The following is a 111,880-nucleotide window of genomic DNA, read 5'->3' on the forward strand; positions in this document are numbered from 1 at the left end:
CTGGCCCTGAGGGAAGGGGTTCGGCCGGGTTGCACCCGGCACCCGCAGAGGCAACAGCTGAAGCAACAGCAACAGCCGAAGCAACAGCAACAGCCGAAGCAACAGCGGGCTTCCTGCGGGATGGCGGGGCACTGTGGGTTTGCGGGGCCGCCGTAAACCCGTCCTGGGGGCTTGGTCGCCGCATCCATGCGGCTCACACCCCGCAAACCCACAGTGCCCCGCCTTCGACAGATTCCGGCAGCTGTTGGTAGGTGTCGACCTTGGTCGACACGATGTCCACGCCATGCGCGAATGAATCCACATCGGAATCGAGTATTCGATATCTGATCGAAATGCAGCCGAGTGTGGGCTCGGCTCTACAAAGAGCGGCCGGCCAAGCGCTTTTGCCTTTGCTTCTGCTCTTCTTTTTTCTTTTCCGTGGCGGACGCACTCGGAAATTGTCAGAGGCCGGGCGGGATGGGTTCGCGGGGGTGTCCGCGGCATGGATGCCGCGGCCAAGCCCCCATGGACGGGTTGACGGCGTCCCCCGCGAATCCATCCCGCCCGGCCAAGCGCGGCTTTTGATGTTCACAGTCAACCAGCCGCCACGAGGGGCTGCGCCGTTCGCTGGAAACCCCTCAGTCGTCCGCGGAAACCGTCCGCCCCGACGCCCACGCACGCAGTGCTTCTACCTGCTCTGCCATCAGCACCGACAGCGGTCGGGTGGCGCGGATCTCGGTCATCAGCAGCTCGGTGTCCAGCGGCCGGCCCTCGGCATGCGCCGCATACAGGCCAGCCACGATCGCCTGCTCGATCTCGGCGCCGGAAAAACCATTGGCGGCCGCCGCCAGCGCGGGCAGTGCGAAGTCGTCGGCGTTGAGCTGCCGCCGGCCCAGGTGCAGCCGCAGCAGTTCCACGCGCACGTCGGGCGAGGGCAGATCGACGAAGAAGATCTCGTCGAAGCGGCCCTTGCGCAGCAGCTCGGCGGGCAGCTCGTGCACCTGGTTGGCGGTGGCGACGATGAACACCGGCGCTTTGCGTTCGGCCATCCAGGTCAGCAGGTAACCGAGCACGCGGCGTGACACGCCGCCGTCCTCGCCTCCGCTGGCCAGGCCCTTCTCGATCTCGTCCATCCACAGTACGCAGGGCGCGAGTTGTTCGGCCGAGGCCAGTGCCTGGCGCAGGTTGGCTTCGGTCTCGCCGTGGTACTTGTTGTACAGCGCGCCCACGTCCAGGCGCAGCAGGGGCACGCCGAAGCCGGCGGCGGTGGCCTTGGCCAGCATCGACTTGCCACAGCCCTGTACGCCCAGCAGCAGCATGCCGCGCGGCGGGTCCAGCCCGGCCGGGGCGGAGCCGGCAATGAACGCCACCCGGCGTTGGTTGATCCAGCGCTTGAGCCGGTTGGCACCGGCCACATCGCCGAAGCGCGCGCTGTCATGTTCGAAGAACAGGTGGCCGCTGCGGTTGAGCAGCTCGAACTTCAGCCGCGCCAGCTGCGGCAGGTCGTCGTCGCGCAGTGCGCCGTCGGCGTAGATCAGCTGGCGCGCGATGCGCCGGGCATCGACCAGGCTCAGGCCCTGCAGGTTCTTCAGGATTTTCTTCACCGCCTCGCTGTCGACTTCCACCCGGCGGCCGCCATGCTCGCGCGCATAGGCGTCGGCCTCCTCGCGCAGCATCTTCAGCAGGGCATTGGCATCAGGCAGGCGCGGGTTGAAGCGCACCGCCAGTGCTTCCAGCTCGGCCGGCAGTTCCACCTTGGCGCCGATCAGCACCAGCACGTGCGGCTCGCTGTGGCGGCGCTGGATCAGGTCGCGCAGGGCGCGCTGGTGGCTGGCATAGCCCAGGTAGGGGTGGAAATCGAGCAGCAGGTAGACGCCGCGCTGGTCGGCCTGGCGGATCATCTGCAGGGCCGCGCTGGCGTCGGGCGGCCCGACCGGCGGGTCTTCGCTGTCCAGGTCGATCCGGCGCAGGCCCTCGGTGATCGACCAGCGGTGCAGCGCCCGCCATACGTGCATCAGCGTCTGCCGGAACAGCTCGACGATGCGACCCTCGTCCTGGGTCTCGATGACGATCAGTGGGGTATTGGCGCGGATCAACGCGCTCAGATCCTGCAGTTCGCTCATGCCGGTTCGATCCTTCGGGGGCGCCACGATAGCAAAGGCGATGGCCGCTGGTTCAGCACGACGCTACCTCCCGTCACCATCACCGGTGTACGCTCGGGGCACGTACCCGGAAGCGAGGCTGGCATGAAGACGATCCTGGTGGCCGGTTCCAAGGGCGGGGTGGGCAAGACCACCGTCGCCACCCACCTGGCCGCGTACGCGGCATTGCAGGGCAAGGCCACGGTGATTGCCGATGCCGACCCGCAGGGTTCCAGCACCCGCTGGGCACAACGCCGTGCCGGGCTGGAAAGCGCGGTGCTCCCCATCGACGTGTATCGGAAGAAGCAGTGGGCGCAGAAGCTGCCCGACGGCACCGACACCGTCATCATCGATGCGCCGGCCGGTGCCCTGGCTGACGATATTCCCCATTTCCTCGACGCTGCCGACGCGGTGGTGGTACCGGTGCTGCCCTCGGCGCTGGACATCGAAGCGATCGTCGGCTTCCTCAACAGCCTGGCCCAGAACCCGCGCGTGCACAGCCGCAAGCTGCCGGTGGGGCTGGTGCTCAACCGTACCAAACCATGGACCCAGACCTCGCAGCAGGCGCTGCAGATGCTGGGTGAATGGCCGTACCCGGTGGTCGCGCAGCTGCGCGACAGCCAGAGCTATGTGGTCATGACCGGCCTTGGCCGCAGCCTGTTCGACTACCGCTCGGCCCAGGTGCGCGAGCACCAGGCCGACTGGGAGCCGCTGTTGTCCTGGCTGAAGCTTTGATGCCTGCGTCACTCTTTCTGCTGCATCCTCTTCTTCATGGAAACCCGCGATGCGTGAACTGATCCTGCTGCGCCATGCCCATGCCGAACCGGCTACCCCCGGCCAGGCTGACCTCGACCGGCCGTTGTCGCCGGTGGGGCTCGCCGAAGCCGAAGCCGCCGGCAAGTGGCTGAAGGAGAACAACCTGCTGCCGGACTGCGTGCTGTGCTCACCGGCGCGGCGCACCCGGGAGACCCTGGAAGCCGTGCTCGGCACCATCGGCTATGTCGAGAAGCGCCTGGAAGACCGCATCTACGAGGCCACCCCCGGCACCCTGGCGGCGCTGGTGGACGACCGCCGTGACCTCGACCGGGTGCTGATCGTCGGCCACAACCCCGGCCTGGAGCGCCTGGTGGCGTTGATGACGGAAGGCACCAGCAGCGACTATCGCGGCATGCCGCCGGCCGGCATTGCCGTGCTCGGTTTCCCGCGCGAGGCCTCGATCGAGCCGGGCGTGGCCAGCCTGAACGCGTTCTGGTGGCCGTGATCCAATGAGCCTGGCGCGGCGCAGCCGCTTTCTGCTGCCCGTGCTGCTGGCTTCCGGCGCGGCCTGGGCTGCCGCGCCACCGCCAACGCCCTTGCCGCCGGTGGTCGCTGAAGCGCACCGGGTCCTGCACCTGGATACCCAGCGCTCGCAGATCGGGTTCGAGGTGCGCACCCGCTTCGGGCAGCGCATCGAAGGCCTGTTCCCGCACTTCGAGGGTCGCATCGAGATCCTCTCCGACGGCCGCCACCAGGTGCACCTGAAGATGTTCACGCGCTCGGTCGAGATCCCCGGCAAGGCGCGCTACACCGGCTGGATGCGCGGCGAGGAGTTCTTCGACGCAGGCCGCCACCCGGTGGTCGAGTTCGACTCGCTGCCGTACTGGCCGGAGACCGTGGAAGACGGGGGCGACATCAACGGGCGGCTGACCCTGCGCGGGATCAGCCACCCCGAGACACTGAAGGTCGAGAAAGCGGATTGCGCCCGACCCGGCTATGATTGCGACGTCGTCAGCCGCGGTACCGTGCAGCGAGGCCGGTATGGAATGGACAGCTGGCAGCTTGCCTTGAGTGACCGAGTGACCTTCGTATTGCGAGCGCGCCTGAGCGAGGCGCCGAAACCGTGAACCTCCTGCTGCGTGTACTGGCGCTGGCAACCGTGTTGCTGGGCAGCGGTTGTGCATCGCTGTCCAATGCCGAGCGCGACCGCGCCGAAGCGATCGCCGTGCAGGCGCGCTCGATCCAGGTCGACTGCCAGCGCGCCGACCGCTGCGCACAGGATTCGCCGCTGCGGGCGCTGGCCGGCCGGGCGTTCACCGAATCCACCCCGGAGCAGCCGCGCCACTACGCCACCCTGCTGGACGAGGGGGAGGGCGCCCTGGTGGCGCGCCTGAACCTGCTGCGCAGTGCCACCCGCAGCATCGACCTGCAGACCTACATCTTCGACAAGGACGACAGCGCGCGGCTGGTCATCGACGAACTGCTGGCCGCGTCGCGGCGCGGGGTGAAGGTGCGGGTGCTGATCGACCAGCTCTCGGCGATCTCCGACCTGCAGATCCTTGGCGCATTGTCCGGCGCCCACCAGAACTTCCAGCTGCGGGTCTACAACCCGACCTTCGGCAAGGCCCGGCTGAACTACTTCGATTACGCCGGCAGCGTGCTGTGCTGCTTCCGTCGCTTCAACCAGCGCATGCACAACAAGCTGCTGGTGATCGACGATGCGATCGGCGTGGTCGGCGGCCGCAACTACCAGGACGACTATTACGACTGGGATCGCGAGTACAACTTCCGCGATCGCGACGTCATGATCGCCGGCCCGGAAGCGCGGGCGATGGCGGCCAACTTCGATGCGTTCTGGCGCGCCAAGCGCAGCGTGCCGGCCGAGCGCCTGAATGACGTGGGCCGCACCCTGCTGCGCGAAGGCGTGCCGGTGCTGCCGCCCGCCACGTTCCGCCGCCCGGAGCGGGTGCAGCGGGTCAGCGCTGAAGCCAATGACATGGACTTCGTCACCCGTTCCTTCGTGGATACCGCGCTGCCGGTGGCCTCGGTGCGCTACGTCGCCGACCTGCCGCGCAAGCACCGCCGCGAGAAGGCCGATGCCCCGCTGGCCGGCCAGCATGTGACCGAGCCGCAGCTGGATGCACTGATCGCCGGTGCGCAGAAGGAAGTGATCCTGCAGACGCCGTACCTGGTGCTGTCCAAGCCGGCGCAGAAGCTGTTCCGCGAGCTGCGCAAGCGCCCGCAGCCGCCGCGCGTGGTGGTGTCCAGCAACAGCCTGGCGGCCACCGACAACCCGATCGTGTATGCGCTGTCGTACAAGTACAAGCGGCGCAACATGCGCGAACTGGGCTTCAACATCTTCGAGTACAAGCCGTTCCCGCTGGATGCACCGGTCGACTACCGCAATCTGCTGCCCGACCCGATCGCCGCGCCCGGAGGCGACGACGACGGTGGGCGCAATCCGCTGATCGGCGGCAGCGCCGCTGGCAGCAATGCCGGTGGTGGCAGCGACGGGGATCTGGCCGCGCCCCGCAAGCAGGTGGCGGTGCATCATCCGCGTACCGGCAGTGCCTACCAGAACGCGCGCGAACGTCGCCGCGCCGCCGGCAGCGAGGTGGAAACGCGCCTGCTGCGCACCGAGACGCGTCCGTCGTTCCTGGGCAGCAAGGCGGTCAACAAGCCGTTGCCGGTCACCCGCAAGGGCGCCCGCATGGGCCTGCACGCCAAGTCGCTGGTGGTCGATCGCCGCATCGGCGTGGTCGGCACCCACAACTTCGATCCGCGCAGCGAGAACTACAACACCGAAGGCGCGGTGATCATCGACGATCCGGTGTTTGCCGAGCAGCTGGCCGAGAGCATCCTGCGCGATACCCATCCGCAGAACTCGTGGACAGTGGCGCCGCGGGCCAAGCCGCCAGTGCTGTCGGGCCTGAACTACAGCGTCGGAAAAGCCTCCGAAGCGCTGCCGATCCTCGACTTCTGGCCGTGGCGCTACGCCACCGACTACGAGTTCAAGCCCGGTCCGGACTGCCCGCAGCCGCTGCCACGGCAGGACCCGGCGTTCCACAACTGCTACGTCGCCGTCGGCGACTTCCCCGAAGTCAACGTCGGCCCGAAGTGGCTGCTGGTGCGCATGCTGACTGCATTCGGCGCCGGCCTCGTTCCCATCCTCTGAAGGTGCCCGCATGACCCAGGTATTCCGCGAAGCCGTTTCCATCGAGCAGCTCAACGCGCTCAGCCGCAACACGGCGATCGAATCCCTCGGCATCGTCTTCAGCGCTGCGGGCGAAGACTGGCTGCAGGCCACCATGCCGGTGGACGAGCGCACCCGGCAGCCGTACGGCATCCTGCACGGCGGTGCCTCGGTGGTGCTGGCCGAGACCCTGGGCAGCAGCGCCGGCAACCTGTGCGTGGATACCGGCAAGCAGATCTGCGTGGGCCTGGAAATCAACGCCAACCACGTGCGCGCCGTGCGCTCGGGCACGGTCACCGGCACCGCCCGCGCGCTGCACGTGGGCCGCAGCACCCAGCTGTGGGAGATCCGCATCGAAGACGAGCAGGGCCGGCTGGTGTGCATCTCTCGGCTGACCCTGGCGGTGGTGGCCGCCGGCCACGGTTGAGCCCCCGGCGGGCGTGTTGACGGCGGCAGAACCCAGCGTTCCCCGCCGATTGCCCCGGTCAATGGCGGTTATGGCCTAAATCGGCTGGCAGCTGCTGCGGCGCTCCGGTATCGTGCGCGGATGACTTCCCCCACTCCGGCCCCCCGTGGCGGCGTGGCGCGTGTGTGCCGTTACCTGTACCGCGTACCGCTGCTGTTGGTCCACATCACCGTGTTCCTGCCGCTGATCCTGATCGGCATGCTCCCGCCGTGGGGCGAGCTGCGCGTGGGCGAGGATACCTTCGGGGCGAAGGTGGTGAACTGGTGGCAGGGCGGCCTGATGTGGATCTTCGGCTTCCGCCTGTCACGGGTGGGCCAGCCCTTGCCCGGTGCCGTGCTGTTCGTCGCCAACCACGTCAGCTGGGTCGACATCTCCATCCTGCACAGCCAGCGCATGATGGGCTTCGTCGCCAAGCGCGAAATCGCCAGCTGGCCGCTGGTCGGTTGGCTCGCCGCGCGCGGGCAGACCATCTTCCACCAGCGCGGCAACACCGAATCGCTCGGTGGCGTGATGCAGGTGATGGCCGATCGCCTGCGTGCCGGCAAGGCAGTAGGCGTGTTCCCGGAAGGGCGCACCCGCGGTGGCCATGAAGTGGGGCCGTTCCATGCCCGCATCTTCCAGGCCGCGGTCGAAACCGGTGTTCCGGTGCAGCCTGTGGCGCTGGTCTATGGGTTCAAGGGTGACGCACAGACCATCGTGGCATTCGGCCCGGGCGAGAGTTTCGCCGCCAATTTCCTGCGCCTGCTGGGTGAGCCGGCGCGGCATACCGAAGTGCATTTCCTGGAGCCGATCGGTACCCAGGACCTGGAAGGCCGTCGACGCATCGCGGAAACCTCGCGCGCGCGCATCGTGGCGGCCATGAGCACCGGCTGAGGGCACGGTGGCCCTGGTCCCGCCACCCGTCCTGGACGCCGGTACACCGACGTTGCATGCGACTGACTACCAGCCGCCGCGCTGGCTGCGCAATCCGCACCTGCAGTCGATGCTCAGCTCCAGCCGCATGCGCCTGCAGCGCGGCCTGCTGCTGCTGGCCGCCACCGGTGCGGTCAGCGAAGAGCTGATCCTCGACGGCGGTGATGGCGTGCGCCTGCAGGGCTGGCACAGCCATGTCGAAGGCCGCGAACCGAAGGGCATGGCCCTGCTGCTGCATGGCTGGGAGGGCAGTGCCGAATCCAGTTACATGCGCATGGCTGCCGCGCGCATGATCGAACAGGGTTTCGATGTGGTGCGGCTGAACTTCCGCGACCATGGCAACACCCACCATCTGAACCCCGGCATCTTCCACTCCAACCTGATCGATGAAGTGGTGCATGCCGCGGGTGACATCGCCCAGCGCTGGCCGCAGCTGCCGCTGGTGGCCGCCGGCTATTCGCTGGGTGGCAACTTCGTGCTGCGCCTGGCCCTGCGCGCGCCGGCTGCCGGCGTGCCGCTGCTGCGGGTGGCCTCGGTGTGCCCGGTGCTGGACCCGGGGCTGACGATGGAGAGCATCGAAAACGGCCCGGCGATGTACGACTGGTACTTCCGCCGCAAATGGGCCGGCTCGCTGCGCCGCAAGCGCGATCTGTTTCCCGAGCTGAGCGACTGCGACGATCGCGTGCTGAAGCTGGACATCCGTGCACTGACTGCCTGGCTGGTCGAACGGCACACCACCTTCGGCTCGCTGCAGGCCTATTTCGATGGCTATTCGATTGCCGGTGACCGCCTGTCCACCCTGCAGGTGCCGGCCGACATCCTGATGGCGCAGGACGACCCGGTGATCCCGTACGCGACCTTCAACGATTGGCAGCTGCCGCGCCAGGCGCACCTGGAAACCGCCTGCTGGGGAGGCCACTGCGGCTTCCTGGAAAACTGGCGGGGTGACGGCTTCTCCGAGCGCTGGGTGGCGCAGCGCCTGCAGCGGGTGCTGGCGGGCTGAACCGGCACCGGTGCGTGGACCGCTACAATGCGGGTTTGCACTTGAACCGGACCGCCATGCAAGACCAGATCATCCAAGCGTTGCGCCAGAACCAGGCCGACCAGGCCGTGCAGCTGGCCCAGGCGTGGACCCGTGATGAACCCGGCCAGGCCGAAGCCCACCGCTGGCTGGCGCTTGCGCTGCAGCAGCAGGGCAAGGCCGAGGATGCGATGGAGGCGCTGCAGCAGGCGTTGCAGCTGGCCCCCGATGATGCCCAGCTGCACCTGCAGCACGCTGGCCTGCTGCTCGCCCTGCGCCAGTACCAGGGCGCTGACGAAGCGCTGGCACGTACCACCGGGCTTGACCCGAATTCCTTCGCCGCCTATCTGATGCAGGCGCACCTGGCGATCGGCCGCAACGACTTCGATGAAGCCCAGCGCCTGTCCACGCTGGCCTCGCGCGTTGAGCCGGACCACCCGGAACTGCTGACCATCGACGGCATGATCGCGCTGCGCCGCGACGACCCGGATCGTGCGCTGACGCTGCTGTCGGCGGCCAACCAGGCGCAGCCCAACGACACCCGCGTGCTGTACGCACTGGGCTTCGCCTACCTGGGCAAGGACATGCTTGCCTTCGCCGAGCAGGCGTTCCGCCGCGTGCTGGAACTGAACCCGGCCATCAGCTCGCTGCATGGCCTGGTAGTGCAGTTGGCGCTGCGCCAGGGCAACCTGGAGGCGGCTGCCGAAGCGATGCAGATCGCGCTTCAGCAGGAAGGCATGGATACGCCGTCGATGCGTCGCCTGGCCGGTGAACTGTCGCTGCGCGGCGGCCAGCCGCTGCAGGCGCTGGACCATCTGCTGCCGTTGCTGGAATCGATCCCCGACGACCGCCAGGTGCTGCAGCTGCTGCTGATGTCCTGGCAGCGCCTGGGCCGCGAAGACGAGGCCCGCGCGCGCCTGGACGCGGCCCTGGAACAGCATCCGCAGCTGCACGACCTGTGGCTGGCACGCCTGGCCGTGGAAGAAGTCGGCAGCCCGACCGCCGCGGCGACCGTGGAGCGCTGGATGGACGCGATGCCGGGTCATCTGCCGGCACTGGAAGCACGCCTGCGCCTGCATGACATGGTGGGCGAACACGAACAGGCCGAAGCCATCGCCGAACGTATCGTCAGCCTCGAACCGGGCCGCGTCAGTGGCGAAACACGCCTGGTCGAAGGCCTGCTGCAGCGTGATCCGGTTGCCGCGATCGCGCGCGTGCAGGCGCTGATCGACAGGGCGCCGGACGGCCATCGCGCCGACCTGCGTACCTGGCTGGGTGAAATCCAGGACCGCGCTGGCCAGCCGGAACAGGCGCTGCAGACGTGGATGGCGCTGCAGGCCGACCAGGCACCGCAGCGCCTGCCGCTTCCGCCGCAGGCCAAGGCGCCGCCGAGCTGGCCGGAGAAGGGCGAGATCGACAGTGATGCCAGCTCCGCGCCGATCTTCCTGTGGGGGGCGCCGGGTTCGGGTGTGGAGCGGGTTGCGACCGGCCTGGCGGCCGCCAGCCCGGTGCTGCGCAGCGACCGCTACACCAGCAATCCGCCGGATGATGCATTCCAGAACTACCACACGCTGCAGGACCTCGCCTCCGGCGTGCTGACCCCGGAGCGGCTGGTGCAGCGCTGGCGCGAGCAGCTGCCGGCGCGTGGCCTGCAGGGCGATGCCGTCATCGACTGGCTGCTGTGGTGGGACAACGCCCTGCTGTGGGCGCTGCGCCCGCAGCTGCCGCAGGGACGACTGGTGCTCGTGCTGCGTGACCCGCGCGACATGCTGCTCGACTGGGTGGCCTACGGCGCTGCCGCTCCGCTGGCGATGACCTCGCTGGCTGAAGCCAGCGAATGGCTGGCGCGCGGGCTGGCGCAGGTTGCCACCCTGCATGAGGAAGAACTGTATCCGCACGTGCTGCTGCGCATCGACCAGATCGGCAATGATCCGCACGCGATGGCCGAGCTGCTGGGACGCCTGTTCGAGCGGCAGATGCCGCCGGCCGCACAGCTGGGCGCACCGCGCTTCCCGCCGGGCCACTGGCGCAACTACCGCGACGTGATGAGCGCCGCCTTTGCCAAGCTCACCCCGATTGCGGTGCGCCTGGGTTACCCGGAAGAGTAAGGAGAAGCCGATGCAACTGAGCAGCCACAGTCTGACCAACGGCGCGCCGATCGACCGCGAGTTCGCCGCCGGCGATGCCACCGGCTTTGCGCCGGACCGCAATCCGCACCTGGCCTGGAACGGCGCACCGGAAGGCACGCGTTCGTTCCTGCTGGTGTGCGTGGACCCGGATGTGCCGACCGTTGCGGAAACGGTCGGCCGCAGCGACATGACCGTGCCGCGCGACCAGCCGCGCTGCGACTTCGTGCACTGGGTGATGGCCGATATTCCGGCCTCGGTGCAGGAGATCGCCGCCGGTAGCTGCAGCGATGGCTTCGTGGTGAAGGGCAAGACTGCACCGGCTGGCCCGGCGGGCAGCCGCCAGGGCCTGAACGACTTCACCGGCTGGTTTGCGGGCAACCCGGACATGGCCGGCGATTACTTGGGCTATGACGGCCCGTATCCGCCGTTCAACGACGAACGCGTGCACCGCTATTTCTTCCGCGTGTTCGCGCTGGATGTGGCCTCGCTGGCGCTTCCGGCGCGCTTCACCGCCGCCGACGCATATCGCGCCATGCACGGCCACGTGCTGGCCGAAGCCGCACTGCATGGCACCTACACGTTGAACCCGGCGCTGGGCTGAGCGGCACGATGGGTGGTAGAGCCGGCCGCTGGCCGGCTTTGCTTCTGTAGTGTCGAGCCACCATGAAAAGGGGCAGCCGGCCAGCGGCCGGCTCTACCCACCACGAAGAAGGGCGACCTCGCGGCCGCCCTTCTGTCGTCTTACTTCTTCTCGATGGCCGACTCGACCACCATGTCCAGCACGTACGCCTGCGACGGCGCATCGGCCGGCGGGTTCTTCACTTCGTAGCGCTTCACGCGCACCACGTTGCGCACGCCGTCCTCGTGGGTGTAACCCTCGATGTTGCCGTAGAAGTTCTCGAACTTGCCCGGCTCACCCTGCTTCAGGCCCTTGTCGTCGAACTTCACTTCACGCACCTGCAGGCACTGGTAGTCCGGGATCAGCGGGTGCGAGCACTTCTCGGTCTTGGCGGCCACTTCCAGGAATACGGTTTCGCCGGCGCCGCCGTAACGGGTTTCAGCGGTCGGTTCCGGGTTGAACACCAGCACGTCGCCCTTCGCGTTGGTCAGGGTCAGCTTGCCATCGGCATCCTGCTCGGCCTTCAGCTCGCCCTGCAGGCGGCTCGACACGGCCTCGTCCAGCGCCATCAGCGCCTTGTCGGTGCAGGCCATCATGGTCGAGGCCATCGCACTGACCGTCAGCTTGCCGTCGGCCAGGGTGTAGCCGCCACCCATGTGGTTGCAGGCGTTGCTGACCGACAGGCGGCCATCAGCGAAGTCCAGGGTGACCGGCTTGTCTTCGCGGGCGAACAGCGCGTCGATGCGCTTGCCGTCGGCGGCGGTGGCCTGCTGCAGCAGCCAGTGCTGGCTCTGCAGGCGCTGCGCGTCCAGGTGCGCCAGCGTCTGCTGGTCTGCTGCCTTGGCCGCGGCCGGGGCCACGTCGTCGCCGCCGGTGCCGGCCGGGGCCGGGGTCTGGCTGCAGGCGGCCAGCAGGGCCAGCGGGAGGAGCAGGGTGAGCTTGCGGTTCATGGTGATTCTCCTTGGGGAACCGTGGGGGAAACGGGGTGGGGCCGGCAATGGGGTTACCGTGCCCCGGCGCTGTTCAGCTGCCGGACGGCAACCACAGCAGCAGCGCGGCGCCCAGCGCGATGCGGTAAAGCGCGAACGCGGTGAATTTGTGCGATTTGATGTAGCCCATCAGCCACTTCACTACGACGAAGCCGGTGACGGCCGCGGCAAGGAAGGCCACGCCCACCTCGGTCCAGTTCTCGCTGCCCAGCTGTCCGGCCTTGGCCATTTCCAGGAAGGTGTAGGCGCTGGCGGCGAACATGGTGGGAATGCCAACCAGGAACACGAATTCGGCGGCGGCCGCGCGGCGGCTCAGGCCCAGCAGCATGGCCAGGAAGATCGCCGAGGCCGAACGCGAGGTGCCGGGGAACACGCCGGCCACCACCTGCGCCAGGCCGACGCCGATCGCCACGGTCCAGGTCACCTGGTCGCGGTCGGGCAGGCGCGCGGTGTAGGCCTCCACCAGCAGCATCCAGATGCCACCGATGATCAGTGCCCAGGCCACTGGGCTGACCGTCTCGGGCAGCGACCAGCCGGCTTTGCGCACCACCAGGCCGACCACGGCGGTGACCAGGAAGGCCGCGCCCAGCTTGAATACGTACTCGCGGTTCTCGCGCTGCCCGAAGCCGGTGGCCAACTGCAGCAGGCGCTGGCGGAACACCAGTACCACCGCCACGATCGCGCCGGCCTGGATGACGATGTTGAAGAAGTCCGAACGGGCACCCAGCCAGTGCTGGGCGATGAGCAGGTGGCCGGTGCTGGAGATCGGCAGGAACTCGGTCAAGCCTTCGAGGATGCCCAGCAACAGGGCGGAGAGCAGGTCGGACATGGACGGTGGGGGCACGCGCGGCAGGAAGGAAGAAGGTCGAGAGGATAGACGATCACTGCCGCACCAAACGGGTGCGTCCGCTGTCGGCTGCACCCATTTGGTGCGCACGGTTCTGCACCGCTGCGGGGCGGCCTTTTTGAAATCAATGACTTGCAGCCTGCGAAAAGTTGGCACGGTCGTTGCTGTACCTCAGCAGGCATTCATCCCCATCCGAGGTCGTACCGATGTCCGTGGAAAACGTTGAGAAGCTGATCAAGGACAACCAGATCGAGTTCGTCGACCTGCGCTTTGTCGACATGCGTGGTGTCGAGCAGCACGTGACCTTCCCGGTCAGCATCGTTGAGCCGTCGCTGTTCGAAGAAGGCAAGATGTTCGATGGCAGCTCGATCGCCGGCTGGAAGGGCATCGCCGAATCGGACATGGTGCTGCTGCCGGATACCGCCAGCGCCTACGTCGACCCGTTCTACGCCGATCCGACCATCGTGATCAGCTGCGACATCCTCGATCCGGCCACCATGCAGCCGTATGGCCGTTGCCCGCGCGGCATCGCCAAGCGCGCCGAGGCCTACCTGAAGTCCTCCGGCATCGCCGAAACCGCGTTCTTCGGCCCGGAGCCGGAATTCTTCATCTTCGATTCGGTCCGCTTCGCCAATGAAATGGGCCACACCTTCTTCCAGGTCGACTCGGAAGAAGCGGCGTGGAACAGCGGCGCCAAGTACGACGGCGCCAACAGCGGCTACCGTCCGGGCGTGAAGGGCGGTTACTTCCCGGTGCCGCCGACCGACACCCTGCACGACCTGCGCGCCGAGATGTGCAAGACCCTGGAACAGGTCGGCATCGAAGTGGAAGTGCAGCACCACGAAGTGGCCACCGCCGGCCAGTGCGAGATCGGCACCAAGTTCAGCACCCTGGTGCAGAAGGCCGATGAACTGCTGCGCATGAAGTACGTGATCAAGAACGTCGCGCACCGCAACGGCAAGACCGTCACCTTCATGCCCAAGCCGATCGTCGGCGACAACGGCAGCGGCATGCACGTGCACCAGTCGCTGTCCAAGGGCGGCACCAACCTGTTCTCCGGTGACGGCTACGGCGGCCTGAGCCAGCTGGCGCTGTGGTACATCGGCGGCATCTTCAAGCACGCCAAGGCCATCAACGCCTTCGCCAACTCGGGCACCAACAGCTACAAGCGCCTGGTGCCGGGCTACGAAGCACCGGTGATGCTGGCCTACTCGGCCCGCAACCGTTCGGCTTCGTGCCGCATTCCGTGGGTGTCCAACCCGAAGGCACGCCGCATCGAAATGCGCTTCCCGGATCCGATCCAGTCCGGCTACCTCACCTTCACCGCGCTGATGATGGCCGGCCTGGACGGCATCAAGAACCAGATCGACCCGGGCGCACCGAGCGACAAGGACCTGTACGACCTGCCGCCGGAAGAAGAGAAGCTGATCCCGCAGGTCTGCTCCTCGCTTGACCAGGCCCTGGAAGCGCTGGACAAGGACCGCGAGTTCCTGAAGGCCGGCGGCGTGATGAGCGATGACTTCATCGACGGCTACATCGCGCTGAAGATGCAGGAAGTGACCAAGTTCCGCGCGGCCACCCACCCGCTGGAATACCAGCTGTACTACGCCAGCTGACCGGTGGCGATGGCGGTGGGCTTCCCCCTCCCACTCGCCGCCATCGCTTCCGTCTTCGCGGCCGGGGAGCCGCAGGGCGGGCCCCGGTCCGCCGTGGTAGAGCGGACCCCGACCCGCCGTGGCAGAGCGGGCCGCTGGCCCGCTGCAGTAGAGCGGACTGTTAGTCCGCTGAAACAGGGGCAAGAGAGACCGGATACGCGACCAGGGCCGCCCTCCCTCCCGCGTCGGTCGTGCAAGGAGAGAGGCACGGCCGTCCCGGCCCTGTACGTGTCCGGTGCAACAGCCACGGCCATCATCCTGATGGCCGCTGGTTGCCTGATGCCAACGCGCGCTGGCGCGCTGGCCCCATCCACCCTCGGGACATGCGCATGAAACTGATCTCCGCCATCATCCGGCCGTTCAAGCTCGACGAGGTCCGCGAGGCCCTCTCCGACGCAGGCGTGTCGGGCATCACCGTGACCGAAGTGAAAGGCTTCGGCCGCCAGAAGGGCCACACCGAGCTGTATCGCGGCGCCGAGTACGTCGTCGACTTCCTGCCCAAGATCAAGATCGAAACCGTGGTCACCGACGAGCGTGCCGACGCGGTGATCGAAGCGATCCAGTCGTCGGCAGGCACCGGCAAGATCGGTGACGGCAAGATCTTCGTCACCGCCGTCGAACAGGTCATCCGCATCCGCACCGGCGAAATCGGTGCCGACGCGCTGTAACCCCTTTCCGGAGACTCCCCCATGAAGATGCGCCTTCTCACCGGGTGGCAAGCCCGGTTCCACTTCGTGTGCCTGTTGATGCTGCTCAGCGCGCTGGCCGCCGGTGCGTGGCCGGGCAGTGCCCACGCTCAGGCCCAGATCTCGCCGCTGCCGAGCGAAAGCGTGGCGGTCGAACCGCTGCAGGATCCGGTCGCTGCGGCCGCCGCACCGGCCGCGGCTGAAGCCGCCGCGACCTACGACCATGGCGACGTGGCCTGGATGCTGACGTCCACCCTGCTGGTGTTGCTGATGGTGGTGCCGGGCCTGGCGTTGTTCTATGGCGGCCTGGTGCGTTCGAAGAACGTGCTGTCGGTGCTCAGCCAGATCCTGGTGGTGTTCTCGCTGGTGCTGCTGCTGTGGGTGGCCTATGGCTACAGCGCGGTGTTCAGCACGGGCAACCCGTTCTTCGGCTCGTTCACCGAATTCGCCTTCCTCAAGGGCTTCACTCCGGAGTCGGTCGGCAACACCCCGATCAAGGGCCTGCCGGATTACCTGTTCGTCGCCTTCCAGTCGACGTTTGCTGGCATCACCACCGCGCTGATCGTCGGCGCGTTCGCCGAGCGCATCAAGTTCCGTGCGGTGCTGCTGTTCTCGGCGCTGTGGTTCACCCTCAGCTACATCCCGATGGCGCACATCGTCTGGGGTGGCGGCTACCTGGGTGAGATGGGCGCGATCGATTTCGCCGGTGGCACCGTGGTCCACATCAACGCCGGTGTGGCCGGTCTGGTCGCCGCGTGGTTCGTCGGCAAGCGCCTGGGCTATGGCCAGACCGCGCTGAAGCCGCACAACGTGCCGTTTACCTATATCGGCGCGATGCTGCTGTGGGTCGGCTGGTTCGGCTTCAACGCGGGTTCCGCCGCTGCCGCCGATACCGTCGCCTCGCTGGCCTTCCTCAATACCGTGCTGGCCACGGCCGCTGCCGTACTCGGTTGGACGCTGGTGGAAGCGATCAGCAAGGGCAAGCCGTCGGCACTGGGCGCGGCCTCGGGCGCAGTGGCCGGCCTGGTCGGCATCACCCCGGCCTGCGGCACCGTCGGCCCGCTCGGCGCGATCATCATCGGTTTCGTCGCCGGCGTGGTCTGCGTGTGGGGTGTGACTGGTTTGAAGCGCCTGCTGAAGGTGGACGACACCGCCGACGTGTTCGGTGTGCATGGTGTCGGCGGCATCGTCGGCGCGATTCTCACCGGTGTGTTCAGCGCGCAGTCGCTGGGCGGCACCAAGGCCGATCTGGATATCGCCCATCAGGTCTGGGTGCAGGTGGTCAGCGTCGGCTTGACCGTGGTCTGGTCGGCGGTAGTGACCACGCTGATCCTGCTGGTGGTGCGCAGCGTGGTCGGCCTGCGCGTGACCGAGGAAGCAGAGCGCACCGGCCTGGATGTGACCTCGCACGGCGAGTCCGCGTACGAGGCCTGAAGTAGCGGCCGAGCTGCTGCATTGATGTTGTGGGTGCCGACCGTTGGTCGGCACTTCTACTGCTCTGGTAGGTGCCACGCTTGCTTGGCACTGGGTCTGGGTCTGCTCTGGTGGGTGCCGACCGTTGGTCGGCACAGCGGCTAGCCCATCCACGCATGGCGTGGATCTACTGCATCCTCTCTGGTGGGTGCCAAGCTTGCTCGGCACGGCGGCATGCATCATCGCGCCTGATCGCGCACAATCGGGCCATGCACCCGATCCGCACCGCCCTGATGCTCTCGGCCTGCCTGCTGCTGGCCGCCTGTGCCTCCGCGCCGCAGGAAACCCGCAACCCGCTCGCCACCTGGGTGTCGTCACCCAACCAGAATGCGCGCACGCCGGTCATCATCGTCATCCACCACACCGAACAGAAATCGGTGCAGCAGAGCCTGCGCACGCTGCGCACCGCCAACAGCGGTGGACCAGTCAGCGCGCACTACCTGATCGGTGCCGATGGCCATCGCTACCAGCTGGTCGCCGATGAGCGCCGCGCCTGGCACGCCGGCGCCGGGCGCTGGGGCACCATCACCGATCTCAACTCCGCCTCGATCGGCATCGAGCTCGACAACGATGGCCGCAGCCCGTTCAGTGCGGCGCAGATCGAATCGCTGATCGTGCTGCTGTGCGATCTCACCACCCGCCTGAACATCCCGCCGCGCCAGGTCATCGGCCATGCCGACCTGGCGCCGACGCGCAAGCAGGATCCGAGCCGGTTCTTCCCGTGGCAGCAGCTGGCGGAGGCTGGATTCGGCGTATGGCCACGCGCCGCCGACGGGGCTGCGCCGGAAGGCTTCGACGCGTGGAATGCGCTGGCCCGCTTCGGCTATCCGCTCGACAACCGGGACGCCACCGTCGCCGCCTTCCACCGCCGTTTCCGTGGCCGCGACGACCTGCCGAAGACACTGGATGCTGAAGACGCCCGCATCCTGCATTCCCTGCTGCTGCAGACGCCGTGAGCCATGCCTGGCGCGTTCCAGCGCAGGCATCTCCATGCGGCTCCCGCTCCCCGGTAGTGCCAGGCCGTGCGTGGCATCCTCTGGCGATCACCCCAGTCCCAACGCATCGCGTAGCGCCACGATGTGCGCGCGGCCAACAACCAGCTCGCTACCGTCGCTCAGCACCAGCCAGTAGCGGCTGCCGGAACCGGCATGCAACGTACGCACGTGCCGCAGGTTGACCAGGTGCGAGCGATGGCAGCGCACGAAATCCTGAGGCAGTACTGAGGCCAGTGCAGTCAGGGATTTGTCATGCAGTTCGCTGCGGCCATCGCGCATGCGCACCTGGCTGTAGTCGCCATCTGCCGCGATCCACATCACTTCCGAGAGCTCGACGGTTGCCGTTCCCTGCGCACGCCAGATGCCCAGGTAGCGTGCCCGGCCTGAACGCATACCGCCGGTATCGAACAAGCGTTCCAGCGCCTGACCAAGGCGTTCGCGCGAAAAGGGCTTGGGAACGAAGTCGAGCACGCCGTGTTCAAATGCCTGCAGCGCACGATCACGGTGGGCCGACACCACTACGCACTGGTAGCGGCCGGCTACCGCACGCCACAGCAGTTCGAAACCGTCCTCGCCCCCAAGGTTGAGGTCCAGCAGTAGGCCGTCGTAGACATTGCGCTGCAGGCGGTCGCCGGCTGCCTCCAGATCGGCCACGGCATCGAAGCGTGCGCGCGTTCCTGCCAGCTCGGCGCACAGCCGCTGCAGGCGTTGGCGTACCAGCGGTTCGTCTTCAACGATCAGGATGCGCATGTCAGTTCGATCCGTCCGCACCATTGGTTGCCGTCGATGCCTTGCACGAAGCTCCATCCGCCGGGGCTGGCGGCCGCCAGACTGGCTTCGATGTAGCGCGTGCCCGTGCCGCGACCGCGATGCGAGGATGAGCCGTGCGCGCTGTGCAGTTCCAGCACCCAACGTCCACCGCCGCGCTGCACGCGCAGACGGAACGGGTGCTGCGCGCATGCCAGCGCACCGGCATGCGTCAGCGCGTTTTCCACCTGTGCATGCAGGATGCCGGGCGGCAGCAACAGCGGCGCATCCTCGCCATCCACGTCCAGCACCAGGGGCTGGCCCAGTGCCTGGCCAACGATGTCCAGGTGGCTGCGGCACAGGGCCAGCTCGTCCTGCAACGGAATGCTCTGCCGGCTGCTGCTGTCACGCAGCCGATCGAACTGATCGGCCAACGACTCCACCAGGCGGCTGGCACGCGAAGGTGCCTGCTCGATCAGTTCCTGCAGACTTGTGAGGGTGTTCATGAGCCAATGTGGCTGGATGCCTCGCTGCAACAGCTGCAATGAAAGCCGTGCGCGCTCTTCACGCAGCAACGCATTGTGCCGGTCCAGTGCCTGCAGCTGTGCCGCATGACGCAGCAGCAGGAACACCATCAGCACCGCCAGCAGCAGGAAGTACGGCCCATCAAGGAAGGCGCCGCGCGCGACCAGCAACGCCAGCAGACCGGCTAGCAGCAATGCCAGGATCGGCCATCTATCCTCTGTGTCGCCGCGCGCACGCAGCAGCAGCGATGCCGAAGCGAGCAGGCTCAACAAGAGCACTGCCGCCGAGCGGGTGTCAAAGCCAGGCAGGACGATGGCGAGCACCGCGATCACGGACAGATAGACGAAGCACCCGGCACGCGGAACCGCCACCTGGAATCGCCGCGCCAGATAGGCTGGCAGGAGCATGGCCGCGGCTACGTGCAATGCCAGCAGTGCAATCAGGCGCGGGACATGCCACGGGTAGTCATACCCCAGCAGGGAGCGCCACGCTTCCACTGCAGGCAACGCCAGTCCCACCACGCCCAGTGCCAGCAGAAGGCGAGCGCCGGGCGTGCGGGTCTGGCCACGCAGTACCGCCAGGAAATACAGGCTGGCTGCCGCCAGTGCGCCGATGGCGAAGGCCGCAACCAGCCATGGCAGGATGATCTGGCCATACAGCACAGCTGCGGGCGCGATCAGTGCCATCGCGTCGGCGCCATGCAGGGTGAAATGTTGTCGCTGGCTGGATGCAAGCACGACCAGCTCATCGGTGGCATTGCCAGAAGCGGGGGGAAGCACGTGGACAAGGTCGATGCGTCCTGGTTGTTCTTCTTCAGCGGTGCGGCCCACGACGCCATTGCTGATCCAGGGCGTGCCGTTCCAGTACAGCTGGCTGGCAGCGCGCAGCGACAGCCGCAACGTGCGGTCATGATCGTCGGTGCCGGTTGGCGCCGGCACCTGCCAGCGCAGCCAGTACGGGCCGCGCCACTGCGCCAGCAGCTGCTGATCCAGCGGACGCCAGGCCAGGTCCTGCGGCGGCCGCGCAGGCAGGGGGCTGGATGCCCCGGCGTCCGCAGGTGCCATCTGCGCCCCCTGCACGAATACCACGCCGGCGGGTGGCGTCGACACGACCAGCCATGCGGCCACCGCCGCAAGCAGCAGAGCAAGAACAGCCAGGGTACGTGGGATCTGCATGGCGGCCATCGTATCGGTTGCGTGGAGCCATTGGACCGCCTTTTGGAGACGTTCGGCAGGCGGGTGTCCCCACAGCCCTGTGATCGAGCCGATGCTGACCGCGCACGTCCCTCCTTTGGAGCCCACCATGAGCCGCAACGCCAGCACATCGTCCAGCAGTCTCCATCCTCGTCGCTCTGCCCTGGTCGCCACGGTGGCTACGTTCTGCCTGGCGCTCGCTGCGGCCATGCCGGCGCAGGCCACGCCTAGGGCATTGGTGTTCGAGCCGTACACGCTGCAGACCAAAGCACATGGCGCCATCCCTGCAGAGATCGCCGTGCTGGAGGTGCCGCGCCGACACAGCGAGCCAGACGGACCGCGCATGGGGCTGAAGGTGGTACGCCTGCGTGCAACCGGTGGCAATGGCCGCAGCGCCCCCGTGGTTTATCTGGCCGGTGGCCCGGGTGGTTCCGGCATCGATACCGCGCGCGGCCCGCGCTGGCCGGTGTTCGACCAGGTCCGACGCGAAGCCGACGTGCTGCTGCTCGACCAGCGAGGTGCCGGTCTGTCTGAACCACCGCCGGAGTGTCCGCATGAAACCCGCTTCGACGATGGCCAACCACTGCAGCGCGATGCGGCCCTGGCCGCATTGCAGGCGACGGCTGCCAAGTGCGTGGAATTCTGGCGTCAGGCTGGCGTCGATCTGGGCGCCTATACGACCGCCGAGAGTGCCGATGACCTGGATGATCTGCGGCGCGCACTGGGTGTGCCCAGGATCAGCTTGTGGGGCATGAGCTATGGCACCCACCTGGCGCTTGCGACGGTGCGCCTGCACGGCAAAGATCTGGAACGCGTCGTGCTGATGGGCACCGAAGGCCCCGATGACACACTGAAACTGCCGCTCAGCAGCGATGCGCTGCTACAGGAACTGACGCCACTGGCCCGCAGGGACGGCTTCGACGATCTGGCCGGATCGGCAAAGCGCGTGCTGCAGGCATTGCGTGAGCAGCCGCGACAGGGTCGCAGCCGCATGCATGACGGTCGCCAGGTGACCATCGGTGAATTCGATGCGCAGATCCTGATTGCCAATACTCTTGGCCAGCGGCATACCCAGCAGTGGCTGCCGTTGATACTCCGCGAGGCCGAGCGCGGCAACTACGACCCGCTGGCCGATCTGGTGCTGATCGTGCGCGCACAGTTCGCCCAGTACCCGGCGATGGGGCTGGCCATGGACGTGGCTTCCGGGCAGAGCCCGCAGCGCCTGGCGAGGGTGGAGGCGCAGGCACGCGAAAGCCTGTTCGGCGACGCCCTGAACTTCCCGTTCCCCGCCATCGGCAACGGCCTGGGTCTGGCCGATCTGGGCGAATCCTTCCGCGGGCCGCTGCGCAGCGACGTGCCGGTGCTGTTCATCAGCGGCACGCTGGATGGGCGCACGCCACCGGCCAATGCCGATGCGCTGCGTCCAGGCTTCAGCCATGGCCGCTCGCTGCTGGTGCGCAACGCCAGCCATCACCACGAGCTGTGGACCGGCAATCCTGCCATTGCCCGCAGCATCGTCGACTTCCTGGCCGGTCGCATCGTGAACGATGCCGAGCTGGACGTACCGCCGCCGGTGTTCGCCACCAGCAACAGTGGCCTGCTGGGCAGTGGCGGACGCTGAAGGGAGAGCGTGGTGCCGGGCACCCGGCGCGTCCGGCACCGTGCTGTTTCCTCTACATTGGGGCAATGAAAGACATCATTGCCCCCCTGAACCGCACGAGCTTGGGCCTTGTTGCGCTGGCCGTGCTCGCAGGCTGCTCCACCACCGCTCCCCGCACCGGAACCGAAGTGCCGACGCCGGTCACGCCGCCCGCGGCCACCTATGCCAAGGCCGCATGGAGTGCACTGCCACCGGTCTCCGACAGCGACCTGCAGGCCGGTTTCGTCGCCTGGCGCAGCAGCTGCACCCGCCTGAAGAACGATGCGGTCTGGGCCAAACCCTGCGCCACCGCCGCGACGGTTTCGGACAAGGACCCGGCGGCGATCCGCCAGTTCCTACAGCGCGATTTGGATGTCTATGCATTGCGTGCCGGCGGCCACCAGGCCGACGGGCTGATTACCGGCTACTACGAGCCGATCTACCCCGGCAGCCTCACCCGCACGGCTGCTGCCACCGTACCGGTTTACGGCACGCCGAATGATCTGATCGTGGTGCAGCTGGACAGCGTCTACCCGGAATTGAAGGGCAAGCGCCTGCGCGGGCGCGTCGAGGGCAAGGTGCTCAAGCCCTATGACGACGCCGGCACCATCGCGGCCAAGGGCGCCAAGGCGCCGGTACTGGCCTGGCTGACCGACCCGATGGACCTGCAGCTGCTGCAGATCCAGGGGTCGGGCCGGGTGCGCCTGCCCGATGGCACGCAGGTGCGGCTGGCCTATGCGGAACAGAACGGCCACCCCTACCGCGCGATCGGTCGCTGGCTGGTCGACCAGGGCCAGCTGAAGAAAGAAGACGTCACCATGGACGCGATCCGCGCCTGGGCCCGGGCCAATCCCGCGCGCGTGCCGGAACTGCTGCGCAGCAACCCCAGCTACGTGTTCTTCGTGCGCAACCCGGACAGCCCGGAAGGCCCACGTGGTTCACTGAACGTGCCGCTCACCGCCGGCTACAGCGTCGCAGTGGATCGCAGCGTGGTGCCGCTGGGCAGCCTGCTGTGGCTGTCCACCACGCGCCCGGACGGCACCCCGGTGGTGCGCCCGGTGGCCGCGCAGGACACCGGCGGCGCCATTGCCGGTGAAGTGCGCGCCGACCTGTACTGGGGCAGCGGCGATGCCGCCGGCAAGCTGGCCGGCGACATGAAGCAGAAGGGCAACATCTGGATGCTGTGGCCGAAGGGCGTGGCGTTGCCTGCGTCGGCCCGGTGAAGCACTCACCTGCGCGCTGCGAGGTCGGGCGATAATGGCGCCATTCCGAACTTTCCGACCGCGCCTGCGGCCAGGACCTCTGCAATGACCTACGCAAAGCACAACGCAAAACCCGGCGCGAAATCCGCCGCGAAGAAGTACTACAAGCACTGGGCCGAATCGGGCCTGGGCAAGGGCAACGTGCTGATGGAAGCCCGTGGCGAGAAGATCGTGCGCCAGGTGGAGATCTACGGCACCAAGATGGTCTGGGCCGACGAGCATGCCCACAGCGATGACCGCTTCCTGCTGGCCGACCAGCCGGTGTCGTTCCTGGATTTCGACGAAGACGACGAAATCTCCGCGCGCGAATTCGAAAGTGCCTGGAAGAAGGCCCGGGAAGCTACCGGCTACCCGGTGTAAGCCACTGCTCCACCCCGTTTTTGTAGAGTCGAGCCATGCTCGACTGCTGTTTGCCAGGAGCAGTCGAGCATGGCTCGACTCCACATGGCAGACGTGCGTAATGTTATATGATTACATTTCATCTGCGCCGTTTTTGTGGTCGCGCCCGGCCCGGCGGTGTGGGGGGCGCGCGGCGCCCCCCCCCCCCCCCCCCACTCCACATGGCAGACGTGCGTAATGTTATATGATTACATTTCATCTGCGCCCGTCCACCCCCATGAAAACCTCCACGCTGGTGGCCGCCCTCGCGGCGGCTCCGTTCGCCCCTGAAGCACTCGCACAATCGGCCGACGCCGCACTCACCCTCGGCAGGGTGCAGGTACACCAGCACGGGGAGGGCCAGCTGAGCGCACACCAGGTGCTGACCTCGGTGGACGTGCTGGGCGCGGACCAGATCGAAGACCGAAACGTCTCGCACAGCTGGGAACTGCTCGGGCAGATGCCCGGCATCCAGCTCACCGAAACCCGGCAGGGTGCCGAATCGGGCAAGGTCAGCTTCCGCGCCTTCAACGGTGAGGGCTACCTCAATGCCATCAAGACGCTGATCGATGGCATCCCCAGCAACGTCAACAGCGGCAACCAGCGCTTCATCGACATGCTGTTCCCGCTGGAAATCAGCTACATCGAAGTAGTGCGCGGTACCAACGATCCGCGCTATGGCTTGCACAACATCGGCGGCAACGTGAACTTCGGCACGCGCCAGGGCGGCAGCTATACCGATGCGCGGCTGGCCTACGGCAGCTACAACACCCGTGATGCGCAGCTGGCGGTAGGCCGTGAAGCCAATGGCGTCGCACAGAACTATTTCGTCGGCACCCAGGCCAGCGATGGCTACCGCGACCACGACACCTCGAAGAAATATTCGCTGGGCGGCAAGTGGTTCTACGGCTCGCTGGACGAGGGCCTGCGCGTGGGCCTGACCGCGCGTGCATACCACCACGAAGCCGAAGAACCCGGCTTCATGACCGCCGACGAACTGCGCACGCATCGCCGCGGCAGCGACCTGCGCAACGGCAACGATGGCGATGACCGCGACATGCGCCAGATTGCCGCGCACCTGGATATGAAACTGTCCGAGAGGCTCACCTTCGGCACGCGGCTCTATTACAACCGCTACGAAGACGACCGCCGCGTGACCTTCAGCGACCTGCCCACCGGCAACCTGCCGCGCCAGCGCCGCGTGTGGGATGAGCGGCAGACCGGCCTGCTCAGCACGCTCACCTGGCAGGCCAGCCCCGCGCTTACCGTCGAGGGCGGCTTGAACTACGAGCAGCAGGACAACAGCTACCTCCGCGATCGCTACGCCTACGCCGAACCCACCGACTTCAGCCGTGCCCCGGCACGGGTGCAGAACAACGACCGCCACAGCTTCGACAATTGGGGCGCCTACGTGCAGGCCATCTACCAGCCCGTCGAGGCGTGGAAGATCGTGCCGGCCTACCGTGTGGACCGCTTCAGTGGCCGTACCCACCTGATGAACGGCCTCAGCGCTCGGCTGCAGGATTACGGCAGCATCGGCCAGCCCAAACTGAGCGTCATCCACAGCCTGGGCGAGAACACCCACGTCTACGCAAACTGGGGCCGCACTTTCCAGGTGCTCACTGGATCCACCGCGCCGGCTTACCTCGCCCCGGGCCAGGCGCCGATGCATCCGTCCACCAACACCGGCATGGAGCTGGGCCTGAAGTTCCAGCCGTTCGCGGGCAGCCAGGCACGTCTGGCGGTATGGCAGCAGGATGCGGAAAACGAGGTGTCCAACATGCCGGCCACCGGTACCACGGTCACCTTGGGCAAGACCCGCCGACGCGGCGTGGATGCGCAGTTGAGCCTGCAGCTGGGCGACGACTGGACGGTATGGGCGTCGCACGCCTACCAGGAAGCGAAGATCACCCGCGACGACCGCGACGCCAGCATTTCCCTGCAGGGCCGCGAAGTGGCCGCCACCCCGCGATACATCAGCAACCTGGGGGCGGATTACCGCGCCAGCGACGCGCTTCGCCTCGGCCTGCAGGCACGCGCGCAGGACGACTACTACCTTGAGGAGCGCAATGTGGCCGGAAAGTTCGGTGGCTTTGCCGTGCTCGACCTCAGCGCGGCCTACCAGATCAACCCACGCTGGAGCGTGGACCTGCAGCTGAAGAACGTTACCGGACGCCAGTACGCCTACGCCTGGTACGACAGCTTCTTCTGGGACAGCGCTCGCCCGATGTTTTCGCCGGCCCCTGGCCGTAGCGTGTTCGTCGGCCTCAATATGAAACTGTGACCCGCTCACGTATCCGGTAGTGGGCGAGCTTGCTCGCCCTGCGGCAGTGGTCAGGGCCCTTTCCTGACGGAAAGGGATCCGACCCCGGACCCGCGTTTTGCACTACATTGGTGCAATGTCCGACCCCGCACCCCCACCGTCCCTCGATGCCCTGGGCACGCCGTTGGCCTGGGCCGGGGCCGATGGCTGCATTGCCGGCTGCAATCCGGCCTTCGCCCGCTGGCTGGGCGTCAGCGTCCGGCGCCTGCTGGGGCGGCCGCTGGCTGCACTGGAAGTGCAGGGCGAAGCCCTGGCTCATTTCCTGGCCCGCGATGAGCGCGACAGCCTGCGCCTGAACCGGTTGGCGCTGGCGGTGCCCGGCGAGGCCCCGCGCTTCGCCGAGGGCTGGATGAGCCGCCGCGATGATGGCGGCTGGCTGCTGGAGGCGCATCCGGTCGATGAATTCCCCGGGCTTGACCCGACCCAGGCCCTGCCCAGCGCGCTCAGCGCGGCGCTGAAGGGACTGGCCCACGAGCTTCGTAATCCGCTGGCCGGGTTGAAGGGCGCGGCCCAGCTGCTGGCCCGCCGCGCGGCCCAACGCGATGCCAGCGAACGTGAGCTGATCGAATTGATCGGGTCCGAGATCGAGCGCCTCAACGGCCTGCTCGACCAGCTGCTGTCGCCGGCCCCGGCTGCACCGCATGCCGAGCTGAACATCCACGCCGCGCTGGAACGCGTGCTGCGCCTGGCCGAGAACGAGGCCGGCTGGGCGGTACGCCTGCAGCGCGACTACGACCCCAGCATTCCCGAATTCCACGGCGACGCCGACCGCCTCACCCAGGCGGTGTGGAACCTGGTGCGCAACGCGATCCAGGCCGGCGCCGGCAGCATTACCCTGCGCACCCGCGTGGAGCATGGCGTGCGCATCGCCGAGCAGCTGCACACGCTGGCGCTGCGCCTGGAAATCGCCGACGACGGCCGTGGCGTGCCCGAGGAGCTGGCCGAGCACCTGTTCCTGCCCCTGGTCAGTGGCCGCGCCGAAGGCACTGGCCTGGGCCTGGCGCTGGCGCAGCAGGTCGCGCGCGAACACCGCGGTACGCTGACCTACCGCTCGCGCCCGGGCCATACCGTGTTCACCCTGCTGCTGCCGATCGGCAACGGCGGCGCCCCGGCCGAGGAGGCCCCGCGCGATGTCTGAGTCTTTTTCGTCCCCGCAGCGCATCTGGGTGGTCGATGACGATCGGGCCGTGCGTTTCGTGCTGTGCACCGCGCTGCGCGAGGCGGGCTACCAGGTCGTCGATTTCGACAGCGCCGCCCCCGCCCTGCAGGCGTTGAGCGAAGGCCCGCCGCCGGCGCTGCTGTTCACCGATGTGCGCATGCCGGGTGACGATGGCCTGGTGCTGTTGGACAAGCTCAAGGCCGCGCTGCCGCAGCTGCCGGTGGTGGTGATGTCGGCCTACACCGACGTGGCCAGCACGGCCGGTGCGTTCCGCGGTGGCGCGCATGAATTCCTGTCCAAGCCGTTCGATCTGGACGACGCCGTGGCGCTGGCGCAGCGTGTGCTGCCGGCCGTTGCACCGGCACTGGCGGCGCCCACACCTGCGGCGGAAGCGCATGGCGACCAGCCGCCGCAACTGGTGGGCGATACCCCGCCGATGCGTGCGCTGTTCCGTGCCATCGGCCGCCTGGCGCAGGCGCCGCTGGCGGTGCTGATCACCGGCGAAACCGGCACCGGCAAGGAGCTGGTGGCCAATGCGCTGCATCGCGAATCGCCCCGCGCGCAGGGGCCGTTCGTCGCGCTCAATACTGCTGCAATCCCGTCCGAGCTGCTGGAAAGCGAGTTGTTCGGCCACGAAGCCGGCGCCTTCACCGGTGCCCAGCGTCGCCATACCGGTCGCTTCGAGCAGGCCAACGGCGGCACCCTGTTCCTGGATGAGATCGGCGACATGCCGTTGCCGCTGCAGACCCGCCTGCTGCGCGTGCTGGCACAGGGCGAGTTCTTCCGCGTCGGTGGCCGCGAGTTGATCCGCGTCGACGTGCGGGTGATTGCCGCCACCCACCAGGATCTGGAAGGACTGGTCGCGCAGGGGAAGTTCCGTGCCGATCTGCTGCATCGCCTGGACGTGGTGCGCCTGCAGCTGCCACCGCTGCGCGAGCGTCGCGAGGACATCGCACAACTGGCAAGTACGTTCCTGGGCGCCGCCGCACGCAAGCTGGATACGCCGCCGAAGCGCCTGACCGCTGCCGCACTGCAGGCGCTGCGCGAACACGACTGGCCGGGCAACGTGCGCGAACTGGAAAACGTGTGCTGGCGGATGGCGGCGCTGGCCGCCGCTGACACCATTGGCGTGGCCGACGTCGATACCGCGCTCAACCGTACGCGCGGTCGTCGCAGCAGCACCACCAACGCCGATCCGGGGCAGTGGGAGGCACTGCTGGCCGAATGGGCACGCCGTCAGCTGGCCGAAGGCGTGGAAGGGCTGCACGCGCAGGTGCGAGAGCGGGTCGACCATGCCCTGCTGGAGGCCGCGCTGCAGATCACCCACGGCCGCCGCGCCGAAGCCGCGGCCCGCCTGGGCCTTGGCCGCAATACCCTTACCCGCAAGCTGGGCGCCGGGCGCCGTCGCGGGGGCCATTGAACGGTCCCTGCACGCGATCCTCGCGCCCGCTTGCCGAACCGTTGATCGTTCATGGACGATGCCGTCCGTAGTGTCACCTGCAAGGAGTCTTCGATGCGTCTGTCCTTTGCCATCCTGCCGTTGTCCGCCGCCGTGCTGCTGTCTGCCTGTGGCAGTGCACCGAAGAAGGCCGAACCCACCCCGCCACCGCCGACCGTGGTCAGCGCCGCCAAGCAGGCCGAGGCCAATCTGTCGCCGGCCTCGGCCAGCATCGTCAGTGGCCGCATCGCGCTGATGGTGGAGCCCGGTGGCATCCACATCACCGGCCTGATCGGTGGCCTGCAGCCGATGCAGCAGGCCGGTTTCCACATCCACGAGCGCGGTGACTGCAGCGCGGTGGATGCCAGCAGTGCCGGCAATCACTTCAATCCCGGTGGCGCTGCGCATGGCCGCGCCGGCACCGGCAAGCACCACCTGGGCGACATGGACAATCTGCGTGCCGACGCCCAGGGCCGCGCCAACGTCGATATCCACCTCAAGGGCGTTACCCTTGGCGGAGGCGCCGCCACCGATATCGCCGGACGTGCACTGGTCGTGCATGCCAACGCCGACGACTATCGCAGCCAGCCCGCCGGCAATGCCGGCGTCCGCATCGCCTGTGGCGTGATCCGGGTTGTCCGCTGATCACTGCAGGCATCATCCAGGGAGAGATTCCATGCGTTTGATCCACACTTCGCTGTTCGCAGCCATTGCTGCACTGGGCCTGGCGGCCTGCAACCAGCAGCCGGCCGCGCCGCAGGCTGAAACCGCGCCGGCCGCTCCGGCCGACGGCACCACCGCCGAACCGGCCGCAGCACCTGCACCGGCTGCCGATGCCTCGGCCACGGCCGAGCTGGCGCCGACCCAGGGCAACGAGACCAAGGGCAGCGTCACCTTCAAGGTGGTTGACGGCAAGGTCCACGTGACCGGCCAGATCAGCGGCCTGAAGCCGGGCAGCGAGCACGGCTTCCACATCCACGAGAAGGGCGACTGCAGCGCGCCGGACGGCATGAGCGCCGGTGGCCACTTCAACCCGGGCAAGCAGGATCACGGCAGCGTGTCCGCCGATCCGCACCACGGTGGCGACATGCCCAACATCAAGGCCGACGACAAGGGCGTGGCCACCATCGACGGCCCGGTGTCGAGCAACGTCAACATCGGCAAGGGCGATGACTTCGACATCATCGGCCGCGGCCTGATCGTCCACGCCGATGCGGATGACTACAAGACCCAGCCGACCGGCAACGCCGGTGCGCGCCTGGCGTGTGCGGTGATCCAGAAGGCGCAGTAAGTCATCAGAAAACGCCGGCGCAAGCCGGCGTTTTTCTTTATCGGTAGTGCCGGCCGCTGGCCGGCAATCGCAGATCCGGAGGTTGCCGGCCAGCGGCTGGCATTACCATCAGGCCACCCGCATCAGCGCGCCAGCAGTGCGCGCGCGTCCTGGCCGGCTTCGCAGTGCACGAACAGCACCGGCACGCCGTGCGCTTCCAGCACCGCGGCCATCTGCCGCTGGCGCATCAGGAACTGCTCGTAGATGCCCTTCAGGCGGTCACAGTCGTTCTTGCCGTGGTTGTAGTGCGCGCACCAGCCGGCCGGATCGAACAGCGCCATGCGTGCCTCGCCATGGGTATAGCGCAGCAGCGGCTCGGGCGCGGCATTGAGCCACTCGTCCTCGCCCGGCGCCATGATCGCGGTCTCGATCAGCGGCCACAGCGCGGCCAGGCCTTGATTGTCGTACTGCATCGACATCATCGCGGCCAGATCATTCACGGTGAAATAGCGCGCATGCTCGATGCGGGCACCGAAGGTGTTCTGCGCCATCAACGCGGTATCGGCATGCGCCATGCCGTTGGCCAGCAGCGTGTCTTCCAGCGCCTCGGCCACTGCATTGGTCGTCGCCACGTCGCTGCCGGTCAGCAGGAACGGCACCACGCGCAGGCCACCGCCCACCAGGCTGGCATCGGCCTGGAACGGCAGCGGCACATCACCAGTGGCGTCGGTACCGAACGCCAGCAGGCGCGGGCCCTGGTTACGGCCCGGCGCACGCATCTGCAGTTCTTCCAGGCGGCGATGGATCGGCCAGCCCGGACGCAGTACTTCGGCCGGGTCGAAATGGGCGGCGGCGAACACCAGGTCCAGCTCGGCCACCTGCGGCACCAGCTTGGACAGGTCGCGGCCGACGCGATCGGCCAGTTCACCGGCCTGTTCGGCGCTGAGCACCGCCTGGCGGGGGATTTCGCCGCCGGCCAGTTCCAGGGCCAGCACGCCAAGGGCATTCATCGCGGGGTCGGGTTTGCTCATGGTTCCACGGTTGGCCCATCACAGGGCGGCAGCTACACTTGGCTCCATTATGCCTGCTCCGTCGTGCAGGCCATGTTGCAGACACCCTCATCCATGCCAGGTATCTCCATGCCCAACGCTCGTCCCGTCGCCATCCTCGGTGGCGTCCGCATTCCGTTCTGCCGCCAGAACACCGCGTATTCGGATGTCGGCAACCTCGGCATGTCGGTCCGTACGCTGGGCGCGCTGGTCGAACGTTTCGGCCTGCATGGCCAGCAGCTGGGTGAAGTGGCGATGGGTGCGGTGATCAAGCACTCCAGCGACTGGAACCTGGGCCGCGAAGCCACGCTGTCCTCCGGCCTGTCGCCGTTGACCCCGGGCATCACCCTGCAGCGTGCCTGCGGCACCTCGCTGGACAGCATCATCACGGTTGCCAACAAGATCGCGCTGGGCCAGATCGAATCGGGTATCGGTGGCGGTTCGGACACAACCTCCGACGTGCCGATCGTCTACGGCAAGAAGCTGCGTGCGCGCCTGCTGGCCGCCAACCGTGCCAAGAGCACTGGCGACAAGATCCGCGCGCTGACCGCTGGCTTCAAGTTCTCCGAGCTCAAGCCCGAGTTCCCGGGCGTGGCCGAGCCGCGCACCGGCAAGAGCATGGGTGACCACTGCGAGGACATGGCCAAGGAATGGAACATCTCGCGTGACTCGCAGGACGAGTGGGCGGTGTCGTCGCACAAGAAGCTGGCTGCTGCCTATGAGCGCGGTTTCTTCAACGACCTGATCGCACCGTTCCGTGGTGTCGAGCGTGACAACATCCTGCGCCCTGATACTTCGCTGGAGAAGCTGGCCACGCTGAAGCCGGCGTTCGACAAGGTCTCCGGCCGCGGCACGCTCACCGCCGCCAACTCCACGCCGCTGACCGACGGCGCCGCCGCCGTGCTGCTGGCCAGCGAAGAGTGGGCGCGTGCCCACGGCCATGAGCCGCAGGCCTATCTGCGTGACGCGCACGTCTCGGCGGTGGACTTCGTGCATGGCGAAGGCCTGCTGATGGCGCCGACCGTGGCCGTGCCGGAGATGCTCAAGCGCAACGGCCTGACCCTGCAGGACTTCGACATCTACGAGATCCACGAAGCTTTTGCCGCGCAGGTGCTGTGCACCCTGCGTGCGTGGGAGAGCGAGGATTACTGCCGCAATCGCCTGGGCCTGGATGCACCGCTGGGTCGCATCGACCCGGACAAGATCAACCTGCTGGGCTCGTCGCTGGCCACCGGCCACCCGTTCGCGGCGACTGGCGCACGCGTCATCGCCACCGCAGCCAAGCAGCTGGCCGAACGCGGCGGTGGCCGCGCGCTGGTGTCGATCTGCACCGCCGGCGGCATGGGCGTAGTGGCGATCGTCGAGCGCTGATCGCTGCGACCGCGCGCCAACCAAGGTTGGCGACTACCGGGAATGCGCGCTGGATCTGCTTTGGTAGATGCCGACCTTGGTCGGCCATGCGATGTCATCGTTCGGAAGATGTCAGAGCGCCAACCAAGGTTGGCGACTACCGGGTTCCACAGATGAAAACGCCGCCCAATGGGCGGCGTTTTTTCTGCTCCGGTGGGTGCCGACCGTTGGTCGGCACGCTTCACGGCAACCGTGGATTGCCGAATTCGTCGCGCTCTTCGTTGGCGTCATACACCGGCGGCTGCACCGTAACCGGCTGCTCCTCCACAGTGGCACGCAGCGGCGCTTCGGTGCCGCGCACCAGTTCCACGCTGTCCTCGCCACGCTGCAGTCGCAGCGCATTGGCCAGGCACTGCGCGGCCAGCGCGTGCTCGCCACGCTGTGCGAACAGCTCACCCAGTGCCTCCCACGCCGGGGCACCGGCGCCCGCGGCGATGGCCTCGTGCAGGAACGCATCGGCGGCATCCCACTGCTGCTGGGCCAGGGCCACGCGGCCCTGTGCCAGGCGCAGCGCAGCCGAGCTGTCGTGCACGTTGCGCCAGCGCGCGAGGTTGGCCTGACGCGTGGCCAGGCGCTCGGCCGGCAGGCGGCCATACAGCGCCACCAGTTCGTCATCCCAACGCTGGTCCAGTGCCTGTTCCAACGCCAGCAGCGCCGGTTCGTCCCAGTTCAACGCAACCGCACGGCTGGCATACGCACCGACCACATCCGGGGTCGGGCGCAGCGCCTTCGGCGTGGCTTCCCACTGCGCGGCCAGCGCATTGACGTCGGCCGCTTCCAGTAGTGCCTGTGCGGCCAGGCGTGCTTCCAGTTCGCTGTTGGCGTCGGCCGGCAGCACCTTGCTCTGGCGCAGTGCACCCAGCTGGCCATACGCCTCGTGGGCGCGGCCGGCCTGTGCCAGCGCTTCGGTACGCAGCCACAGGCCGCGCGGCGGCAGCGGCTGGATCGTCGCCACATCCAACGCGTTGATCGCATCCACCGGCAGATCGCGCGCCAGCAGCTGTTCGGCGCGCAGAAGCGCCTGCAGGGTGGCATCGCTCTCGCCCAGGCGCTGCAGCAGGGCTTCACCGGCGGGGCCGTCGGCACGTGCCTGCGCACTGCGCACGGCGTTGGCCAGCGCCACCGCGCTCACTTCCGGATCCTTGGCGGCACCGTCCAGCAGCTTTTCGGCACGCTGCCACTGACCGTGCTCATAGGCCTGCAGGCCGTCGATCAGGCGCACCCGGCCCTGCTTGCGGCGGTAGCGGCCCCAGGCGCGGAACGGTGCTGCGATCAGGCTCCACAGCAGCCACAGCACCAGCACCGCGATCACCGACAGCAGTGCCACCTTGGGCAGGTTGCTGTGGTAGTCGTAGCCGCCGTAGCGCAGGGTCACTTCGCCGAAGCGGTTGAGGTCATCGGCGCCGAGCCATTGCGCGGCCACCACGCCGATGGCCACGGCCAGCAACAGCACGACCAGGGATTGCAGGGGTTTCATGGGGGATTACCTCCGGTCGGTCTGGGTGCGCAGTTGCTGCAGGGTGCTTCCAAGAACGCTGTTGCTGGCCTGCAGCGGAAGCTCGCGCAAGGCCTTCAGTTCAGCACGTTGCGCGCGCAGGGCCGGTGAATCCGGCCAACGCCGCTGTGCCCAGTGTTCCACGCGCGCCAACGCGGTATCGCGACCGGTGCGGTCGCCACGTTCGATTGCGGCACGCGCCAGGGTCAGTTCCAGCTGCAGCGCATCGTCGGCATTGCGGCGTTCGGCGGCGGTCAGCGGGCCATTCTGGCGGCTCGGGGTGATATCCACGAACGGTGCCAGCGTGGCCTGCCACCAGGGCTTGCCGGCGCCGGGCGCGGTGCCACCCGTCACCTGCGAGGGCAGGCCCTGCAGGGCCTTGGCCAGGGCATCCAACCGCTGCAGCGATTGCACGCGCGGGCCGGTGCCCAGCGCATCCAGTGCATCGCGTTCCTGTACCAGGGCCTGGCGCAGGTTCAGGCCGTCGCTGTCGGGCAGATCGGCCAGCGCGGTGGCGGCCTGTGCATACAGGCGGCGTGCGCCTTCCACGTCGTCGGCGTAGTTCAGGCGCTGCGCCGCCTGGGTCAGCAGCAGTTCGGCCTCATCGCGCTGTACCGCCTGACGGCCCTGGTTGGCGCTGTCGGCCAGCTTGGCCAGGTTCTCTTCCAGCAGCGCACTGCGCTGGGAAAGGCCCAGCATCTCGTCGCGCAGCACGCGGTTGGTGGTCGCCGCATCCTGCAGGCGCTGGCTGGTTGCGCGCTGGTCGCGGCGCAATGCATCCAGCGTCGCCTGCAGGCCCTGCAGCTGTACGGCCGTGGTCTGCGCCTGCGCTTCCTGTTCGTTTTGTTGCTGCTGCCAGACGTACCAGCCGGCATAGCCGCCCACGCCAAGCACGACCACCCCGGCCAGCGGCAGCAGCCAGCGCACGGGTCGACGGGGCGGGGAAACGGGCGGAGTCTCGTTCATGGGGCTTCCTTGTCGGCACCGTCGCCGGTCAGGTTCCGGCAGGCCGCGTTGTGCACAGCATCACTGTTGCCGACCACAGCGGCAAGCGTGACCCACGTCCCTGTTCAGTTCGCTGCCGGGACGGTGAGCGTGGCGTGTGCAGCCGCCACCAGCTGCGCGGTGGTGGGCCCGGCCGCGCGCACCACGCGCTGCAGCCCCAATGCGTGCGCCTGTTCGCCCAGCCGTTCGCTGGCCACGACGGCGGTGGCATGTGCCTGACAGCGTTGCTGCAATGCCGGCGGAAGCTGCTGCCAGAAATGCAGCAACGCCTCACCACTGCTGACCGCCAGCACCCACGGATACGCTGAATGCGCCAATCGAGCCAGCGTGCGTGGCGACAGGCGCAGCAGGCGACGCTGATAGACATCGGCGCGCTCGATGCTGCCGCCGGCCGCCTGCAGTTGCGCAGCAATCAGGCCGCGCCCGCCGGGGGCGGTCACCAGCCCGATGCGCAGGCCGCGTACGTCCGCCAGTACCGGCAGCGCCAGCAGGCCCTCGCTGTCCATCCGCTGCGGCGCATGCACCTCGGCGACGCCCTGCGCCCGCAGCGCGCGCGCGGTGCCTTCGCCCACGGTCAGCCACGGGCTGCGTTGCGCCTCGGCCAGTGGCAACAGGGTGGCGGCTGCGGTAACGGCGGCCGGGCTGGTGAACACCACCCGATCGCAGTTCAGCGCGCGTTGCAGCTGGTGCACCACTGGCGTGCCGTTCAGGCGCTGCAGGCGCCAGGGTGGCAGGGCCAGCACATGCCCGCCCAGCCCAGCAACGGCGCGGCGCAGCGCGGAATTCTGGCCCTGCGGTCGCAGCGAAATGAAGGTCCAGCCCGGTTCGGAACCGGCGGCGCCAGTGGGTATCGTATGGTCGGCCATTGCCTGCATTATGCGGGCCCTTCGTTGTCGTGGTCCCTGCTCCGATGTCCGTTGATGCTCTGACTTCCTCGCTGGCCGCCCTGCAGGACGTGCTTGACTGCATGCCGGCGGTCCGCGCCATGCAGATCCAGCTCGACGGCTATGCCGATGGCGTGCTGCGCATCACCGCGCCGCTGGCCGCCAACGTCAATGACAAGGGCAACGCCTTCGGTGGCAGCCTGGCCTCGGTGCTGACCCTGTCCGGCTGGGCACTGGTCAGCCTGCGCCTGCGCCTGGCCGGCCACGATGCCGAGGTCTACGTGGCCGACAGCAACCTGCGCTACCTGGCACCGGTCTACGAAGACCTGCACGCCCATGCCGAAGCGGCCGAGGCCACTGGCTGGGATGCCTTCCTGAACACCTTCCGCCAGCGCCGCAAGGCCCGCATCAGCATCATCGCCACCCAGCCCGGTGCCGATGGCAAGCCCGCCGCCGAGTTCAGCGGTCGCTTCGTTGCCTTCGCCAAAGGGTAGGATGGCAGGCTGACGTTCTGGGGAAACCACCGATGCGCCGCCTCATCCAGTTCCTGATGTGTTCCCTGCTGCTGGCCAGCGCCGTGGCTTCGGCAGACAACCTGAGCCGCAAGCAGCGCAAGCTGCTGGAAGAGACCCAGATCGCCTACGGCGCCACCATCCGCTGGGGCAGCATGGACGATGCCATCGGCTATCTGGACCCCAAGCTGCGCAAGGAAAAGCCGCCCACCGAGTTCGAGCTCAACCGCTACGCGCAGCTGCGCGTGTCGTCCTACCGCGAGCGCAGCAGCGCCGCGCTGGACGGGGGCCTGGTCGAGCGCCGGGTCGAAATCGGGGTGATCAACCAGAACACCCAGGCCGAACGCACCGTGGTGGTGGTCGAGCGCTGGCGCTGGGATGCCGAGGCCAAGCGCTGGTGGCAGACCGCCGGCCTGCCGGACCTGTGGAAGGGGCAGTGACGGGCCGCGTCCGGCTTGTGCGACAATCGGCGCCCGCTTAATCGACCCGTGACCTGAGTGAATTACGAAGAGTTGCTGGCCTTTGCAGGCCGAAACCCGATGCTGTCCGCGGCCCTGGTCGGCCTGACCGTGGCCATCATCGTCACCGAGATCCGCCGCCTGTTCCGGGGCTTCAAGGGCATCAAGCCCGCCGAACTGACCCAGCTGATCAACGCGGGTGGCACGGTGGTGGTCGACCTGTCGGCCAGCGGTGACTTCGAGAAGGGCCACATTGCCGGCAGCCGCAATGCCCAGGCCAGTGCCTTCGGCCCGGACAACAAGCTGGTGGCCAACGCCAAGCAGTCGCCGGTGGTGCTGGTGTGCCGCAGCGGCAACGCCTCGGAAACCGCCGCCAAGGCGCTGAAGAAGGCCGGCTTCGAAAAGGTCTACGTGCTCGACGGCGGCATTCCCGCCTGGCAGCAGGCCGAGCTGCCGCTGGTCAAGGGCCGCAACTGATTGCCGCAGGTGGCGGATCCGGCCTTGTATGGGCCTGATCCCGCCCCCATCGCAGTAGTTCGACCATCGTTTTCATTGCATTCACCTGGAGTTACTGGAAATGTCCGAAGAGATCACCAACGGCGCCGCTGCGCCGGTCGATGCCGCTACCGGCCCTGCTTTCACCGTCGAGAAGATCTACGTCAAGGACGTCTCCTTCGAGTCGCCGAACGCTCCGACCATCTTCAATGACCAGGTGCAGCCGGAACTGCAGCTCAACCTGAACCAGCAGGTGCAGCGCCTGGGCGAGAACGCCTTCGAAGTGGTGCTGGCCGTGACCCTGACCTGCCAGGCCGGTGAGCGCACCGCCTACGTGGCCGAAGTGAAGCAGGCCGGCGTGTTCGGCCTGGTCGGCCTGGACCCGCAGTCGATCGACGTGCTGCTCGGCACGCAGTGCCCGAACATCCTGTTCCCGTACGTGCGTCAGCTGATCAGCGACCTGATCCAGGCCGGCGGCTTCCCGCCGTTCTTCCTGCAGCCGATCAACTTCGAAGGCCTGTACGCAGAAACCCTGCGCCAGCGCCAGGAGCAGGGCGACGCACCGTCGCTGGCTGACTCCGAGCCGGCTGGCAACGCCTGATTCCTGCCGCGACGTCACGGATGAGCACTACCGCTGACAAGATCGCCGTGCTTGGCGCCGGTTCCTGGGGAACCGCGCTGGCCAGCCTGCTCGCACGGCACGGTCACCCGACCGTGCTGTGGGGGCGCGACGCTGCCGTGGTCGAGGCCATCGACCAGCGCCACGAGAACCCGCGCTACCTGCCGGGCATCCCGCTGCCGGACAGCCTGCGTGCCACCACCGACCTGGCGTCGGCAGTGGAGGGCGCCGCCTGGATCCTGGTGGTCACCCCGTCGCATGCCTTCGGTGAAACCGTGCGTGCGCTGGCGCCGCTGCGTCCGGCCGGTGCCGGCGTGGCCTGGGCCACCAAGGGCTTCGAACCTGGTTCGGGCCGCTTCCTGCATGAAGTGGCGCGCGAAGTGCTGGGTGAGGACGTGCCGCTGGCCGTCGTCACCGGTCCGTCGTTCGCCAAGGAAGTGACCCAGGGCCTGCCGACCGCGATCACCGTGCACGGCGACGTGCCCGAGTTCGCGCAGACGGTGGCCGAGGCGATGCATGGCCCGGCGTTCCGCGCCTACACCGGCGACGACATGGTCGGTGCCGAGCTGGGCGGCGCGATGAAGAACGTGCTGGCCGTGGCTACCGGTGTGGCCGACGGCATGCAGCTGGGCCTCAACGCCCGTGCCGGCCTGATCACCCGTGGCCTCAACGAGATGCTGCGCCTGGCCGCGGCGATCGGCGCCAAGCCGGAAACGCTGATGGGCCTGGCGGGCCTGGGCGATCTGGTGCTGACCTGCACCGGCGACCTGTCGCGCAACCGCCGCCTGGGCCTGGCCCTGGGCCGTGGCCAGACGCTGCAGGATGCCGTGCGCGAAATCGGCCAGGTGGTCGAGTCGGTGCAGACCGCCGACGAAGTGATGCGACAGGCACGCCGTCATGGCATCGACCTGCCGATCTCGGACCGCGTGCGTGCCGTGCTGCACGGCGAGCAGACGCCTGAGGAAGGCCTGCGCGCGCTGCTGGCACGGGAACAGAAACCGGAGTATCCGGACACGCTGTTCAAGTGAATCGAAAAACCCCGGCTACGTGCCGGGGTTTTTTTATGTGTGTGGCCCATCCACGCATGGCGTGGATCTACTCCGGAATCCGCTTCTGGTAGCAGCCAACCTTGGTTGGCGCCCGGTAGCGCCGGGCCATGCCCGGCGGAATCCATCACCGCGCCCGCGGCGGTGCGTTGCCGTTGTCCATGTCCGAGAAGATCAACCACGGCCCGTCGCCCACGCGCTTCAGCGTCAGCGTGAACTTGCCGGTGTCCCCCACGTTGTTGCCGTAGCGGTAGGCACCAATGATGTAGCCCGTGCTGCCCTCCACCGAGTACGCCAGCGCGCGCAGCCGCAACGGGCTGCCGCCCTGGCCGGCATACGCGGCTTCGATCGCGCTGCGCCCACGCACCGGTAGCTGGTTGCTCTGCAGCACAAAACCATCCTCGGCGAACAGCGCAGCCAGTGCCCTGGCATCGCCCGTGCGCCAGGCCTGCTCGTAGTCGCGCAGTACGCGGTCCAGCGTCGCGGGCAGGGCCGCATCAGGAAGAGGCTGTGCGGGCTTCGCACCTTCAGCATCGTGGGCGATGGCCGGCGATGCCAGCAGCAGGGCACTGCAGAAAATCACGGCGAGTCGTGTGCGGTGCATGCGTCCGGCTCCAGGCGATGACGGGAACGTGCGAACGCATCCTAGCGCGCTGCTGGTTAGAATCACGCAGGCGCCCGCGCGGCGGCATGCACCGCAGATCAGACAAGGACAAGGAATGAAGATTCGAATCACAGGGATGGCACTGACGGTCGCACTGCTGGCCGCCTGCGGACAGGCACCAGCGCCGGATGCAGCACCGACCGCACCGGCACCAACCACCGAAGCACCTGCGGCCAAGGCAACGGTGGTCGAGCAGGCGCCGTCCATCGAAGACGGCGTAGACCCCTCGGTGTGGGACAACGAAGGCGAACCGGAAGACCCGAGCGCCGGCGGAGAACTCACCTGTGCGGACAACCCGCTGGCGACGCATTTCTTCACCCTGGTGGGCGGCAACACCGTGGACGACTGCGGCCGCAAGGACCCGAAGGTGCTGGCCGCGTTCAACGCCCTGATGAAGAACACAGCCGCGGCCGAATCTGCTGACAAGGAGATTCCGTCGCTGCGCGAACGCCTGTTGAGCGGGCCCAGCGGGCCTGGCGAACTGATGGTGCTGCAGGGCGAGCCATGGTGGTTCTACACCGCCTGCCAGGCCCACGACTGCCCCGGCACCGCATTGGCGATGCTGTACTCGCCCGATCAGTCGAAGATGGTCGGCCGCCTTACCGCGCGCTGCAGAATCTGGTGGCTGGGTGAACCCAGCGACGAGCAGCGCGCGCTGATCGAGCGCGAGCAGCCGGTGGACAAAGCGATGCTGAAGGAAGAAGGCGAGTCCTGCGAGTAATCGGTGGTGACGCCGGATGATGTTCCGGCGGCCGCATCATGCCGGTGAAAGCTGCCTCACCATGTCGGCGATGATCACGTGGACCAGTGTTCTCAGGAAATGCACTTCGCCTTCCAGGGTTGGGCCGATGTCGAAACGGGTCGACCATTGCTGGTTTTCCTGCAGCACCAGCGCGTAAAGCGCCTGGGCTTCGCTCGTGATGCGGTCGATCTGATGGCGCAGCTGCCGGGTGGCAGCCGGCCTTCCCAGGCCCAGCGCTTCACCGGCAGAAACCAGATGCTCGAAACGAAGGTCGTGGAAGCGCGCGACACCGAGAATGGGCCACGACAGTTCCGAGCGTTCTGGCCAACGTGCGCCCTCGTCGGCATACGCGCGGGTCTCGTAACATGCGGTGGACAGCAGGTCGTAGTGGGGGGCCAGTTCGATGCCCCTGCTGTCGACCACGAAGCTCAGGTTCTTCAGGTGCGCATCGTTGTTGCCGGTGAGTACATTGAAGATCAACCAGTCGAACAGGCGGACGCGCGTCTTGAGCTTGCTTCTGCATTGCTCGACGATGACCTTCAGGGTGTCGATGCTGCCGAGCGTGTACTTGAACTGCCGGTCGAGGTTGAGCAGCTGGCAGGCGTCGATGGCATGACGGCGATGGATGGCATCGGCGGTGATTTCGCGATCAAAGCGCTCGATGATGAAGACCGGCTCCGGTACGTAGCGGCGCTCGATCTTCGGCACCTGCAGCCCCATGCGCTGTGCAAGGCGCATCACGAACCACTCGTTGGCCACGCTGTGGGGATAACCGCTGCTGGTGCTGTCAGGCTTGAGGATGTGGGTCGAGGGCTCGGCGCCCAGAGGTTGGTAGAGTTCTCCCCCTGTCTCGATGATTGCCAGCTTGTGCTGGGCACCTGCCAGTGACATGCGCTTGGCGGCACCCGCCGCAAGCGACGTGCGTGGCAGGCCTTGGATACGCGTGGAGAGTTCCGCATCGGGCAGTGGTTTTCTGCCGCCGGGTGGCAGGCGCTCGCCTGGAGGCAGCAGCGTCAACGAGCCTGCCGATTCCGCGCCATAGGCGGCCAGCAATGCGAACGCGTCCGCGCCATCCACCCTGGCATCGGTTGCCATCAGCGTGCGTTGCTGCTCTTCCGGCAGCAGATTGTCGAAGTACCACTGCACGGGGCGTTGGCTGGAGCCATCGAGGATGGCGGTGTCTTGCAGTGGCAACGCAGGCGCCAGTGGAAACCGATGTGCGCTGCCGAGCCACTCCGGCGCATAGGTGAAGCGCCACAGGTTTGCTGCTTCGGTCAGGCGGCCCACCGGCGCTTCGTCGATGCTGACCTGCAGTTCGCGTGGTGGAAGCGGATAGTGCAGTCCAGACAGGACGGTCGTTGTAATGACGTCCTTGAGATCGATACGGGGGGCGCTCATGGCACCTTCCCGTTGGCACGTTTGGCCAGCAGGGCCATCGCTTCGTCCGGCACGTCGATTTCGACATGCAGCCCCAGCTCGTCAAGCACGGTGAACAACTTGCCCCATTGCACCGTGGTACCGCCGCGTTCGACCTTGGCCAGGAAATTCTCGCTGACCCCGATGCCTTCGGCGGTTGCATCCTGGCGCAGTCCCTGATGCTTGCGGGCGGCTCTCACCAGTGGTCCCAAGGCCTCAGCCTTCTCAAGTCTGATCTTCAATGGGAACTCCCCCAGCAGAGCCTGACGCTCTGGATTCGACCCATCGTCTATACCATAGAATCCTCACTGCAGTGAGGATTCTTCGCGCAAAACCCAGGATTCCTTAGAATCCTTTCGATCTTGAGGATTTTTTCGCAAAAGAGCTGGATGCAAGAAAATCCTCATTGAAATAAGGATTTATCTGCAAAGGCGTCCAGCCTGCAAAAAATCCTCATGAACTCAAGGATTCTTTGACGCCGTGAGAGCGCGATGCCTCATCCGGTCCATATGGGCAGCGCCACGAGGGTGGGACGTCCGCGATGAGTGGGGTCCAGGTGGGGCCTGCCAGGAGCGCACCCGGGAACCTCTGCCTGCAGCGCAGGCTCGCATCGTCAACAGGCCGCAGGCAAAGCGTCTGTTACTTGCTCGCGCGCCGCGCGCCCTTCTCGTCTTCGTCCTTTGCATCGCCCCGGCTCTGCGCGAACTCCGGGAACGTCTTCGCGATCGAATCCTTGTCCGGAAGGATGTAGAACACGCCGCCCTTCTCGAACGTGGATTGCACGATCTGCTCGTAGAACGCAGGCGTGACGTTGATGCAGCCGTGCGTAACGCGGTTGTCGTCCGGCGAAGGTGATGCCAGCCGTTCGGCGCGCTTCTCTTTCGGAGTGCCTGGCGGCAGCGGGTGCATCGAAACGGCGGAATCGTAGTCCACCCACAGCACGCGACCGGCATCGTCGGAGGGGCCGTAGCCACCAATGAAACGGCCCGCCGGGGTGGTGCGGTCATGGCCTGGAATCGCACTCAGCGCGAGCTTGGCAACGCCGGGTGCGGAGTGATCGCCGATGGCCGAACCGAACAGCGCCGGTGCGGCACCGCGCAGCTTGCCGTCTCCGCCGAAGACCAGTACCTGCGCAGCCGCCTTGTCCATGATCGCGAACGGATAACCCTGGTTGTCCTTGCTGGCGACTACCCAGCCGGCCAGTTCGATCACCGTCTCGGACACGCTCTGGTCAGCGGGCAGTTCATCGACTGCGGCGACCGGGGGTGCAGGTGCGTCCTTGTCCCTGGCGTTGGCTACGCCGCTGCACGCAACGGCCAGTGCCATGGCCAGTGCGGCATGGAGGGCGCGGCGCGCAGGGGAGGAGGAGGTACGAATGGGACGGCTCCTTGCAGTGCAATCTTGGTGGAAGGATGCCAGTGGCCGGCGAAGGCCACTGGTTCCCGATACAGAGGTGGATCAGTTCAAACGGTGAGGGAGCGATCAGCCGCGCGGCTTGCGGCCCGCTGGTGCCCTTTCAAGCTGCTGCACGCGACCTTCGATCTGGTCCAGACGCTGGTTGGCCTGCTGCGCCGACTGGTTGGCGGACTCGGCACTCTGGGCGGCGCCCTGCACCTTTACATCGAGCTGGTCGAGACGCGAGTTGATCGTTGCAAACTCGTTCTTGTAAGAGGCGCAAGCGCCAAGGCTCACGGTGGCGATGAGCGCCACGCTGAGTGCACGGGCCATCTTCATGTGTTGCGAGGTCAGTTTCATTCCACTCCCTCCTTCGTCTGGGGAAGCTGGAATATAGCGGCGTTTGTTCCCGGCGCTACCAAGCGCTTTCAGCTGGAATTTGAGTACGTGGATGGGCTGTGAAGGCCTGTAAATCAACGAACCTTAACAAGCGGGATCAAGCGAGCTGATCTGCACCGGCGTATCGCCTTGTGCCTGTTCAATATCACCCATTCACCTGCATGAAGCCGGCATCACGGCATGTGCGTCTGTGTGCTTTCGCCTGCTCCGCACGCAGGCTGCCATCCACTTGCTTTCAGCAGCGCTGCAGCGTTTCCAGGCTGGACATCCAGCAGTTCGGCGATGGCGTTGGGCGTGTCGGGCGCGCGCGCAACATAGGCATGGGCGATGCGGTAGCCGATCCAGTAGCCGAGATCTCCGCGGCGCGTATCGTCGCCGGGGCCGTTGTACAGCCACCTCGAAAGATCGGTACCCATGCTGTCCTGCAGGAACGCGCGCTCCAGCGCACACTCGCGACCCTGCGCCCAACGCTGCAGATGCGCGTTGGCCGGTTGCCCGGAGATCCGTTCGGCCACGTATTCGGCGCCGCCTTCCAGCAGCGTCTGATAGAGCAGGGTGGGCTGCTCGACATCAACGCGTGCGCCGGGCTGTTGCACGTGCACGTACTCATGGGCGATCAGGTGCACGAAGCGGTCGCTTGCATCGGCCTGCATCCAGTCGGCATTGCACAGCGCTTCCAGTCCGATGACCACACCTGCTTCGGTGGTAACGCCACCACTGTTGCCGCGGCCCACCAGTACGGTGACCGGAGGAAAGCGCGCAGATGGCAACAGGGCGCCGAGCTGATCGACGGCAGCGGCGACGCGCGTGCGGATCGATGGCAATGCGGCCGCGCAGGTTCTCGCTTTCGCAAACAATGCCGGCTTGTCCTGGATGGCCCTGGCCAGCCGCTCCATCGAGCCGATACGGCTGTCGGTGAAGCTGCGCAGGGCATCCGTACCCGCATCCAGATAGGCGTGCTGCAGATCATCGGCACTTGGGCGCCCATGGTTGGCGTCCAGCACCTTGAAGAAGCGCGTGACATCGTCTGTCTGTACGACGATGTGCCCGGCAGGACCGACACGCTCAGCCGCCTGTGCCTGCAGCAGCGCGATCGGCGAGGCGATCAGGATCAGTGCCCGCATCAAGCATCGAGCGTGATGCGCGTAAGAAGCCGACAGCAATGCCATGCGGAGTTCCCTGAACGCCAACCTTATTTATACACCAGTCAGTTCAATATTCAGGGTTGATTAGACCCCCTAACGGATAATTCACACCTGTCGACCGCCTCCTCTCTCTCCCCCTCCCGGGAGGCGGTCGACGAAACCAAAATAATTAAAGGTGTGTCCCGATGAACAAGAATTCGCTGCTTGCCCTGGGTCTTCTGGCTGCTCTGCCGTTCGCTGCATCGGCAACCGATGGCCTGTCGTACAACTACGTTGAAGGCGGCTACGTGAACACCGATGCCAAGGGCGGCGACGCCGATGGCTGGAAGGTGAAGGGTTCCGTTGCGGTGCACCCGAACTTCCACGTCTTTGGCGACTACAGCGCCCAGGAAACCGACAAGTTCAAGAATGACGTCGACCAGTGGCGCCTGGGTGTCGGCTACAACTACGGCATCGCACCGAACACCGACCTGGTGGCCCGTGTTGCGTACCAGAAGTACGACGAGAAGCGCGGCCTGGACTTCAACGGCTACTCCACCGAAGTGGGCGTGCGCACCGCGTTCAACCCGTACGTGGAAGGCTACGTGATGGCCGGCTACGAAGATTTCAGCAAGAAGCACGGCTACAACCCGGACGGCGAGTTCTACGGCCGCGTCGGCGCCACCGCCAAGTTCAACCAGAACTGGGGCCTGAGTGGCGAAGTGAAGCTGGCCAAGGCCGGCGACCGCGAGTGGTTCGTGGGCCCGCGCTTCACCTGGTAACAAACGCCTGTCGTTAGTGCGTGTTGTGCTGGCGTGTGACTCTCTCTCTCTCCCACACGCCAACCGAAGCCCGGCCTCGCGCCGGGCTTCACTTTTATGGGCCCTGTGGCGCCACAATGCGGCATGGGCGACCCTTCCTCCCTCGCAGGTACTGGCATGGCCTACCAGGAGCATCTGGCGCCTGCGCCGCTGCGTGGCCACTTCGGCCAGCTGTGGCAGAGCCAGCTCCCTGCCGATGCCGATGGGCACATCACCGTATTGCCCGATGGCTGCGTGGATATCCTCTGGCGCGACGGCGCGCTGTTCGTGGTCGGCCCGGATCGGGTGGCTGCACATCCGGCACTGGCACCCGGTGCACAGGTGCTGGGTGCGCGCTTTCGTCCCGGCCAGGCGTTGGCCGCGCTGGGACTGCCACTGGCCGGCATCATTGGACAGGCGGTGCCGTTGGCCGATCTGAAGGGCGGATGGGCCACAGCAGCCGCTGCTTCCATTGGCGATACCGCGCCGGCTCAACGATTGCAGCGGATGGCGCAGTGCCTGCAACAGCACATGGGCGCGGCGGCCCTCGACGTGCAGGCGCAACGGGCTCATGTGTTGTTCCACGCGCTTGGCCGTGGCCAAGCTACGCTGGACGAGCTGGCGGCAGGCTTGAACCTGAGCCCGCGCAGCCTGCGCCGTTTCAGCCAGTCGCAGTTCGGCTACGGCGCCAAGACGCTGGAGCGGATCCTGCGCCTGCAACGCTTCCTGCGCCACAGCCGTGGGTTGCCGCAGCATTCGTTGGCGATGCTGGCCACCGATACCGGCTACGCCGACCAGGCCCATCTCAGCCGCGAGGCCCGCGAACTGGCCGGCATGACCGCCCGCGAACTTCGCGGGGAGTGGGGGCAATGATGGCCGTTTCGTTCAAGACCGGCAGGCCACGCTGATCGATGCTGCGGACTCCAACCACGGAGTCCGCCATGAGCCACGCCATCCCCGATGCCGAACGCCGCATCGACAACATCGAGTTCAACGTCGCCGACATCGCCCGCAGCAAACGCTTCTACGGCGAGGTATTCGGGTGGTGCTTCACCGACTACGGCCCCGCCTATACCGAGTTCGACGACGGTCGCCTGAAAGGTGGCTTCGTGTCCGACACACCGGTACGTGCGCAGGGCGGCCCACTGGTGATTCTCTACTGCGCGGACCTTGCCGACGCCCAGCAGCGCGTGATTGCCGCCGGTGGCGAGGTGGTGCAGGCGGTATTCGCCTTCCCCGGTGGCCGCCGCTTCCACTTCCGCGATCTGGATGGCTACGAGCTGGCGGTCTGGAGTGATGTGGATTGAGGTCTTCGTACCTTCGCCGGTGGACGGAACGAGAACCGCTCCGTCCCCGGTCAGGCGGTTCCGCTATGATCGCCCGCACATCGCCACACGCGATGCGCCCGCCTCAAGCCAGCAGGAACCGCCGTGAACTCCCAGCCCGCACCGATCACCGCCCTCAACCACACGCTCGACAACGAGCCGCAGCAGATCACCGCGCCGCTCACCCATTCGGCGGCGTTCCTGGTGCTGAAAGTGAAGGATGACGAGGCGTCGATCGCCAAGGCGCGCGAGGTACTGGCCAGCACCGACGACCTGATCAAGAACACTGCCATCCGTGAAATCGAGCGCACCTTCACCTGCAATGTGGCCATTGGTCACCGCGTGTGGCAGCCGTTGGTGGGCACCACGCCGCCGCGTGAACTGAAGCCGTTCCGCGAGATCAAGGGCGCGACCCACACCGCGGTGTCCACGCCGGGTGACCTGCTGTACCACATCCGTGCGCGCACCATGGACCTGATCGTGGCATTCGAGCGCAACCTGCTGATGGCGTTCGGCGATGCGGTGGAAACGGTCGATGATGTGGCCGGCTTCCGTTATTTCGATGGACGTGACCTGCTCGACTTCGTCGACGGCACCGCCAATCCGGAAGGGCTGTCGTTGCCGGAAGCCACCATCGTGGGCGATGAAGATCCGGAGCATGCCGGTGGCAGCTACGTCGTGGTGCAGAAGTACCTGCACAATCTTGATGCCTGGCGCGCGCAGAAGACCGAGGCGCAGGAAGCGATCATCGGCCGCACCAAGCACGACAACATCGAGCTGGACGATGCACCGGCCGATGCACAGAAATCGCACAAGACCCTGTGCACCATCGAGGACGCCGACGGCGAGCACGAGATCCTGCGTGACAACATGCCGTTCGCCAACCCGGGCCGTGGCGAATACGGCACCTACTTCATCGGCTACACGCGCCGCCTGTGGGTGATCGAGAAGATGCTCGAGCGCATGTTCATCGGCAATCCTGCGCCGCTGCATGACCGCATCCTCGACTTCTCCACAGCCACCACCGGCGTGACCTTCTTCGCGCCCTCGCGCAAGGTGCTGGCCGATCTGGGCGATTGATCGCGCCGGGCAGTGCCGACCGCCATCTGCCTGTCATCCAACGCGCCGACCATCAGCCGTTGGATGAGAGCGCAGGGGCGGGCGATGGCGATGGCAAGGAACACAACCGGCGCACGCCGCTGGTGGCGGCTGTTGGCCGCGCTGTTCGGTGCGCTCGCACTTGGTAGTGCCAGCGTTTCCGCGCAGGAGGCTCCCGCACACTGGATGGCCTATGCCGCCGCCGTGGGTGGCCAGCTGCAGCAGCGCCTGCAGCAGGAGCAGGACCCGCAGGCGCAGCGCGTGCTGGAATGGATGCAGGCACACCCGGATACGCCGACGCCGTTGCCGGTGAGCGTGTGGATCGCGGCGGATGGCCGCATTTCGAAACTCGAATTCGACAGCCTGGGCGACGCCCAGATCGACGCCGACCTGCGCGCGACATTGCAGTCCGCGCCGGTGCAGGCCGCGCCACCGGCCGACATGCGCCAGCCGCTGCGGCTGGGCCTGCTGCTTACCCAGTAGATCCACGCCATGCGTGGATGGGCCTGGTAGATGCCGACCTTGGTCGGCAGGCGTGCGCCAACCAAGTTGGCGACTACCGGTAGCCCCAGGCCACGCATGGCGTGGCTCTACTGATCTTGCGGGTGCAGTAGATTCAGGCCCTGCGTGGATGTGTTGGATAGATGCCGACCTTGGTCGGCAGGCGTGCGCCAACCAAGGTTGGCGACTACCGGTAGCCCCAAGCCACGCATGGCGTGGCGCTACTGATCTTGCGGGTGCAGTAGATTCAGGGCCTGCGTGGATGTGTTGGGTAGATGCCGACCTTGGTCGGCAGGCGTGCGCCAACCAAGGTTGGCGACTACCGGTAGCCCCAAGCCACGCATGGCGTGGCGCTACTGATCTTGCAGGTGCAGTAGATTCAGGCCCTGCGTGGATGTGTTGGGTAGATGCCGACCTTGGTCGGCAGGCGTGCGCCAACCAAGGTTGGCGACTACCGGTAGCCCCAAGCCACGCATGGCGTGGCTCTACTGATCTTGCGGGTGCAGTAGATTCAGGGCCTGCGTGGATGTGTTGGGTAGATGCCGACCTTGGTCGGCAGGCGTGCGCCAACCAAGGTTGGCGACTACCAGTAGCCCCAAGCCACGCATGGCGTGGCGCTACTGATCTTGCGGGTGCAGTAGATTCAGGCCCTGCGTGGATGTGTTGGGTAGATGCCGACCTTGGTCGGCAGGTGTGCGCCAACCAAGGTTGGCGACTACCGGTAAGCCCCGGCCACGCATGGCGTGGCGCTACTGCGTTGCTACCTGTGGTTCACGGGCTGCCGTGCTCCATGCGCGCAGGCCGAACACGGCCAGGCCGAGGAAGAACACGTACAGCGCGGCGGTCACGTGCAGCGACTTGAACAGGTAGGCACCCACGTAGACCACGTCCACCGCGATCCACACCCACCAGCAGGCCACGTGGCGGCGCGCCTGCCACCACTGGCCGACCAGGCTCAGCGCGGTCAGCATCGCGTCCAGCCACGGCAGCGCGGCATCGGTGAAGGTGTGCATGGCCGCACCCAGCGCCACGCCGCCGCACAGGCCGATGGCCAGGTCGCGCAGCAGCTTGCCGCGCGCCAGTGGCACGATGCGGACGCTGCCCTCGTCGGCGGCGTGCTGCCGCCAGTTGAGCCAGCCGTAGACCAGGAAGCCACCGAAGGCGACCTGCAGCAGGGTGTCCGAGTACAGCTTGGCCTCGGCGAAGACCAGCCCGTACAGCGTCACCGACAGCAGGCCGACCGGCCACGCCACCAGCCGGCGCTTGGCCATCAGCCAGACGCCGAGGATGCTGCACAGCGCGGCGGTCCACTCGAGCATGACGCCGCTCACAGCGCGAACGTCACCGACAGGCGGGCCTGTCGCGGTGCGCCGGGGAACAGGTAGTAGTCACCGCCGCTGCTGCCGGTGTCGCGCCAGTAGAAGCGGTTGAACACGTTGTCCACCGACAGGTTCCAGGTCACCGCACGTTCGTGCAGGCGATGCTGGAAGCGCAGGCCGGCATCGAACACCGAGTAGTCCGGTGCGCGCACACCACCATCGGCGCGGGCGACGTTGGCGCCTGCATAGCGCCAGCCACCGGTCACATCCAGGCCCTGCACGAACGGCAGCGCGTAGGCCACGTGCACGCTGGCGCGCACCTTCGGCACGTTCACCAGCTGATGGCCTTCATAGGCCGGCGTGCCGGTGTCGCGCGCTCGTGCCTGCAGCATGCTGGCGCTGGCCACGATCTGCAGCGCATCGGTCAGCTGGCCATTGGCGGTCAACTCCAGGCCGGTGTGGGTCTGCGTGCCTTCCTCGACGAAGGTGTAGCCGACGTTGCTGTTGTCCGGCCTGGCGTACTGGTACGGCTGCGAAATGCGGAACACGGCTGCGCCCAGCGTCAGCGCCTCGACCGGCACGTACTTCACGCCCACTTCCAGCTGCCGCGACTGCACCGACGGCAGGAAGGTGTCGGCGTTGCTGGTCCAGAACGGCGCTTCCTGGCCCAGCGAGATGCCGCGCACGTAGCTGGCATAGGCGTTGAGCTGATCGGTGGCCTTCCACACCACGGCGGTCTGCGGCAGGAAACGCGACAGGCGGCTGTGCCGCTGCGGGGTGCCACGCTTGTCGTAGGCACGCTCGTCCAGGCGCACGAAGCGGCCGCCGGCCAGCCACTGCCAGTCATCACCGAAGCTCATCCGGTCCAGCGCGAAGAACGCGGTCTGGCGGCTGTCCAGGCGTCGTGCGGACGGCCCTGGCATCTTCGGCGACGGCGCGAACACCGGCACCTGCGCGTCGTGGATGTTGCTGGTGCCGACGTACTCGTTGACGCTCGGGCGCTTGTCTACCGTGCGGCGGAAGTAGTCGGCACCGATGGTCAACTCATGGCCGACGCTGCCGGTCTCGAAGCGGCCGCGCAGCTCGGCACGGGCCTGCTGGTTGCGGCGGGTGTCGTCCGGGCTGCGGTAGTCATAGACGTCGTAGTCGCCATTGGGAGCGAAGTAGTTGCCCGGCACGCTGCCATCGGCACACTGCGTGGCGTAGTAGCAGCCGTAGGCGAAGGCGACGTTGTCATCGATCACCGAGCGGCTGTGGCCGACCGAGACGCGCGACTGCCAGGCATCGTTGAAGTCGTAGGTGTGCAACGCGGTGATGTTGGTGCTGGCGATATCCACCGGGCGCTGCCAGGGCTGGTAGCCGAGCAGGAATTCGCGATCCACGCCGTGCGGCAGCTCACGCGCGCCCAGCAGCTGGTAGCCGGACACCGAACGCTGCGAGCTGGTCTGGTAGTTGGCATCCACTTCCAGCTTGCCGCGTTCGCCAATCAGCCAGTCGGCGGCCAGCGAGTAGAAGTTGCGACGGCCATCGGCGTGCTCGACGTAGGAATTGCTGGAATCCCATGCGGCATTCAGGCGCAGGCCGAAACGCGGGGTGATCCAGTGGCCGACATCGACGGCGACGTAGCGCGAGCCTTCCGAGTCGGTACCGAGCGTGGCGGTGCGCACTTCGGCCGGGCGCTTGCCGATGTAGTTGATGATCCCGCCGGGCGCCATCACACCCGCGGCCAGGCCGGCTTCACCCTTGAGGATCTCAACCGACTGCACGTTCTCCAGCGCCAGGCGCTGTTCGCCGGCGATGGACAGGCCGTTGAAGCGGTAGCCGGTGGCGGCATCCAGCGCAAAGCCGCGGATGGCGACGTTCTGGTAGTAGCCCACCGGCGCATACGCATCACCCAGCGAGGCATCGTTGCTGGCCAGCTCGGACAGCGAACGCACCTGGCGGCGGTCGAGGTAGTCGCGCTCGAGCACGTTCACCGAGGCCGGGGTGTCCTTCCAGGACCCACCACCGAAGGCGTTCACGCGTGAGGTATCGGCCTTGGGTTTGCCGGCCTGCACGCGCACTGCCGCCAGTTCGGTGGGCGAGCGCTCGGCGCCGGTGGCAGCCGCATCGGTGGCAGCGGCGGCCTCGCTGGCATGCAGCGGCAAGGCGGCGCAGAGGGCGAGGGAGAGCAGGGTGGGGCGCAGGCAGCGGTTCATTCGGTTCGTCTTCGGACAACAAGGGAGACGAAGCGACGGCGCGCAGGTGCACCGGCCCATGACGGGGGTGTGGCTGCGGCTCAAAGCTCCCTACGCCGGTGCAAACCGGATCAGGTTCCAAGGGACTCTCTCAGCCTGGCAGATCCAGGCACCCCCGCTTCAGGTGACCATTTCACTACAAATGGTACGGATTTGCGAGCCGGTGCCCTTCAGGCTGCCGCGTGCAACGCCTGCAGCAGTGCCTGTCCCGGCGCGCTGTGGAACCACGCCGGATGCCCCAGCATGAACGGCTGCCACGCCACATCCGCGTTTGCGGTGGAGCCAGTGATGCCTTCGAAGTACTCCACTTCGGACAGTGCGAAGTCGAAATGGACCATCGGCAGCAGGTCGGCCAGCAGCTGCACGCGTGCCGCCGACAGCGGCAGCACCTCGCGGTAGCCGTCGAGCAACGCCAGTGCGATGTCGATGCGCACCGCCTCCATGCCGCGCTGCAGTTCCAGCCACGCCACTGCGTTGCGCTCGATCGCGGTGGCGAGGTCGAACAGTGCGCTGGTGGGCGAAGCCAGGCCGAAATCCAGCACGGTGCTGACCTGCCCGTCGCGCCACAGCAGGTTGGAGACATGCCAGTCGTTGTGCGCCCACAGCCGTGGCTCGTCGCGCAGGCGCTCGGCCAGGCCCGTGTGCCAAGGCAGCACGTCGCGCTGCAGCTGTGCTTCCCACGGAATGCGCGCGAGATAGCGGGCCAGCCCCGGTCGTGTGGGCAGTTCGGCTTTGATCGCGGCGATGGGATCGTCGGCGCGGATCAGATCGTCGCGCGCGACCAGCAGATGGGTACTGCGCTGTGGCGCGTGATAGCTGGCGGCGGCACGGTGCAGCCGGGCCAGCATGCGGCCGGCTTCGCGGGCCTGCGCGACATCGGTCAGCAACGACCACGACACGGCATCGCGGTACAGGTCCTCGCCCACGCCCACGGCATGCAGCTCGAAGGTCCATTCGCCGTGCTCGACTGCGGTGTGGCCATCGGCTGCCGCAAGCACCTGCACCACCGGTACGCCGGCGGCAGCGAGATGGGCGATGAAGTGGTGTTCTTCTTCCAGGCAGGCGGCGCTGCGCACGCTGTGGTGGTGGCGCTTGATGAACACCGGTCCGCGCGTGCCATTGACGATGGCGGCGGCAGACAACGGTCGAGGACTGTGCCAGTGCGGCTGGCTGCCCGCATCCAGCTGCGGAAAGCGCTGGCGCAGCCACGCGAGGTCTGCGGTGCTGATCGGCGGCCAGTCGGCAGCGACCTCGTCGTTGTTGAGGCCCTGCACCCGGTGGGAAGAAGAAGTCATGCCGCAGCCCCAATGGGGAAAGTCACATCCAAGGGTGCGCATTCAACGCCATGGCCGCCCGCAACGCAAACGGGCGGGTCATCGACCCGCCCGTCGTCACATCGTCATCGGCGGTACCGCCGCGCCGGATTACCAGCCGCGATGGCGACCGCGGTCGTGGTAGTAGCGGTTGTCGTAGTAGCGCTCGCGCTGCCAGCGACGGTCGTCACCGCGGTCGTAGTAGCCGCTGCGGTAGTAGCCACGGTCGTAACGGCGATTGTCGTAGTAACGACGGTCGCGGCGGTCGGAGGTGGTCAGGTTGCCGATCGCGCCGCCGGCCACGGCACCGCCGACAGTGGCAGCAGGATCACCGTTGGAGAGCAGGTTGCCGGCCACGCCACCGACCACGGCGCCGACCAGGGTGCGCTTGTCCTTCCTCGACATCGCGCTGGCATCGCTGACCACGGCGACGCCGGCCAGCAGGGCCAGGGTCATCGCCAGACCACGGAAGCTGAGTGCGGAAGTACTGAGCATGTTCGTTCTCCTGTGAGGTGCATGCCACGCTGGGCAGGGAGGGCGCGGGGCGCCCCGGCTGCCGTGATGTCCACGCTGGCGTTCCAACATTGCCGGAACATTGCCTGGTCCACCGTGCGGCTTGCGCATTCATCTAGCGGCAGGCGGCATGAAGCAAGGCTGAAAGCGGCCTCGGCCGCTCAGCTGGCAGAAAGGGAAAGGGCCACGCGAACGTGGCCCTCCCTTCTCTCCCAAGGCGCCGCGGGCCTAGACGCCCATCGCCTTCTGGGCCTGCCGGGCCTGCTCCTGCTGGGCGTCCTGCTGCTGATGCAGCACGTTCGGCGCGCCCTGCACGGCACCGCTGCTGAGCGCCAGGCTCTGCTCGCTGGCGGCACGGGTCTCCACCGCCACGCGGCTGGCGGCCGGGTCGCCGATGGTGCCCTGCACGGCGAACAGGCGCTCACCGTTCGGGCTGGGCACCACCGAGTCGATGCGCTGCAGGCCGGCGGCATGCGCCTCCTTGGTCAAAGCCGCAGCAGCGCTTTCCAGCGTGTGGCGGTCCTTGAAGGTCCCGGCCGGCAGCAGTTCCAGACCCTTGCTGGCCTGGATGAACAACGGATTGCGCGGGTGCCGCTCGTCGTTCAGCAACGGCCGTTCGCGTGCGTCCTTGATTGCCTCCAGGGTCTTCGCCCCGACAATGCCGTCGACCACCAGGCCGTTGTCCTTCTGCAGCTGGCGCACTGCCGTGTCGGTGTTGCGGCCGAAGCGGCCATCTTCGACCAGCGGCTTGCCGTCGGCGCCGACGTAGCCCAGGTGGCCCAGCTGCTCCTGCACCTTGCGCACGCCCTCGCTGTGCGCGCCCTGCTTGTACAGTTCGGCGTGCGGCGTGGCAGCGGCCTTGTGCTCGGGCGCAGGCTTGCCCTGGCTCTGCTCGTGCGACTGGGTGCGGTTTTCCAGCAGGTCGCGCGCCTTGGACAGCGGATCGGAGGCGTACAGCTTCCAGTTCGGGTGGTCCTTCACCTGCTTGAGGTAGTCCTCGACCGGCATGGTGTGCACGCCCTTGCTGCCGGTGGACTGGCTGATCAGCAGCTTGTCGGTGTTGGGGTCGCGCACCACCATCACGATGTGGTCGATGCCGTTCCAGTGCTCATGGCGGGTCCTGGCCGTATCCAGGCCGATGATCATGCCTTCCTTCAGCGCATCGGGCTTCAGGATCGCGTCGCGGTCCAGCAGCACGCCGGACTGGTCGAACGCCTTGCGCACGATCCCACCGGAACCGAGGTTGCCCAGGTCGATGCGATCAGCCTTGCTGAACACCGCGTGCCCGGCCTTCTGGTTGATCTCGTCCATGGTCCGGTTCTGCAGCGTGCCGACCCAGCCGGAACAGTCGATGTAACCCTGCTCCACGTTCTTGCCGGTCTTGCCCGGTACGTACAGTGCGTGGCCCGGAATGTTGATGGCGTACTTGACGTCGTCGTACTTCACGCCGGCCTCGTAGGCGGCCTGCAGTTCAATGCCTGGCTTCGGTGTGGCAGCTGCCGTTGCGGTTGCCGCCAGCGTGGCTGCACCCGCCGCCACGGCTGCGCTGGCCTGCGCAGACGCTGCCGGGGTCTGGCCCTGGCCCTGCGCTACCGCCCGCGGTTCGATGTTCTTTTCCGGAATGCTGATCGCCGCGTACTTGTGGATGTAATAGCTGGAGAACGTCCGCGCCAGGTCGCCGTCGTTCATCCCGCGCATCTCGGCCAGGGTGTGGCCGGTCAGCGCCTTCGCGTCGGAGCCGATCTGGTTCAGCACGTTGCGGCGCATGTTGATCTCGTCGCCGTGGCTGTTGCGGACCACACCGAAGGTGCCGGTGGCAATGGCAGTCTGCACCGAGCCGTAGCCGGCGCTGCCCTGCTGGTGGGCCAGGTACAGGTCCAGTCCGGTGGGCGTGTTGCCCCCGGACAGGTACGGGTTGCCGGTGCGCTCGTTGCGGCGCGCCATCGAGTCCAGGTTGTCCTGGTACATCTGTGCGGCCGCTTCGGTGTTGCGGGTGGGGTCGAACTCGTGGCCGGTCAGGTGGTACTGGCGCGCGGAGCCGGGCACGAACTGGAACAGGCCCTTGGCGCCGGATGAGGTGTTATGGGCGCGCTCGTTGAAGGTGCCACCGGTCTCGATGTGCGCGAAGCGCATGAAGTCATCCACGGGGATGCCCTTCTGCCTGGCGACCTGCTCGACGATGTCCAGGACTTCCTTTCTGCTGTAGTCATGCTGTGCCATGACGTTTTCCTCGGGGTTGATGGAGCGGCGCGTGCCGCGAATCGCCAACCGGACTCATCCGTGAGTCAAGAACATGTCGGTCAACAGGGAACCCGCGCGTGGCGGGTGCTATCAAGGCGCGACGTACTGCTGGGTCGCGCTGTCGAAGGTGTAGTGCACGGCGTCGCCGGCACCCAGTGCGCGGGTCTTGCCGGGGCCTTCGATGGTGGTGCCCTTGAAGGTCACGGTCAGTCGCGGCAGGCCGTTGCCGTCGGCAGCGAAGGCCAGTTCGCCATCGCTGTCGGTGCAGGGCATCACGTTGCCGTCGTCGCAGGCGGCACTGTTGTCCTCACCCGTGCGCACTGAACCGACATAGCGCCAGACCTTGCTGTCCACGTCGTCTTCGCTGCGCCTGGGGTTGAACAGCAGCAGCGCATAGCCGGTGCTGCTGATGCCGCGGTCGAAGCTGCTGGTCGGCACCGCCAGCAGCAGGCGACCATCGGCCGTGCGATGTTCAAGCGGCTTGCGCCGGGTATCGACATCGTCGGCCTTGTCGTACGCGCCCAGTGCGCCGATGGTCCATTCCTGGCCACGGAACTTCCATGGCTTCCTGGCGTCGGTGCCGGCCAGCACGAAGGTGGCCTCGGCAAGGTTGGCGCGGTCATCCGGACCGGCCGGCGTCTGCTCGCCCGGCTTGCCGTAGTGCTCGCGGGTATCCCAGGAGAAACCCGTGTAGTACGTGGTGCCATCGAGAGTGAAGGTGTGGCCGAACCAGAAGGTCGCCACGCTGCCGTTCTGGACCTCATAGGAGGTCGCGCCATCGCCGTCCACCTGGTAGGTGAAATACATCACGGTCGGCGCGTCGGGCGGGGTGGCGGCGGCATCGGGGGTGGGGGTCTGCATCGGGGCAACATCCTGTCGGGGCGCATTGGCAGCCTGCGCAGGGGCGCCGGGCTGGGAGGACGAGGGGGCCGGATCGGCGGCGCTGCAGGCGGCAGCGGAAAGAGAGACGAGCAGGCACGCCGCGAATGCGCGCAGAGGCCGCAACGGCAGGGTCCAACATAGCTTGGGGGGATGATGCATGCGCCTCTCCATGGTCAGCGTTGCCGGGCCAGACGGCCGGCAGGAAACCGCGCCACGTCCACCAGGAACGGGAGCGAGGACATGAGCCGGTCGATTCCTTCGACCTCGCATTGAGAACTCATGCCGGACCATCTTGGCACAGATCGGCGGCCGGTCAAAGAGGGCGGTGGCAGCTGCCCTTCTTGTGTGATCTGGCTCTCAGATCTTGCCGTCGCGCAGGTAATCGAACAGCTCGGCGTCGCCCTTGAGGCCCAGTTTGAGCATGGCGTCACCCTTCTGCCGGCTGATGGTACTGACGCTCTTGTGCAGCTGCAGCGAGATTTCCTTCACGGTCATGCCGGTGCCCAGCAGCCGCAGCACCTCCACCTCGCGTGGCGACAGGGGCTTGCCGTCGCCCTCGCGCATGCGCCAGCTGCCAGCGGCCTCGACCCGCTCGCGCAGGCTGCGGCTGATGTAGGGCTGGCCCCGGTAGACCGCCTGGATGGCCTGTGGCAGTTCGTCCATCGACGAACTCTTGTCGACCAGGCCGAGCACGCCGCTGTCGAGCACCATGCGCAGGATCGCCAGGTTGTTGGAGACACTGAGCATCAGCACCGGCAGGTCGGGATGACGGCGGCGGATCATGCCGATCATGGCGAAGCCGTCGGCCTGGGGACTGCCCGGCATGGAGTAGTCGGTGACCAGCAGGTCACAGGGCTGGCTGCCGAGCAGGGCCATCAGCGCCTGCGCGCTGTCGGCTTCGCCGACCACGCGGCCCACCCCGCTCGATTCGATGACGGCACGGGTACCGATACGGACCACCGGGTGGTCGTCTGCGATGATGATGCGCAAGCTCATGCTCTAGTATGGCCACCGGGCACGCCGGACCGCGACCATCGCGGTTCCTGGCAGATTCTAGGAGATCAACGCCGATGCGTAGCTGGGCTGTTCGCGGGCTGGTCCTGCTGCTGGCCGTGCTGGTGCTGCCTGCGGCGCTGGCACAGGCAGTGCCTGGGCTGTTGCCGCTCAGCCCGCTGCAGCGCGAGTACCTTGCCGCGCATCCGAGCATCGTCGTGGGCCAGTATGACAGTGGCTGGCCGCCGTTCGAGTCCCTCCGTGATGGCCAGCAGGTCGGCCTGGGCCCGGATTATCTGTCGCTTCTCGCCCGTCAGCTGGGCGTGAAGGTGGAGGCACGGCGCTATCCCGACTGGACATCCGTGCTGGATGCGGCATGTCGTGGCGAGATCGATGTAGTGATGAATGTCGGTCTCAGTGCCGACCGCACCCGCTGCATGGTCTATACCGCCGCCTATGGCGAGGCACCGCTGGCCCTGGTGGGACGCCCGGATGACCTGCGTGCCTCCGACATCCCCGACCTGGATGGACTGCGGGTGGTGATCGAGCAGGACTTCCTGACCGGCCCGCAGGTGCGGGCGCGCTTTCCCCGGGCACGACAGCTTGTCGCAAACAGCTCGTTGGCGGCGCTGGAGATGGTCAGAGACGACAAGGCAGACGTTTACATCGGCAATGCCTACGTGGCCACCGAACTGATCGCACGCGAGGACCTGCAGAGGGTCGTGCTGCTGCGTCCCAGCGATCTGCCGCCCGAACGGCTGCACTTCGGTGTTCCCAACAGCAAGCAGCCGTTGGCCGAAGCATTGGACCTGGCACTGGCTGCGACCAGCCAGGCCCAGCGCGATGCGCTGGTGCAGCGCTGGCTGCCACCTCCGCAGTGGTCGGCATCGGCACAGCTGGCGTTGAGCCAGGCCGAGAAACGGGTATTGGAGCAGCCGTTGAAGATCGGCTTCGCGCCGAACGCGGCGCCGCTGTCGTTCGCGGACCAGGATGGCAACCCCAGTGGCCTGGCCAGCGAATACCTGCGGCGCCTGCTGCAGGCTGGCGCCAACCTGCAGGTGGAAAACAGCCATGACTGGTACGAGGTGCGCGAGAAGGCGCGCCGCGGCGAGCTGCAGGCGGTGATGGGCATTCCTGCCGATTCTCGCTACCTGGGCCCGGACTGGGTGTTCAGCCAGCCCTTCATCAGCGTGCCGAACGTGATCGTCAGCCGGCGTGACAGCCCGGCGTTGCTGGGCCTGTCCGACCTGCAGGGCAAGCGGGTGCTGCTGTCCGATCCGGAACGTGTGCGTGGCTATGTGCTGCAGCAGGCGCCGCAGGCGCGGATCATCGCGGCACGCAGCGCGGAACAGGCCCTGCAGCGTCTGATCAATGGCGACGCCGATGCCTACGTAGGCAACCTGGCACTGGTTGACCATCTGCTGCGCAACCGCTTCCCGGGGCGCCTGCAGGTGGCGGCACCGGCAGGTTTCAACGATCAGCTGGTGCTGGCGGTTGAGCGCCGCCATGCCGCCCTGGCCACCACCTTCGACCGCCTGCTGCTGCAGATGACGCCGCGCAAGCGCGAGGCCCTGCGCGGGGACTGGCTGGCCGTCGAGTACCGCAACGGCCTGGACTGGAACAGCGCGATGCGCTGGGGCGTGCCGCTGCTGCTGGTGCTGCTCACCGCGCTGCTGGTGCACGCCATCGGGCATTGGCGGCTGCGCCGCGAGGTGGCCGGACGGCGTCACCTGGAACAGCGCCTGGCCGAAGTCACCGACAACCTGCCTGCCGTGGTCTATCAGGCTCGCCGCGCGGCAGACGGAACCCTCAGCTTCCCGTTCATTGCCGGTGACCTGCAGGCGTTGTTCGGGATCAGCCGGCAGCAGGCCGAACAGGATGCAATGTGCCTGCTGGAGCGCATCGAGGAAGACGACCGCGAGCACATCCTGCATGCGGTCGAGCAGGCGGCGCGCCAGTTCGCACCGCTTGTTCTCGAGTTCCGGCTGCGACCTGAAGGCACCGGCGCGCGCTGGGTGCGCAGCCAGGCCCATCCCTATGCGGCGGAAGCGGGCGTGGTCACCTGGAGTGGATACTGGGTGGATGTCAGCGAGGCGCGTGCACAGGCCGAGGCCCTGACTGCGGCCAAGGCCGACGCCGAACAGGCGGCGGAGGCGAAGTCGCGTTTCCTGGCGACCATGAGCCATGAAATCCGAACGCCGATGAGTGGCGTGCTGGGCATGCTGGAAGTGCTGGCGCATTCGCCGCTGGATGCCGAGCAGCAGCGCATCCTCGGGGTGATCGAGGATTCGGCGCAGATGCTGCGGCAGATCCTCGACGATATTCTTGACTACTCGCGGCTTGAGGCCGGCGCGCTGCGCCTGGAACCGGTGCCGCAGCCGCTGCGGCCATTGCTGGAAAGCGTGTGCCGGTTGTTGTCGGCGCAGGCCAGTGCACGTGGGCTGGACCTGCACGTGCAGATCGACCCGCAGCTGGCGGCCGCGCACGAAGTGGATGGCGTGCGCCTGCGCCAGATCGTGTTCAACCTGCTCAGCAACGCCATCAAGTTCACCGTGCGCGGCGAAGTGCGGCTGCAGCTGGACGTGCTGGGGCCGACCGCCGAAGACGGCAGCCAGCCGCTGTGCCTGAGCGTCACCGACACCGGCATCGGCATCGCGCCGGAACAGCTGCAGCACCTGTTTGCGCCGTTCACCCAGGCCGGTGCCTACATCCAGCGCGACCATGGGGGTACTGGCCTGGGCCTGAGCATCTGCCAGCGTCTGGTGCAGATGATGGACGGCGAGCTGGAGCTGCACAGCACGCTGGGCGAAGGGACCCGCGCCGAGGTGCGGCTGTCGCTGGTGGAAGCCGGCAGCGGTGATGTGGAAGCGCTGGTCGCCGAGCAGGAACAGGCCTCGCTGCTGCCGCCGGCGCTGCGCCAGGCGCGGGTGCTGGTGATCGAAGACCACCCGACCAACCAGGCGATGATGGCCTGGCGACTGCAGCAGCTGGGGGTGCCGCATGTGATGGTCGGTGACGGCCAGCAGGGCTTGGATCGGCTGTCGTCGGAGAGTTTCGATCTGGTGATCACCGACTGCCGGATGCCGGTGCTCGATGGCTTCGGTTTCACCCGCCTGCTGCGCGAACGCGAGGGCCGCAACGGCCAGCCGCGGCTGACCGTGCTGGCGCTGACCGCCAGCGTGCTGGATGACGATGCACGGCGCTGCCGCGAGGCCGGCATGGACGAAGTGCTGGCCAAGCCGCTGTCACTGGCCACGCTGCGCACCGCACTGCTGCGCTGGTTGCCGCAGGCGCAGGGACAGTCGTTCGAGGAGCCGCAGGCCGAGTCCGCCGTCGACGATGCTGGGACGCTGCCCGATCTGGACAGCCTGCAGCGGCGCTTCGGCTCACGTGCGGTGGCCGAGCAGCTGCGCGACAGCCTGTTGCAGGCCAGCGAGGGCGATCTTGCCGCCGTGCAGCGCGCGCTGCAGGCTGGAGATCGCGAGGCGGCCGCACTGCACCTGCATCGTCAGGCCGGTGGTTTGGGCGCGGTGGGAGCGACAGTGCTGGCCGGGCAGGCCAATGCGCTGGTGGAGCGTCTGCAGGATGCGGCGGAAACCGATGTGGCGCCGTTGTTCGCGGCGGTGGCGGAATTTGTGGCACGGCTGCAGCGACAGCTGCAGCGCCTGGCTCACTGAGCCGACTGCTGCTGCAGGTAGGCGATCACCAGTGCGCGGCGTTCGGCGCTGGGGAAGGCGTTGTACATGCGCGTGCCGGGCACCACGTGGGTGGGCGACTGCAGGAACGCATCCAGGGTCTGCGCGGTCCAGGTGATATCGGCGCGGCGCATGCCGTCGGAATAGCCATAGTCCGGCAGGCTGCCAGCGCGGCGGCCGATCACGCCGTGCAGATTGGGTCCGAAGCGGTGGATGCCACCAGGTTGCACGGTGTGGCAGCCGGCACACAGCTCGAACGCGCGCTGCATGGCCTGCTGCTGCGCCTGTTCCGGCGTGGCCGGTGCCGCAGGCGGGCGCTGGCAGGCCGTGGCCGCCAGGGTCAAAGCAATGGTGATGAGCAGGCGGAAAGCACGCATGGGCGGGCAGGATAGCGACGCAGCGGGGCAGGTGGGCTGCGACACGCGGTCGCAGCCCGGAGCAATCACATGCCCGAATAGTTCGGGCCGCCACCGCCCTGCGGGGTCACCCAGACGATGTTCTGGGTCGGGTCCTTGATGTCGCAGGTCTTGCAGTGCACGCAGTTCTGCGCGTTGATCTGCAGGCGCGCGTTATCGGCTTCACCGACGAACTCGTACACACCCGCCGGGCAGTAGCGGGCTTCCGGGCCGGCGTACTCGGCCAGGTTCACCTTCACCGGAATGCTGGGGTCCTTCAGCGTCAGGTGGCTGGGCTGGTTCTCGTCGTGGTTGGTGCTGCTGAGGAACACCGAGCTGAGACGGTCGAAGGTCAGCACGCCATCCGGCTTCGGGTAGGCGATGCGGGTGTGCTTGGCCGCCGGCTCCAGGCAGACGTGATCCGGCTGCGTGCGGTGCAGGGTCCACGGCGGATTGCGCACGCCCAGCTTCGGCAGCAGCCACTGCTCCACGCCGGTCATCAGCGTGGCCACGGTCTGGCCCTTCTTGAACCACTGCTTGAAGTTCTTGGCCTGCTGCAGTTCGGTGAACAGCCAGCTGGCTTCGAACGCCTTCGGGTAGGCGCTCAGTTCATCGTGCTGGCGGTCGGCGGCCAGCGCGTCGAACGCGGCATCGGCGCACAGCATGCCGGTCTTGATCGCGGCATGGCTGCCCTTGATGCGGCTGGCGTTGAGGTAGCCGGCCTCGCAGCCGACCAGCGCGCCACCCGGGAACACCGTCTTCGGCAGCGACAGCAGGCCGCCGGCGGTGATCGCACGCGCGCCGTAACCGATGCGGGTGCCACCCTCCAGGTGCTTGCGGATGGACGGATGGGTCTTGAAGCGCTGGAATTCCTCGAACGGGCTCAGCCACGGGTTCCTGTAGTCCAGGCCAACCACATAACCGATGGCGACCTTGCCGCCGTCGGCGTGGTACAGGAACGCACCACCGTAGGTGTCGCTGTCCAGCGGCCAGCCGGCTGCGTGCACCACCAGGCCCGGCTCATGCTTGGCCGGGTCGATCTGCCACAGTTCCTTGATGCCGATGCCGTAGGCCTGCGGGTCCTTGCCTTCGTCCAGCTTGTAGCGCGCGATCAGCTGGCGGCCGAGGTGGCCGCGTGCGCCTTCGGCGAAGATCGTGTACTTGGCCTGCAGCGCCATGCCCCGTTCGAAGGCCGGGCCGATGCTGCCGTCCTTCTCGATGCCCATGTCGCCGGTGGCCACGCCGATCACTTCACCGTTGTCGCCGTACAGCACCTCGGCTGCGGCGAAGCCGGGGAAGATCGCCACTTCCAGCGCTTCGGCCTGCTGCGCCAGCCAGCGGGTCACTTCACCCAGGCTGATGATGTAGTTGCCTTCGTTGTGGAAGCACTCCGGCAGCAGCGCATTGGGCGTGCTGCGTGCGCCGGTTTCGCTGAGGAACAGGAATTCGTCGCGGGTGACCTTCTGCTTCAGCGGTGCGCCGCGCTCGGCCCAGTCCGGGAACAGTTCGGTCAGTGCGCGCGGATCCATCACGGCGCCGGACAGGACGTGCGCGCCCGGTTCGGAGCCCTTCTCCAGCACGCACACCGACAGGTCGCGGCCGGCTTCGATCGCGCGCTGGCGCAGGCGGATCGCGGTGGCCAGGCCGGCGGGGCCGGCGCCGACGATCACCACGTCGAACTCCATTACTTCACGCGGGGGCAGGGCGTTGGCTTCAGCGCTCATCGATTGCATGACTCGTGGGTAGGGCCGGCATCGGGGCCACCGGCGGTGCCTGGGAATCGCGCGTGCAGCCACGAGCGAAACGGTTGTTTGAATGTGTCAGGGTACCGGGCCGCGCGTGATCGAGCTAGATCGACGATGTTCACGTCATGATTGCTGCGGTGCAGCGTAATGCACGTGGCCGGGTAGGTGCCAACCTTGGTTGGCACATTGTTTCACCGCCCGGACCCGCTTCCGTGTGGACCAAGGTCCACACCTACCAGACGCGATGCTTGCGGATGACCGACAATGGCCGGGTCCTGACTGCGCGTGAGTGCCATGGCTTTGCATCCGTACGATCTGTTCGATGTCCGTTCCCTGCTCAACGAGGAAGAGCGCGCGGTGCAGGAGAGCGTCGCCCGCTTCACCAACGAGCGCGTGCTGCCGATCATCGGCGATGCCTTCGACCAGGCCCGCTTCCCTTCAGAGCTGGTGCCGGAGATCGCCGCGCTGGGCCTGCTCGGTGCCACCCTGCCAGCCGAGTACGGCGGCGGCGACCTGGGTGCGGTCAGCTATGGCCTGATCTGCCAGGAGCTGGAGCGCGGTGATTCGGGCCTGCGCAGCTTCGTCTCGGTGCAGAGCTCGCTGTGCATGTACCCGATCTATGCCTACGGCAGCGAGGAGCAACGCCAGCAGTGGTTGCCGGCGATGGCGCGCGGTGAGCTGATCGGCTGCTTCGGCCTGACCGAGGCACACGGCGGTTCCGATCCGGCCAGCATGAAGACCCGCGCGGTGCGCGACGGCAGCGACTGGCGCATCAGCGGCAGCAAGATGTGGATCACCAGCGGCCCGGTGGCCGATCTGGCCATCGTCTGGGCGCAGACCGAGGACGGCATCCAGGGCTTCGTGCTGGAAAAGGGCATGGCCGGCTTCACCACGCAGGAGATCAAGCACAAGATGAGCCTGCGCGCGTCGCTGACCGGCGCGCTGTTCTTCGACGACGTGCGCGTGCCCGACAGCCACCGCCTGCCGAACGTGAAGGGCCTGAAGGGCCCGCTGGGTTGCCTGACCCAGGCCCGCTACGGCATCAGCTGGGGCCCGATCGGCGCTGCCATTGCCTGCCTGGATGAAGCGCTGGGCTATGCCAAGGAACGCGTGCTGTTCGGTCGCCCGCTGGCGGCCACGCAGAGCGCGCAGATCAAGCTGGCCGAAATGGCCCGCCGCATCACCACCGCGCAGCTGCTGGCGCTGCAGCTGGGCCGCCTGAAGGAAGCCGGGCAGCTGCAGCCGCAGCAGGTCAGCCTGGCCAAGTGGAACAACTGCCGCATGGCCATCGACATCGCCCGCGAGTGTCGCGATCTGCTGGGCGGCGCCGGCATCACCACCGAGCATGTAGCGATCCGGCATGCGCTGAACCTGGAATCGGTGATCACCTATGAAGGCACCGAGACCGTGCACCAGCTGGTGATCGGCCGCGAACTGACCGGCATCAACGCGTTCTAGGCGGTGCGGGGAACACCATCCACGCACGGCGTGGATCTGCTGCACATGGCACCTGCCACGGCCACCTGGGATGTGCTTTGGTAGGTGCCAACCTTGGTTGGCACATTCCTTCAGCGCGCGACCGGGCATCAGTGCGGACCAAGGTCCGCACTCACCAGAAGCGATCCAGAGCCATCAGAGGTTCTCGATGCCTGCCTGGACCTGCCTTTGGTAGGTGCCAACCTTGGTTGGCACATTCCTTCAGCGCGCGACCGGGCATCGGTGCGGACCAGGGTCCGCATCCACCAGAAGCGATCCACAGCCATCAGAGGTTCTCGGTGCCTGCCTGGACCCGCCTTTGGTAGGTGCCAACCTTGGTTGGCACATTCCTTCAGTGCGCGATCGGGCATCGGTGCGGACCAGGGTCCGCACCCACCAGAAGCGATCCACAGCCATCAGAGGTTCTCGGCGGCGGCCTGGACCTGCCTTTGGTAGGTGCCAACCTTGGTTGGCACATTCCTTCAGTGCGCGACCGGGCATCGGTGCGGACCAGGGTCCGCACCCACCAGAAGCAGGTCATACCCACCAGGAGCGGTCCGCACCCACCTGAGGCGGTTTACGCGCCGCCAGCAAACCCGTGCTGCCGCCACGCTTCGTACATCACCACCGCAACGGTGTTGGAAAGATTGAGGCTGCGGTTGTCCGGCCGCATCGGCAGGCGCAGGCGGCGGCCATCGGGCAAGGCATCGAGCACGTCCTGCGGCAGGCCGCGGCTTTCCGGGCCGAACAGGAACGCATCACCATCTTCAAAGGCCACGCTGTCGTAGCGCACGCTGGCCCGGGTACTCAGTGCGAACAACCGCTTCGGTGCGATCCGCGCCAGCGCGGTGTCCAGGGCGGGGTGGACCTGCAGGCGCGAGTACTCGTGGTAGTCCAGGCCGGCGCGCTTGAGCTGCTTGTCTTCCAGTGCGAAGCCGAGCGGCTCGACCAGGTGCAGCTGCGCGCCGGTGTTGGCGCAGAGCCGGATCACATTGCCCGTGTTGGGAGGGATTTCCGGTTGGAACAGGATCACATGGAACTGGGGCGCGGCATTCATCGGCGCAGTGTACCTGCGACGACCGCCGCCTTTACGGCGCACGCCCTGCGCTGGGCAGGGCGGCACCGGTTACGGGCGCAGCAGGACCTGGGCGGTTTCGGTGGCCAGGGCCTGCAGGTCGGCGGCGCTCGGGCGCACCTGCAGGGCCGGCAGGTTGACGATGACCGAGTTGGCGACGTTGGTGGCGGCAGCAGCCAGGGTGGCGGCGTAGCGCTGGGCTTCCATTTCGGCGGCCAGGGCGACGCGCTGTTCCAGGCTCGGGCGCACTTCCACCGAGGCCAGGGTGGTGATCGGCATCGCGGCAGCAACGGGGGCGGCAACGTAGCCGTTGCGCTCGGCCAGCTGGTCGGCGCTCGGGCGCACTTCCACGGTGGCCAGGGTCGGGATGCCGCTGGCCTGTTCCCAGGCCTGCTGGGCCAGCTGGTCGGCGGCCGGGCGGACCTGCACGGTGGCCAGGGTCTGGATGGATTCGGAGGCCTGCACCGACGAAACAACCGCGGTGCCGGCGATCAGGGCGATGGCGATGGCAATGGTCTTGGCGTTCATGACGGGGCCTGTTTAGTGTTGGTGATCAGTGGTGTGGTAGTAAGGTAGTACACCGATTCTGGGCTTGCAAGGAAAATTTTCGGTTTCCTGCATTTGTTCAGTCTTCAGTCAGCTTTCATCTGAAGCCCTTCTTGGCGCAGGAAGTACCAAGCAATCCCCGTGCCAACTTTTAGTTGTTGATTTGCAAGAGTTTTTGTTTGGTCGAGAAGTGTCCGGTAGGCGGACACCTGTCCATTCGATGTGCTGCGGACACTGTCCGGACGGTCCTGGCGGGCGCTTGTGACCGGTCAGGCAGCGCAGATCGGCGCTGCGGATGGGGCACAGGGGCAAACACCCCCAGTGACTGCTGGCCGATTCCTGCCGCTGCGTGCGCAGGCTAGGATCGGGGTTCACCTATGTGACCAAGGATCCGGATATGTCTCTCGCCCTTCGCCCGCGCGCTGCACTGCTGGCCGTCGCCCTCAGCACCGCCCTGGGCACGCTTGTGCCTTCCCATGCGCTGGCGGCCAAGCCAGCAGCACCGGCCAAGGTCGATATCCCGTATGAGCAGTTCACCCTGCCCAACGGCCTGCGCGTGATCGTGCATACCGATCGCAAGGCGCCGATCGTCGCCGTCAACGTCTGGTACCACGTGGGCAGCAAGGACGAACCGGCCGGCCGTACCGGCTTCGCGCACCTGTTCGAACACCTGATGTTCCAGGGCAGCGAAAACCACGACGGCGAATTCTTCGAACCGTTCAAGCAGGTCGGTGCCACCAACCAGAACGGCACCACCAATACCGACCGCACCAACTACTTCGAGAACGTGCCCACCACCGCGCTGGACATGGCGCTGTGGATGGAGTCGGACCGCATGGGCCATCTGGTCGGTGCGATCGACCAGGCGGCGCTGGACGAGCAGCGTGGCGTGGTGCAGAACGAGAAGCGCCAGGGCGAGAACCAGCCCTACGGTCAGGCCTGGGACCAGCTCAACAAGGCGCTGTACCCGGTAGGCCACCCGTATCACCACGGCGTGATCGGTTCGATGAACGATCTGAACGCGGCGTCGCTGGATGACGTGAAGACCTGGTTCCGCACCTGGTACGGCCCGAACAACGCGGTGCTGGTGCTGGCCGGCGACATCGACCTGGCCACTGCCAAGGAAAAGGTCGGCAAGTACTTCGGCAGCATCCCGGCCGGCCCGACCATGGCGCAGCCGGCAGTGAACGTGGCCAAGCGCAACGCCGACACGCGCGAGACGATGACCGACAAGGTGCCGCAGGCGCGCATCTACCGCGCCTGGAACGTGCCGCAGGTCGGCACCACCGATGTCGATCAGCTGCAGCTGTTCGCGCAGGTCCTGGGCGGTGCCAAGTCCTCGCGCCTGAGCCAGCGCCTGCAGCACCAGGACAAACTGGTGGACAGCATCGCCTCGGGCCTTTCGACCTCGCAGCTGGGTTCGAACTTCGTGATCATGGCGACGGTCAAGCAGGGCCAGGATCCGGCCAAGGTCGAGAAGATCATCGACGAGGAACTGGACCGCCTGATCAAGCAGGGCCCGACCGCGGCCGAGCTGGAGCGCGCCAAGACCGGTGCCCGCGCCGGCTTCATCCGCGGCATCGAGCGCATTGGCGGCTTCGGTGGCAAGGCCGACGCACTGGCCGAGTGCGCGGTGTTCACCGGCGACCCGGGCTGCTTCCGCACCTCGCTGGCCAACATCGAGAAGGCCAGTGCTGCTGATCTGAGCCGGCTGGGCGCGCAGTGGCTGGACAAGGGCAGCCACACCCTGGTGATCGCACCGGGTGAGCGTGTGGCGCTGAAGGAAGACCCGAGCCAGGCGCCGAAGCCGTTCAACGTTCCTGCGGTGGACCCCAAGTACAGCACCCTGCCGGAGCAGGTCGACCGCAAGGCCGGCGTGCCGCAGACCCGCGAGTTCCCGCAGCTGAAGTTCCCGGCGCTGCAGCGCGCCACGCTGAAGAACGGCACCCAGGTGATCCTGGCCGAACGCCATGAGATTCCGGTGGTGCAGTTCAGCTACCAGTTCCCGGGCGGCTTCAGCGCCGACCAGGGCCGCAAGCCGGGCACCGCCAACTTCACCATGAGCCTGATGACCGAAGGCGCCGGCAAGCTCGGCTCGCTGGCCTTCGCCGATGCTGCCGATGCGCTGGGCGCCAGCCTGGATGCCTCGGCCGGCCTGGACTCGATGAGCGTGGACCTGTCGGCACTGAAGGAAAACCTTGCACCGTCGCTGGCGCTGTACCGCGACCTGCTGCGCGAGCCGCGCTTCGAGCAGGGTGAGATCGACCGGGTCAAGGCGACCTGGATCGCCGGCATCCAGCAGGAGAAGGTCAACCCGGGTGCGGTGGCGATGCGCGTGCTGCCGCCACTGCTGTATGGCAAGGGCCACCCGTATGCCATTCCGTTCACCGGCAGTGGCGATGAGGCGGCGATCAGCGGCCTGACCCGCGAAGATCTGGTTGATTTCCACCACGACTGGCTGCGCCCGCAGAACGGCACCCTGATCGTGGTCGGTGATACCACGCTGGCGGAAATCGTGCCGCTGCTGGACAAGCAGCTGGGCGACTGGAAGGCTGCCGGCGATGCCCCGCAGGTGAAGGCGGCCACCGACGTCGCATTGCCGAAGGGCCCGCGTGTGTTCCTGATCGACCAGCCGGGCGCGGTGCAGGCCAACCTGTTCGCCGGCCAGGTGGTAGCGCCGTCCAGCGCCACCAGCTCGACCCGCTTCGATATCGCCAACGGCGTGATCGGTGGCGACTTCACCTCGCGCCTGAACATGAACCTGCGTGAGGACAAGCACTGGTCGTACGGTGCGCGCAGCAGCGCGATCAATTCGGTGGGCCAGCGCCCGTGGATGGCCAGCGCGCCGGTGCAGATCGACAAGACCGGCCCGGCGATGGCGGAAATGCGCAAGGAAATCGCCGCGTTCGCCGACGGCAGCAAGCCGGCCACCGCCGCCGAGGTCAACCGCATCCGCAACATCCAGACCCTGAGCCTGCCCGGTGCCTACGAGACCGCCAGCGCGGTGGCGTCGACCATCGGTTCGATCGTGCAGTTCAAGCGCCCGGATGACTACGTGCTGCGCCGCAAGGCCGAGATCGAGGCGATGACCCCGGCACAGGTGCAGCAGGCCGCCGCCGAGATCAAGCCGCAGGCGCTGACCTGGGTGGTGGTGGGTGACCTCAAGCAGACCGAAGCGGCCGTGCGCGCGCTGAACCTGGGCGAGGTGACGGTGATCGATGCCGAAGGCAATCCGGTCAAGAAGTAAGGCACTACCCGGCCCGCCATGGGGCGGGCCGGCTCCTCCGGTAGTGGGGGGCGGGGGGGGGGGCCCGGGGGGGGGGGGTGGGGGCCCGGGGGGCGCCCCGGCGGGGGCCGGCGGGGGGGCGGCGCCCCCCCCCCCCGCCCCCCCGCCCGGGCCCCCCCCCCCCCCCCCCCCCCCCCGCCACTACCTATTCCGCGCCCTGCAGCCGCAGGGTGGCCATCACGCCCAGGCGCAGGCCGGGCAGGTCGCCGTCGGCTGGCAGCAGGATCGGCTGCTGGCGGATGCCGCCGAAGTGCTTGACCTGGAACAGCACATCCAGGCCATGGCCACTGCTGCCACCGCCACTGGCCGCCGGCGCTTCGGCGCGGCCGCCGGGATTGCGCCGGGCGGGCTGGAAACCCGGCGTGCTGCGCACCAGTTCCACCGTGTTGGCCGAGAAATCGCCAGCAATCAGGCTGGGCATGCCCTCGGCGGTGGCGCCGATCCAGGTCATCAGGTCGCTGGTCTGATGCTGGCGGGCGGTGGCCTCGTCCGGGTCCGGGCGCAGCCGTGCCACATAGATGTTGACCAGTGCCTCGCCCAGCTTCAGCCGCATCATGCCGGCGGCGCTGAAGGTGCCGGGTGGGTGCAGCAGGGTCACGCCATCCTCGCTGACCGGCAGCCGGGTCAGCATCGCGTTGCCATGCCGCAACGGCTGGCTGGGCGGATCGGCGGTAACGAAATCGCAGCTGTAGCGCAGCCGGCTGGCCAGCCAGCAGGCCGGATTGCGGCCCTGCTGCTGCAGCACCTGCTGCACCGAGATCACGTCCGGCTGCAGCTCGGTCAGCAGTTGCGCGACCTGCTCACGGCGCAACTTCCATTGCGCGTCATCGCGGCTGGGCAGTTCCAGCGCGGCCACGGTCAGTTGCCGGGGCTCGCTCTCGCTGGCGGCGGTGGCCGTTGCCTGCGGCCGCGCCTGTGCCTGCAACGCCATCAGCAGCACCAGGCAACTGAGCAGGAGACGGGCGGGGGCGAGGGGGCGCATAACGATAAGTTTACGCTTTTGTCGTGCAGGTGCCGTGACTTCCGGCACGGAGTGTCGCTGCCTGCCATGGATTGGCACCGTTGTCATGCAGCCCTGCAGCGTGCTTCGCAAGCCCGGCTTCCGGTAATCTTGCGCCTTTCGCTTTGCAGGATTGCCTTACAGGATGAGCCACGACGCAGTTGCCCCCATCGCCGGCCAGGGAAAGATGCCGCGCCAGATCCCGTACATCATCGGCAATGAGGCCTGCGAGCGGTTCAGTTTTTACGGGATGCGCAACATCCTGGTGCAGTTCCTGATCACCTCGCTGCTGCTGCAGGAAATCACTGCGGAAGGCCGTGCCGGTGAAGCCAAGGACATCATGCACAGCTTCATGATCGGCGTGTATTTCTTCCCGCTGCTCGGAGGCTGGCTGGCCGACAGGTTCTTCGGCAAGTACCACACCATCCTCTGGTTCAGCCTGGTCTACTGCGCCGGCCATCTGTGCCTGGCGCTGTTCGAGAACAGCCGCGAGGGCTTCTTCCTCGGACTGGGCCTGATCGCGCTCGGTGCCGGTGGCATCAAGCCGCTGGTGGCCTCGTTCATGGGCGACCAGTTCGACCAGAGCAACAAGCACCTGGCCAAGATCGTCTTCGACGCCTTCTACTGGATCATCAACTTCGGCTCGCTGTTCGCCTCGCTGCTGATCCCGCTGGTGCTGAAGAACTGGGGCCCGCAGTGGGCGTTCGGCATCCCGGGCATCCTGATGTTCATCGCCACCTTCGTGTTCTGGCTGGGCCGCAAGCGCTACGTGCTGGTGCCGCTGCCGCCGAAGGATCCGCATTCGTTCGCCAACGTGGTGCGTACCGCACTGACCACGCGCGTGGCCGGCCAGGGCCGTCCGGGCCTGGTGATCGCCGTGCTCGGCCTGGTGCTCGCAGTGGCCTCGTTCGGCCTGGTTGGCTCGCTGGGCATCGTGATCTGCCTGTGCCTGGCGCTGGTATCGATCCTGGCCGGTATCGGTGGTGGCACCTGGCTGCAGCTCGATCGCGCCCGTGGCCAGCATCCGGCCGAAGCCGTGGAAGGCGTGCGCTCGGTGCTGCGGGTGCTGGTGATCTTCGCGTTGACCACGCCGTTCTTCTCGCTGTTCGACCAGAAGGCCTCGACCTGGGTCCTGCAGGGCCAGCAGATGCAGATGCCGAGCTGGTTCACCGCCTCGCAGATGCAGGCACTGAACCCGCTGCTGGTGATGATCCTGATTCCGTTCAACAACCTGGTGCTGTACCCGGCCCTGCGCCGCTTCGGCTTCGAGCCGACCGCGCTGCGCCGCATGACCGCCGGCATCGCCTTCAGCGGCCTGGCCTGGATCGTGGTCGGCGGCATCCAGGTGGTGATGGACGGGGGCAACGCCATGTCGATCTTCTGGCAGATGCTGCCGTATGCGCTGCTGACCTTCGGAGAGGTGCTGGTCTCGGCCACCGGCCTGGAGTTCGCCTACAGCCAGGCGCCGCAGGCGATGAAGGGCGTGGTGATGAGCTTCTGGAACCTGACCACCACCATCGGCAACCTGTGGGTGCTGCTGTCCAACGCGGCGGTGCGCAACGATGCGGTGACCCACAAGATCGCCAGTACGGGCCTGAGTGAAGCGGCGTTCCTGATGTTCTTCTTCGCCGGTTTCGCCTTCGTTGCGGCGTTGGCCTTCGGTTGGTATGCGAAACGCTATCGTATGGTCGACAACTACCGTAGCGCCTGAGCCTGACATGACCCCCGTCAATCTGCTGTTGATCGCCATCACCGCCATCCTGTCGTGGATGGCGTTCAACAACCGCAAGCTGGCCGACCGCCTGATCCTGTGGCCGCCAGCCGTCGACCGTCACCGCCAGTACGACCGGCTGGTGACCTATGGCTTCATCCACGCCGACTGGTCGCACCTGATCTTCAACATGATCACCCTGTTCTTCTTCGGGGGATTCATCGAGAGCGTGATGGTGCAGCTGACCGGCAGCTACCTGACCTACCCGGCGTTCTACATCGGTGCGCTGCTGGTCTCGATCCTGCCCAGCTACCTGAAGAACCAGAAGAACCCGAACTACCTCAGCCTGGGTGCGTCCGGTGCGGTGTCGGCGGTGCTGTTCGCCTTCATCCTGATCAAGCCGTGGTCGATCATCCTGGTGTTCTTCATCCCGGCGCCGGCCATCGTCTACGCCGCGTTCTACGTCGGCTACAGCATCTGGATGGACAAGCGCGGCGGTGACCGCATCAACCACAGCGCGCACCTGGCGGGCGCGGCGTTCGGCGTGATCTTCATGCTGGCCATGCAGCCGAGCATCTTCACTCACTTCCTGCGCGAACTTTCCAACCCGACCTTCCGCCTCGGCGGCGGTTGAAGACGGGAGCGGGGCGGATCGGCAGCGATCCGCCCCCGCTGTTTCAGAGCGTGGGCTGCTGACCGTAGGTATCCAGCAGGCGGGCGAACACTTCTTCGCCGATGCGCTGGAAATCCTGGTCCTGGGTCTGCCCCTCCACGGCCAGTTGCAGCAGGCCCTCCAGCAGGGCGCGGTCGGTATCTGAATGGGAGTCGCTGGGGTGCATCGGAGCCTCCGCGGTGGTGCGCATGATCAACGGTCGCAAGGGCCGTGCCAGCCTGGCCGTACCCCTCCACAGGCGATAGCGGCCGCCAGCGCTCCAGCTTGAGGGTCGCAAACTGACGTGAATGGAACGGACTTGCCCCTGTTCAGGCTTCACGCGATCATGGCGCCCGGCTGCGCACCATCCACGCAGTCGCCGCAGGAGACAGTTCCATGGCTTCGGTCACGCCCCCCGGTCTGGCCTACGAGGTCGAACACGACCTGGCCAACCATCGCTTCACCGCCCGTGTGCGCGGACAGCTGGCGGTGCTGGACTACCAGATCAAACGCAGGCGCATGGTCATCACGCATACCGAGGTGCCCGAGCCGATTGCCGGCCGAGGCATCGCCGGTGAGCTGACCCGTGTGGCGCTGCGTTTTGCCCGTGAGCAGAAGTACAAGGTGGTGCCGGCGTGTTCCTACGCCGAGGCCTTCCTGCAGCGGCATGAGGAGTACCACGACCTGCTCGTTGGCTGAATGCCAGCGGGCCACGCTTCAGCCATGGCAGGCGATGATGTACAAACATGAACAGGGGATCCCGATGAAGATTGGAAACAACCGGCCATTGCACGGCAGCGTGCTGGCCGGCGTGGTGGGCGTGCTGTTGCTGGCCGGTTGCCAGCGTGAAAGCGAGCCGGCACCGGCGACCGACGCGGCGCCCGCCGCCGAAGCCACCGCCGCAGGCGAAACGCCGGTCACGGAAGCGCCGCTGGACCTGCGCGACGTGATCGAGAACAACGAACGCGAAGTGGTGGGTATCAGCTACCCGGCCGGCATCGACCGCTACCCGGGCCTGGCCCGCGCGCTGCAGAGCTATGCGACGAGTGCGCGCAGTGACCTGCAACAGGCGCTGGACGGGCTGGGCAATGACAAGCCGAGCATGCCGTACGAGCTGTCGCTGAGCTTCGAGAAGCTGCTGGAAACCCCGCAGCTGGTGGTGGTCAGTGCCGATGGCAGCCGCTACACCGGTGGCGCCCATGGCGAACCGCTGGTGGCCCGATTCGTGTGGCTGCCGCAGCATCAGCAGATGCTCAGCGCCGAAAAGCTGGTGGCCGATGCCAAGGGCTGGAAGGCGATCAGCGATTTCGTCGCCGACCAGCTGCGTGAACGCGTGGCCACCCGCCTCAGCGGTGAGGACATGGATCCGGCCCAGCTGCAGGAATCGCTGCGCAACGCATCGCGCATGATTGCCGACGGCACCGGCCCGCAGGCCGACAATTTCAGCCAGTTCCAGCCGCTGACCGACGACAAGGGGCAGATCACCGCGCTGCGCTTTGTTTTCCCGCCGTACCAGGTGGGTCCATACTCGGACGGCACCCAGACCGCCGATGTACCGGCGGCGGTGCTGTTGCCGCACGTGGCCAAGGACTACGTGGAGCTGTTCGCACGCGGTTGACCGCAGTCGAGGAGGTGGCGTGGATACAGGGTTGCAGGAGCGGGTCGCCGGCCTGCTGCAGGAAGCCGGGGTCCGCATCGGCGGTACCCAGCCACAGGATATCCAGGTTCATGACCCGCGCTTCTTCGCGCGGGTCATGGCGCACGGCTCGCTTGGCCTCGGCGAGAGCTACATGGACGGTTGGTGGGATGCCAACGTCCTGGATGAATTCCTTGTCCACCTGATGCAGGCGCACCTGGACGAACGGGTGCACGGTTGGCGCGAAGTGGCCGATGCACTGAAGGCGCGCCTGTTCAACCTGCAGGTGGGACAGGGCAGCTACGAGGTGGGCCGCCGCCACTACGACCTCGGCAATGATCTCTACCAGGCCATGCTGGGCCAGCGCCTGGTCTATAGCTGTGGCTACTGGCGCAATGCCGGCGATCTCGACGCCGCGCAGGAAGCCAAGCTTGACCTGGTCTGCCGCAAGCTGGGCCTGCGCCCGGGGCAGCGTGTGCTGGACATCGGCTGTGGCTGGGGCGAAGCCCTGAAGTTCGCCGCCGAGCGCTACGGTGTCAGTGGCGTCGGCGTGACCATTTCGCAGGAGCAGGCCGAGTTCGCCCGCGAACTGTGCGCCGGCCTGCCGATCGAGATCCGCCTGCAGGACTACCGCGAACTGCACGAACCGTTCGATGCGATCTTCTCGATCGGCATGTTCGAGCACGTCGGCGACAAGAACTACGCCAGCTTCTTCGAGGTGGCCAGGCGTTGCCTGTCACCGCGCGGTCTGCTGCTGTTGCACAGCATCGGCACCAACATCTCGCGGCATCGTACCGACCCGTGGATCGCGCGCTACATCTTTCCCAACTCGATGCTGCCATCGGCGGTGCAGATCACCAAGGCGTTCGAGGGCCGCTTCGTGCTGGAGGACTGGCACAACTTCGGCACCGATTACGATCTGACCCTGCAGGCCTGGCGACGCAACGTGGAAGCAGCGTGGCCGCGGCTGGATGCACGTTATGACGAGCACTTCCGGCGCATGTGGCGCTTCTACCTGGCCGGGTCGATGGCCACCTTCCGTTGCCGGCACGCGCAGCTGTGGCAGCTGGTGCTGTCGCCGGAAGGCGTGCCGGGTGGGTACGTGGCGCCACGTTGAGGCTGCACTTCTGCCCTGCGCGATCGATGGTGCAGATCGTGGAAGAAGCGACATCGCTTGACGTCATGCGCGAGCGTTGTCGGCGCTGTGCCTGGCTGGGGTGACGTGGGCGCTAGACTTGTCGACCAGCGGCATCACCGCTTCACTGAAGGCATCGCAGCATGGGTTGGGACATCACCTATCATCCGATTGCGGAATCCGAGATCCGTGACATCTATTTCCGTGCGCTGGAGGATGGCGCGCTGGTCGCCGAGCTGCAGCAGCGGTTCCAGATCGAGCCGTTCTACATGGAGCAGCTGCAGGAGCGCATCGAGGAGGCTCGCTCGATCAGCGCAGAAGTGCCTTTCGAGAAGGGGCACGCTTTGTACCTGGCGATCGTGGCCGGCCACCTTCGGCGGTATCACTATCTCCGCGGGAGCGCCCTTTCGTTTTTCATCGACGATCCGGTGGTCGCCCGCTATTTCGCGGACTGGCGGCAACTGGTGCCGTTGCAGTGGGCGGATGCTGCCGCCGGCAACCATCTACGTGAAAACTATGGTGGTGGCGTGTTCATCACGCATGCCCGGCTGAAGCAGTTACGCGCTGATCATGCAGTGGACAGCGCACTGGCTGCGCGCCTGGAGGAGCTGTTCTCCGATGGACGCCTGGTCGTTTTCTGGCGTGTTGTCGATGACGCGATCGCCAGCGGATGCGGATTGCTGGAGGCCAGCGAGGTGGTCGAGCCGAACCCGATGGATCTCAATGCATCGACCAGCTTGAGCAATCTGCTGAACTGCGCGCCGGATGGCGCGATGCTGTATGCGGAGGCCGCGGCGGCACAGCTGGCGGAGTTCGTGGCAGCGCACCCGGATATCGCATCGACTGCCGCTGCCACGCCCGGTACGCCGAAAGGGCGGTGGTGGGAGCGACTGTTTCGGCGGTGACCGGAGAGCATCCACGCATGGCGTGGATCTACTGGTGGGTGCCGATCGTTGGTCGGTACGATCCATTCGCGCCACAAACCCCGGCATCATCGATCCACACATGACGCACTCCAGTAGATCCACGCCATGCGTGGATGCCCCAACAAAAAACCGCCCGGTCTCCCGGGCGGTTTTCGTTTCAGGCTACCGCGCGGGCGATCAGTTGCCGGCGCCGGTCAGGCCACGCTTTTCCAGCAGCGGTTCGATCTGCGGCTCGTGGCCGGCGAAATCGCGGAACAGCTGCATGGCATCCACGCTGCCGCCCTTGGACAGCAGGGTGGCGCGGAAGTGGTCGCCGTTCTTGCGGCTCAGGCCGCCGTTGTCCTTGAACCACTTCTGGGTGTTGGCGTCGAGCACTTCCGACCAGATGTAGGCGTAGTAGCCGGCCGAGTAGCCGCCCATGATGTGGCTGAAGTACGGGGTCTTGTAGCGGGGCGGGACCGGCGCGTAGTAGATGCCGTCCTTCTCCAGCGCGGCGCGCTCGAAGGCCATCACGTCCTTGGCGGCCGGCACCTGGTCGGCGCCGATCTGGTGCCAGCGCTGATCAAGCATGGCCGCACCCAGGTACTCGGTGGTGGCGAAGCCCTGGTTGAACTTGGCAGCGGCCAGCACCTTGTCCAGCAGTGCCTGCGGCATCGCCGAACCATTCTGGTAGTGCTTGGCGTAGTTCTTCAGGATGACCGGGTTGTCCGACCACATTTCGTTGACCTGCGAGGGGAACTCGACGAAGTCACGCGGCACCGAGGTGCCCGAGAAGTACGGGTACTTCACGTCGGAGAACATGCCGTGCAGGGCGTGGCCGAACTCGTGGAAGGTGGTGTTCACCTCGTCCCAGGTCAGCAGGGTCGGCTGGCCGGCCGGCGGCTTCGGGATGTTCAGGTGGTTGGCGACCACCGGCTTGAAGCCGGTCAGCTTGGACTGCGAGACGTAGGAGTTCATCCACGCACCGCCGCGCTTGGAGGCGCGTGCATACGGGTCGAAGATGAAGATCGCCAGCTGGCTGCCGTCAGCGTCGAACACGTCGTAGACGGTGACGTCATCGTGGTAGACCGGCAGGTCGGTGCGCTGCTTGAAGGTCAGGCCGAATTCCTGGCCGGCGGCGTAGAACACGCCGTTCTCCAGCACGTTCTTCATCTCAAAGTACGGCTTCAGCTGCGACTCGTCGAAGTTGTACTTGGCCTGGCGCACCTTCTCGCTGTAGAAGGCCCAGTCCCACGGTTCCAGCTGGAAGGTCGGCTTGCGCGCGGCCTTCTGTTCCTTGTCGATCATCGCCTGCAGATCGGCGGCTTCGCGCTTGGCGTTGGCCACCGCGGCCGGAGCCAGCTTGCCGAGCATTGCGTTGACCGCTTCCGGGGTCTTGGCGGTCTGGTTGGTCAGGTTGTAGGCGGCGAAGTTCGGGAAGCCCATCAGCTTGGCCTTGTCGGCACGCAGCTGCATGATGCGCGAGACCAGCGCGGTGTTGTCGAACTCACCGCCGCGGCTGCCGCGGGTGGTCGAGGCTTCGTAGATCTTCTGGCGCAGGGCGCGGTTGGCCAGGTTGGTCAGCGGCGGCTGGCCGGTGGTGTTGAGCAGGGTGATCACGTACTTGCCTTCCAGGCCACGGGCCTTGGCGGCTTCGGCGGCGGCAGCGATCTGCTCCTTGGACAGGCCGTCCAGCTCCTTGACGTCGTCGACGGTGATCGCCGAAGCGTTCACTTCCGACTGCACGTTCTGGCTGAACTTGGTGCCCAGGTTGGCCAGCTCAGCGTTCATCTCCTTCAGCGTGGCCTTGTCAGCCTCGGACAGCTTGGCGCCGGCGCGCACGTAGTTGTCGTAGTACTTCTCGACCAGACGCACGCCTTCGGCGTCCAGGCCCAGCTGGCTGCGGGTGTCATACAGCGCCTGGATGCGGGCGAACAGCTTGCCGTTCAGCGCGATCGCATCGCTGTGCGCGGCGAACTTCGCCGAGTAGTCGGCCTGCAGCTTCTTGCGGGTGTCGTTGGTATCGGCGCCGACCAGGCTGAAGAACACGGTGGTCGCACGGTCGAGGATGTCACCGCTCTTTTCCAGGGCGATGATGGTGTTGTCGAAGGTCGGCTTGGCCTTGTTGTTGGCGATCGCCTCCACTTCCTTCAGCTGCTGCGCCATGCCGGCGTCGAAGGCCGGGGCGAAGTCGCTGTCCTTGATCTTGTCGAACTGCGGGAAATGCAGCGGCAGCGGGCTTTCGGCGAAGAACGGATTGGCCTGCTGGGCATGGGTGCTGGCAGCCGGGGTGGCGGCGCCGGCCGAGAAGGCGGGCAGGGCAAGGCCGAGGGACATGGCCACGGCAAGGGCAAGGCGAGTGGTCAAGGTAGGAACTCCGGTAAGGCAAACAAGGGCCCGAGGGTAACCCGGCCGGCGGCGCCCGCACTTGTGTCAAAAGGCATGTTGCCGGGGCTGGGCGCGGGTACCATGCATTCACCGCCCACGGCCCGCTGCCATGACCACTGCCTACGACTTCAGCTTCCGCGACCTCGACGGCCAGCCGCAGGCCCTGGCCCGGTACCAGGGGCACCCGTTGCTGCTGGTCAATGTCGCCAGCCGCTGTGGCTTCACCCCGCAATACACCGGGCTGGAACAGCTGTGGCAGCAGTATCGCGACCGTGGCCTGGTGGTGATCGGGTTCCCATGCAACCAGTTCGGTGCACAGGAACCGGGCGACGCCGCGCAGATCCGCCAGTTCTGTTCGCTGGACTACCCGGTCAGCTTCCCGCTGTCGGAGAAGATCGAGGTCAACGGCGAGGGGGCTGATCCGTTGTGGGCATGGCTGTCACGCGAGAAGCGCGGCCTGCTGGGTAGCGCCCGCATCAAGTGGAATTTCAGCAAGTTCCTGGTCGACCGCCAGGGGCAGGTGGTGTCGCGGCATGCGCCCACCACCAGGCCGGAGCAGCTGCGCGGCGAGATCGAAGCGCTGCTGTGAGATGAACCCAAAAAGGGGACGGAGGGGATTAAGTCGTTTGTGCACAAACGACTTAATCCCCTCCGTCCCCTTTTTTTGTTTATTTCTCGACGAAGGCGCGTTCGAACACGTAGTGGCCCGGCTGGCCGATACGCGGCGAGACCTGGAAGCCACGGGCATCGAGCACGCTGCGCAGGTCGGCCAGCATCTGCGGGCTGCCGCAGATCATCGCGCGGTCGTTCTCCGGGCTCAGCTCGGGTAGGCCGAGGGTGCGCTGCATCTCGCCGCTTTCCATCAGCTGGGTCAGGCGGCCCTGGTTGGCGAACGGCTCGCGGGTGACGGCCGGGTAGTACAGCAGCTTGTCACCGATCATCTCGCCCAGGAATTCGTGCTCACGCAGTTCCTTCTCGAAGTAATCGCGGTAGGCCAGGTCCTTCTCGTAGCGCACGCCGTGGCAGAGGATCACCTTCTCGAAGCGCTCGTAGGTTTCCGGGTCCTTGATGACTGACAGCCACGGCGCCATGCCGGTGCCGGTGCCCAGCAGGTACAGGTTCTTGCCGGGGTGCAGATCGCTGATCAGCAGGGTGCCAGTGGGCTTCTTGCCGACCAGCACCTTGTCACCCGGCTTGATGTGCTGCAGGCGCGAGGTCAGCGGGCCGTCCTGCACCTTGATGCTGAAGAACTCCAGATGCTCTTCCCAGTTGGCGCTGGCGATGGAATACGCGCGCAGCAGCGGCCGCGCCTCGGTTTCCAGGCCGATCATCACGAACTGGCCGTTCTCGAAGCGGAAACCGCTGTCGCGGGTGAGGGTGAAGCTGAAGTAGGCATCGGTCCAATGACGGACCTCAAGCACCGTTTCGGCGCCAAAAGCGGAGGACATGGGCGTATCTATCGGAAGTCGTCGGGGTGATTCTATCTCAAATGAGACAGGTTCTCATTAGGCGGAACGAGAGGCGTTCTCAGCGGTAGCCGGCCGCCTGCAGCTCGAACAGCTCGGCGTAGCGGCCGCCCTGGGCCATCAGCTCTTCATGGGTGCCGCTGGCCTCGATCCGGCCATCGGCCAGCACCAGGATGCGATCGGCCATGCGTACCGAGGAAAAACGGTGGGAAATCAGCACTGCGGTGCGATTATCCGCCAGTTCCCTGAACCGCTGGAACACCTCGAACTCACTTCGCGCATCCAGCGCCGCCGTTGGCTCATCCAGGATCATCACCTGCGCATTGCGCATCCATGCACGGGCGATGGCGATCTTCTGCCATTGGCCACCGGACAGGTCCACGCCCTGCTTGAAGCGGCGGCCGATCAGCTGGTCGTAGCCGCCGGGCAGGTCGTCGATCACTTCCTCGGCCATGCCGCGCCGTGCGGCGTCGGCGATGCGTGCCTGATCGTCCATCGCCTCGACCTGGCCAACGCCGATGTTCTCGCCGGCGCTGAGGTTGTAGCGCACGAAGTCCTGGAAGATCACCCCGAGGTTGGCGCGCAGGTCGTCCAGGTCGTAGTCGCGCAGGTCGCGGCCATCGAGCAGGATGCGGCCCTCGTCCGGTTCGTACAGCCGCGCCAGCAGCTTCACCAGCGTGGTCTTGCCGGCGCCGTTCTCACCGACCAGCGCCAGTACTTCGCCGGCCTGCAGCTGGAAATCAAGGTGGCGCACCGCCCATTGCTCGGCATCCGGGTAGCGGAAGCCGACGTTCTCGAACACGAAGCCCTGGCGGATCGGCTGCGGCACGCGCACTGCACCTTCGCGCGAGTGGATTTCCGGCTGGATCTGGAAGAACGAGAACAGGTCATCCAGGTACAGCGCCTGGCTGGCCACCTGCGAGAACCCGATCAACAGGCCCTCCAGCAGCTGGCGCAGGCGCAGGAAACTGCCGGCGAGGAAGGTCAGGTCGCCGATCGAAAAGTCGCCGCGCACCGTGCGCCAGGCGATGTAGGCGTAGGCGGTGTAGTAGCCCAGCGTGCCCAGTGCGGCCAGCAGCGTGCCCCAGAACGCGCGGCGCCGGGCCAGGGCGCGGTTGGCCTGGAACAGCGCCACCGACAGGCGCCGATAGCGCTCCACCAGGAAGCGGTGCAGGTTGTAGATCTTCACTTCCTTGGCCGTTTCCACGCTGGCACCGAGCTGGCGCAGGTAGTCGAGCTGGCGGCGCTCGGGCGTCCACTGGAAGTTGAGGCTGTAGCCGGCCGCGTTGAAGTGCGATTCGCCGATGAAGGCCGGCACCAGTGCCAGCGCCAGCAGGAGGATCAGCCACGGCGCGTAGACCAGCAGGCCGACGGCGAGGCTGGCCACGGTGATCGCGTCCTGCACCTGGCCGAACAACTGGCTCATCAGGTTCATCCGGCCCATGGTCTGGCGCCGCGCACGGTCCAGCTTGTCCTGCAGGTCCGGGTCCTCGAAGTCCTCCAGATCCAGCGTTGCCGCATGTTCCATCAGCCGGATGCTGGTGACGTTGGCGAACAGTTCCGAGAGCAGAGCATCGGCGTAGCTGACCAGCCGGCCGAGCAGATCCGAGGCGATGGCCAGGCCGAATTCCAGCGCCAGCAGGCCCAGCAGCGGATTCAGTATGCCGCTGGACAGCGCCTCGCCCAGTGGCGGGAAGCCGGCATCGTGCTGGCTCAGGTGCAGCGCGCTGTCGATGATCAGCTTGCCGACGTAGAGCATCGCCACCGGCAGCAGCGCACGGATCAGGCGCAGGCCAAGGCTGGCCAGGGTGAGCGCGGGGCTGGTCTTCCAGACCATGCGCAGGAACGGTGGCAGGTTGCGCATCGCCCTGAAGCGCTGGCGCAGGCTGGGTTTCTTCGCGGCGGCAGCGCCAGCGGTGGGGGTAGCAGGCATGTGCGTATTGTGCGCGCCCTGCGCGTGGCGGAGGCATGAACGGGGCGCATGCCTGCCATGCGCCGGCAGGGCAGCGCGTCGGCGCCGCCTGCGCGCTCAGTCCAGTGCAGCCAGCAGCGCAGGATGGTGAGCGAACCAGAAGCGCAGGGCCCGGCTGTCGATGCCGTAGGCGCCTTTCCAGAAATCGACGGGATAGCTCCAGTCCGAAGAGCGCGACGTGCGCGGTGCCAGACCGACCCGGGTGAAGCGTTGCGCCAGGCCGGGATGCTCGGGGGTCTGCAGCAGCCCGGCATGGCCCAAGGCATCCAGCAGGTGACGCGCCTGCTCGACGGACAGTTTCAGGCCCGGCAGCGCGCGCACGCGTTTGACGATGGTCGACGGGGTGTCCTTGGCGTCGCTCTCGTGGTGCAGCAGCCGCAGCAGTGCCACCAGTGTGCTCATGTCGCCGGGCGCCCGTCTGGGCGTCAGATTGTGTTGTTCCAACAGGAAGGTGATGGCGTTCACGCTTCCGCCGAGCACGACCCCGATGTTGTGGCGGACGCGCGCCCAGGTGGTCGGGTCGAATCTGCCTTCGCGGACCTGGCCGCAGACCGCACAGGCGAGGCTGGGGTGTGGCTGCTCCTGATGCCTGGGGAAGTGCACCATGAACGCATACGCCGACAGCCCGGCGCGCAGGTCGCTGCGGTTCTCCTGCACGCCGAGGATGAAGTTGTCTGCCACATGCTGGCGGTCGGCGCGGGCATAGGCGGCGAACATCCGCACCTGGAGGGCCTCATGGCCCGGATGTTCGACGGGCCACAACAGTCCATGCCGTTCAAGCGTCGACAGAAGTTCGGGCGGCGCGGTGTCCCGCTCCCGGTACTGGGTCAGCGCCTTCAGCGCCTCCTTGCTGGGCGTGTCGGGAGCTTCGTCGGCCATGACGTTCGGATGCTTCCTGCGGGGCAGGTACAGTGCCCGGCGGTCCAGGCACTGTCAACGAAGCGCTCAGGGCAGCGGCGGCAGCAGCCCGGCGCCCAGCCGGTTCCAGGCGTTGATCACCGCAATGCCCATGCTCAGGTCGCTGATGCCCTTCTCATCGAAGTGCGGTGCCAGTGCATCGAACGCCGCCTGCGACGGCGCGCCGTCGGTCAGCCGGGTCAGTGCCTCGGCCCAGCCCAGCGCCGCACGCTCGCGTGCATCGAAGAAGCGGCTTTCGTGCCAGGCGGGCAGGGTGTCCAGCTTGCGCGGCTCGATGCCGCCCTTGCGCAGCGCCGTGCCGTGCATGTCCATGCAGTAGCCGCAGCCGTTGAGCTGCGACACGCGCAGGAACAGCAGTTCCATCAGGGTCGGATCGATCGAGCTGTCATGCACCGCCTGGCTGGTGGCCAGCAGGCCCTTGAAGGCTTCGGCGGCCAAGCGGGTGTAAGGGACGCGGGGAGAGGCGTGGTCGGACATTTTCGGCTCCACGGCGGCCACGATGGCCGCCTTTCATTACAAGGACGCCGTGCCGTCACCGCGCGTGACAACGTCCGGCAACTTTTCCGGATTCAACACGCTGTACACGTTGGCGATGCGGCCATCGACCACCTCGATGGTGGTGACCGAGTGCAGGCGATCGCCCTGGAAGCGCAGGATCGCAGGCTCGCCGTTGACGTAGCCCAGCTGCGCCGGATGCGCCGCGCCACGGCGGGCGATGGCCCAGAACAGGCGGCCGATGCGCTCGGCGCCCAGCAGGGGCCGCACCGCCGCGGTAACCACGCCACCGCCGTCGGAAACCAGTACCGCGTTGGCGTGCAGCAGGGCCTGGATCGCTTCGCTGTCGCCACGCTGGGAAGCGTCCATGAAGCGCGCCAGCAGCTGCCGGTGCTGGCTGGCGTCGGCGTTGAAGCGCGGCCGCCCGGCCTGCAGGCGCTGCCGGGCACGATGCACCAGCTGCCGGCAGTTGGCCTCGCTGTGGCCGATCAGGTCGGCGATCTCACGGTAATCGTGGTCGAAGGCTTCCTTCAGCAGGAAGGCGGCGCGTTCCTCGGGGCCGAGCTGTTCAAGCAGGGTCAGGAAAGCCACCGAGACATCGTCGGCAAACGCATGCAGCTGGGCGGGGCCGGGCGCCGGGTCGGGCTCCAGGGTGACCGCCAGTGGCTCGGCCAGCCACGGGCCGACGTAATGCACGCGCTCGCGCTTGGCTGCGCGCAACCGGTCCAGGCCGAGCCGGGTGGTGGTGGTGACCAGCCAGGCTTCGGGGTCGCGGACGGCCGCCGGGTCGGCGCCGGACCAGCGCAACCAGGCATCCTGGACCACGTCTTCGGCGTCGGCGCGACTGCCGAGCAGGCGGTAGGCCAGCGCCATCAGGCGCGGGCGGTGGGTCTGGAAAGCGGTTTCGGCGTTCATGTGGGCAAGGACGCCGCAGTGGCGCGTGGCGTGACAGAGCGTCGGGGGGATCTTGCCGGCCAGCGGCCGGCACTACCACCCCGGGGCCGGGGGGAGGGGGTAAAATGGGCGGATTACCCCCGCCAGCCTCGAGCAAGCGAGCAAGACGTGACATCGATCAAGCAGGAAGACCTCATCCAGTCCATCGCCGACGCGCTGCAGTACATCTCGTACTACCACCCGGTCGACTACATCAAGAACCTTGCCGCCGCCTACGAGCGCGAGGAGTCGCCGGCCGCGAAGGAAGCGATGGCGCAGATCCTGATCAATTCGCGCATGTGCGCCGAAGGCCACCGTCCGATCTGCCAGGACACCGGCATCGTCACCGTGTTCCTGGAAATCGGCATGGACGTGCGTTGGGACGACGCCACCATGGGCGTGGAAGACATGGCCAATGAAGGCGTGCGCCGCGCCTACATGCACCCGGACAACAAGCTGCGCGCTTCGGTGCTGGCTGATCCGGCCGGCAAGCGCATCAACACCAAGGACAACACCCCGGGCGTGGTCAACGTCAAGGTGGTGCCGGGCAACACCGTCGACGTCATCGTCGCCGCCAAGGGTGGTGGTTCGGAAGCCAAGACCAAGTTCGCCATGCTCAACCCGTCCGATTCCATCGTCGACTGGGTGCTGAAGACCGTGCCGACCATGGGCGCCGGCTGGTGCCCGCCGGGCATGCTCGGCATCGGCATCGGCGGCACTGCCGAGAAGGCGATGCTGCTGGCCAAGGAAGCGCTGATGGAGCCGATCGACATCACCGAGCTGCAGGCCCGTGGTGCGTCCAACCGCATTGAAGAGCTGCGCCTGGAGCTGTACGAGAAGGTCAACGCGCTGGGTATTGGCGCGCAGGGCCTGGGTGGCCTGACCACCGTGCTCGACATCAAGATCAACGATTACCCGACTCATGCGGCCAACCTGCCGGTGGCGATGATCCCGAACTGCGCGGCCACCCGCCATGCGCACTTCACCCTGGATGGCAGCGGTCCGGTGATGCTGGACCCGCCGTCGCTGGAGGACTGGCCGAAGCTGACCTACGATTCGTCCAAGGGCACCCGCGTGGACCTGGATACGATCACCCCGGAAGATGTGGCCAGCTGGAAGCCGGGCCAGACCCTGCTGCTCAACGGCAAGCTGCTGACCGGCCGCGACGCCGCGCACAAGCGCATGGTCGACATGCTCAACAAGGGCGAGGAACTGCCGGTCGATCTGAAGGGCCGCTTCATCTACTACGTCGGCCCGGTCGATCCGGTGCGCGACGAAGTGGTGGGCCCGGCTGGTCCGACCACGGCGACCCGCATGGACAAGTTCACCCGTCAGGTGCTTGAACAGACCGGCCTGCTGGGCATGGTCGGCAAGGCCGAGCGCGGCCCGGCGGCCATCGAGGCGATCCGTGACAACAAGTCGGCCTACCTGATGGCCGTTGGTGGTTCGGCCTACCTGGTGTCCAAGGCGATCAAGGCGGCGAAGGTGGTCGGTTTCGCCGACCTCGGCATGGAAGCGATCTACGAGTTCACCGTGCAGGACATGCCGGTGACCGTGGCGGTCGACTCCACTGGTGAATCGGTGCACAAGACCGGCCCGCGCGAATGGCAGGCCCGCATCGGCAAGATTCCGGTGGTGGTGGAGTAATTCCTCCCGTTCCGGTCCAGACAACGGCGCCCGTGTGGCGCCGTTGTTGTATGCAGCCTGCCCGTGGATGGTGTGCTCTGCTAACGTGCGCTGTCTGACGTATTGGAAGGGAGTCCATCGTGCTGCAGTGGTCGCGTGTTTTCGTGTTGCTGGTCGCTGCGCTGGCATGCAGTGCCTGCGGGCCACGTTACTTCGTCGAACCGCCAACCCACGAAGCGGGGAGGATCTGCGCGTCGGTCTGCGAGAGCCAGAAGGCGACGTGCGACTTCCACAACCGCGCCCGCGCGGAATCGGATCAGCGCAGCTGCGAAAGCGAGAAGAGCCGGATCATCAGCCGTTGCAGTGGTATCGCCGACGACAAGCAGCGGCACAACTGTGAAGGGGGCAACGGCGCCGGCACCTACTGCGGTTCCCCGGCGCTTCCTTCATGCAGTGCTCCGTACGCCCAGTGCCTGCTCTCCTGCGGCGGCACCGTGAATGAAGTCCGCACCGACACCGGTGTTCCCGTGTACTGATGGGGGCGTCGGTGCCTGCACGCGCAACCGTAGTCTGCTAGGGTCGGCACACCCCAGCACTGGATGTGCCCATGCGCCTGCATCGATCCCTCGCGGCTGTGTTCCTGCTGGCCCTGGCCGGCTGCAGTACCCCGGCGTCGTACGAAGGCGCGGATTTCCCCGCATCAGCGCAATGCCGCGTGCAGTGCCAGGCCGGCTATCGCAGCTGCATGGCGCAGAATGACTCCCTCGGCAGCCGCCAGAGCAATTGCGAGCAGCAGGTGGTGCCGGCGCCGGACAAGCGCTGCAAGGATGTGGACAACCCGGACCTGCGCCGTGCCTGCGAACTGAAGGCGCATGACTGCACGATGCGCGCGCCGATGATGTCCTGTGGCGAACGCCGGGATTCCTGCATGAGCATCTGCGGCTGAGCAGCGACCGCGCGCGCGGGCGCATAATCGGCTGATCCACCTGCACAGGATCTTCCGCATGAGCACCACGCTGTATGGTTCAACCAGTACCGCCGCGCTGGTGGTGCACTGGCTGCTGATCGAGCTGGGCATCGAGCACGAACTGGTGCTGCTGGATTTCGACGCGCGCGAGCACAAGTCGGCGGAGTACCTGGCGCTGAATCCGGCCGGTGTGGTGCCGACACTGCTGATAGATGGCTTGGTACTGACCGAAGCGGCGGCGATCGCACTGTATCTGGCTGACCGCCATCCGGAGGCCAACCTGCTGCCCGCACTGGGCACGCCGCAGCGCGCCGATGCCTACCGCTGGATGTTCTGGTGTGCCAATACGCTGCAGCCGGCCTATCGTGCCTGGTTCTATCCGCATGAAATGGCGGGCGAGGCAAATATCGAAGCGAGCCGCGAGATGGCCCGTCAGCGCCTTGAGGCGGCCTGGCAGCAGGTCGCCACGCACCTGCAGGCGCATGGCCCCTACCTGCTGGGCACCACGCCCTGCGTGGTCGACTACATGCTGGTGATGCTGATGCGCTGGTCGCGCAACATGCCGAAGCCCAGCGACACCTGGCCTGTGCTCAAGGCACATGCCACGTCGATGAAGGCGCGCCCGGCGTTCGCCGAGGTGTACCGCCGCGAAGGCATCACCGACTGGCGGTAAACAGAAAAGGGGACGGAGGGGATTAAGTCGTTTGTGCACAAACGACTTAATCCCCTCCGTCCCCTTTTCCGTTACAGGATCTCCAGCACCGTTTCCGGTGGACGGCACAGCCGGGTGCCCTTGGGCGTGCGCACCACGGGGCGGTTGATCAGGCGCGGGTGTGCGGCCATCGCGGCGAGCAGCGTGGCATCGTCGGCCTCTTCCAGTCCCAGTTCGGTGAACTGTGCTTCCTTGCTGCGCACCAGATCACGTGCGCTCAATCTGGATTCGGCCAGCACCTGGCGCAGTGTGGTCACATCGGGTGGATTGCCCAGGTACTCGATCACCTCCGGATCGAAGCCCGCATCTCGGATCAGCTTCAATGCGCCACGCGAGTTGCTGCAGGCCGGGTTATGCCAGATCGTCACGTCCATCAGAACCACTCCAGCAGCGACACGCCCACGCCCACGTAGGTGGCCTTGTGGTTGTAGTCGATCAGGCTCTCGCCATAGCCGTCGAAGACCTGCACATGGCCGCGCAGCAGGTTGCTGATCGGGAAGCCGTAATCCAGCTGCAGGGCGCCGTGCGAACGGCTGCCGGTGCGCAGCGAGTGGCGCGCCATCAGTGAGACTTCGTGGCCGTTGCGGTTCCAGGTCAGGGTCGCATCACCGCGGCCCATGTAGTCCTCGATGTCCGGATTGTTGTCGTCGCTGCGGGTCTCGGGAATGCGGTACCACGGCCGCAGCACCAGCGCCCAGTTCTCGCGGTCCAGGCCGATGTTGAGCATCACCCGGTTCCAGCTGCGCGACAGCGGGTCGGCGCGGCCGTTGGACTGGTGGTTCAGCGCGATGCCGGTCATGCGCCCGCGCCAGCCACCGATCGAGTAGCCATTGCGGAACACCATCATCACTTCCGGCTCGTAGTTGGTTTCGCGGAACGGGCGCGAATCCTCGCCGTTGTAGGCCTGCCAGCGCGAGCTCTGGGTGTAGCCGGCCCAGATGTCGCCGTTGTCGCCGAACAGGTTCTCGGCGATCTTGGTCTTGAAACTGATCTGGAACTTCAGTTCGGCACTGTCCAGCACCTGCGGCGTGGTGACCGTGTTGGCCGGGTTCGGCGAATGCGGCGTGGTGTTGCGGTCACTGGTCCAGAACGCCGGCAGCAGGTACACCGGCTTGTAGGCGCGCAGCTGGAACGGGCCGAGCTTGGAGTCTTCGGCCAGCTCCCAGCGGCTGTCCAGCAGCGAGCCACGGCCGGCATTGGCCAGTGCGCTGTCAGGGGCTGCTGGACGGAACAGGTCGCTGACCCGCTCGCGCAGTTTCTCTTCGCCCTGGCTCACGCGTGCGGTCTGGCGTTCTTCGCGACGGGCCTGCGCGGCCGCCTCGGCAGCGGCATCGGCGGCGGCCGTGGCCTGCGGCGTATGCGCGAACAGGCGGTCATAGCAGGCCAGGCGCGCCGCGTCAGTGGTGATGGCGGCACACGCCGCCGGCGAGGTATCGGTGCTGGGCACGAATTCCTGCGCGGCCAATGGGGCACTGGCCAGGGCCAGCGCCAGCGGCGCAAGGCGGGGAAGCAGCGGGGGGAGGGTCATTCCAGCAGGCCCTTCGGTGAATACGGGAATCGCACAGTGTGGCGGCTGTACCGCATCGCGGCCAGCCCCCACGGTTTATGCACGGCCACCGCGTGCGCGCGGCGTGAAGACGGTGCGGGTTACAGGAACCAGGCGAAGGCGAACAGGCCCAGCATCGCGATCACCACCGCCAGCTTCAACGCCAGGCCGAGCAGGATGCCGAGCCAGGTGGCCAGACCCACCTTGGTCGAGCGGCCCAGTTCACGGGTGTGCCAGTACTCGCCGGCCAAGGCGCCGATCAGGGGCCCGGCAAAGAGGCCGATCGGCATGAAGAACAGCCCGACGATGCTGCCGACGAACGTGCCCCACAGCGCCTTGCGGCTGGCACCGACCCGCTGCGCACCCACCACTGTGGCCAGTACGTCCACCAGCAGCGAGAGCAGGGTCAGTACGCCCAGCGCGACCAGGGTCGGCCAGCCGACGTGGGCGAAGCCGTCCGCCCACGCCGCCAGCAGCAGTCCGATGAACACCAGCGGGATGCCGGGGAGGGCCGGAAGGATGATTCCGGCGATGCCGACGAGGACAAAAATGACCGCTAGCAGATATAAGATGAATGAGAGTCCCATGCTGTCCCGTATGGTGGTCGTTTTGGGGTTGACAGTGAAAGATTTTGCCAGTTGCTTTTTCGTTTTGGGCGGGTTAAGTTGCAGTCGCTGAGCTTGGCAAGGTCACCGTGGATCGTGGCCTGATGAAGCAAGATCTTCCCGATCCGCTGCATCGATGCACCTCGCTTCCCCCTTGCTTGTCAGCCGCCCACCAGGCGTTTCCTACAACAAGAGAGAGTCACCAGGGAGTTAGTGAGATGTCTGATCGCGAGACCGGTACCGTCAAGTGGTTCAACGATGCAAAGGGCTTCGGCTTCATCAGCCGTGAAAACGGCGAAGACGTGTTCGTGCACTTCCGTGCCATCCAGACCCAGGGCTTCAAGAGCCTGAAGGAAGGCCAGAAGGTCACCTTCACCGTCGTGCAGGGCCAGAAGGGCCTGCAGGCCGACGCCGTTCAGCCGACCTGATCGCGCTGCATACCGTCAAATGAAAAGGCCCGCGCAAGCGGGCCTTTTCTTTGCCATCGGCCCGATGCAGGTCAGCGCAGGATGACCTTGCCGTTGACCACGCGCACGTAGGTGTTCTCGCGGATGCCGCCGAGGTCGCGCTGGTTGACCACGATGGTGCGGCCATCGTCCATGCGCACGCTGATGTCGTAGGTGTCGCTGGTCACGTTCTTCTGGATCTGGTTGCCGGCCAGTGCGCCACCGACCGCGCCTGCGGCGGCGGCGATGTTCTTGTTGCCACGGCTGCCGCCGGTGTGGTCGGAGATCTCGTGGCCGGCCACGGCGCCGACGATGCCGCCCAGGATCGCGCCGGTCGCGCTGGGCGCGGTACGGCCGGACTGCACGGTGTTGATGCGGGTCACGATGCCGCAGTCGGCGCAGCGGCCCTGGTTGTAGCCACCATTGTTGCCGTAGCCGCCATTGTTGTAGCCGTTGTTGTAACCACCACCGCCGTAGCCGGGCGAGGTGGCACAGCCAGCCAGGGCAAGGGTAGCGATGGCGCTGGCGGCGATGAGCTGGATCTTCATGGGGCGTCTCCTGGCCGTGAAGGCGGGTGTCTGGGGTGGTACTGCGTCATGCAGCAGGGTGGACGAATCGTCCCCTTTTGAACGTGAACAAGGCGCCAACCGCGCAGGCCTTGTCCGGCTGCAGGATGAATGCGGCTCAGCGGAAGTCCTGGTGGCAGGCGCGGCAGTCGGCCTGCACCGTTTCCACCACCCGGGCCAGGGCCGTGCAGTCGCTGGGCGGCGCAGCCAGAGCGGCGTTGAGGTTGCCGCGAAGCTGGCTGGCATGTTGCTGGAACTGCGCGCTGTCCTTCAGCCCGGGAAAGGCCAGGTCCAGGTCGTTGGACAGCAGGCGCATCGCCTGCAACCGCGGCACGCTGTCGGCCAGGCTGCAGCGGTTCTGCTGCTGGGCCTGCTGCAGCAGCTGTGATTGCCGTTGCATCACCTGCATCAGGCTGTCCGGGAACGGATCGCGGCGGGCCTGCAGGGCGCGGCCGACCATCACCGTGGCGATCAGGCCGATCAACAGGCCCAGGCCGAGCACGAACAGATAGCGGTAGGCGGTGGACGGGCGGCGGGGCGGGCTGGCGTTCATGGCGGGCTCTCCGGACGTGCAACGGTGGGTTCGATGCCGGCGCGCTGCAGGCGCTGGCGCCTGCACGTTAAAATAGCCGGATGAACGAACAGGTCAAACAACGCTTCGCCGGCATCGAACGGCTGTATGGCGTGGGCGCACTCGAGCGCCTGCAGAGCAGCCGCGTGGCGGTGGTGGGCATGGGTGGCGTTGGCTCGTGGGTGGTGGAGGCATTGGCCCGTTCGGCGGTCGGTCACCTGACCCTGATCGATGCCGATGACATCTGCGTGTCCAACACCAACCGGCAACTGCCGGCGATGGAAGGCAACTACGGCCGCAACAAAGCCGAGGCGATGGCCGAACGCTGCCGCGCGATCAACCCGGACATCGCGGTCGATGCCGTACAGGCGTTCCTGACGGTGTCGAACATGGCCGAACTGCTGGACCGTGGCTTTGATCTGGTGATCGATGCCTGCGACAGCTTCCGGGTCAAGGTCGAGACGATTGCCTGGTGCCGCCGCCGCAAGCTGCCGCTGCTGACCGTGGGTGCCGCCGGTGGCCGCACCGATCCCACCCTGGTGCGCATCCGCGATGTCTCGCGCACCGAGCACGACGCCATGCTGGCGTTGATCCGCAAGAAGCTGCGCAGCGAGTTCAACTTTCCGAAGAATGCCAAGCGCTACTTCGGCGTGCCGGCGGTGTATTCGCTGGAGAATGTGAAGTACCCGCAGGCCGATGGCAGCGTCTGTGGCATCCGCCCGAACCTGGGCGCTGATGCGGCATTGAAGCTGGACTGCGGTGCGGGCCTGGGTGCGGCGACCCACATCACCGGTGCGTTCGCGTTCGCGGCGGTCGGCAAGGCGCTGGAAATGCTGCTGGAGCCGAAGAAGGTGAAGGCCGAAGTGGTCGAGGATCACGCTGACGCGTGATGGTAGTGCCGGCCGCTGGCCGGCAACTCCGGAATGATTGAATCAGCGCAGATGCCGGCCAGCGGCCGGCACCTACCGTTGCATAGCGGGCAGCGCGAACAGCCGCCGCGCGTTCTCCGTCGTGGCCTGGGCCACCGCGTCCAGCTCCATCCCGCGTAGCGCCGCCACGTGGCGGGCGATGATCGCCAGCCGGGCCGGTTCGTTGCGCTGGCCGCGGATGCCGGCGTCAGGCTGGTCCGGAGCGTCGGTCTCCAGCAGCAGCTGTTCCAGCGGCATCTCGCGCACCAGCCGCTGCAGGCGTTGCGCGCGTTCGTAGGTCAACGGGCCGCCGAGCCCGAGCAGGAAGCCCTGCCTGTGCAGTTGCGCTGCCTGTTCTGGACTGCCGGAAAAGCTGTGCACCACGCCGCGCAGGCCGCCGACGCGACGGATCGCGGCGATCACCGCATCCACCGCGCGCCGTGCATGCACGATCACCGGCAGCTCGAACTCACGGGCCAGTTCCAGCTGACCGATGAAATATGCCTGTTGCGCCTCGGCATCCAGGCCTTCAACGAAAAAGTCCAGACCACATTCGCCGATCGCGCAGGGGCGTTCGCGTTCGATCCACTCGCGCAGCAGCGGCAGGTGTCCAGGCTGGTGCTCGGCCAGGAACATCGGATGCAGGCCGTAGGCTGGGTACAGCCCCGGCGCCTGCTGGCAGACCTCGCGCAGCTTCGGCCAGCTGGCTGCGGTCACCGCCGGCACCACCTGCTGGTGCACGCCAGCGGCCTGCGCACGCTCGACCACCGCGGCGCGGTCGCGGTCGAACTCGCTGGCGTCCAGATGGCAGTGGCTGTCGACCAGCAGGCTCAATGCTGCTCCAGCGGCGGAGGCGTGGTGGTGTTGCGGCGCTTCCAGTTGGCCAGCAGCAGGGTGCCGAAGCCGAGCACCAGCTCATCGACGAACGGAATCGGGTCCGGGATGAACAGGGTCAGCGCGAACAGGCCCGCGGTGAGCTTGAACAGGGTGGGGTAGCGCAGCCGGCGCGCCCATTGCAGTACCGGCAGCAGCATCGGGTTGGCCATGGCGGGGGTCCTCCTGGGGAATATGCAAACGCTACCACGGGCCCAGCATTTCCCGATGCTGAATGGGTTACGGGAATGAGCAGGAAATGTGGAGATTCCGTTCAGGCAGCGCATGCTGCAATCTGGTTCGAGAACGTTGCGGATGGTCCGCAAGGAGCAGGTCATGAAAAGCACAACTACAACTGTCCTGGTCGCAGCGGGCGCGCTGCTGGTCGGTGGCATCGCCACTGCCGCCTTCATGAAGAGTGGCGACAAATCGCCCGATTCCATCAGCGCCGGAACCCCCAATGGTGAATCGCGCCTGGTCGATGGCAACGCCACCGACGATGGCGCGCGTGGTGACACTCTCGACCCGACCGCACCGCGTGGGCTGGAATATGCCGATGTGCTGAAGGTCGACCCGATCACCGAGAAGCAGAAGGCCTACGCCACCGTGATCGGCACCGACGCGGTGCGTGAGACCTCCACCACCCAGACCCCGCATGAAGTCTGCCAGGACGTGACGGTGCAGGAGCGCCTGCCGGAACGTGACGGCAACGTCGGCGGTACCGTGGTCGGTGCTGTGGTGGGTGGCCTGCTGGGCAACCAGGTCGGCGGCGGCAATGGCAAGAAGGCCGCCACTGCGGCCGGCGCGGTGGCCGGTGGCTTCATCGGCAACCAGATCGACAAGCGCCATGTGGGTGGCCGCGTGGTCAACCGCACCGAGCGCCAGTGCCACACCGAGACCGCGACCTCCGAGTCGAGCCGCGTCACCGGCTACAACGTGACCTACCGCAACGAGGACGGCACCACCGGCACCATGCGCATGGCCAGCAAGCCGGGCAACCGCATTGCCATGGGTACCAACGACGTGGTGAAGGGGTACAACGTGACCTACCGCTATGACGGCGCCGAGAAGACGGTGCGCATGGACAACAAGCCGGCCAGCGATCGCCTGCCGGTGGTCGACGGCCAGCTGGTCACGCAGACCGCTGCTGCCGGTGCCACGGCGGCCAGCACGCGCCAGTAATCCAGACGCAGCATGCAGTGCCTGACGGGCCGGCTTATGCCGGCCCGTTTCGTTGCAGCCGGCGAAATTCATCCGCGCGGGGCGCGAATCCACCATCATGGACGCTTCCTTCGACATGGAGCCGGCATGAGCATCTTCGACCTGCGCATCGAAACCGAGCGCCTGATCCTGCGCCCGCTGCTGCGCGAGGACTACGAACCGTATCTGGCGTTCTGCGCCGATGAGGAAACGATGCGCACCCTCGGTGGCGTGCAGCCGCCTTCGGTGGCCTGGCGTGGCTTCTGCAGCCTGGCTGGCGCTTGGCAGCTGTTTGGCTTCTCGATGTTCAGCGTGATCGAGAAATCCAGCGGTGACTGGATCGGGCGGATGGGGCCCTGGCAACCGCAGGACTGGCCCGGTACCGAGGTCGGCTGGGGCATCCGTCATGCCAGCTGGGGCCGGGGCTATGCGCCGGAAGCGGCGGTCGCAGCAATCGATTGGGCGTTCGACATGCTGGGCTGGGACGAAGTGATCCACACCATCGCCGAGAACAACGACAACTCGCGGGCGGTCGCGCGCAAGCTCGGCAGCACGCTGCTGCGGATGGGGGAACTGCCGCCGCCGTACAACGACAAGCCGATGCAGATCTGGGGCCAGTCGCGCGAGCAGTGGCGGCAGCGCGCGCGCTGAGCCTTGCCCGGTAGCGCCGGCCGTGGGGGGGGGCCCCCCGGGGGGGGGCGGGGCGCGCGGGGCGGGCCGGCGGCGGGGCGACCCCGGGGGGCCCGGTCGCGCGGGCCGCGGGCCGCAACCCGGGTGGCGGCCGATTCGCGCGATTGCCGGCCAGCGGTCGGCACTACCGGGTTGCCATGCTGCACCCGCGCTTGGCATTCATCGGCGCGCTTGCCAGACTGCACGCAGCTGGCCGCCGGCCGGATCCGATGGAGCAGGCGATGGTGGAAGAGCGCGTCCCGTTGACGGTGCATGGCATGTCGGTCTCGGGCAATTGCCACAAGGTGCGCCTGCTGCTGGAGCAGCTCGGCAGCCGCTACCGCTGGGTGGAGGTGGACAGCGCCCATGGCCAGACCCACACCCCCGAATTCCTGGCGTTGAATCCGAATGCCAAGGTGCCGCTGATCGTCCGCGACGATGGCCGCGTGCTGACCGAATCCAACGCGATCCTGTTCTGGCTGGCCGAGGGCACGCCGTACCTGCCCACCGATGGCTGGGAGCGCGCGCAGGCGTTGAGCTGGATGTTCTTCGAGCAGTACACGCACGAGCCGTGCGTGGCGGTGGCGCGCTTCATCCGTGGCTGGACCCCCGCTGATTCACCGCGCCGCGCCGAACTGCCGCGCCTGCACGAGCGCGCCGCCACCGCGCTGGCGGTGATGGAGCAGCACCTGCGCCAGGCGCAATGGTTCACCGGCAACGGATATGGCGTCGCCGATATCGCGCTGTTCGCCTACACCGACGTGGCGGCAGAGGGCGGTATCAGCCTGGAGCCATTCCCGGAATTGCGTGGCTGGCTGCAGCGCGTGCGTGAACAACCGCGTTTCCTGCCGATGCCGGCGGTGACCGCCGAGGTGCGCGCTCGCTTCGAGGCTGCGTGACTCTCACCAGGGTGACCCCCACAGGGTAGCGTCTGGCCAGCGCCGGGCGGAATGCAACAACGACACGGAGGGTGTTCGATGTTCGCTGTGGTTCCAGATCCGATTCCCGCACGCATGCGCGTGCTCAACCGCGCCGAAGTGTGCGACGTCAACTTCCTCGATGCGGTGCGTGGCTGGCGCGGCACCCCGCGTCCGCGCCCGGCACCGGATGCGCCGATCCTGCCGGGCAGCACGCTCACTGCCGCCGCGTTTGGCGAGCTGTTCGATTCGCAGCTGGCCAGCCGCCAGCTGGACCTGATGGCACGCGTGCTGCGCGTGCAGAACAAGGTCTTCTACACCATCGGTTCCTCCGGCCACGAAGGCAACGCGCTGTTGGCGCGGGCCTGCCGGCATACCGATCCAGCCTTCCTGCACTATCGCTCCGGTGCCTTCATGGCCGAGCGTTCGCGCCAGCTGCCGGGCATCGATCCGCTGCGCGATGCCGCACTGTCTTTCGCCGCCAGCGCCGATGACCCGGCCAGCGGGGGCCGCCACAAGGTGTGGGGCAGCAAACCGTTGTGGGTGCTGCCGCAGACCTCGACCATCGCGTCGCACCTGCCGAAAGCGCTGGGCACCGCGCTGGCCATCGAGAGCGGCAAGCGCCTGGGGCAGCCGTTGCCGATCCCGGCCGACAGCATCGTGCTGTGCTCGTTCGGCGACGCCTCGGCCAACCATGCCACCGCGCAGACCGCGTTCAACACCGCGATGTGGTCGGCCTACCAGAAGCTGCCGGCGCCGATCCTGTTCGTCTGCGAGGACAACGGGCTGGGCATTTCAGTGAAGACGCCGGAAGGCTGGATTGCCGAGCGCTTCAGCCGCCAGCCGGGGCTCGACTATTTCTTCGCTGATGGTCTCGACCTGGCCACCGGGCACGCCCAGGTGCAGGCGGCGGTGGAGCACTGCCGGCGCACGCGGCGGCCCACCTTCCTGCATCTGCGCACCACCCGCCTGATGGGCCACGCCGGCACCGATTTCGAGGTGGAATGGCGCGCGCTGCCGGAGCTGTGCGCGGCCGAGGCGCAGGATCCGCTGCTGCGCTCGGCGCAGATCGCGATGGAGTCGGGCTGGATGGATGCGGCTGCCATCGAAGTGGCCTACGAGACGATGCGCGCGCGCTGCATGGCCGCGGCGGCGGATGCCGAAGGCCGCCCGACGCTGCAGTCACTGCAGGAGGTGATGGCGCCGCTGGCGCCGTACACGCCGGCGGCGGTGCAGGCCGAAGCGCGGCGCGAGGTGCCCGCCGATGCGCGCGAAGCGCTGTATGGCGGTGCGGAGGCCCTGCCCGAGCGGCAGCCACCACGGCACCTCGCCATCCAGATCAACCACGGCCTGCAGGAGCTGCTGGCCAAGTATCCGCAGAGCCTGCTGTTCGGTGAGGATGTGGCGCAGAAGGGCGGTGTCTACACCGTCACCAAGGATCTGCTGCGCCGCTTCGGCCCGCGCCGGGTGTTCAACACCCTGCTGGACGAGACCATGATCCTGGGCATGGCGCAGGGCCTGGCCAACATGGGCATGCTGCCGATTCCGGAGATCCAGTATCTGGCCTACCTGCACAACGCCATCGACCAGGTGCGCGGTGAAGCGTGTTCGCTGCAGTTCTTCTCCAATGACCAGTACCGCAACCCGATGCTGGTGCGGGTGGCCGGGCTGGGCTACCAGAAAGGCTTCGGTGGCCACTTCCACAACGACAATTCGATCACCGCGCTGCGCGACATTCCCGGCCTGGTGGTCGGTTGCCCGTCGCGCGGCGACGATGCGGTGATGATGCTGCGCACGTTGGCCGCGCTGGCGCGGGTGGACGGGCGGGTGGCGGTGTTCCTGGAGCCGATCGCGCTGTACATGAGCAAGGACCTGCATGCGCCGGGCGATGGCCAGTGGCTGTTCGACTACCCCGCCCAGGGCCAGGCGCTGGTACCGGGCGAGGGCCGGGTCTATGCGCCGGAGGCGGGCGACCTGGTGGTCTACACCTATGGCAACGGCGTGCCGATGGCGCTGCGCGCGGCGCGGGCGATCGAGCAGCAGTTGGGCTGGCAGGTGCGGGTGGTCGACCTGCGCTGGCTGGTGCCGCTGGATGCCGGTTTCATCGCCGCGCAAGCCGCCAGCGCCCGGCGCGTGCTGGTTCTGGATGAGGGCCGCCACAGTGGCGGGGTGGGCGAGGGCGTGGTCACCGCCCTGGTCGAGGCCGGTTTCGGCCACCTGCCATTGCGCCGGGTCTGCGGTGCCGATACCTATACGCCGCTGGCGGGGGCAGCAATGTTCGGGCTTCCAAGCGACAATGCGGTGATTGGCGCCGCCCTTGAACTGGCGCAGGAACCTTGATGCATGTGTGGATTGGCGGGAATGTTGTTGCCGGCGCCGGTGGCGTCGGCCGAGGTGCTGCAGGCGCAGGTCCTGGCCATGGGCGAGGCGCTGCACCACCGCGGGCCAGATGATGGCGGCAGCTGGGTCGATGCCGGGGCCGGCATCGCGCTGGCGCACCGTCGGCTGAGCATTCTCGACCTGTCGCCGCTGGGCCACCAGCCGATGGCCTCGTCCGATGGTCGCTACGTGATGGCTTACAACGGAGAGGTCTACAACTTCGCCGCCCTGCGTGCCGAACTGGAGCCGCTGGGGCATGTTTTCCGTGGCCACTCCGACACCGAGGTGCTGCTGGCAGCGATCCTGCAGTGGGGCATGGAAGACACCCTGCAGCGCTGCAACGGCATGTTCGCCATTGCGCTGTGGGACCGCCAGGAGCAGTGCCTGTGGCTGGCCCGCGACCGTGTCGGCAAGAAGCCGCTGTACTACGGCTGGGCCGGCGACACGCTGGTGTTCGGTTCGGAACTGAAGGCGCTGTGGCAGCACCCGGCCTTCGACAACGACATCGACCGTGACGCCCTGACGCTGCTGCTGCGGCTGGATTACATTCCGGCGCCGCACAGCATCCACCAGCGCTGCTACAAATTGATGCCGGGCCGCGTGCTGCGCCTGGATGCGGAAGCCGTGGCGGCGGGTGCGGCAGCGCACCGGCCGGAACAGGCGCAGCGCCCGTACTGGGATGCGCGTGCGCGCATGCAGGCGGCGCTGGCTGCGCCGTTCCAGGGCCGCATCGAGGAAGCCGAGGAGCAGCTGGACGGGCTGCTGCGTGACGCGGTGGCGCTACGCATGGTGGCCGACGTGCCGGTGGGCGTGTTCCTGTCCGGCGGCACCGATTCGTCGCTGGTGGCCGCGCTGATGCAGGCACAAAGTGGCCAGCCGGTGCACAGCTTCAGTATCGGGTTCACCGGTTCGGGCCACGACGAGGCGCCGCTGGCCAAGGAACTGGCCGCGCATCTGGGCTGCGACCACACTGAACTCTACGTCAGCGGTGCCGATGCGTTGGCGGTGGTGCCGCAGTTGCCGGCGATGTTCGACGAACCCTTCGCCGATGCCTCGCAGGTGCCGACCGCGCTGGTCGCCCGCCTGGCGCGGCAGGGCGTGACCGTGGCGCTGTCCGGCGATGGTGGCGACGAGCTGTTCTTCGGCTATACCCGCTATGTACGCGCGCTGCGCAACTGGCAGATGCTGGGCCGTGTGCCGGGGCCGCTGCGGCGCTGGATGGGCGCGCGCTCCCAGCAGCAGGGCGAGGCCTCGCGTACCGGCGGCCTGGCCGCGCTGCTGGCAGAATCCGGCGCGCGTGGCATCGGTGACGTGTACCGCAACCGCATCTCGCGCTGGCGCGACCCGGCGGCGGCAGTGCCCGGGGCGCAGGCCGCGGGCAGCTTCTACGACCTGGCCGACCCGTTGCACGGTGCCGGCACACCGGCCGATGCGATGATGCTGGCCGATTACGTGACCTACCTGCCGGATGACCTGCTGTGCAAGGTCGACCGCACCTCGATGGCGGTCAGCCTGGAAGCCCGCGCACCGCTGTTGGATTCTCGCGTGGCCGAGTTCGCCTGGTCGCTGCCGCTGGGCTTCAAGCGCAGTGAAACCACCAGCAAGGTGCTGCTCAAGCGCGTGCTGGGCCGTTATGTGCCGCAGTCGATGGTGTACCGGCCCAAGCGTGGCTTCGGTGCGCCGGTCAGTGACTGGCTGAAGGGCGACCTGCGGCCGTGGGCCGAAGACCTGCTGCAGCCCGCGCGGCTGGAGCAGGAGGGCGTGCTGTCGGCGGCCGCGGTACAGCCGCTGTGGCAGCAGTTCCTCGGCGGCCAACGCAAGTGGCATACCCATCTGTGGAACGTGCTGATGTTCCAGGCCTGGCAGGCGCATTGGCGGCAGGTGCGCGCGGGCGTGACCGGCGGCTGATCTTCACCGGCATGCAAGGGCCCGGCGACTAGGCTGGGCCTCCCGCACCGTGAGGAGTATGTCCCGATGTCCGTCCCCACCATCGCCGTGTTCATCGGCAGCCTGCGCAAGGATTCCTGCAACCGCAAACTGGCCCATGCGCTGGAGAAGATTGCCGGCGACCGTGCGCGCTTCCAGTACGTGCAGATCGGTGATCTGCCGCTGTACGACCAGGACTTCGATGGCCACTATCCGGCGCAGGGTACCCGGCTGAAGGACCAGGTCCGTGCCGCCGATGCGGTGCTGTTCGTGACCCCGGAATACAACCGGTCGGTGCCGGGCGTGCTGAAGAACGCCATCGATATCGGCTCGCGCCCGTACGGTGACAGCGCGTTTGCCGGCAAACCGGCGGCGGTGATCGGCGCCTCCATCGGCCAGATCGGCACCGCCGTGGCCCAGCAGCACCTGCGCAACAGCCTGGCCTTCCTGGACATGCACGTGCTCGGCCAGCCCGAGGCGTTCATTCATTTCAAGGACGGCCTGATCGATGCCGATGGCACGGTCCACAATGAAGGCACGCAGAAATTCCTGCAGGGCTACGTGGACCGGTTCCTGGCGCTGATCGCGGTTCACGTCAAGGGCGATTGACGCCAGCGGTTGCCAGCCCCATCTGCGATAATGTCCGCTCGGGTGCCGCAATGGCGCCCGTCGCAGGCAGTGCGACGCCCCCACGCCAGTCTGGCCAGGCACCGGCGGATATCCCCCGTTTCTCCACGGCTTATCCACAGGCTTGTCCATGGCCGCCGGGGTCGGCGCATGCCTACACTCGTCCGGCCCACTTTCGCAGGAAACACCGCAGCATGTCCGCTCGCCCCGGCTTCCGTTCCAACCGCAGAGAGCGCGGTGATGGCTTCGATCGCGATCGCGATCGCGACGAGTCGCGCATCGACCAGTTGCGGGTACCGCCTCATTCGGTGGAAGCCGAGCAGGCGGTGCTGGGTGGCCTGATGCTGGCCCCTGAGGCCTATGACCGGGTCAATGACCAGCTGACCGAAGGCGATTTCTACCGCCGCGACCACCAGATGATCTATCGCGCGATCCGTGAGCTGTCCGAGCGCGAGCGGCCGTTCGATGCGGTGACCCTGGGCGAGTGGTTCGAATCGCAGGGCAAGATGGAACTGGTGGGCGATGGTGCCTATCTGATCGAACTGGCCAGTACCACCCCGTCGGCGGCCAACATCGTGGCCTACGCCGAGATCGTGCGTGACAAGGCGGTGCTGCGGCAGCTGATCCAGGTGGGTACCGACATCGTCAACGACGGTTTCCAGCCCGAGGGACGCGAGAGCAGCGAGCTGCTGGCCTCGGCGGAAAAGAGCGTGTTCGCCATCGCCGAACAGGGCGCACGCGGCCGTACCGATTTCGTGGCGATGCCCGGTGCATTGAAGGATGCCTTCGAAGAGCTGCGCAGCCGCTTCGAGAACGGCGGCAACATCACCGGCCTGCCGACCGGCTACAACGATTTTGATGCGATGACCTCCGGCCTGCAGCCGACCGACCTGATCATCCTTGCCGCGCGCCCGGCCATGGGCAAGACCACCTTCGCACTGAACATCGCCGAGTACGCGGCGATCAAGTCGAAGAAGGGCGTGGCGGTGTTCTCGATGGAAATGTCGGCATCGCAGCTGGCGATGCGCCTGATTTCCTCCAACGGCCGCATCAACGCACAGCGCCTGCGTACCGGCCAGCTGGAAGACGAGGACTGGAGCCGCGTCACCAGCGCGATCAAGATGCTGAAGGAAACCAAGATCTTCATCGACGACACGCCTGGCGTGTCGCCGGAAGTGCTGCGTTCCAAGTGCCGCCGCCTCAAGCGCGAGCATGATCTGGGCCTGGTGGTGATCGACTACCTGCAGCTGATGAGCGTGCCGGGCAACAGCGAAAACCGCGCGACCGAAATCTCGGAGATCTCGCGTTCGCTGAAGGGCCTGGCCAAAGAACTGCACGTGCCGGTGATCGCGCTGTCGCAGCTCAACCGCTCGCTGGAAACGCGTACCGACAAGCGCCCGGTGATGGCCGATCTTCGCGAATCGGGCGCAATCGAGCAGGATGCGGACATGATCGTCTTCATCTACCGCGACGATTACTACAACAAGGAAAATTCGCCGGACAAGGGCCTGGCCGAGATCATCATCGGCAAGCACCGTGGCGGCCCGACCGGGTCGTGCAAGCTGAAGTTCTTCGGCGAGTACACCCGCTTCGACAACCTGGCCCACGACTCGGTCGGTTCATTCGAATAGCCGTAGTGCCGGCCGCTGGCCGGCAACCACCCCACGGCCGGCAAACCATTCGAAACGCCGAACGTCCGTATGTGGCGTGTAAATGACATGTAACGCGACGCTTCTACGATTCCGCCGCTGCTGCCCTTCGACGCCGCCCTTCGGCGTCCAGCGTGCCCAAGGAATCCGCCCCCATGCCGTCCCACGCTCCGCTTCGCCGCAATCTGCTGGCCCTGCTGGTCTGTGCTTCGCTGCCGTCGCTGGCTGCCGCTGAAACCGCCCCCGCCACCGACGCGCAGTCGGCCACCACCCTCGATTCGGTCTCGGTGATCGGCCGCGGTGAAGCGCGCCAGGTGCAGCGCGTGACCGCCGAGGACATGAAGGTGCTGCCGCCGGGTGCCAATCCGCTGAAGCTGCTTGCAACCAAGCCGGGCGTGCATTTCGAATCGGCCGATGCCACCGGCGCCTACGAATGGTCCACCACCATCAGCCTGCGTGGCTTCAACCAGAACCGCCTGGGCTACACCCTTGATGGCATCCCGCTGGGCAACATGGCCTATGGCAACAGCAACGGCCTGCACATCAGCCGCGCGGTGATCAGCGAGAACCTGGGCGGTGCGGAGGTCTCCACCGGCATCGGCGCACTGGGTACACCGTCCACCAGCAACCTCGGCGGCGTGTTCCAGTTCTATTCGATCGATCCGTCCACCGAGTATGGGGTCGTGCTGGCACAGAGCTTTGGTAGTGACAGCGCACGCCGCAGCTATGCACGCCTCGATACCGGCGAGCACCAGGGCTTTGCCGCCTACCTGTCCGGCGTGTATTCGGAAGGTGACAAGTGGAAGGGCAAGGGCTCACAGGAGCTGAAGCAGTTCAACGGCAAGGCCACCTACAACTTCGGAACGGACAGCAGGATCACCGCGCTGTTCAACGCCTCGCGCCGGGTCGAGGCCGATTACCAGGATCTGTCGCTGGAAATGATCGATCGCCTCGGCTGGGACTGGGACAACTACGCGCCGGACTGGGATCGCGCCGTCGCCGCTGCACGCGGCAGATTCAGCGGCGGCGTCAACAGCCCGTGGGATGCGTACTACTCTGGTCACGGCCTGCGCAATGATGACCTGTCCAGCATTGCCGGCGATTTCGGCCTGAACGAGTCGATGCGCTTGAAGGTCAACGTCTACAACCACAGCAACCGTGGCCAGGGACATTGGTTCAGCCCGTCCAATCCGTCGAACCCGGGCACCAGCCGCGAGATCCCGATCTCGATCCGCACCACCGAGTACGCGATCGACCGTACCGGCGTGACCTCGGCGTTCACCTGGAACGTCGGTGGCCACGAACTGGAAGCGGGCCTCTGGTACGAGGACAACGGCCACAGCGTGCAGCGCAACTTCTACTACATCGACGGCCCGATCACCGACGACTTCTTCCTGCGCAACCCGGACCAGCGCGTGTGGCACCAGCGCTACACCACCATCACCCGCCAGTTCTACGTGCAGGACCGCTTCCGCCTGTTCGATGATCGCCTGACCATCGACATCGGTGCGAAGTCGCCGCACACCCGTACCAGCGTGCGCACCCCGCTGGGCAGCTACGCCAACAACAGCAGCCTGACCTCGAAGAAGGGCCTGCTGCCGCAGGCCGGCTTCAACTTCAAGCTCAACGAAGGCAACGAGATCTTCGGTTCGTTCGCCAAAAACGTCGCCGCCTATGCGCTGGGCGTGGGCAGCCCGTTCAATGTGCCGCAGGCCGCCTTCGATGCCAGCGCGAAGAACCTGAAGCCGGAACAGTCGCGCACCATCGAGCTGGGTTGGCGTGGCTACGGCCGCGGCTATGAAGCCTCGGTGGCGGTGTACGACGTCAAGTTCGACAACCGTCTGCTGGCCATCGCGCAGTGCGTGGGCATCCTCGGTTGCCCGGCACTGTTCTCCAACGTCGGTTCGGTGACCAGCCGCGGCGCCGAGGCGACCCTGCAGCTGAAGCCGATGCAGGACCTGACCTGGTCCAATGCGCTGTCCTGGAATGACAGCACCTACGACAACGACTACGTGAACAACGGCGTGGTGCCGACCCGCGGCAAGACGACCGTCGACACCCCGGAATGGATGTTCGCCAGCACCCTGGCGTGGACCCCGGGCCCGTGGGACCTGCGCCTGGCCGCCAACCATGTCGGCAAGCGCTATGTGACCTATACCAACGATGTGTCGGTGCCGAGCTACTGGCTGGTCAACGCCTCGGCGGCCTATGACTTCGGCAAGCTCGGCCCGGCGCAGAACCTGACCGTAGCGCTGAACCTGACCAACCTGACCGACAAGCGCTACCTGTCCTCGATCAACACCAACGGTACCTACGCCGCTGACCCGACCCGCAGCCTGGCGACCATGCAGGTCGGCGCGCCGCGCCAGGTGATGGCCACCGCTACCGTGCGCTTCTGATGCGCGGGCCTGTCGATCCGGAAAGCCGTCGTCGCCTGCTGCGCATGGCGTGGCAGGGCACGGGGGCGGCGATCGCGCTGGCGGCGATGCCGGGGTTGGCCACGGCCGGCCCACGGCCGCGGCTGGGGCGCGATCCGTTCACCCTCGGTGTCGGCGCCGGTGATCCGGATCCACAGGGGGCCGTATTGTGGACGCGGCTGGCACCGGACCCGCTCAATGGCGGCGGCATGCCGTCGCGGGCGGTGCCGGTGCGCTGGTTCGTGGCCGAGGACCCGGGCATGCGCCGGCTGGTGCAGCGGGGGACTGCGGCCGCGGTGCCCGAGCTGGCGCATTCGGTGCACGTGGAGGTCAACGGCCTGCGCCCAGGCCGCGACTACTACTACCGTTTCGCCTGCGACGGCGATGAGGAAAGCGCGGTCGGCCACTTCCGCACCGCGCCGCCGTTGGACACGCAACTGCAGCAGCTTCGGTTGGCCCTGTGCACCTGCCAGGCCTGGAACAGCGGCTACTACCCGGTCCTGCGCGATATCGCGCAGAGCGATGTCGACCTGGTGCTGCATGCCGGGGACTACCTGTACGAATACAGCCCACTGCAGAACGCGCGTGGTCGTGCGCTGGATGCGCAACGCTTCAGTGGCGAGACCGTCAGCCTGGAGCGCTACCGTGACCAGTACGCGCTGTACAAGCTCGATCCGGATCTGCAGGCCGCGCATGCTGCACACGCGTTCGCGGTGATCTGGGATGACCATGAAGTACAGAATGATTACTCCGGCATCCACCCGGAAAAACCCGGCGTATCAACGGAGGACTTCATCATCCGCCGCGCCGCCGCCTACCGCGCGTTCTACGAGCATCTGCCGATGCGCAGCACACCTGCGGGCAACGGCGGCCTGCGCGTGCATCGGCGCCTGCGCTACGGCGATCTGGCACAGCTGACCCTGCTTGATTGCCGCCAGTTCCGCCCGGCCAATCCCTGTGGTGTGGGCGAGTCGCCACGCTGTGATGCTGCACTGGACCCGCGGATGAGCATGCTCGGCACGGGCCAGGAGGCGTGGTTCGCGCAGTCGATGGCGGCCGCGCAGGGCACGCGCTGGAACGTGGTGGTACAGCAGTTGCTGATGGCGCAGCTGCGGCTGGACGGTGGCACGCCACGCGAGCGCTTCTGGAATGACGCCTGGGATGGCTATCCCGCCGCACGTAACCGGCTGCTGCAGGCGCTGCAGGCAGGCGGGCAGGGCAATGCCATCGTGCTGGGCGGCGACTGGCATTCCACCTTCGTCAACGACCTGAAGCTGGATTTCGACGCGGCCAGTGCGCCGGTCGTAGCCACCGAATTCATCGCTCCGGCGATCAGCAGTGGCGGCGACGACACGCCATACGGGCCGTACTACGGGCCGTCGATTCCGCAGAACCCGCATATCCGCTATTTCGACGGTGACCGCCGTGGCTGGTGGAAGCTGCAGCTGAACCGGCAGACCGTGGATGCGGAACTGCGCTTCGCCGACAGTGTGCTACGTGCGGACGCTGCGGTGCGCACCGCGGCGCGTTTCCAGGTGACCCACGGCCGTCCGGGCGCGGTCCCGGTGTAAATCCCTGCGGATGTGCCGGCCGCTGGCCGGCAACCTCCTGAATCTCCGGTTTCCCCGCAATCGGTTTCATCGCCCCCAGCCCCGGTTTCGTCGCAAACCGTTTGCGGGTGGCCAGGGCGGGGCGCCAAGGTGTCCGCAGGCGGCAGGGTGCCGCCCCAAGGAGACCGTGATGAAGACCCTGTTCGCGCTCGGTGTGTGGTGCCTGCTGTTCGTGCTGTGCTGGCCGCTGGCGATCCTCGCCCTGATCGCCTGGCCGTTCGTGTGGCTGCTGAGCCTGCCGTTCCGCCTGGTCGGCATCACCTTCTCGGCCCTGTTCGCGTTCCTGCGCGCGCTGTTCATGCTGCCGGCGCGCCTGCTCGGTGGCCGAGCGGTGGCTGCATGAGGACGGTGCTGCTGGTGGCGCTGGCATTGCTCGCGGGGCCGGCACTGGCCACACCTCCAGCGCCACCCTCGGTGTGGCTGGAACGCCAGCAGACTGCTGCGGCTGACGAGGCGAATGCAGCGGCGGCCAAGGCGGTCAAACCCAAGGAGCACTGCCGGGTAGTGAAGGAATGGAAGGCGGGTGAAACCGTGGTCCAGCACCGGATCTGTGATGATCCGCCGAAGAAGCCGGCTGGAAAGGTGTAGCGCCGAGCCGATGCTCGGCTCTTTTCCCGGGATAGCCGAGCGTGGGCTCGGCTCTACATCATCAGCGCAATCAAAAAACCCCGCCGAGGCGGGGTTTTTTGTCTGCGGGCGCGTGCCGACCAACGGTCGGCACCTACCCGGATGCAGATCAGTTCGCCTTGTGGATGGCGCGCTTGCTGACCGCCATCGCTGCGTCGTGGATCACTTCCGACAGCGACGGGTGGGCGTGGCAGATGCGGGCCAGGTCATCGGCCGAGCCGCTGAACTCCATGGTCAGCACGCCTTCGTGCACCAGCTCGGAGACGTTGGCGCCGACCAGGTGCATGCCGAGGATGCGGTCGGTTTCGGCATGGGCCAGGATCTTCACGAAGCCTGCCGGCTCGATCATCGCCACGGCACGACCGTTGGCGGCGAACGGGAAGCTGCCAGCCTTGTACGGAATGCCTTCGGCCTTCAGCTGGGCTTCGGTCTTGCCGACCCAGGCCAGTTCCGGCTCGGTGTAGATGACCCACGGGATGGTGTCGAAGTTGACGTGGCCCGGCAGGCCGGCGATCAGCTCAGCCACCGCGATGCCTTCCTCGAAGCCCTTGTGCGCCAGCATCGGGCCGCGCACGCAGTCGCCGACCGCCCACACGCCGTTGACGCCGGTGTGGCAGTGCGCGTCGACTTCGATCTGGCCGCGCTCGTTGATCTTGACGCCGGTGCCTTCGGCCAGCAGGCCCTTGGTGGCGGCGCGACGGCCAACGGCCACCAGCAGCTTGTCCACGGTCAGGGTCTTTTCGCCTTCGCTGTCGGTGTAGGTGACAACGACTTCCTTCTTCTTGCCCTTGCCGGTGATCTCGGTCTTGGAGACCTTGGCGCCGAGGCGGATGTCCAGGCCCTGCTTCTTGAATTCCTTGGCAGCGGTCTTGGCCACTTCGGCGTCGGCCACGGCCAGGAACTCCGGCAGTGCTTCCAGGATGGTGACTTCAGCGCCCAGGCGCTTCCACACGCTGCCCAGTTCCAGGCCGATCACGCCGGCGCCGATCACGGCCAGGCGGTTCGGCACTTCGGTGAAGTCCAGGCCGCCGACGTTGTCGACGATGGTCTCGCCGTCGAACTTGGCGAACGGCAGTTCGATCGAATCCGAACCGGCCGCGATGATGACGTTGGTGCCCTTCAGCTCGACGATGGAACCGTCATGCTGGGTGACCTTGACCACGTTGCCCGGCTGCAGTTCGCCGAAGCCGTAGTAGGCGGCGACCTTGTTGGCCTTGAACAGCATGCCGATGCCGCCGGTGAACTGCTTGACGATCTTGTCCTTGCGGCCAACCATCGCTTCGACGTCGATCTTGGCATCCTTGAAGCTGATGCCGTGGTCGCCAAAGATGTGGCCCATGTTCCAGAACTGGCGCGAGGAATCCAGCAGCGCCTTGGACGGGATGCAGCCCACGCGCAGGCAGGTGCCGCCCAGCGCCGGCTTGCCGTCCTTGCCCAGCGCTGCGTCGATGCAGGCGGTCTTCAGGCCCAGCTGGGCCGCGCGGATGGCAGCGTGGTAACCGGCCGGGCCGGCACCGATGACGACGACGTCGAATTGTTCAGCCATTGAATTATTCCTTGATGCATTACCAGAACCCCTCCGCGCGGGCGCGGAGGGGCGGGAGGTGTCTTACAGGCCGAACAGCATGCGGCCCGGGTTTTCCAGCTGGTTCTTGATGTCCACCAGGAACTGCACCGAGTCCTTGCCGTCGATGATGCGGTGGTCGTACGACAGCGCCAGGTACATCATCGGCGCGATCACGACCTGGCCGTTCTGGGCGATCGGACGCTCCTTGATGGCATGCATGCCCAGGATGGCGCTCTGCGGCGGGTTGATGATCGGGGTCGACAGCAGCGAACCGAAGGTGCCGCCGTTGGTCACGGTGAAGGTGCCGCCCTGTAGTTCTTCCAGGCTCAGCTTGCCATCACGGGCCTTCTTGGCGTAGTCGGCGATGGTCTTCTCGATGTCGGCGAACGACATGCGCTCGACGTTGCGCAGCACCGGCGTGACCAGGCCCTTCTCGGTCGAGACGGCGATCGAGATGTCCGAGTAGCCGTGGTAGATGATGTCGTCGCCGTCGATCGAGGCGTTGACCAGCGGGAAGCGCTGCAGGGCATTGGCAGCGGCCTTCACGAAGAAGCTCATGAAGCCCAGCTTGATGCCGTGTGCCTTGACGAACTCGTCCTGCAGTTCCTTGCGCGCAGCCGAGACCTTGGACAGGTCGACTTCGTTGAAGGTGGTCAGCATGGCGGTGGAGTTCTTCGACTCCATCAGGCGCTCGGCGATGCGCTTGCGGATGCGGGTCATCGGCACGCGCTCTTCCGGACGTGCGCCACCGGCCTTGCCGGCGCCGCCGTTGCGGGCGAAGTTGACGATGTCTTCCTTGGTCACCGCGCCGCGACGGCCGGTGCCGTCGACGTCGGCCGGGTTCACGCCTTCGGTGATGGCGGTGAAGCGGGCGCCCGGCGGCAGGGTGTCGGCGGCCGACTTGGCAGCCGGGGCCGGAGCGGCGGCAGCGGCCGGCGCAGCGGCGGCCGGAGCGGCCTCGGCCTTCTTCTCTTCAGCGGCCGGAGCCGGGGCAGCAGCGACGGCGCCTTCCTCGATGATCGCCACGACCTGGCTGGAGGTCACGGTCGAGCCTTCGGCGTACTTGATTTCCTTGAGCACGCCGTCGACCGGCGACGGCACTTCCAGGACGACCTTGTCGGTTTCCAGGTCAAGCAGGTTTTCGTCGCGCTTGACGGCGTCGCCCACCTTCTTGTGCCAGGTGGCGATGGTGCCGTCGGCGACGGATTCGGGCAGTACCGGGGCTTTGACTTCGGTGGCCATTGCGGGAGCTTCCTGGTTTGTCTTCTAAATAGGGGGAGGATTATTCAGCGAACGTGTCGTTGAACGGGTTGACCAGTGCATCGGCGACCAGCTGCTGCTGTTCGCGGACGTGGTCAGCCATGTGACCGGCAGCCGGCGAAGCCGAACGTGCGCGACCGGCGTAGTGCAGGTTCTGGCCATCGGCCAGGCAGAACTGCAGGTGGTGGCGGATCTGGTACCACGCACCCTGGTTCTGCGGTTCTTCCTGCGTCCACACCACGTCGGTGGCCTTGCCGTACTTCTTCAGTTCGGCAGCCAGCAGCGCACGCGGGAACGGGTACAGCTGCTCCACGCGGATGATCGCCACGTCGTCCTGGCCACGCTTGGTCTGGTCTTCCAGCAGGTCGTAGTAGACCTTGCCCGAGCACAGCACCACGCGCTTGACCTTCTTGGCGTCCGCGTTGGCGTCGCCGATCAGGTGCTGGAACTCGCCGTTGGCCAGTTCGTCCAGGGTCGACACGGCCAGCTTGTGGCGCAGCAGCGACTTCGGCGACATCACCACCAGCGGCTTGCGGGTGGTCAGGTGCTGCTGGCGACGCAGCATGTGGAAGGCCTGCGCCGGGGTCGACGGCACCACCACCAGCATGTTCTCCAGTGCGCACAGCTGCAGGAAGCGCTCCAGGCGCGCCGAGCTGTGTTCCGGGCCCTGTCCTTCATAGCCATGCGGCAGCAGCAGGGTCAGGCCGGAGATGCGGCCCCACTTGGCTTCACCGGCGGCGATGAACTGGTCGATGACGACCTGGGCACCGTTGGCGAAGTCGCCGAACTGGCCTTCCCAGATGCACAGCGTGTTCGGATCGGTGGTGGAGAAGCCGTACTCGTAGGCCATCACCGCTTCTTCGCTCAGCAGCGAATCGATGACGGTGGCCTTCTCCGGCGAATCCACCAGCTGCCGCAGCGGCATGTAGTAGTTGTCGGTCTTCTGGTCGTGCAGGATCGCGTGGCGGTGCGTGAACGTACCGCGACCCACGTCCTGGCCGACCAGGCGCAGGGCACTGCCTTCGTCGAGCAGGGTGGCGTAGGCCAGGTTTT

Annotated in this window: 105 protein-coding genes and 1 riboswitch (2 of these 106 only partly in view); of the genes, 61 read left to right on the forward strand and 44 right to left on the reverse strand. The window is 66.8% G+C overall.

Going from position 1 to position 111,880, the window contains the following annotated elements:
* Nucleotides 1-10: the final stretch of a hypothetical protein gene (locus V3B48_RS07905; protein ID WP_032128715.1), read on the forward strand. 626 nt of this gene lie to the left of the window's left edge; only the last 10 of its 636 coding nucleotides appear in the window; the start codon falls outside the window, past its left edge; it ends in the stop codon at nt 8-10.
* 607 nt (nt 11-617) lie between these two features.
* Here V3B48_RS07905 and V3B48_RS07910 read toward each other — a convergent pair.
* Entirely contained in the window at nt 618-2,102 is a 1,485-nt protein-coding gene (locus tag V3B48_RS07910) for an AAA family ATPase (RefSeq protein WP_049398189.1), read from the reverse strand.
* 123 nt (nt 2,103-2,225) lie between these two features.
* Between V3B48_RS07910 and V3B48_RS07915 the strand changes: the two genes are divergently transcribed.
* From V3B48_RS07915 to V3B48_RS07955, 9 genes are all read left to right on the forward strand, one after another.
* Complete coding sequence (locus tag V3B48_RS07915) at nt 2,226-2,855, forward strand: ParA family protein (RefSeq protein WP_010487235.1); 630 nt, start codon at nt 2,226-2,228, stop codon at nt 2,853-2,855.
* Nucleotides 2,856-2,904: 49 nt separating this feature from the next.
* Nucleotides 2,905-3,381 carry a histidine phosphatase family protein gene (locus V3B48_RS07920; protein WP_005407539.1) on the forward strand — a complete coding sequence of 159 codons (477 nt, stop codon included), beginning with the start codon at nt 2,905-2,907 and terminating at the stop codon, nt 3,379-3,381.
* A 4-nt stretch (nt 3,382-3,385) separates the two neighbouring features.
* Nucleotides 3,386-4,003, forward strand: a complete 618-nt coding sequence (locus tag V3B48_RS07925) for a YceI family protein (RefSeq protein WP_032128717.1) — start codon at nt 3,386-3,388, stop codon at nt 4,001-4,003.
* Nucleotides 4,000-6,051: a phospholipase D family protein gene (locus V3B48_RS07930; protein WP_121505008.1), complete on the forward strand. Its 2,052-nt coding sequence runs from the start codon at nt 4,000-4,002 to the stop codon at nt 6,049-6,051. The genes V3B48_RS07925 and V3B48_RS07930 overlap by 4 nt, the downstream gene beginning before the upstream one ends.
* 10 nt (nt 6,052-6,061) lie before the next feature.
* Nucleotides 6,062-6,496 carry a hotdog fold thioesterase gene (locus tag V3B48_RS07935; RefSeq protein ID WP_032128719.1) on the forward strand — a complete coding sequence of 145 codons (435 nt, stop codon included), beginning with the start codon at nt 6,062-6,064 and terminating at the stop codon, nt 6,494-6,496.
* A 120-nt stretch (nt 6,497-6,616) separates the two neighbouring features.
* Nucleotides 6,617-7,408 carry a lysophospholipid acyltransferase family protein gene (locus V3B48_RS07940; protein WP_032128720.1) on the forward strand — a complete coding sequence of 264 codons (792 nt, stop codon included), beginning with the start codon at nt 6,617-6,619 and terminating at the stop codon, nt 7,406-7,408.
* Between the two features lie 52 nt (nt 7,409-7,460).
* Entirely contained in the window at nt 7,461-8,450 is a 990-nt protein-coding gene (locus V3B48_RS07945) for an alpha/beta fold hydrolase (RefSeq protein ID WP_329893491.1), read from the forward strand.
* Nucleotides 8,451-8,506: 56 nt separating this feature from the next.
* On the forward strand, nt 8,507-10,576 hold the full coding sequence (locus tag V3B48_RS07950) for a tetratricopeptide repeat protein (RefSeq protein ID WP_049398186.1): 2,070 nt from the start codon (nt 8,507-8,509) through the stop codon (nt 10,574-10,576).
* A 10-nt stretch (nt 10,577-10,586) separates the two neighbouring features.
* Entirely contained in the window at nt 10,587-11,198 is a 612-nt protein-coding gene (locus V3B48_RS07955) for a YbhB/YbcL family Raf kinase inhibitor-like protein (RefSeq protein ID WP_329893492.1), read from the forward strand.
* A 140-nt stretch (nt 11,199-11,338) separates the two neighbouring features.
* Here the strand turns inward: V3B48_RS07955 and V3B48_RS07960 are convergent, their stop codons facing one another.
* Together V3B48_RS07960 and V3B48_RS07965 are read right to left on the reverse strand one after the other, a co-directional pair.
* Nucleotides 11,339-12,166, reverse strand: a complete 828-nt coding sequence (locus V3B48_RS07960; protein WP_012509681.1) for an META and DUF4377 domain-containing protein — start codon at nt 12,164-12,166, stop codon at nt 11,339-11,341.
* A gap of 73 nt (nt 12,167-12,239) precedes the next feature.
* Entirely contained in the window at nt 12,240-13,034 is a 795-nt protein-coding gene (locus V3B48_RS07965) for an undecaprenyl-diphosphate phosphatase (protein WP_012509682.1), read from the reverse strand.
* A 224-nt stretch (nt 13,035-13,258) separates the two neighbouring features.
* Here V3B48_RS07965 and glnA point away from each other — a divergent pair, with 224 nt between their 5' ends.
* From glnA to V3B48_RS07985, 4 genes are all read left to right on the forward strand, one after another.
* Nucleotides 13,259-14,668 carry a type I glutamate--ammonia ligase gene (glnA, locus tag V3B48_RS07970; RefSeq protein WP_004153533.1) on the forward strand — a complete coding sequence of 470 codons (1,410 nt, stop codon included), beginning with the start codon at nt 13,259-13,261 and terminating at the stop codon, nt 14,666-14,668.
* 368 nt (nt 14,669-15,036) lie between these two features.
* Nucleotides 15,037-15,375, forward strand: a complete 339-nt coding sequence (locus V3B48_RS07975) for a P-II family nitrogen regulator (RefSeq protein WP_004134334.1) — start codon at nt 15,037-15,039, stop codon at nt 15,373-15,375.
* 21 nt (nt 15,376-15,396) lie between these two features.
* Nucleotides 15,397-16,827: an ammonium transporter gene (gene amt / locus V3B48_RS07980; RefSeq protein ID WP_164080642.1), complete on the forward strand. Its 1,431-nt coding sequence runs from the start codon at nt 15,397-15,399 to the stop codon at nt 16,825-16,827.
* A 248-nt stretch (nt 16,828-17,075) separates the two neighbouring features.
* Entirely contained in the window at nt 17,076-17,822 is a 747-nt protein-coding gene (locus V3B48_RS07985; protein ID WP_329893493.1) for an N-acetylmuramoyl-L-alanine amidase, read from the forward strand.
* An 87-nt stretch (nt 17,823-17,909) separates the two neighbouring features.
* Here V3B48_RS07985 and V3B48_RS07990 read toward each other — a convergent pair whose 3' ends face one another.
* Together V3B48_RS07990 and V3B48_RS07995 are read right to left on the reverse strand one after the other, a co-directional pair.
* The gene (locus V3B48_RS07990; protein WP_329893494.1) at nt 17,910-18,611 is read right to left on the reverse strand and encodes a LytTR family DNA-binding domain-containing protein; all 702 of its coding nucleotides are present in this window, start codon (nt 18,609-18,611) and stop codon (nt 17,910-17,912) included.
* Nucleotides 18,599-20,308 (reverse strand): sensor histidine kinase, encoded by a 1,710-nt coding sequence (locus V3B48_RS07995; protein WP_182267012.1) that lies wholly within the window; start codon nt 20,306-20,308, stop codon nt 18,599-18,601. The genes V3B48_RS07990 and V3B48_RS07995 overlap by 13 nt, the downstream gene beginning before the upstream one ends.
* A 127-nt stretch (nt 20,309-20,435) precedes the next feature.
* Between V3B48_RS07995 and V3B48_RS08000 the strand changes: the two genes are divergently transcribed.
* The 8 genes from V3B48_RS08000 to V3B48_RS08035 all read left to right on the forward strand — a co-directional run bounded on the left by V3B48_RS08000 (nt 20,436) and on the right by V3B48_RS08035 (nt 29,816).
* Nucleotides 20,436-21,947, forward strand: coding sequence for an alpha/beta fold hydrolase (locus tag V3B48_RS08000; RefSeq protein WP_279913423.1), 1,512 nt, complete (start codon nt 20,436-20,438; stop codon nt 21,945-21,947).
* A 65-nt stretch (nt 21,948-22,012) separates the two neighbouring features.
* On the forward strand, nt 22,013-23,188 hold the full coding sequence (locus tag V3B48_RS08005) for an MltA domain-containing protein (RefSeq protein ID WP_032130154.1): 1,176 nt from the start codon (nt 22,013-22,015) through the stop codon (nt 23,186-23,188).
* An 84-nt stretch (nt 23,189-23,272) separates the two neighbouring features.
* A complete protein-coding gene (locus V3B48_RS08010) occupies nt 23,273-23,587 on the forward strand; it encodes a hypothetical protein (RefSeq protein WP_032130155.1) in 315 nt (104 codons plus the stop codon).
* A 256-nt stretch (nt 23,588-23,843) separates the two neighbouring features.
* Nucleotides 23,844-25,889: a TonB-dependent receptor gene (locus tag V3B48_RS08015; RefSeq protein ID WP_279913421.1), complete on the forward strand. Its 2,046-nt coding sequence runs from the start codon at nt 23,844-23,846 to the stop codon at nt 25,887-25,889.
* A 115-nt stretch (nt 25,890-26,004) separates the two neighbouring features.
* Nucleotides 26,005-27,066: an ATP-binding protein gene (locus V3B48_RS08020; RefSeq protein ID WP_182267015.1), complete on the forward strand. Its 1,062-nt coding sequence runs from the start codon at nt 26,005-26,007 to the stop codon at nt 27,064-27,066.
* Nucleotides 27,059-28,507: a nitrogen regulation protein NR(I) gene (gene ntrC, locus V3B48_RS08025; RefSeq protein ID WP_329893495.1), complete on the forward strand. Its 1,449-nt coding sequence runs from the start codon at nt 27,059-27,061 to the stop codon at nt 28,505-28,507. Before V3B48_RS08020 ends, ntrC begins: the two co-directional genes overlap by 8 nt.
* Nucleotides 28,508-28,600: 93 nt before the next feature.
* On the forward strand, nt 28,601-29,170 hold the full coding sequence (locus tag V3B48_RS08030; protein WP_014035519.1) for a superoxide dismutase family protein: 570 nt from the start codon (nt 28,601-28,603) through the stop codon (nt 29,168-29,170).
* Between the two features lie 31 nt (nt 29,171-29,201).
* On the forward strand, nt 29,202-29,816 hold the full coding sequence (locus V3B48_RS08035) for a superoxide dismutase family protein (protein WP_032130159.1): 615 nt from the start codon (nt 29,202-29,204) through the stop codon (nt 29,814-29,816).
* Between the two features lie 122 nt (nt 29,817-29,938).
* Here V3B48_RS08035 and V3B48_RS08040 read toward each other — a convergent pair whose 3' ends face one another.
* Nucleotides 29,939-30,826 carry a hypothetical protein gene (locus V3B48_RS08040; RefSeq protein WP_134950768.1) on the reverse strand — a complete coding sequence of 296 codons (888 nt, stop codon included), beginning with the start codon at nt 30,824-30,826 and terminating at the stop codon, nt 29,939-29,941.
* A 93-nt stretch (nt 30,827-30,919) separates the two neighbouring features.
* Between V3B48_RS08040 and V3B48_RS08045 the strand changes: the two genes are divergently transcribed.
* Nucleotides 30,920-32,215 carry an acetyl-CoA C-acetyltransferase gene (locus tag V3B48_RS08045; RefSeq protein WP_099551602.1) on the forward strand — a complete coding sequence of 432 codons (1,296 nt, stop codon included), beginning with the start codon at nt 30,920-30,922 and terminating at the stop codon, nt 32,213-32,215.
* Between the two features lie 220 nt (nt 32,216-32,435).
* Here the strand turns inward: V3B48_RS08045 and V3B48_RS08050 are convergent, their stop codons facing one another.
* The 3 genes from V3B48_RS08050 to V3B48_RS08060 all read right to left on the reverse strand — a co-directional run bounded on the left by V3B48_RS08050 (nt 32,436) and on the right by V3B48_RS08060 (nt 35,629).
* Nucleotides 32,436-33,731, reverse strand: a complete 1,296-nt coding sequence (locus V3B48_RS08050; protein WP_032130162.1) for a heme biosynthesis HemY N-terminal domain-containing protein — start codon at nt 33,729-33,731, stop codon at nt 32,436-32,438.
* 6 nt (nt 33,732-33,737) lie between these two features.
* Nucleotides 33,738-34,715: a uroporphyrinogen-III C-methyltransferase gene (locus V3B48_RS08055; RefSeq protein WP_132808745.1), complete on the reverse strand. Its 978-nt coding sequence runs from the start codon at nt 34,713-34,715 to the stop codon at nt 33,738-33,740.
* 104 nt (nt 34,716-34,819) lie between these two features.
* A complete protein-coding gene (locus V3B48_RS08060) occupies nt 34,820-35,629 on the reverse strand; it encodes a uroporphyrinogen-III synthase (protein WP_049462221.1) in 810 nt (269 codons plus the stop codon).
* A 35-nt stretch (nt 35,630-35,664) separates the two neighbouring features.
* Here V3B48_RS08060 and V3B48_RS08065 point away from each other — a divergent pair, with 35 nt between their 5' ends.
* The 5 genes from V3B48_RS08065 to V3B48_RS08085 all read left to right on the forward strand — a co-directional run bounded on the left by V3B48_RS08065 (nt 35,665) and on the right by V3B48_RS08085 (nt 38,750).
* On the forward strand, nt 35,665-36,132 hold the full coding sequence (locus V3B48_RS08065) for a YiiD C-terminal domain-containing protein (RefSeq protein WP_005407593.1): 468 nt from the start codon (nt 35,665-35,667) through the stop codon (nt 36,130-36,132).
* Nucleotides 36,133-36,164: 32 nt separating this feature from the next.
* Nucleotides 36,165-36,590, forward strand: coding sequence for a hypothetical protein (locus tag V3B48_RS08070; protein ID WP_329893496.1), 426 nt, complete (start codon nt 36,165-36,167; stop codon nt 36,588-36,590).
* 57 nt (nt 36,591-36,647) lie between these two features.
* Nucleotides 36,648-37,085 (forward strand): rhodanese-like domain-containing protein, encoded by a 438-nt coding sequence (locus V3B48_RS08075; protein WP_004134671.1) that lies wholly within the window; start codon nt 36,648-36,650, stop codon nt 37,083-37,085.
* A gap of 100 nt (nt 37,086-37,185) precedes the next feature.
* Complete coding sequence (gene secB, locus V3B48_RS08080) at nt 37,186-37,704, forward strand: protein-export chaperone SecB (protein ID WP_005407596.1); 519 nt, start codon at nt 37,186-37,188, stop codon at nt 37,702-37,704.
* A 20-nt stretch (nt 37,705-37,724) separates the two neighbouring features.
* A complete protein-coding gene (locus V3B48_RS08085; protein WP_005407597.1) occupies nt 37,725-38,750 on the forward strand; it encodes an NAD(P)H-dependent glycerol-3-phosphate dehydrogenase in 1,026 nt (341 codons plus the stop codon).
* 145 nt (nt 38,751-38,895) lie between these two features.
* Here V3B48_RS08085 and V3B48_RS08090 read toward each other — a convergent pair whose 3' ends face one another.
* Complete coding sequence (locus V3B48_RS08090; protein ID WP_329893497.1) at nt 38,896-39,372, reverse strand: nuclear transport factor 2 family protein; 477 nt, start codon at nt 39,370-39,372, stop codon at nt 38,896-38,898.
* A gap of 115 nt (nt 39,373-39,487) precedes the next feature.
* Here V3B48_RS08090 and V3B48_RS08095 point away from each other — a divergent pair, with 115 nt between their 5' ends.
* Nucleotides 39,488-40,153, forward strand: coding sequence for an Ivy family c-type lysozyme inhibitor (locus V3B48_RS08095; protein WP_329893498.1), 666 nt, complete (start codon nt 39,488-39,490; stop codon nt 40,151-40,153).
* Nucleotides 40,154-40,189: 36 nt separating this feature from the next.
* Here the strand turns inward: V3B48_RS08095 and V3B48_RS08100 are convergent, their stop codons facing one another.
* From V3B48_RS08100 to V3B48_RS08120, 5 genes are all read right to left on the reverse strand, one after another.
* Nucleotides 40,190-41,572: a HipA domain-containing protein gene (locus V3B48_RS08100; RefSeq protein ID WP_329893499.1), complete on the reverse strand. Its 1,383-nt coding sequence runs from the start codon at nt 41,570-41,572 to the stop codon at nt 40,190-40,192.
* Nucleotides 41,569-41,832, reverse strand: coding sequence for a helix-turn-helix domain-containing protein (locus V3B48_RS08105; RefSeq protein WP_049398603.1), 264 nt, complete (start codon nt 41,830-41,832; stop codon nt 41,569-41,571). The genes V3B48_RS08100 and V3B48_RS08105 overlap by 4 nt, the downstream gene beginning before the upstream one ends.
* Nucleotides 41,833-42,229: 397 nt before the next feature.
* The gene (locus tag V3B48_RS08110) at nt 42,230-42,916 is read right to left on the reverse strand and encodes a L,D-transpeptidase (RefSeq protein WP_032130168.1); all 687 of its coding nucleotides are present in this window, start codon (nt 42,914-42,916) and stop codon (nt 42,230-42,232) included.
* A 156-nt stretch (nt 42,917-43,072) separates the two neighbouring features.
* A complete protein-coding gene (locus V3B48_RS08115) occupies nt 43,073-43,345 on the reverse strand; it encodes a hypothetical protein (protein WP_012509703.1) in 273 nt (90 codons plus the stop codon).
* 212 nt (nt 43,346-43,557) lie between these two features.
* The gene (locus tag V3B48_RS08120) at nt 43,558-44,508 is read right to left on the reverse strand and encodes a DUF2268 domain-containing putative Zn-dependent protease (RefSeq protein WP_329893500.1); all 951 of its coding nucleotides are present in this window, start codon (nt 44,506-44,508) and stop codon (nt 43,558-43,560) included.
* Nucleotides 44,509-44,714: 206 nt separating this feature from the next.
* On the opposite strand from V3B48_RS08120, the gene V3B48_RS08125 reads away from it, so the two are divergent.
* The 5 genes from V3B48_RS08125 (at nt 44,715) to V3B48_RS08145 (ending at nt 48,214) form a co-directional block, all read left to right on the forward strand.
* Nucleotides 44,715-45,290 carry an Ax21 family protein gene (locus tag V3B48_RS08125; RefSeq protein ID WP_004134798.1) on the forward strand — a complete coding sequence of 192 codons (576 nt, stop codon included), beginning with the start codon at nt 44,715-44,717 and terminating at the stop codon, nt 45,288-45,290.
* A 123-nt stretch (nt 45,291-45,413) separates the two neighbouring features.
* A complete protein-coding gene (locus V3B48_RS08130) occupies nt 45,414-46,181 on the forward strand; it encodes a helix-turn-helix domain-containing protein (RefSeq protein ID WP_329893501.1) in 768 nt (255 codons plus the stop codon).
* 68 nt (nt 46,182-46,249) lie between these two features.
* The gene (locus V3B48_RS08135) at nt 46,250-46,615 is read left to right on the forward strand and encodes a VOC family protein (protein WP_329893502.1); all 366 of its coding nucleotides are present in this window, start codon (nt 46,250-46,252) and stop codon (nt 46,613-46,615) included.
* A 123-nt stretch (nt 46,616-46,738) separates the two neighbouring features.
* Nucleotides 46,739-47,713: a Dyp-type peroxidase gene (locus tag V3B48_RS08140; protein WP_049423112.1), complete on the forward strand. Its 975-nt coding sequence runs from the start codon at nt 46,739-46,741 to the stop codon at nt 47,711-47,713.
* Nucleotides 47,714-47,797: 84 nt separating this feature from the next.
* Nucleotides 47,798-48,214: a hypothetical protein gene (locus V3B48_RS08145; protein ID WP_285302923.1), complete on the forward strand. Its 417-nt coding sequence runs from the start codon at nt 47,798-47,800 to the stop codon at nt 48,212-48,214.
* Between the two features lie 767 nt (nt 48,215-48,981).
* Here V3B48_RS08145 and pnuC read toward each other — a convergent pair.
* From pnuC to V3B48_RS08180, 7 genes are all read right to left on the reverse strand, one after another.
* On the reverse strand, nt 48,982-49,551 hold the full coding sequence (gene pnuC / locus V3B48_RS08150; RefSeq protein WP_285302922.1) for a nicotinamide riboside transporter PnuC: 570 nt from the start codon (nt 49,549-49,551) through the stop codon (nt 48,982-48,984).
* A gap of 8 nt (nt 49,552-49,559) precedes the next feature.
* Nucleotides 49,560-51,749, reverse strand: coding sequence for a TonB-dependent siderophore receptor (locus tag V3B48_RS08155; RefSeq protein ID WP_329893503.1), 2,190 nt, complete (start codon nt 51,747-51,749; stop codon nt 49,560-49,562).
* Between the two features lie 70 nt (nt 51,750-51,819).
* A riboswitch (TPP riboswitch) is annotated at nt 51,820-51,915 on the reverse strand.
* 43 nt (nt 51,916-51,958) lie between these two features.
* The gene (locus tag V3B48_RS08160) at nt 51,959-53,083 is read right to left on the reverse strand and encodes a phosphotransferase (protein WP_329893504.1); all 1,125 of its coding nucleotides are present in this window, start codon (nt 53,081-53,083) and stop codon (nt 51,959-51,961) included.
* A gap of 129 nt (nt 53,084-53,212) precedes the next feature.
* Nucleotides 53,213-53,596: a glycine zipper 2TM domain-containing protein gene (locus tag V3B48_RS08165; RefSeq protein ID WP_329893505.1), complete on the reverse strand. Its 384-nt coding sequence runs from the start codon at nt 53,594-53,596 to the stop codon at nt 53,213-53,215.
* A 246-nt stretch (nt 53,597-53,842) separates the two neighbouring features.
* Nucleotides 53,843-55,834, reverse strand: a complete 1,992-nt coding sequence (locus V3B48_RS08170; protein ID WP_329893506.1) for a peptidoglycan-binding protein — start codon at nt 55,832-55,834, stop codon at nt 53,843-53,845.
* A 111-nt stretch (nt 55,835-55,945) separates the two neighbouring features.
* Nucleotides 55,946-56,716, reverse strand: coding sequence for a hypothetical protein (locus V3B48_RS08175; RefSeq protein ID WP_049398613.1), 771 nt, complete (start codon nt 56,714-56,716; stop codon nt 55,946-55,948).
* 378 nt (nt 56,717-57,094) lie between these two features.
* Complete coding sequence (locus V3B48_RS08180; protein WP_032130138.1) at nt 57,095-57,733, reverse strand: response regulator transcription factor; 639 nt, start codon at nt 57,731-57,733, stop codon at nt 57,095-57,097.
* Nucleotides 57,734-57,807: 74 nt separating this feature from the next.
* On the opposite strand from V3B48_RS08180, the gene V3B48_RS08185 reads away from it, so the two are divergent.
* The gene (locus V3B48_RS08185; protein WP_329893507.1) at nt 57,808-61,407 is read left to right on the forward strand and encodes a transporter substrate-binding domain-containing protein; all 3,600 of its coding nucleotides are present in this window, start codon (nt 57,808-57,810) and stop codon (nt 61,405-61,407) included.
* Here the strand turns inward: V3B48_RS08185 and V3B48_RS08190 are convergent.
* Together V3B48_RS08190 and V3B48_RS08195 are read right to left on the reverse strand one after the other, a co-directional pair.
* The gene (locus V3B48_RS08190; RefSeq protein WP_032130140.1) at nt 61,401-61,802 is read right to left on the reverse strand and encodes a c-type cytochrome; all 402 of its coding nucleotides are present in this window, start codon (nt 61,800-61,802) and stop codon (nt 61,401-61,403) included. The genes V3B48_RS08185 and V3B48_RS08190 overlap by 7 nt on opposite strands.
* Before the next feature lie 65 nt (nt 61,803-61,867).
* Nucleotides 61,868-63,544, reverse strand: a complete 1,677-nt coding sequence (locus V3B48_RS08195) for an electron transfer flavoprotein-ubiquinone oxidoreductase (protein WP_049461849.1) — start codon at nt 63,542-63,544, stop codon at nt 61,868-61,870.
* Between the two features lie 315 nt (nt 63,545-63,859).
* Between V3B48_RS08195 and V3B48_RS08200 the strand changes: the two genes are divergently transcribed.
* Entirely contained in the window at nt 63,860-65,023 is a 1,164-nt protein-coding gene (locus V3B48_RS08200) for an acyl-CoA dehydrogenase family protein (protein WP_071228793.1), read from the forward strand.
* Between the two features lie 595 nt (nt 65,024-65,618).
* Here the strand turns inward: V3B48_RS08200 and V3B48_RS08205 are convergent.
* Together V3B48_RS08205 and V3B48_RS08210 are read right to left on the reverse strand one after the other, a co-directional pair.
* Nucleotides 65,619-66,098, reverse strand: coding sequence for a tRNA (cytidine(34)-2'-O)-methyltransferase (locus tag V3B48_RS08205; RefSeq protein WP_329893508.1), 480 nt, complete (start codon nt 66,096-66,098; stop codon nt 65,619-65,621).
* Between the two features lie 69 nt (nt 66,099-66,167).
* Nucleotides 66,168-66,644, reverse strand: coding sequence for a hypothetical protein (locus tag V3B48_RS08210; RefSeq protein WP_032130143.1), 477 nt, complete (start codon nt 66,642-66,644; stop codon nt 66,168-66,170).
* 415 nt (nt 66,645-67,059) lie between these two features.
* Here V3B48_RS08210 and V3B48_RS08215 point away from each other — a divergent pair, with 415 nt between their 5' ends.
* Nucleotides 67,060-69,909: a pitrilysin family protein gene (locus V3B48_RS08215; protein WP_032130144.1), complete on the forward strand. Its 2,850-nt coding sequence runs from the start codon at nt 67,060-67,062 to the stop codon at nt 69,907-69,909.
* 184 nt (nt 69,910-70,093) lie between these two features.
* Here the strand turns inward: V3B48_RS08215 and V3B48_RS08220 are convergent, their stop codons facing one another.
* Nucleotides 70,094-70,930 carry an endonuclease/exonuclease/phosphatase family protein gene (locus tag V3B48_RS08220; protein WP_032129658.1) on the reverse strand — a complete coding sequence of 279 codons (837 nt, stop codon included), beginning with the start codon at nt 70,928-70,930 and terminating at the stop codon, nt 70,094-70,096.
* A gap of 163 nt (nt 70,931-71,093) precedes the next feature.
* Here V3B48_RS08220 and V3B48_RS08225 point away from each other — a divergent pair, with 163 nt between their 5' ends.
* Entirely contained in the window at nt 71,094-72,659 is a 1,566-nt protein-coding gene (locus V3B48_RS08225) for an oligopeptide:H+ symporter (RefSeq protein WP_032129657.1), read from the forward strand.
* A 7-nt stretch (nt 72,660-72,666) separates the two neighbouring features.
* Nucleotides 72,667-73,293 carry a rhomboid family intramembrane serine protease gene (locus tag V3B48_RS08230; protein ID WP_032129656.1) on the forward strand — a complete coding sequence of 209 codons (627 nt, stop codon included), beginning with the start codon at nt 72,667-72,669 and terminating at the stop codon, nt 73,291-73,293.
* A 43-nt stretch (nt 73,294-73,336) separates the two neighbouring features.
* Here V3B48_RS08230 and V3B48_RS08235 read toward each other — a convergent pair whose 3' ends face one another.
* Nucleotides 73,337-73,498 (reverse strand): hypothetical protein, encoded by a 162-nt coding sequence (locus V3B48_RS08235; RefSeq protein WP_165929939.1) that lies wholly within the window; start codon nt 73,496-73,498, stop codon nt 73,337-73,339.
* A gap of 209 nt (nt 73,499-73,707) precedes the next feature.
* Here V3B48_RS08235 and V3B48_RS08240 point away from each other — a divergent pair, with 209 nt between their 5' ends.
* From V3B48_RS08240 to V3B48_RS08255, 4 genes are all read left to right on the forward strand, one after another.
* Nucleotides 73,708-74,010 carry a GNAT family N-acetyltransferase gene (locus V3B48_RS08240; protein ID WP_006455911.1) on the forward strand — a complete coding sequence of 101 codons (303 nt, stop codon included), beginning with the start codon at nt 73,708-73,710 and terminating at the stop codon, nt 74,008-74,010.
* A 37-nt stretch (nt 74,011-74,047) separates the two neighbouring features.
* Nucleotides 74,048-74,929 carry a DUF3298 and DUF4163 domain-containing protein gene (locus tag V3B48_RS08245; protein WP_329893509.1) on the forward strand — a complete coding sequence of 294 codons (882 nt, stop codon included), beginning with the start codon at nt 74,048-74,050 and terminating at the stop codon, nt 74,927-74,929.
* 19 nt (nt 74,930-74,948) lie between these two features.
* Nucleotides 74,949-76,064, forward strand: a complete 1,116-nt coding sequence (gene cfa, locus V3B48_RS08250) for a cyclopropane fatty acyl phospholipid synthase (RefSeq protein WP_049421515.1) — start codon at nt 74,949-74,951, stop codon at nt 76,062-76,064.
* A 161-nt stretch (nt 76,065-76,225) separates the two neighbouring features.
* A complete protein-coding gene (locus V3B48_RS08255; protein WP_182266411.1) occupies nt 76,226-76,987 on the forward strand; it encodes a hypothetical protein in 762 nt (253 codons plus the stop codon).
* 198 nt (nt 76,988-77,185) lie between these two features.
* On the opposite strand, the gene V3B48_RS08260 is transcribed toward V3B48_RS08255, so the two are convergent.
* A complete protein-coding gene (locus V3B48_RS08260) occupies nt 77,186-79,354 on the reverse strand; it encodes a M3 family metallopeptidase (protein WP_329893510.1) in 2,169 nt (722 codons plus the stop codon).
* A 130-nt stretch (nt 79,355-79,484) separates the two neighbouring features.
* Here V3B48_RS08260 and V3B48_RS08265 point away from each other — a divergent pair, with 130 nt between their 5' ends.
* Nucleotides 79,485-79,964: a glutathione peroxidase gene (locus tag V3B48_RS08265; RefSeq protein WP_121505091.1), complete on the forward strand. Its 480-nt coding sequence runs from the start codon at nt 79,485-79,487 to the stop codon at nt 79,962-79,964.
* Nucleotides 79,965-80,043: 79 nt separating this feature from the next.
* On the opposite strand, the gene V3B48_RS08270 is transcribed toward V3B48_RS08265, so the two are convergent.
* The 5 genes from V3B48_RS08270 to V3B48_RS08290 form a co-directional block, all read right to left on the reverse strand.
* Complete coding sequence (locus V3B48_RS08270; RefSeq protein WP_046984352.1) at nt 80,044-80,823, reverse strand: ferredoxin--NADP reductase; 780 nt, start codon at nt 80,821-80,823, stop codon at nt 80,044-80,046.
* A gap of 79 nt (nt 80,824-80,902) precedes the next feature.
* Entirely contained in the window at nt 80,903-82,774 is a 1,872-nt protein-coding gene (locus V3B48_RS08275; protein ID WP_164080938.1) for an ABC transporter ATP-binding protein, read from the reverse strand.
* A gap of 96 nt (nt 82,775-82,870) precedes the next feature.
* Entirely contained in the window at nt 82,871-83,692 is an 822-nt protein-coding gene (locus V3B48_RS08280) for a hypothetical protein (protein ID WP_279913321.1), read from the reverse strand.
* Between the two features lie 66 nt (nt 83,693-83,758).
* Entirely contained in the window at nt 83,759-84,208 is a 450-nt protein-coding gene (locus V3B48_RS08285) for a carboxymuconolactone decarboxylase family protein (RefSeq protein ID WP_049460578.1), read from the reverse strand.
* A 36-nt stretch (nt 84,209-84,244) separates the two neighbouring features.
* Nucleotides 84,245-85,141: an RNA polymerase sigma-70 factor gene (locus tag V3B48_RS08290; protein ID WP_329893511.1), complete on the reverse strand. Its 897-nt coding sequence runs from the start codon at nt 85,139-85,141 to the stop codon at nt 84,245-84,247.
* 147 nt (nt 85,142-85,288) lie between these two features.
* Here V3B48_RS08290 and V3B48_RS08295 point away from each other — a divergent pair, with 147 nt between their 5' ends.
* The 4 genes from V3B48_RS08295 to V3B48_RS08310 all read left to right on the forward strand — a co-directional run bounded on the left by V3B48_RS08295 (nt 85,289) and on the right by V3B48_RS08310 (nt 88,425).
* A complete protein-coding gene (locus tag V3B48_RS08295; protein ID WP_006377486.1) occupies nt 85,289-86,806 on the forward strand; it encodes a fumarate hydratase in 1,518 nt (505 codons plus the stop codon).
* A 119-nt stretch (nt 86,807-86,925) separates the two neighbouring features.
* Entirely contained in the window at nt 86,926-87,321 is a 396-nt protein-coding gene (locus tag V3B48_RS08300; protein ID WP_134952159.1) for a hypothetical protein, read from the forward strand.
* Nucleotides 87,322-87,392: 71 nt separating this feature from the next.
* Nucleotides 87,393-87,731 carry a hypothetical protein gene (locus tag V3B48_RS08305; protein ID WP_121505096.1) on the forward strand — a complete coding sequence of 113 codons (339 nt, stop codon included), beginning with the start codon at nt 87,393-87,395 and terminating at the stop codon, nt 87,729-87,731.
* Between the two features lie 58 nt (nt 87,732-87,789).
* Nucleotides 87,790-88,425 carry a glutathione S-transferase family protein gene (locus tag V3B48_RS08310; RefSeq protein WP_049398760.1) on the forward strand — a complete coding sequence of 212 codons (636 nt, stop codon included), beginning with the start codon at nt 87,790-87,792 and terminating at the stop codon, nt 88,423-88,425.
* A 71-nt stretch (nt 88,426-88,496) separates the two neighbouring features.
* On the opposite strand, the gene arsC is transcribed toward V3B48_RS08310, so the two are convergent.
* From arsC to V3B48_RS08325, 3 genes are all read right to left on the reverse strand, one after another.
* Entirely contained in the window at nt 88,497-88,838 is a 342-nt protein-coding gene (gene arsC / locus V3B48_RS08315; RefSeq protein ID WP_121505097.1) for an arsenate reductase (glutaredoxin), read from the reverse strand.
* Nucleotides 88,838-89,992, reverse strand: a complete 1,155-nt coding sequence (locus tag V3B48_RS08320; RefSeq protein ID WP_049434855.1) for a phospholipase A — start codon at nt 89,990-89,992, stop codon at nt 88,838-88,840. Before V3B48_RS08320 ends, arsC begins: the two co-directional genes overlap by 1 nt.
* Nucleotides 89,993-90,111: 119 nt before the next feature.
* A complete protein-coding gene (locus tag V3B48_RS08325) occupies nt 90,112-90,597 on the reverse strand; it encodes a DUF456 domain-containing protein (protein WP_049398758.1) in 486 nt (161 codons plus the stop codon).
* A gap of 236 nt (nt 90,598-90,833) precedes the next feature.
* Between V3B48_RS08325 and V3B48_RS08330 the strand changes: the two genes are divergently transcribed.
* Nucleotides 90,834-91,043: a cold-shock protein gene (locus V3B48_RS08330; RefSeq protein ID WP_005410290.1), complete on the forward strand. Its 210-nt coding sequence runs from the start codon at nt 90,834-90,836 to the stop codon at nt 91,041-91,043.
* 71 nt (nt 91,044-91,114) lie between these two features.
* Here the strand turns inward: V3B48_RS08330 and V3B48_RS08335 are convergent, their stop codons facing one another.
* Together V3B48_RS08335 and V3B48_RS08340 are read right to left on the reverse strand one after the other, a co-directional pair.
* A complete protein-coding gene (locus V3B48_RS08335) occupies nt 91,115-91,609 on the reverse strand; it encodes a glycine zipper 2TM domain-containing protein (RefSeq protein WP_010486804.1) in 495 nt (164 codons plus the stop codon).
* Between the two features lie 136 nt (nt 91,610-91,745).
* The gene (locus tag V3B48_RS08340; protein WP_049398757.1) at nt 91,746-92,180 is read right to left on the reverse strand and encodes a cytochrome c; all 435 of its coding nucleotides are present in this window, start codon (nt 92,178-92,180) and stop codon (nt 91,746-91,748) included.
* An 80-nt stretch (nt 92,181-92,260) separates the two neighbouring features.
* Here V3B48_RS08340 and V3B48_RS08345 point away from each other — a divergent pair, with 80 nt between their 5' ends.
* Nucleotides 92,261-93,088 (forward strand): tRNA threonylcarbamoyladenosine dehydratase, encoded by an 828-nt coding sequence (locus V3B48_RS08345; protein ID WP_049460567.1) that lies wholly within the window; start codon nt 92,261-92,263, stop codon nt 93,086-93,088.
* Nucleotides 93,089-93,160: 72 nt separating this feature from the next.
* On the opposite strand, the gene V3B48_RS08350 is transcribed toward V3B48_RS08345, so the two are convergent.
* Together V3B48_RS08350 and V3B48_RS08355 are read right to left on the reverse strand one after the other, a co-directional pair.
* Nucleotides 93,161-93,940, reverse strand: a complete 780-nt coding sequence (locus V3B48_RS08350; RefSeq protein WP_049420901.1) for a TatD family hydrolase — start codon at nt 93,938-93,940, stop codon at nt 93,161-93,163.
* A complete protein-coding gene (locus tag V3B48_RS08355; RefSeq protein ID WP_049398753.1) occupies nt 93,937-94,152 on the reverse strand; it encodes a DUF6116 family protein in 216 nt (71 codons plus the stop codon). Before V3B48_RS08355 ends, V3B48_RS08350 begins: the two co-directional genes overlap by 4 nt.
* Before the next feature lie 163 nt (nt 94,153-94,315).
* On the opposite strand from V3B48_RS08355, the gene V3B48_RS08360 reads away from it, so the two are divergent.
* From V3B48_RS08360 to V3B48_RS08410, 11 genes are all read left to right on the forward strand, one after another.
* Entirely contained in the window at nt 94,316-95,161 is an 846-nt protein-coding gene (locus V3B48_RS08360; protein ID WP_032129667.1) for a glycine zipper 2TM domain-containing protein, read from the forward strand.
* A gap of 126 nt (nt 95,162-95,287) precedes the next feature.
* Nucleotides 95,288-95,830 carry a GNAT family N-acetyltransferase gene (locus V3B48_RS08365; protein WP_049398752.1) on the forward strand — a complete coding sequence of 181 codons (543 nt, stop codon included), beginning with the start codon at nt 95,288-95,290 and terminating at the stop codon, nt 95,828-95,830.
* Nucleotides 95,831-96,090: 260 nt separating this feature from the next.
* Complete coding sequence (locus tag V3B48_RS08370; RefSeq protein WP_329893519.1) at nt 96,091-96,747, forward strand: glutathione S-transferase family protein; 657 nt, start codon at nt 96,091-96,093, stop codon at nt 96,745-96,747.
* A 78-nt stretch (nt 96,748-96,825) separates the two neighbouring features.
* Nucleotides 96,826-99,105 (forward strand): thiamine pyrophosphate-dependent enzyme, encoded by a 2,280-nt coding sequence (locus V3B48_RS08375; RefSeq protein ID WP_329893512.1) that lies wholly within the window; start codon nt 96,826-96,828, stop codon nt 99,103-99,105.
* A 3-nt stretch (nt 99,106-99,108) separates the two neighbouring features.
* Nucleotides 99,109-101,052 (forward strand): asparagine synthase (glutamine-hydrolyzing), encoded by a 1,944-nt coding sequence (gene asnB / locus V3B48_RS08380; RefSeq protein WP_329893513.1) that lies wholly within the window; start codon nt 99,109-99,111, stop codon nt 101,050-101,052.
* A 66-nt stretch (nt 101,053-101,118) separates the two neighbouring features.
* Complete coding sequence (locus tag V3B48_RS08385) at nt 101,119-101,679, forward strand: NAD(P)H-dependent oxidoreductase (RefSeq protein WP_197617120.1); 561 nt, start codon at nt 101,119-101,121, stop codon at nt 101,677-101,679.
* A 212-nt stretch (nt 101,680-101,891) separates the two neighbouring features.
* Nucleotides 101,892-103,328, forward strand: coding sequence for a replicative DNA helicase (locus V3B48_RS08390; RefSeq protein ID WP_032129633.1), 1,437 nt, complete (start codon nt 101,892-101,894; stop codon nt 103,326-103,328).
* A gap of 173 nt (nt 103,329-103,501) precedes the next feature.
* On the forward strand, nt 103,502-105,745 hold the full coding sequence (locus tag V3B48_RS08395) for a TonB-dependent receptor (RefSeq protein WP_329893514.1): 2,244 nt from the start codon (nt 103,502-103,504) through the stop codon (nt 105,743-105,745).
* Nucleotides 105,745-107,334 carry an alkaline phosphatase D family protein gene (locus tag V3B48_RS08400; RefSeq protein WP_329893515.1) on the forward strand — a complete coding sequence of 530 codons (1,590 nt, stop codon included), beginning with the start codon at nt 105,745-105,747 and terminating at the stop codon, nt 107,332-107,334. Before V3B48_RS08395 ends, V3B48_RS08400 begins: the two co-directional genes overlap by 1 nt.
* Nucleotides 107,335-107,503: 169 nt before the next feature.
* Nucleotides 107,504-107,716 (forward strand): hypothetical protein, encoded by a 213-nt coding sequence (locus V3B48_RS08405; RefSeq protein ID WP_010486834.1) that lies wholly within the window; start codon nt 107,504-107,506, stop codon nt 107,714-107,716.
* Nucleotides 107,713-107,961: a hypothetical protein gene (locus tag V3B48_RS08410; RefSeq protein ID WP_329893516.1), complete on the forward strand. Its 249-nt coding sequence runs from the start codon at nt 107,713-107,715 to the stop codon at nt 107,959-107,961. The genes V3B48_RS08405 and V3B48_RS08410 overlap by 4 nt, the downstream gene beginning before the upstream one ends.
* Before the next feature lie 148 nt (nt 107,962-108,109).
* On the opposite strand, the gene lpdA is transcribed toward V3B48_RS08410, so the two are convergent.
* The 3 genes from lpdA to V3B48_RS08425 all read right to left on the reverse strand — a co-directional run.
* On the reverse strand, nt 108,110-109,546 hold the full coding sequence (lpdA, locus tag V3B48_RS08415) for a dihydrolipoyl dehydrogenase (protein WP_008264626.1): 1,437 nt from the start codon (nt 109,544-109,546) through the stop codon (nt 108,110-108,112).
* 63 nt (nt 109,547-109,609) lie between these two features.
* Nucleotides 109,610-110,809: a dihydrolipoyllysine-residue succinyltransferase gene (sucB, locus tag V3B48_RS08420; RefSeq protein ID WP_189720887.1), complete on the reverse strand. Its 1,200-nt coding sequence runs from the start codon at nt 110,807-110,809 to the stop codon at nt 109,610-109,612.
* Between the two features lie 40 nt (nt 110,810-110,849).
* Nucleotides 110,850-111,880, reverse strand: the final stretch of a protein-coding gene (locus V3B48_RS08425) for a 2-oxoglutarate dehydrogenase E1 component (RefSeq protein WP_032129626.1). It continues 1,801 nt past the right edge of the window; the window shows 1,031 of its 2,832 coding nt (coding positions 1,802-2,832); its start codon lies beyond the right edge, outside the window; its stop codon occupies nt 110,850-110,852.

It is taken from the genome of Stenotrophomonas sp. SMYL20, from assembly GCF_036320045.1.
GTDB lineage: Bacteria > Pseudomonadota > Gammaproteobacteria > Xanthomonadales > Xanthomonadaceae > Stenotrophomonas > Stenotrophomonas maltophilia_A.

Excerpts from the sequence above, each read along its gene's own strand:
- V3B48_RS08115 (WP_012509703.1), bottom strand. The coding sequence starts at position 43,345 with ATGAAACTGACCTCGCAACACATGAAGATGGCCCGTGCACTCAGCGTG.
- V3B48_RS08045 (WP_099551602.1), top strand. The coding sequence starts at position 30,920 with ATGCCAGGTATCTCCATGCCCAACGCTCGTCCCGTCGCCATCCTCGGT.
- V3B48_RS08130 (WP_329893501.1), top strand. The coding sequence starts at position 45,414 with ATGGGCGACCCTTCCTCCCTCGCAGGTACTGGCATGGCCTACCAGGAG.
- V3B48_RS08405 (WP_010486834.1), top strand. The coding sequence starts at position 107,504 with ATGAAGACCCTGTTCGCGCTCGGTGTGTGGTGCCTGCTGTTCGTGCTG.
- V3B48_RS08155 (WP_329893503.1), bottom strand. The coding sequence starts at position 51,749 with ATGAACCGCTGCCTGCGCCCCACCCTGCTCTCCCTCGCCCTCTGCGCC.
- V3B48_RS07975 (WP_004134334.1), top strand. The coding sequence starts at position 15,037 with ATGAAACTGATCTCCGCCATCATCCGGCCGTTCAAGCTCGACGAGGTC.
- V3B48_RS08235 (WP_165929939.1), bottom strand. The coding sequence starts at position 73,498 with ATGCACCCCAGCGACTCCCATTCAGATACCGACCGCGCCCTGCTGGAG.
- V3B48_RS08270 (WP_046984352.1), bottom strand. The coding sequence starts at position 80,823 with ATGTCCTCCGCTTTTGGCGCCGAAACGGTGCTTGAGGTCCGTCATTGG.
- asnB (WP_329893513.1), top strand. The coding sequence starts at position 99,109 with ATGTGTGGATTGGCGGGAATGTTGTTGCCGGCGCCGGTGGCGTCGGCC.
- V3B48_RS08185 (WP_329893507.1), top strand. The coding sequence starts at position 57,808 with ATGCGTAGCTGGGCTGTTCGCGGGCTGGTCCTGCTGCTGGCCGTGCTG.
- V3B48_RS08390 (WP_032129633.1), top strand. The coding sequence starts at position 101,892 with ATGTCCGCTCGCCCCGGCTTCCGTTCCAACCGCAGAGAGCGCGGTGAT.
- V3B48_RS08195 (WP_049461849.1), bottom strand. The coding sequence starts at position 63,544 with ATGAGCGCTGAAGCCAACGCCCTGCCCCCGCGTGAAGTAATGGAGTTC.
- V3B48_RS08240 (WP_006455911.1), top strand. The coding sequence starts at position 73,708 with ATGGCTTCGGTCACGCCCCCCGGTCTGGCCTACGAGGTCGAACACGAC.
- V3B48_RS07915 (WP_010487235.1), top strand. The coding sequence starts at position 2,226 with ATGAAGACGATCCTGGTGGCCGGTTCCAAGGGCGGGGTGGGCAAGACC.
- V3B48_RS08165 (WP_329893505.1), bottom strand. The coding sequence starts at position 53,596 with ATGCTCAGTACTTCCGCACTCAGCTTCCGTGGTCTGGCGATGACCCTG.
- V3B48_RS07985 (WP_329893493.1), top strand. The coding sequence starts at position 17,076 with ATGCACCCGATCCGCACCGCCCTGATGCTCTCGGCCTGCCTGCTGCTG.
- V3B48_RS08395 (WP_329893514.1), top strand. The coding sequence starts at position 103,502 with ATGCCGTCCCACGCTCCGCTTCGCCGCAATCTGCTGGCCCTGCTGGTC.
- V3B48_RS08205 (WP_329893508.1), bottom strand. The coding sequence starts at position 66,098 with ATGAATGCCGCGCCCCAGTTCCATGTGATCCTGTTCCAACCGGAAATC.
- V3B48_RS08135 (WP_329893502.1), top strand. The coding sequence starts at position 46,250 with ATGAGCCACGCCATCCCCGATGCCGAACGCCGCATCGACAACATCGAG.
- V3B48_RS08125 (WP_004134798.1), top strand. The coding sequence starts at position 44,715 with ATGAACAAGAATTCGCTGCTTGCCCTGGGTCTTCTGGCTGCTCTGCCG.
- V3B48_RS08215 (WP_032130144.1), top strand. The coding sequence starts at position 67,060 with ATGTCTCTCGCCCTTCGCCCGCGCGCTGCACTGCTGGCCGTCGCCCTC.
- V3B48_RS08375 (WP_329893512.1), top strand. The coding sequence starts at position 96,826 with ATGTTCGCTGTGGTTCCAGATCCGATTCCCGCACGCATGCGCGTGCTC.
- V3B48_RS08325 (WP_049398758.1), bottom strand. The coding sequence starts at position 90,597 with ATGGGACTCTCATTCATCTTATATCTGCTAGCGGTCATTTTTGTCCTC.
- V3B48_RS08360 (WP_032129667.1), top strand. The coding sequence starts at position 94,316 with ATGAAAAGCACAACTACAACTGTCCTGGTCGCAGCGGGCGCGCTGCTG.
- V3B48_RS07940 (WP_032128720.1), top strand. The coding sequence starts at position 6,617 with ATGACTTCCCCCACTCCGGCCCCCCGTGGCGGCGTGGCGCGTGTGTGC.
- V3B48_RS08210 (WP_032130143.1), bottom strand. The coding sequence starts at position 66,644 with ATGAACGCCAAGACCATTGCCATCGCCATCGCCCTGATCGCCGGCACC.
- V3B48_RS08320 (WP_049434855.1), bottom strand. The coding sequence starts at position 89,992 with ATGACCCTCCCCCCGCTGCTTCCCCGCCTTGCGCCGCTGGCGCTGGCC.
- V3B48_RS08365 (WP_049398752.1), top strand. The coding sequence starts at position 95,288 with ATGAGCATCTTCGACCTGCGCATCGAAACCGAGCGCCTGATCCTGCGC.
- V3B48_RS08170 (WP_329893506.1), bottom strand. The coding sequence starts at position 55,834 with ATGGCACAGCATGACTACAGCAGAAAGGAAGTCCTGGACATCGTCGAG.
- ntrC (WP_329893495.1), top strand. The coding sequence starts at position 27,059 with ATGTCTGAGTCTTTTTCGTCCCCGCAGCGCATCTGGGTGGTCGATGAC.
- V3B48_RS08035 (WP_032130159.1), top strand. The coding sequence starts at position 29,202 with ATGCGTTTGATCCACACTTCGCTGTTCGCAGCCATTGCTGCACTGGGC.
- V3B48_RS08290 (WP_329893511.1), bottom strand. The coding sequence starts at position 85,141 with ATGAACGCCGAAACCGCTTTCCAGACCCACCGCCCGCGCCTGATGGCG.
- V3B48_RS08280 (WP_279913321.1), bottom strand. The coding sequence starts at position 83,692 with ATGGCCGACGAAGCTCCCGACACGCCCAGCAAGGAGGCGCTGAAGGCG.
- V3B48_RS08340 (WP_049398757.1), bottom strand. The coding sequence starts at position 92,180 with ATGAACGCCAGCCCGCCCCGCCGCCCGTCCACCGCCTACCGCTATCTG.
- V3B48_RS07995 (WP_182267012.1), bottom strand. The coding sequence starts at position 20,308 with ATGCAGATCCCACGTACCCTGGCTGTTCTTGCTCTGCTGCTTGCGGCG.
- V3B48_RS08030 (WP_014035519.1), top strand. The coding sequence starts at position 28,601 with ATGCGTCTGTCCTTTGCCATCCTGCCGTTGTCCGCCGCCGTGCTGCTG.
- V3B48_RS07925 (WP_032128717.1), top strand. The coding sequence starts at position 3,386 with ATGAGCCTGGCGCGGCGCAGCCGCTTTCTGCTGCCCGTGCTGCTGGCT.
- lpdA (WP_008264626.1), bottom strand. The coding sequence starts at position 109,546 with ATGGCTGAACAATTCGACGTCGTCGTCATCGGTGCCGGCCCGGCCGGT.
- V3B48_RS08245 (WP_329893509.1), top strand. The coding sequence starts at position 74,048 with ATGTACAAACATGAACAGGGGATCCCGATGAAGATTGGAAACAACCGG.
- V3B48_RS08265 (WP_121505091.1), top strand. The coding sequence starts at position 79,485 with ATGACCACTGCCTACGACTTCAGCTTCCGCGACCTCGACGGCCAGCCG.
- V3B48_RS08345 (WP_049460567.1), top strand. The coding sequence starts at position 92,261 with ATGAACGAACAGGTCAAACAACGCTTCGCCGGCATCGAACGGCTGTAT.
- V3B48_RS08400 (WP_329893515.1), top strand. The coding sequence starts at position 105,745 with ATGCGCGGGCCTGTCGATCCGGAAAGCCGTCGTCGCCTGCTGCGCATG.
- V3B48_RS08145 (WP_285302923.1), top strand. The coding sequence starts at position 47,798 with ATGGCGATGGCAAGGAACACAACCGGCGCACGCCGCTGGTGGCGGCTG.
- V3B48_RS07920 (WP_005407539.1), top strand. The coding sequence starts at position 2,905 with ATGCGTGAACTGATCCTGCTGCGCCATGCCCATGCCGAACCGGCTACC.
- V3B48_RS08005 (WP_032130154.1), top strand. The coding sequence starts at position 22,013 with ATGAAAGACATCATTGCCCCCCTGAACCGCACGAGCTTGGGCCTTGTT.
- V3B48_RS08070 (WP_329893496.1), top strand. The coding sequence starts at position 36,165 with ATGCGCCGCCTCATCCAGTTCCTGATGTGTTCCCTGCTGCTGGCCAGC.
- V3B48_RS08085 (WP_005407597.1), top strand. The coding sequence starts at position 37,725 with ATGAGCACTACCGCTGACAAGATCGCCGTGCTTGGCGCCGGTTCCTGG.
- V3B48_RS08000 (WP_279913423.1), top strand. The coding sequence starts at position 20,436 with ATGAGCCGCAACGCCAGCACATCGTCCAGCAGTCTCCATCCTCGTCGC.
- V3B48_RS08060 (WP_049462221.1), bottom strand. The coding sequence starts at position 35,629 with ATGCAGGCAATGGCCGACCATACGATACCCACTGGCGCCGCCGGTTCC.
- sucB (WP_189720887.1), bottom strand. The coding sequence starts at position 110,809 with ATGGCCACCGAAGTCAAAGCCCCGGTACTGCCCGAATCCGTCGCCGAC.
- V3B48_RS08410 (WP_329893516.1), top strand. The coding sequence starts at position 107,713 with ATGAGGACGGTGCTGCTGGTGGCGCTGGCATTGCTCGCGGGGCCGGCA.
- V3B48_RS07935 (WP_032128719.1), top strand. The coding sequence starts at position 6,062 with ATGACCCAGGTATTCCGCGAAGCCGTTTCCATCGAGCAGCTCAACGCG.
- V3B48_RS07950 (WP_049398186.1), top strand. The coding sequence starts at position 8,507 with ATGCAAGACCAGATCATCCAAGCGTTGCGCCAGAACCAGGCCGACCAG.
- secB (WP_005407596.1), top strand. The coding sequence starts at position 37,186 with ATGTCCGAAGAGATCACCAACGGCGCCGCTGCGCCGGTCGATGCCGCT.
- pnuC (WP_285302922.1), bottom strand. The coding sequence starts at position 49,551 with ATGCTCGAGTGGACCGCCGCGCTGTGCAGCATCCTCGGCGTCTGGCTG.
- V3B48_RS08255 (WP_182266411.1), top strand. The coding sequence starts at position 76,226 with ATGGGTTGGGACATCACCTATCATCCGATTGCGGAATCCGAGATCCGT.
- glnA (WP_004153533.1), top strand. The coding sequence starts at position 13,259 with ATGTCCGTGGAAAACGTTGAGAAGCTGATCAAGGACAACCAGATCGAG.
- V3B48_RS08220 (WP_032129658.1), bottom strand. The coding sequence starts at position 70,930 with ATGCGCCCCCTCGCCCCCGCCCGTCTCCTGCTCAGTTGCCTGGTGCTG.
- V3B48_RS08200 (WP_071228793.1), top strand. The coding sequence starts at position 63,860 with ATGGCTTTGCATCCGTACGATCTGTTCGATGTCCGTTCCCTGCTCAAC.
- V3B48_RS08040 (WP_134950768.1), bottom strand. The coding sequence starts at position 30,826 with ATGAGCAAACCCGACCCCGCGATGAATGCCCTTGGCGTGCTGGCCCTG.
- V3B48_RS07955 (WP_329893492.1), top strand. The coding sequence starts at position 10,587 with ATGCAACTGAGCAGCCACAGTCTGACCAACGGCGCGCCGATCGACCGC.
- V3B48_RS08385 (WP_197617120.1), top strand. The coding sequence starts at position 101,119 with ATGTCCGTCCCCACCATCGCCGTGTTCATCGGCAGCCTGCGCAAGGAT.
- V3B48_RS08065 (WP_005407593.1), top strand. The coding sequence starts at position 35,665 with ATGTCCGTTGATGCTCTGACTTCCTCGCTGGCCGCCCTGCAGGACGTG.
- V3B48_RS08335 (WP_010486804.1), bottom strand. The coding sequence starts at position 91,609 with ATGAAGATCCAGCTCATCGCCGCCAGCGCCATCGCTACCCTTGCCCTG.
- amt (WP_164080642.1), top strand. The coding sequence starts at position 15,397 with ATGAAGATGCGCCTTCTCACCGGGTGGCAAGCCCGGTTCCACTTCGTG.
- V3B48_RS08100 (WP_329893499.1), bottom strand. The coding sequence starts at position 41,572 with ATGAGCGCCCCCCGTATCGATCTCAAGGACGTCATTACAACGACCGTC.
- V3B48_RS08120 (WP_329893500.1), bottom strand. The coding sequence starts at position 44,508 with ATGCGGGCACTGATCCTGATCGCCTCGCCGATCGCGCTGCTGCAGGCA.
- V3B48_RS08230 (WP_032129656.1), top strand. The coding sequence starts at position 72,667 with ATGACCCCCGTCAATCTGCTGTTGATCGCCATCACCGCCATCCTGTCG.
- V3B48_RS08330 (WP_005410290.1), top strand. The coding sequence starts at position 90,834 with ATGTCTGATCGCGAGACCGGTACCGTCAAGTGGTTCAACGATGCAAAG.
- V3B48_RS08050 (WP_032130162.1), bottom strand. The coding sequence starts at position 33,731 with ATGAAACCCCTGCAATCCCTGGTCGTGCTGTTGCTGGCCGTGGCCATC.
- V3B48_RS07965 (WP_012509682.1), bottom strand. The coding sequence starts at position 13,034 with ATGTCCGACCTGCTCTCCGCCCTGTTGCTGGGCATCCTCGAAGGCTTG.
- V3B48_RS08015 (WP_279913421.1), top strand. The coding sequence starts at position 23,844 with ATGAAAACCTCCACGCTGGTGGCCGCCCTCGCGGCGGCTCCGTTCGCC.
- V3B48_RS07990 (WP_329893494.1), bottom strand. The coding sequence starts at position 18,611 with ATGCGCATCCTGATCGTTGAAGACGAACCGCTGGTACGCCAACGCCTG.
- arsC (WP_121505097.1), bottom strand. The coding sequence starts at position 88,838 with ATGGACGTGACGATCTGGCATAACCCGGCCTGCAGCAACTCGCGTGGC.
- V3B48_RS08305 (WP_121505096.1), top strand. The coding sequence starts at position 87,393 with ATGCGCCTGCATCGATCCCTCGCGGCTGTGTTCCTGCTGGCCCTGGCC.
- V3B48_RS08285 (WP_049460578.1), bottom strand. The coding sequence starts at position 84,208 with ATGTCCGACCACGCCTCTCCCCGCGTCCCTTACACCCGCTTGGCCGCC.
- V3B48_RS08355 (WP_049398753.1), bottom strand. The coding sequence starts at position 94,152 with ATGGCCAACCCGATGCTGCTGCCGGTACTGCAATGGGCGCGCCGGCTG.
- V3B48_RS08225 (WP_032129657.1), top strand. The coding sequence starts at position 71,094 with ATGAGCCACGACGCAGTTGCCCCCATCGCCGGCCAGGGAAAGATGCCG.
- V3B48_RS08020 (WP_182267015.1), top strand. The coding sequence starts at position 26,005 with ATGTCCGACCCCGCACCCCCACCGTCCCTCGATGCCCTGGGCACGCCG.
- V3B48_RS08090 (WP_329893497.1), bottom strand. The coding sequence starts at position 39,372 with ATGCACCGCACACGACTCGCCGTGATTTTCTGCAGTGCCCTGCTGCTG.
- V3B48_RS08370 (WP_329893519.1), top strand. The coding sequence starts at position 96,091 with ATGGTGGAAGAGCGCGTCCCGTTGACGGTGCATGGCATGTCGGTCTCG.
- V3B48_RS08055 (WP_132808745.1), bottom strand. The coding sequence starts at position 34,715 with ATGAACGAGACTCCGCCCGTTTCCCCGCCCCGTCGACCCGTGCGCTGG.
- V3B48_RS08010 (WP_032130155.1), top strand. The coding sequence starts at position 23,273 with ATGACCTACGCAAAGCACAACGCAAAACCCGGCGCGAAATCCGCCGCG.
- V3B48_RS08275 (WP_164080938.1), bottom strand. The coding sequence starts at position 82,774 with ATGCCTGCTACCCCCACCGCTGGCGCTGCCGCCGCGAAGAAACCCAGC.
- V3B48_RS08095 (WP_329893498.1), top strand. The coding sequence starts at position 39,488 with ATGAAGATTCGAATCACAGGGATGGCACTGACGGTCGCACTGCTGGCC.
- V3B48_RS08180 (WP_032130138.1), bottom strand. The coding sequence starts at position 57,733 with ATGAGCTTGCGCATCATCATCGCAGACGACCACCCGGTGGTCCGTATC.
- V3B48_RS07910 (WP_049398189.1), bottom strand. The coding sequence starts at position 2,102 with ATGAGCGAACTGCAGGATCTGAGCGCGTTGATCCGCGCCAATACCCCA.
- V3B48_RS08190 (WP_032130140.1), bottom strand. The coding sequence starts at position 61,802 with ATGCGTGCTTTCCGCCTGCTCATCACCATTGCTTTGACCCTGGCGGCC.
- V3B48_RS08110 (WP_032130168.1), bottom strand. The coding sequence starts at position 42,916 with ATGGCACTGGCCGTTGCGTGCAGCGGCGTAGCCAACGCCAGGGACAAG.
- V3B48_RS07960 (WP_012509681.1), bottom strand. The coding sequence starts at position 12,166 with ATGAACCGCAAGCTCACCCTGCTCCTCCCGCTGGCCCTGCTGGCCGCC.
- V3B48_RS08310 (WP_049398760.1), top strand. The coding sequence starts at position 87,790 with ATGAGCACCACGCTGTATGGTTCAACCAGTACCGCCGCGCTGGTGGTG.
- V3B48_RS08175 (WP_049398613.1), bottom strand. The coding sequence starts at position 56,716 with ATGCAGACCCCCACCCCCGATGCCGCCGCCACCCCGCCCGACGCGCCG.
- V3B48_RS08160 (WP_329893504.1), bottom strand. The coding sequence starts at position 53,083 with ATGACTTCTTCTTCCCACCGGGTGCAGGGCCTCAACAACGACGAGGTC.